120 protein-coding genes (2 of these 120 cut by a window edge) are annotated in these 109,936 nt (G+C 59.1%); 62 read left to right on the top strand and 58 right to left on the bottom strand.

All coding sequences use genetic code 11. The features are described 5' to 3' along the window. The 6 genes from uvrB to ACXAGD_RS01630 form a co-directional block, all read left to right on the top strand. A protein-coding gene (gene uvrB / locus ACXAGD_RS01655) for an excinuclease ABC subunit UvrB (protein ID WP_475208104.1) crosses the window boundary here: on the top strand, positions 1–122 show its end. It extends 2,065 nt beyond the left edge of the window; the window shows 122 of its 2,187 coding nt (coding positions 2,066–2,187); its start codon lies off the left edge, out of view; the stop codon is at positions 120–122. A gap of 78 nt (positions 123–200) precedes the next feature. Further along, on the top strand, positions 201–992 hold the full coding sequence (locus ACXAGD_RS01650; protein ID WP_475208103.1) for a hypothetical protein: 792 nt from the start codon (positions 201–203) through the stop codon (positions 990–992). Positions 993–1,154: 162 nt separating this feature from the next. Then, positions 1,155–1,310, top strand: coding sequence for a hypothetical protein (locus ACXAGD_RS01645; RefSeq protein ID WP_475208101.1), 156 nt, complete (start codon positions 1,155–1,157; stop codon positions 1,308–1,310). Between the two features lie 59 nt (positions 1,311–1,369). Beyond that, positions 1,370–1,798 (top strand): hypothetical protein, encoded by a 429-nt coding sequence (locus ACXAGD_RS01640; RefSeq protein ID WP_475208100.1) that lies wholly within the window; start codon positions 1,370–1,372, stop codon positions 1,796–1,798. Continuing rightward, complete coding sequence (locus tag ACXAGD_RS01635) at positions 1,776–2,039, top strand: hypothetical protein (protein ID WP_475212656.1); 264 nt, start codon at positions 1,776–1,778, stop codon at positions 2,037–2,039. The genes ACXAGD_RS01640 and ACXAGD_RS01635 overlap by 23 nt, the downstream gene beginning before the upstream one ends. A 179-nt stretch (positions 2,040–2,218) precedes the next feature. Then, positions 2,219–2,926, top strand: coding sequence for an ORF6N domain-containing protein (locus ACXAGD_RS01630; protein WP_475208099.1), 708 nt, complete (start codon positions 2,219–2,221; stop codon positions 2,924–2,926). On the opposite strand, the gene ACXAGD_RS01625 is transcribed toward ACXAGD_RS01630, so the two are convergent. The 3 genes from ACXAGD_RS01625 to ACXAGD_RS01615 all read right to left on the bottom strand — a co-directional run bounded on the left by ACXAGD_RS01625 (position 2,923) and on the right by ACXAGD_RS01615 (position 4,141). After that, positions 2,923–3,276 (bottom strand): MmcQ/YjbR family DNA-binding protein, encoded by a 354-nt coding sequence (locus tag ACXAGD_RS01625; RefSeq protein WP_475212461.1) that lies wholly within the window; start codon positions 3,274–3,276, stop codon positions 2,923–2,925. The two genes, ACXAGD_RS01630 and ACXAGD_RS01625, sit on opposite strands and share 4 nt — an antisense overlap. A gap of 39 nt (positions 3,277–3,315) precedes the next feature. After that, on the bottom strand, positions 3,316–3,609 hold the full coding sequence (locus tag ACXAGD_RS01620) for an antibiotic biosynthesis monooxygenase family protein (protein ID WP_475208098.1): 294 nt from the start codon (positions 3,607–3,609) through the stop codon (positions 3,316–3,318). 109 nt (positions 3,610–3,718) lie between these two features. After that, positions 3,719–4,141, bottom strand: a complete 423-nt coding sequence (locus tag ACXAGD_RS01615; RefSeq protein ID WP_475208097.1) for an excalibur calcium-binding domain-containing protein — start codon at positions 4,139–4,141, stop codon at positions 3,719–3,721. A 125-nt stretch (positions 4,142–4,266) separates the two neighbouring features. Here ACXAGD_RS01615 and ACXAGD_RS01610 point away from each other — a divergent pair, with 125 nt between their 5' ends. Next, entirely contained in the window at positions 4,267–4,770 is a 504-nt protein-coding gene (locus tag ACXAGD_RS01610; RefSeq protein ID WP_475208095.1) for a HugZ family pyridoxamine 5'-phosphate oxidase, read from the top strand. On the opposite strand, the gene ACXAGD_RS01605 is transcribed toward ACXAGD_RS01610, so the two are convergent. Then, the gene (locus tag ACXAGD_RS01605) at positions 4,755–5,162 is read right to left on the bottom strand and encodes a universal stress protein (protein ID WP_475208094.1); all 408 of its coding nucleotides are present in this window, start codon (positions 5,160–5,162) and stop codon (positions 4,755–4,757) included. The two genes, ACXAGD_RS01610 and ACXAGD_RS01605, sit on opposite strands and share 16 nt — an antisense overlap. Before the next feature lie 65 nt (positions 5,163–5,227). Continuing rightward, positions 5,228–5,554: an antibiotic biosynthesis monooxygenase family protein gene (locus tag ACXAGD_RS01600; RefSeq protein ID WP_475208092.1), complete on the bottom strand. Its 327-nt coding sequence runs from the start codon at positions 5,552–5,554 to the stop codon at positions 5,228–5,230. Positions 5,555–5,678: 124 nt separating this feature from the next. On the opposite strand from ACXAGD_RS01600, the gene ACXAGD_RS01595 reads away from it, so the two are divergent. Then, positions 5,679–6,362 (top strand): hypothetical protein, encoded by a 684-nt coding sequence (locus tag ACXAGD_RS01595; RefSeq protein ID WP_475208091.1) that lies wholly within the window; start codon positions 5,679–5,681, stop codon positions 6,360–6,362. A 45-nt stretch (positions 6,363–6,407) separates the two neighbouring features. Here the strand turns inward: ACXAGD_RS01595 and ACXAGD_RS01590 are convergent, their stop codons facing one another. The 5 genes from ACXAGD_RS01590 to phhA all read right to left on the bottom strand — a co-directional run bounded on the left by ACXAGD_RS01590 (position 6,408) and on the right by phhA (position 12,137). Next, a complete protein-coding gene (locus ACXAGD_RS01590; protein WP_475208090.1) occupies positions 6,408–8,696 on the bottom strand; it encodes a glycosyl hydrolase family 28-related protein in 2,289 nt (762 codons plus the stop codon). Between the two features lie 133 nt (positions 8,697–8,829). Then, on the bottom strand, positions 8,830–9,231 hold the full coding sequence (locus tag ACXAGD_RS01585) for a DUF4864 domain-containing protein (RefSeq protein WP_475208089.1): 402 nt from the start codon (positions 9,229–9,231) through the stop codon (positions 8,830–8,832). 48 nt (positions 9,232–9,279) lie between these two features. Then, positions 9,280–10,854 (bottom strand): lysine--tRNA ligase, encoded by a 1,575-nt coding sequence (locus tag ACXAGD_RS01580; RefSeq protein WP_475208087.1) that lies wholly within the window; start codon positions 10,852–10,854, stop codon positions 9,280–9,282. 121 nt (positions 10,855–10,975) lie between these two features. Next, positions 10,976–11,329, bottom strand: coding sequence for a 4a-hydroxytetrahydrobiopterin dehydratase (locus ACXAGD_RS01575; protein WP_475208086.1), 354 nt, complete (start codon positions 11,327–11,329; stop codon positions 10,976–10,978). Positions 11,330–11,336: 7 nt separating this feature from the next. Then, positions 11,337–12,137, bottom strand: a complete 801-nt coding sequence (gene phhA / locus ACXAGD_RS01570; protein WP_475208085.1) for a phenylalanine 4-monooxygenase — start codon at positions 12,135–12,137, stop codon at positions 11,337–11,339. A 109-nt stretch (positions 12,138–12,246) separates the two neighbouring features. On the opposite strand from phhA, the gene ACXAGD_RS01565 reads away from it, so the two are divergent. Together ACXAGD_RS01565 and ACXAGD_RS01560 are read left to right on the top strand one after the other, a co-directional pair. After that, positions 12,247–12,714, top strand: coding sequence for an Lrp/AsnC family transcriptional regulator (locus ACXAGD_RS01565; protein ID WP_475208083.1), 468 nt, complete (start codon positions 12,247–12,249; stop codon positions 12,712–12,714). A 79-nt stretch (positions 12,715–12,793) separates the two neighbouring features. After that, entirely contained in the window at positions 12,794–13,216 is a 423-nt protein-coding gene (locus ACXAGD_RS01560) for a tellurite resistance TerB family protein (protein WP_475212459.1), read from the top strand. 2 nt (positions 13,217–13,218) lie between these two features. On the opposite strand, the gene dacB is transcribed toward ACXAGD_RS01560, so the two are convergent. From dacB to ACXAGD_RS01540, 4 genes are all read right to left on the bottom strand, one after another. Then, entirely contained in the window at positions 13,219–14,697 is a 1,479-nt protein-coding gene (gene dacB, locus ACXAGD_RS01555) for a D-alanyl-D-alanine carboxypeptidase/D-alanyl-D-alanine endopeptidase (protein ID WP_475208082.1), read from the bottom strand. 66 nt (positions 14,698–14,763) lie between these two features. Next, on the bottom strand, positions 14,764–15,384 hold the full coding sequence (locus tag ACXAGD_RS01550) for a nicotinate-nucleotide adenylyltransferase (RefSeq protein WP_475208081.1): 621 nt from the start codon (positions 15,382–15,384) through the stop codon (positions 14,764–14,766). 32 nt (positions 15,385–15,416) lie between these two features. Next, positions 15,417–15,884: an MOSC domain-containing protein gene (locus ACXAGD_RS01545; RefSeq protein WP_475208080.1), complete on the bottom strand. Its 468-nt coding sequence runs from the start codon at positions 15,882–15,884 to the stop codon at positions 15,417–15,419. After that, the gene (locus tag ACXAGD_RS01540; protein ID WP_475208079.1) at positions 15,885–16,169 is read right to left on the bottom strand and encodes a hypothetical protein; all 285 of its coding nucleotides are present in this window, start codon (positions 16,167–16,169) and stop codon (positions 15,885–15,887) included. It lies immediately after the preceding gene. 180 nt (positions 16,170–16,349) lie between these two features. Here ACXAGD_RS01540 and ettA point away from each other — a divergent pair, with 180 nt between their 5' ends. Then, positions 16,350–18,017 (top strand): energy-dependent translational throttle protein EttA, encoded by a 1,668-nt coding sequence (gene ettA / locus ACXAGD_RS01535; protein WP_170327107.1) that lies wholly within the window; start codon positions 16,350–16,352, stop codon positions 18,015–18,017. Further along, the gene (locus tag ACXAGD_RS01530; protein ID WP_475208078.1) at positions 18,014–18,760 is read left to right on the top strand and encodes a hypothetical protein; all 747 of its coding nucleotides are present in this window, start codon (positions 18,014–18,016) and stop codon (positions 18,758–18,760) included. Before ettA ends, ACXAGD_RS01530 begins: the two co-directional genes overlap by 4 nt. Before the next feature lie 233 nt (positions 18,761–18,993). Here ACXAGD_RS01530 and ACXAGD_RS01525 read toward each other — a convergent pair whose 3' ends face one another. Next, on the bottom strand, positions 18,994–19,296 hold the full coding sequence (locus tag ACXAGD_RS01525) for a hypothetical protein (protein ID WP_475208077.1): 303 nt from the start codon (positions 19,294–19,296) through the stop codon (positions 18,994–18,996). 335 nt (positions 19,297–19,631) lie between these two features. Between ACXAGD_RS01525 and ACXAGD_RS01520 the strand changes: the two genes are divergently transcribed. Continuing rightward, positions 19,632–19,838 carry a cold-shock protein gene (locus tag ACXAGD_RS01520; protein WP_010442474.1) on the top strand — a complete coding sequence of 69 codons (207 nt, stop codon included), beginning with the start codon at positions 19,632–19,634 and terminating at the stop codon, positions 19,836–19,838. A 191-nt stretch (positions 19,839–20,029) separates the two neighbouring features. Next, the gene (locus tag ACXAGD_RS01515) at positions 20,030–20,590 is read left to right on the top strand and encodes a L,D-transpeptidase (RefSeq protein ID WP_475208076.1); all 561 of its coding nucleotides are present in this window, start codon (positions 20,030–20,032) and stop codon (positions 20,588–20,590) included. Here the strand turns inward: ACXAGD_RS01515 and ACXAGD_RS01510 are convergent, their stop codons facing one another. Beyond that, complete coding sequence (locus ACXAGD_RS01510; protein ID WP_475208075.1) at positions 20,591–21,229, bottom strand: arylesterase; 639 nt, start codon at positions 21,227–21,229, stop codon at positions 20,591–20,593. 47 nt (positions 21,230–21,276) lie between these two features. On the opposite strand from ACXAGD_RS01510, the gene ACXAGD_RS01505 reads away from it, so the two are divergent. Both ACXAGD_RS01505 and ACXAGD_RS01500 read left to right on the top strand, forming a co-directional pair. Then, entirely contained in the window at positions 21,277–21,972 is a 696-nt protein-coding gene (locus ACXAGD_RS01505; RefSeq protein ID WP_475208074.1) for an ABC transporter ATP-binding protein, read from the top strand. Continuing rightward, positions 21,969–24,497, top strand: a complete 2,529-nt coding sequence (locus tag ACXAGD_RS01500; RefSeq protein WP_475208073.1) for an ABC transporter permease — start codon at positions 21,969–21,971, stop codon at positions 24,495–24,497. Before ACXAGD_RS01505 ends, ACXAGD_RS01500 begins: the two co-directional genes overlap by 4 nt. A gap of 2 nt (positions 24,498–24,499) precedes the next feature. Here ACXAGD_RS01500 and ACXAGD_RS01495 read toward each other — a convergent pair whose 3' ends face one another. Then, positions 24,500–24,946, bottom strand: a complete 447-nt coding sequence (locus tag ACXAGD_RS01495; protein WP_475208072.1) for an RrF2 family transcriptional regulator — start codon at positions 24,944–24,946, stop codon at positions 24,500–24,502. 95 nt (positions 24,947–25,041) lie between these two features. Here ACXAGD_RS01495 and ACXAGD_RS01490 point away from each other — a divergent pair, with 95 nt between their 5' ends. Then, entirely contained in the window at positions 25,042–25,611 is a 570-nt protein-coding gene (locus ACXAGD_RS01490; protein WP_475208071.1) for a gamma-glutamylcyclotransferase family protein, read from the top strand. A 51-nt stretch (positions 25,612–25,662) separates the two neighbouring features. Here ACXAGD_RS01490 and gltX read toward each other — a convergent pair whose 3' ends face one another. Continuing rightward, the gene (gene gltX, locus ACXAGD_RS01485) at positions 25,663–26,988 is read right to left on the bottom strand and encodes a glutamate--tRNA ligase (protein ID WP_475208070.1); all 1,326 of its coding nucleotides are present in this window, start codon (positions 26,986–26,988) and stop codon (positions 25,663–25,665) included. A 59-nt stretch (positions 26,989–27,047) separates the two neighbouring features. Then, the gene (locus tag ACXAGD_RS01480) at positions 27,048–27,482 is read right to left on the bottom strand and encodes a DUF1801 domain-containing protein (protein WP_475208069.1); all 435 of its coding nucleotides are present in this window, start codon (positions 27,480–27,482) and stop codon (positions 27,048–27,050) included. Between the two features lie 116 nt (positions 27,483–27,598). Between ACXAGD_RS01480 and ACXAGD_RS01475 the strand changes: the two genes are divergently transcribed. After that, complete coding sequence (locus ACXAGD_RS01475) at positions 27,599–28,531, top strand: MBL fold metallo-hydrolase (protein WP_475208068.1); 933 nt, start codon at positions 27,599–27,601, stop codon at positions 28,529–28,531. A gap of 7 nt (positions 28,532–28,538) precedes the next feature. On the opposite strand, the gene ACXAGD_RS01470 is transcribed toward ACXAGD_RS01475, so the two are convergent. The 3 genes from ACXAGD_RS01470 to ACXAGD_RS01460 all read right to left on the bottom strand — a co-directional run bounded on the left by ACXAGD_RS01470 (position 28,539) and on the right by ACXAGD_RS01460 (position 32,235). Continuing rightward, positions 28,539–29,867 carry an NAD(P)/FAD-dependent oxidoreductase gene (locus ACXAGD_RS01470; RefSeq protein WP_475208067.1) on the bottom strand — a complete coding sequence of 443 codons (1,329 nt, stop codon included), beginning with the start codon at positions 29,865–29,867 and terminating at the stop codon, positions 28,539–28,541. A 160-nt stretch (positions 29,868–30,027) separates the two neighbouring features. Beyond that, on the bottom strand, positions 30,028–30,312 hold the full coding sequence (locus tag ACXAGD_RS01465; RefSeq protein WP_475208065.1) for a hypothetical protein: 285 nt from the start codon (positions 30,310–30,312) through the stop codon (positions 30,028–30,030). Between the two features lie 264 nt (positions 30,313–30,576). Further along, entirely contained in the window at positions 30,577–32,235 is a 1,659-nt protein-coding gene (locus ACXAGD_RS01460) for an NAD+ synthase (RefSeq protein ID WP_475208064.1), read from the bottom strand. A gap of 146 nt (positions 32,236–32,381) precedes the next feature. Between ACXAGD_RS01460 and ACXAGD_RS01455 the strand changes: the two genes are divergently transcribed. Beyond that, entirely contained in the window at positions 32,382–33,839 is a 1,458-nt protein-coding gene (locus ACXAGD_RS01455) for an MORN repeat-containing protein (protein WP_475208063.1), read from the top strand. 10 nt (positions 33,840–33,849) lie between these two features. Here ACXAGD_RS01455 and ACXAGD_RS01450 read toward each other — a convergent pair whose 3' ends face one another. Continuing rightward, positions 33,850–34,515, bottom strand: coding sequence for an SDR family NAD(P)-dependent oxidoreductase (locus tag ACXAGD_RS01450; RefSeq protein ID WP_475208062.1), 666 nt, complete (start codon positions 34,513–34,515; stop codon positions 33,850–33,852). A 288-nt stretch (positions 34,516–34,803) separates the two neighbouring features. On the opposite strand from ACXAGD_RS01450, the gene ACXAGD_RS01445 reads away from it, so the two are divergent. Continuing rightward, entirely contained in the window at positions 34,804–36,378 is a 1,575-nt protein-coding gene (locus tag ACXAGD_RS01445) for a 2-isopropylmalate synthase (RefSeq protein WP_475208061.1), read from the top strand. Positions 36,379–36,539: 161 nt separating this feature from the next. Here the strand turns inward: ACXAGD_RS01445 and ACXAGD_RS01440 are convergent, their stop codons facing one another. Then, a complete protein-coding gene (locus ACXAGD_RS01440) occupies positions 36,540–37,331 on the bottom strand; it encodes a 23S rRNA (adenine(2030)-N(6))-methyltransferase RlmJ (protein WP_475208060.1) in 792 nt (263 codons plus the stop codon). A 155-nt stretch (positions 37,332–37,486) separates the two neighbouring features. Between ACXAGD_RS01440 and ACXAGD_RS01435 the strand changes: the two genes are divergently transcribed. From ACXAGD_RS01435 to ACXAGD_RS01410, 6 genes are read left to right on the top strand one after another with little or no spacing between them, the layout of a single operon-like run. Continuing rightward, a complete protein-coding gene (locus ACXAGD_RS01435; protein WP_039523195.1) occupies positions 37,487–38,533 on the top strand; it encodes a rod shape-determining protein in 1,047 nt (348 codons plus the stop codon). A 58-nt stretch (positions 38,534–38,591) separates the two neighbouring features. Continuing rightward, entirely contained in the window at positions 38,592–39,494 is a 903-nt protein-coding gene (gene mreC, locus ACXAGD_RS01430) for a rod shape-determining protein MreC (RefSeq protein WP_475208059.1), read from the top strand. Then, positions 39,487–40,023 carry a rod shape-determining protein MreD gene (locus ACXAGD_RS01425; protein ID WP_475208058.1) on the top strand — a complete coding sequence of 179 codons (537 nt, stop codon included), beginning with the start codon at positions 39,487–39,489 and terminating at the stop codon, positions 40,021–40,023. Before mreC ends, ACXAGD_RS01425 begins: the two co-directional genes overlap by 8 nt. Further along, positions 40,020–41,969 carry a penicillin-binding protein 2 gene (gene mrdA, locus ACXAGD_RS01420; RefSeq protein WP_475208057.1) on the top strand — a complete coding sequence of 650 codons (1,950 nt, stop codon included), beginning with the start codon at positions 40,020–40,022 and terminating at the stop codon, positions 41,967–41,969. Before ACXAGD_RS01425 ends, mrdA begins: the two co-directional genes overlap by 4 nt. After that, a complete protein-coding gene (gene rodA, locus ACXAGD_RS01415; RefSeq protein ID WP_475208056.1) occupies positions 41,966–43,105 on the top strand; it encodes a rod shape-determining protein RodA in 1,140 nt (379 codons plus the stop codon). Before mrdA ends, rodA begins: the two co-directional genes overlap by 4 nt. 15 nt (positions 43,106–43,120) lie before the next feature. Next, the gene (locus ACXAGD_RS01410; RefSeq protein WP_475208055.1) at positions 43,121–44,053 is read left to right on the top strand and encodes a 2-hydroxyacid dehydrogenase; all 933 of its coding nucleotides are present in this window, start codon (positions 43,121–43,123) and stop codon (positions 44,051–44,053) included. Here the strand turns inward: ACXAGD_RS01410 and ACXAGD_RS01405 are convergent. From ACXAGD_RS01405 to ACXAGD_RS01380, 6 genes are all read right to left on the bottom strand, one after another. Then, positions 44,050–46,065 (bottom strand): M3 family metallopeptidase, encoded by a 2,016-nt coding sequence (locus ACXAGD_RS01405; RefSeq protein ID WP_475208054.1) that lies wholly within the window; start codon positions 46,063–46,065, stop codon positions 44,050–44,052. The genes ACXAGD_RS01410 and ACXAGD_RS01405 overlap by 4 nt on opposite strands. Before the next feature lie 57 nt (positions 46,066–46,122). Then, positions 46,123–47,166 carry a HesA/MoeB/ThiF family protein gene (locus tag ACXAGD_RS01400; protein WP_475208053.1) on the bottom strand — a complete coding sequence of 348 codons (1,044 nt, stop codon included), beginning with the start codon at positions 47,164–47,166 and terminating at the stop codon, positions 46,123–46,125. Then, positions 47,166–47,624 (bottom strand): dUTP diphosphatase, encoded by a 459-nt coding sequence (gene dut, locus ACXAGD_RS01395; RefSeq protein ID WP_475208052.1) that lies wholly within the window; start codon positions 47,622–47,624, stop codon positions 47,166–47,168. Before dut ends, ACXAGD_RS01400 begins: the two co-directional genes overlap by 1 nt. A 12-nt stretch (positions 47,625–47,636) precedes the next feature. Beyond that, a complete protein-coding gene (gene coaBC / locus ACXAGD_RS01390) occupies positions 47,637–48,833 on the bottom strand; it encodes a bifunctional phosphopantothenoylcysteine decarboxylase/phosphopantothenate--cysteine ligase CoaBC (protein WP_475208051.1) in 1,197 nt (398 codons plus the stop codon). 63 nt (positions 48,834–48,896) lie between these two features. Beyond that, the gene (locus ACXAGD_RS01385; protein ID WP_475208050.1) at positions 48,897–49,712 is read right to left on the bottom strand and encodes a ChaN family lipoprotein; all 816 of its coding nucleotides are present in this window, start codon (positions 49,710–49,712) and stop codon (positions 48,897–48,899) included. Then, on the bottom strand, positions 49,709–50,587 hold the full coding sequence (locus ACXAGD_RS01380) for an RNA polymerase factor sigma-32 (RefSeq protein WP_475208049.1): 879 nt from the start codon (positions 50,585–50,587) through the stop codon (positions 49,709–49,711). Before ACXAGD_RS01380 ends, ACXAGD_RS01385 begins: the two co-directional genes overlap by 4 nt. Before the next feature lie 100 nt (positions 50,588–50,687). On the opposite strand from ACXAGD_RS01380, the gene cobU reads away from it, so the two are divergent. The 4 genes from cobU to ACXAGD_RS01360 are packed head-to-tail and all read left to right on the top strand — an operon-like array spanning position 50,688 to position 54,284. After that, a complete protein-coding gene (cobU, locus tag ACXAGD_RS01375) occupies positions 50,688–51,209 on the top strand; it encodes a bifunctional adenosylcobinamide kinase/adenosylcobinamide-phosphate guanylyltransferase (RefSeq protein WP_475208048.1) in 522 nt (173 codons plus the stop codon). Beyond that, a complete protein-coding gene (locus ACXAGD_RS01370) occupies positions 51,206–51,784 on the top strand; it encodes a histidine phosphatase family protein (RefSeq protein ID WP_475208047.1) in 579 nt (192 codons plus the stop codon). Before cobU ends, ACXAGD_RS01370 begins: the two co-directional genes overlap by 4 nt. A 58-nt stretch (positions 51,785–51,842) precedes the next feature. Further along, positions 51,843–52,727 (top strand): glutathione S-transferase N-terminal domain-containing protein, encoded by an 885-nt coding sequence (locus ACXAGD_RS01365; RefSeq protein ID WP_475208046.1) that lies wholly within the window; start codon positions 51,843–51,845, stop codon positions 52,725–52,727. Between the two features lie 45 nt (positions 52,728–52,772). Then, the gene (locus tag ACXAGD_RS01360; RefSeq protein ID WP_475208044.1) at positions 52,773–54,284 is read left to right on the top strand and encodes a YifB family Mg chelatase-like AAA ATPase; all 1,512 of its coding nucleotides are present in this window, start codon (positions 52,773–52,775) and stop codon (positions 54,282–54,284) included. On the opposite strand, the gene gshB is transcribed toward ACXAGD_RS01360, so the two are convergent. The 3 genes from gshB to rsmI all read right to left on the bottom strand — a co-directional run bounded on the left by gshB (position 54,281) and on the right by rsmI (position 56,505). Then, positions 54,281–55,213, bottom strand: coding sequence for a glutathione synthase (gene gshB / locus ACXAGD_RS01355; RefSeq protein WP_475208042.1), 933 nt, complete (start codon positions 55,211–55,213; stop codon positions 54,281–54,283). The genes ACXAGD_RS01360 and gshB overlap by 4 nt on opposite strands. A gap of 61 nt (positions 55,214–55,274) precedes the next feature. Beyond that, the gene (locus ACXAGD_RS01350) at positions 55,275–55,646 is read right to left on the bottom strand and encodes a YraN family protein (RefSeq protein WP_475208041.1); all 372 of its coding nucleotides are present in this window, start codon (positions 55,644–55,646) and stop codon (positions 55,275–55,277) included. A gap of 1 nt (position 55,647) precedes the next feature. Then, positions 55,648–56,505: a 16S rRNA (cytidine(1402)-2'-O)-methyltransferase gene (rsmI, locus tag ACXAGD_RS01345; protein WP_475208040.1), complete on the bottom strand. Its 858-nt coding sequence runs from the start codon at positions 56,503–56,505 to the stop codon at positions 55,648–55,650. A gap of 88 nt (positions 56,506–56,593) precedes the next feature. Between rsmI and ACXAGD_RS01340 the strand changes: the two genes are divergently transcribed. Genes ACXAGD_RS01340 through murJ form a run of 3 tightly spaced genes read left to right on the top strand, consistent with a single transcriptional unit; the run spans position 56,594 to position 62,083 of the window. Then, positions 56,594–57,766: a penicillin-binding protein activator gene (locus tag ACXAGD_RS01340; protein ID WP_475208038.1), complete on the top strand. Its 1,173-nt coding sequence runs from the start codon at positions 56,594–56,596 to the stop codon at positions 57,764–57,766. Further along, entirely contained in the window at positions 57,726–60,545 is a 2,820-nt protein-coding gene (locus tag ACXAGD_RS01335) for a [protein-PII] uridylyltransferase (RefSeq protein ID WP_475208037.1), read from the top strand. The genes ACXAGD_RS01340 and ACXAGD_RS01335 overlap by 41 nt, the downstream gene beginning before the upstream one ends. Continuing rightward, positions 60,542–62,083: a murein biosynthesis integral membrane protein MurJ gene (murJ, locus tag ACXAGD_RS01330; protein ID WP_475208035.1), complete on the top strand. Its 1,542-nt coding sequence runs from the start codon at positions 60,542–60,544 to the stop codon at positions 62,081–62,083. The genes ACXAGD_RS01335 and murJ overlap by 4 nt, the downstream gene beginning before the upstream one ends. Here murJ and ACXAGD_RS01325 read toward each other — a convergent pair whose 3' ends face one another. Next, complete coding sequence (locus ACXAGD_RS01325) at positions 62,084–62,770, bottom strand: rhomboid family intramembrane serine protease (protein WP_475208034.1); 687 nt, start codon at positions 62,768–62,770, stop codon at positions 62,084–62,086. A gap of 86 nt (positions 62,771–62,856) precedes the next feature. Here ACXAGD_RS01325 and trpS point away from each other — a divergent pair, with 86 nt between their 5' ends. The 13 genes from trpS to ACXAGD_RS01260 all read left to right on the top strand — a co-directional run bounded on the left by trpS (position 62,857) and on the right by ACXAGD_RS01260 (position 74,421). Continuing rightward, positions 62,857–63,885, top strand: coding sequence for a tryptophan--tRNA ligase (gene trpS / locus ACXAGD_RS01320; RefSeq protein WP_475208033.1), 1,029 nt, complete (start codon positions 62,857–62,859; stop codon positions 63,883–63,885). 59 nt (positions 63,886–63,944) lie between these two features. Further along, positions 63,945–64,808: a branched-chain amino acid aminotransferase gene (locus tag ACXAGD_RS01315; RefSeq protein WP_475208032.1), complete on the top strand. Its 864-nt coding sequence runs from the start codon at positions 63,945–63,947 to the stop codon at positions 64,806–64,808. A gap of 62 nt (positions 64,809–64,870) precedes the next feature. Then, the gene (locus tag ACXAGD_RS01310) at positions 64,871–65,326 is read left to right on the top strand and encodes a universal stress protein (RefSeq protein WP_475208031.1); all 456 of its coding nucleotides are present in this window, start codon (positions 64,871–64,873) and stop codon (positions 65,324–65,326) included. 9 nt (positions 65,327–65,335) lie between these two features. After that, entirely contained in the window at positions 65,336–65,929 is a 594-nt protein-coding gene (locus ACXAGD_RS01305) for a DsbA family protein (protein ID WP_475208030.1), read from the top strand. 69 nt (positions 65,930–65,998) lie between these two features. Next, the gene (locus ACXAGD_RS01300) at positions 65,999–66,562 is read left to right on the top strand and encodes a NifU family protein (RefSeq protein WP_475208029.1); all 564 of its coding nucleotides are present in this window, start codon (positions 65,999–66,001) and stop codon (positions 66,560–66,562) included. Beyond that, complete coding sequence (gene tsaB / locus ACXAGD_RS01295) at positions 66,552–67,136, top strand: tRNA (adenosine(37)-N6)-threonylcarbamoyltransferase complex dimerization subunit type 1 TsaB (RefSeq protein WP_475208028.1); 585 nt, start codon at positions 66,552–66,554, stop codon at positions 67,134–67,136. Before ACXAGD_RS01300 ends, tsaB begins: the two co-directional genes overlap by 11 nt. Further along, positions 67,133–67,546 (top strand): GNAT family N-acetyltransferase, encoded by a 414-nt coding sequence (locus ACXAGD_RS01290; RefSeq protein WP_475208026.1) that lies wholly within the window; start codon positions 67,133–67,135, stop codon positions 67,544–67,546. Before tsaB ends, ACXAGD_RS01290 begins: the two co-directional genes overlap by 4 nt. Before the next feature lie 159 nt (positions 67,547–67,705). Next, a complete protein-coding gene (locus ACXAGD_RS01285; protein ID WP_475208025.1) occupies positions 67,706–68,704 on the top strand; it encodes a BMP family lipoprotein in 999 nt (332 codons plus the stop codon). Between the two features lie 85 nt (positions 68,705–68,789). Beyond that, positions 68,790–70,319, top strand: a complete 1,530-nt coding sequence (locus ACXAGD_RS01280; RefSeq protein ID WP_475208024.1) for an ABC transporter ATP-binding protein — start codon at positions 68,790–68,792, stop codon at positions 70,317–70,319. Position 70,320: 1 nt separating this feature from the next. Next, positions 70,321–71,418: an ABC transporter permease gene (locus ACXAGD_RS01275; RefSeq protein ID WP_475208023.1), complete on the top strand. Its 1,098-nt coding sequence runs from the start codon at positions 70,321–70,323 to the stop codon at positions 71,416–71,418. Next, entirely contained in the window at positions 71,418–72,386 is a 969-nt protein-coding gene (locus ACXAGD_RS01270) for an ABC transporter permease (protein ID WP_475208022.1), read from the top strand. Before ACXAGD_RS01275 ends, ACXAGD_RS01270 begins: the two co-directional genes overlap by 1 nt. Positions 72,387–72,730: 344 nt before the next feature. Beyond that, entirely contained in the window at positions 72,731–73,651 is a 921-nt protein-coding gene (locus ACXAGD_RS01265) for a sulfite exporter TauE/SafE family protein (protein ID WP_475208021.1), read from the top strand. A gap of 2 nt (positions 73,652–73,653) precedes the next feature. After that, positions 73,654–74,421 carry a TIGR02186 family protein gene (locus tag ACXAGD_RS01260; RefSeq protein ID WP_475208019.1) on the top strand — a complete coding sequence of 256 codons (768 nt, stop codon included), beginning with the start codon at positions 73,654–73,656 and terminating at the stop codon, positions 74,419–74,421. 3 nt (positions 74,422–74,424) lie between these two features. Here ACXAGD_RS01260 and ACXAGD_RS01255 read toward each other — a convergent pair whose 3' ends face one another. The 7 genes from ACXAGD_RS01255 to ACXAGD_RS01225 form a co-directional block, all read right to left on the bottom strand. Continuing rightward, complete coding sequence (locus tag ACXAGD_RS01255; protein ID WP_475208018.1) at positions 74,425–75,153, bottom strand: SDR family oxidoreductase; 729 nt, start codon at positions 75,151–75,153, stop codon at positions 74,425–74,427. After that, positions 75,150–76,682 (bottom strand): ATP-dependent DNA helicase, encoded by a 1,533-nt coding sequence (locus ACXAGD_RS01250; RefSeq protein WP_475208017.1) that lies wholly within the window; start codon positions 76,680–76,682, stop codon positions 75,150–75,152. The genes ACXAGD_RS01255 and ACXAGD_RS01250 overlap by 4 nt, the downstream gene beginning before the upstream one ends. 60 nt (positions 76,683–76,742) lie before the next feature. Continuing rightward, a complete protein-coding gene (locus tag ACXAGD_RS01245; protein ID WP_475208016.1) occupies positions 76,743–77,381 on the bottom strand; it encodes an acyl-homoserine-lactone synthase in 639 nt (212 codons plus the stop codon). Between the two features lie 84 nt (positions 77,382–77,465). Continuing rightward, a complete protein-coding gene (locus tag ACXAGD_RS01240; RefSeq protein WP_475208015.1) occupies positions 77,466–78,185 on the bottom strand; it encodes a helix-turn-helix transcriptional regulator in 720 nt (239 codons plus the stop codon). After that, a complete protein-coding gene (locus tag ACXAGD_RS01235) occupies positions 78,124–78,342 on the bottom strand; it encodes a hypothetical protein (protein WP_475208013.1) in 219 nt (72 codons plus the stop codon). Before ACXAGD_RS01235 ends, ACXAGD_RS01240 begins: the two co-directional genes overlap by 62 nt. Before the next feature lie 206 nt (positions 78,343–78,548). After that, the gene (gene ccrA, locus ACXAGD_RS01230) at positions 78,549–79,835 is read right to left on the bottom strand and encodes a crotonyl-CoA carboxylase/reductase (RefSeq protein ID WP_475208011.1); all 1,287 of its coding nucleotides are present in this window, start codon (positions 79,833–79,835) and stop codon (positions 78,549–78,551) included. A 112-nt stretch (positions 79,836–79,947) separates the two neighbouring features. Beyond that, on the bottom strand, positions 79,948–81,336 hold the full coding sequence (locus tag ACXAGD_RS01225) for a 1-acyl-sn-glycerol-3-phosphate acyltransferase (RefSeq protein WP_475208010.1): 1,389 nt from the start codon (positions 81,334–81,336) through the stop codon (positions 79,948–79,950). A gap of 144 nt (positions 81,337–81,480) precedes the next feature. On the opposite strand from ACXAGD_RS01225, the gene ACXAGD_RS01220 reads away from it, so the two are divergent. The 3 genes from ACXAGD_RS01220 (at position 81,481) to deoD (ending at position 84,619) form a co-directional block, all read left to right on the top strand. After that, positions 81,481–83,448, top strand: coding sequence for a methylmalonyl-CoA mutase family protein (locus ACXAGD_RS01220; RefSeq protein WP_475208009.1), 1,968 nt, complete (start codon positions 81,481–81,483; stop codon positions 83,446–83,448). Between the two features lie 123 nt (positions 83,449–83,571). After that, positions 83,572–83,889 carry an H-NS histone family protein gene (locus ACXAGD_RS01215; protein ID WP_475208008.1) on the top strand — a complete coding sequence of 106 codons (318 nt, stop codon included), beginning with the start codon at positions 83,572–83,574 and terminating at the stop codon, positions 83,887–83,889. A 16-nt stretch (positions 83,890–83,905) separates the two neighbouring features. Further along, positions 83,906–84,619 (top strand): purine-nucleoside phosphorylase, encoded by a 714-nt coding sequence (deoD, locus tag ACXAGD_RS01210; protein ID WP_475208007.1) that lies wholly within the window; start codon positions 83,906–83,908, stop codon positions 84,617–84,619. A gap of 27 nt (positions 84,620–84,646) precedes the next feature. Here the strand turns inward: deoD and ACXAGD_RS01205 are convergent, their stop codons facing one another. The 11 genes from ACXAGD_RS01205 to ACXAGD_RS01155 all read right to left on the bottom strand — a co-directional run bounded on the left by ACXAGD_RS01205 (position 84,647) and on the right by ACXAGD_RS01155 (position 92,146). Continuing rightward, complete coding sequence (locus ACXAGD_RS01205; protein ID WP_475208006.1) at positions 84,647–84,835, bottom strand: hypothetical protein; 189 nt, start codon at positions 84,833–84,835, stop codon at positions 84,647–84,649. 37 nt (positions 84,836–84,872) lie between these two features. After that, positions 84,873–85,019: a hypothetical protein gene (locus tag ACXAGD_RS01200; RefSeq protein WP_475208005.1), complete on the bottom strand. Its 147-nt coding sequence runs from the start codon at positions 85,017–85,019 to the stop codon at positions 84,873–84,875. Positions 85,020–85,156: 137 nt separating this feature from the next. Continuing rightward, positions 85,157–85,936 carry a succinate dehydrogenase iron-sulfur subunit gene (locus tag ACXAGD_RS01195; protein ID WP_475208003.1) on the bottom strand — a complete coding sequence of 260 codons (780 nt, stop codon included), beginning with the start codon at positions 85,934–85,936 and terminating at the stop codon, positions 85,157–85,159. Positions 85,937–85,948: 12 nt separating this feature from the next. Continuing rightward, positions 85,949–87,757 carry a succinate dehydrogenase flavoprotein subunit gene (sdhA, locus tag ACXAGD_RS01190; protein WP_170333374.1) on the bottom strand — a complete coding sequence of 603 codons (1,809 nt, stop codon included), beginning with the start codon at positions 87,755–87,757 and terminating at the stop codon, positions 85,949–85,951. Positions 87,758–87,782: 25 nt separating this feature from the next. Then, positions 87,783–88,154, bottom strand: a complete 372-nt coding sequence (locus ACXAGD_RS01185) for a succinate dehydrogenase, hydrophobic membrane anchor protein (RefSeq protein ID WP_475208002.1) — start codon at positions 88,152–88,154, stop codon at positions 87,783–87,785. Positions 88,155–88,165: 11 nt separating this feature from the next. After that, positions 88,166–88,549: a succinate dehydrogenase, cytochrome b556 subunit gene (gene sdhC / locus ACXAGD_RS01180; RefSeq protein WP_475208001.1), complete on the bottom strand. Its 384-nt coding sequence runs from the start codon at positions 88,547–88,549 to the stop codon at positions 88,166–88,168. Between the two features lie 213 nt (positions 88,550–88,762). Then, the gene (locus ACXAGD_RS01175) at positions 88,763–89,425 is read right to left on the bottom strand and encodes a DUF1194 domain-containing protein (RefSeq protein ID WP_475208000.1); all 663 of its coding nucleotides are present in this window, start codon (positions 89,423–89,425) and stop codon (positions 88,763–88,765) included. 55 nt (positions 89,426–89,480) lie between these two features. Beyond that, on the bottom strand, positions 89,481–90,509 hold the full coding sequence (locus tag ACXAGD_RS01170; RefSeq protein ID WP_475207999.1) for a MaoC family dehydratase: 1,029 nt from the start codon (positions 90,507–90,509) through the stop codon (positions 89,481–89,483). Then, the gene (locus tag ACXAGD_RS01165) at positions 90,509–90,715 is read right to left on the bottom strand and encodes a DUF1737 domain-containing protein (RefSeq protein ID WP_475207998.1); all 207 of its coding nucleotides are present in this window, start codon (positions 90,713–90,715) and stop codon (positions 90,509–90,511) included. The genes ACXAGD_RS01170 and ACXAGD_RS01165 overlap by 1 nt, the downstream gene beginning before the upstream one ends. Positions 90,716–90,727: 12 nt before the next feature. Then, the gene (locus ACXAGD_RS01160) at positions 90,728–91,282 is read right to left on the bottom strand and encodes an NnrU family protein (RefSeq protein ID WP_475207997.1); all 555 of its coding nucleotides are present in this window, start codon (positions 91,280–91,282) and stop codon (positions 90,728–90,730) included. Between the two features lie 6 nt (positions 91,283–91,288). Further along, complete coding sequence (locus ACXAGD_RS01155; RefSeq protein WP_475207995.1) at positions 91,289–92,146, bottom strand: HpcH/HpaI aldolase/citrate lyase family protein; 858 nt, start codon at positions 92,144–92,146, stop codon at positions 91,289–91,291. A 170-nt stretch (positions 92,147–92,316) separates the two neighbouring features. On the opposite strand from ACXAGD_RS01155, the gene ACXAGD_RS01150 reads away from it, so the two are divergent. Further along, a complete protein-coding gene (locus ACXAGD_RS01150; RefSeq protein WP_475207994.1) occupies positions 92,317–92,616 on the top strand; it encodes a hypothetical protein in 300 nt (99 codons plus the stop codon). On the opposite strand, the gene ACXAGD_RS01145 is transcribed toward ACXAGD_RS01150, so the two are convergent. After that, positions 92,613–93,368, bottom strand: a complete 756-nt coding sequence (locus ACXAGD_RS01145; protein ID WP_475207993.1) for a sulfite exporter TauE/SafE family protein — start codon at positions 93,366–93,368, stop codon at positions 92,613–92,615. The two genes, ACXAGD_RS01150 and ACXAGD_RS01145, sit on opposite strands and share 4 nt — an antisense overlap. A gap of 160 nt (positions 93,369–93,528) precedes the next feature. Here ACXAGD_RS01145 and mdh point away from each other — a divergent pair, with 160 nt between their 5' ends. The 11 genes from mdh to ACXAGD_RS01090 all read left to right on the top strand — a co-directional run bounded on the left by mdh (position 93,529) and on the right by ACXAGD_RS01090 (position 105,890). Beyond that, positions 93,529–94,491: a malate dehydrogenase gene (gene mdh, locus ACXAGD_RS01140; RefSeq protein WP_475207991.1), complete on the top strand. Its 963-nt coding sequence runs from the start codon at positions 93,529–93,531 to the stop codon at positions 94,489–94,491. Positions 94,492–94,800: 309 nt separating this feature from the next. Further along, positions 94,801–95,994, top strand: coding sequence for an ADP-forming succinate--CoA ligase subunit beta (gene sucC / locus ACXAGD_RS01135; protein WP_475207990.1), 1,194 nt, complete (start codon positions 94,801–94,803; stop codon positions 95,992–95,994). A 5-nt stretch (positions 95,995–95,999) separates the two neighbouring features. Next, a complete protein-coding gene (locus ACXAGD_RS01130) occupies positions 96,000–96,641 on the top strand; it encodes a hypothetical protein (RefSeq protein WP_475207989.1) in 642 nt (213 codons plus the stop codon). Between the two features lie 56 nt (positions 96,642–96,697). After that, positions 96,698–97,579: a succinate--CoA ligase subunit alpha gene (sucD, locus tag ACXAGD_RS01125; RefSeq protein ID WP_152456828.1), complete on the top strand. Its 882-nt coding sequence runs from the start codon at positions 96,698–96,700 to the stop codon at positions 97,577–97,579. A 17-nt stretch (positions 97,580–97,596) separates the two neighbouring features. Next, positions 97,597–98,142 (top strand): DUF805 domain-containing protein, encoded by a 546-nt coding sequence (locus ACXAGD_RS01120; protein WP_475207988.1) that lies wholly within the window; start codon positions 97,597–97,599, stop codon positions 98,140–98,142. Next, positions 98,139–98,681, top strand: a complete 543-nt coding sequence (locus ACXAGD_RS01115; protein ID WP_475207987.1) for a DUF805 domain-containing protein — start codon at positions 98,139–98,141, stop codon at positions 98,679–98,681. The genes ACXAGD_RS01120 and ACXAGD_RS01115 overlap by 4 nt, the downstream gene beginning before the upstream one ends. After that, entirely contained in the window at positions 98,678–101,635 is a 2,958-nt protein-coding gene (locus tag ACXAGD_RS01110) for a 2-oxoglutarate dehydrogenase E1 component (protein ID WP_475207985.1), read from the top strand. Before ACXAGD_RS01115 ends, ACXAGD_RS01110 begins: the two co-directional genes overlap by 4 nt. A gap of 3 nt (positions 101,636–101,638) precedes the next feature. Further along, positions 101,639–103,147, top strand: coding sequence for a 2-oxoglutarate dehydrogenase complex dihydrolipoyllysine-residue succinyltransferase (odhB, locus tag ACXAGD_RS01105; protein ID WP_475207984.1), 1,509 nt, complete (start codon positions 101,639–101,641; stop codon positions 103,145–103,147). A 2-nt stretch (positions 103,148–103,149) separates the two neighbouring features. Next, positions 103,150–103,419 carry a hypothetical protein gene (locus ACXAGD_RS01100; protein ID WP_475207983.1) on the top strand — a complete coding sequence of 90 codons (270 nt, stop codon included), beginning with the start codon at positions 103,150–103,152 and terminating at the stop codon, positions 103,417–103,419. Between the two features lie 73 nt (positions 103,420–103,492). After that, positions 103,493–104,881, top strand: coding sequence for a dihydrolipoyl dehydrogenase (lpdA, locus tag ACXAGD_RS01095; protein WP_475207982.1), 1,389 nt, complete (start codon positions 103,493–103,495; stop codon positions 104,879–104,881). 160 nt (positions 104,882–105,041) lie between these two features. Then, the gene (locus tag ACXAGD_RS01090) at positions 105,042–105,890 is read left to right on the top strand and encodes a tellurite resistance TerB family protein (RefSeq protein WP_475207981.1); all 849 of its coding nucleotides are present in this window, start codon (positions 105,042–105,044) and stop codon (positions 105,888–105,890) included. 1 nt (position 105,891) lies between these two features. Here the strand turns inward: ACXAGD_RS01090 and ACXAGD_RS01085 are convergent, their stop codons facing one another. The 4 genes from ACXAGD_RS01085 to ACXAGD_RS01070 are packed head-to-tail and all read right to left on the bottom strand — an operon-like array spanning position 105,892 to position 108,797. Next, the gene (locus ACXAGD_RS01085; protein ID WP_475207980.1) at positions 105,892–106,497 is read right to left on the bottom strand and encodes a pyridoxamine 5'-phosphate oxidase family protein; all 606 of its coding nucleotides are present in this window, start codon (positions 106,495–106,497) and stop codon (positions 105,892–105,894) included. Continuing rightward, a complete protein-coding gene (locus tag ACXAGD_RS01080; protein WP_475207979.1) occupies positions 106,484–107,224 on the bottom strand; it encodes a lysophospholipid acyltransferase family protein in 741 nt (246 codons plus the stop codon). Before ACXAGD_RS01080 ends, ACXAGD_RS01085 begins: the two co-directional genes overlap by 14 nt. Further along, entirely contained in the window at positions 107,224–108,123 is a 900-nt protein-coding gene (locus ACXAGD_RS01075) for a cell division protein FtsX (RefSeq protein WP_475207977.1), read from the bottom strand. The genes ACXAGD_RS01080 and ACXAGD_RS01075 overlap by 1 nt, the downstream gene beginning before the upstream one ends. Further along, a complete protein-coding gene (locus ACXAGD_RS01070; RefSeq protein WP_475207975.1) occupies positions 108,120–108,797 on the bottom strand; it encodes a cell division ATP-binding protein FtsE in 678 nt (225 codons plus the stop codon). Before ACXAGD_RS01070 ends, ACXAGD_RS01075 begins: the two co-directional genes overlap by 4 nt. Before the next feature lie 183 nt (positions 108,798–108,980). Between ACXAGD_RS01070 and ACXAGD_RS01065 the strand changes: the two genes are divergently transcribed. Next, complete coding sequence (locus tag ACXAGD_RS01065) at positions 108,981–109,796, top strand: zinc-ribbon domain-containing protein (protein ID WP_475207974.1); 816 nt, start codon at positions 108,981–108,983, stop codon at positions 109,794–109,796. Between the two features lie 15 nt (positions 109,797–109,811). On the opposite strand, the gene ACXAGD_RS01060 is transcribed toward ACXAGD_RS01065, so the two are convergent. Further along, positions 109,812–109,936: the final stretch of a TIGR02302 family protein gene (locus tag ACXAGD_RS01060; RefSeq protein ID WP_475207973.1), read on the bottom strand. The gene runs 2,419 nt beyond the window's last position; 125 of the gene's 2,544 nt are visible here — the last part of the coding sequence; the start codon falls outside the window, past its right edge; its stop codon occupies positions 109,812–109,814.

The raw sequence follows: 109,936 nt of genomic DNA, 5'->3' as shown, positions 1-109,936 counted from the left end.
ACCCCATGGCGCGTCAATGGGCGGTCGAGAAAGCCTCGGAAGACGCGGTGAAATCTCGCGGACGGTCAACGGCTGGGAGGCCGGGGCAGCGGGGTGGGAATGTGAAGCGGAGAAAACGCTGATCCTCTGCAGAGGTGCTGTTGACGCTGCACCTTACGGGTATATTCTGCGCGTATTTCTAGTACGTTGGAGAATAAAATTTGGATTTTTTGAAGGACTTATCGGAGGCTTGGTCTCAGCGCCTGCGAAGTCCCTTTATCGGATCAATTGCGCTCAGCTTTTTTGCCATCAACTGGCAACCAATTTGGTATCTTCTGTTTGCCGATCGACCTGTTCGACAAAAGTTTCTCTATTTTGACGCCAACACATCCATTGCTTCGCTCGCGATACTTCCCATAGCAATTGGGGTTGTGCTTGCGTTGGCGTCGCCTTGGCTACGGGCTTTGGGAGCGTGGTGGGCTCAGGGCCCAAACAGCAGAATTAAGAAGCTTCAACACAATGCTGTGCATCGACTAAAGTTGCTGGAAATCTCCAACGAACTAGCACGCGTTGAAGCAGAAGCAGATCTTCAAGCGAGTCGGGAGAGAGCAATAATAGATGCAGCCAAACGTCTTGAAGAAGCCTCTGAGGTTGGTGGACAGCGACTCACTGAGGAGATTGAGAGCGAAAGACGCTCCAACGAGACTAGGCTTCCCAACAAAATACAAAAAGTAGATATTTCTGAATCCGCGTTGGACTTCTTAAGGACTGTTGTTCGCCACTCTTCTGGTGTTTTTTATCTAAGCGATTACCAAGATAAGTATACGCTTTCTCAGGGTGATAAGCGCTTCATTGTACCCAATAGAAGGAAATTTTTAGAGTATAAGGCCGCAATTGCGGAGCTGAGAGAAAAGGGTTTGTTGGAGAAAGACAAAGATGCGATATCCGAAAGGGGCTATGAATATCTCAGCAAGATCGCAGCAGAAATAAATGACCATGAAGTACAAGCGTAAGGTGCGTGCTACCTATGTTGCTTTACTGAGACAGAATAGCTATTCGAACCACTCATCCGAATGCTTGGCTTTCCACATTGTCAGCCCCATCACTCTACCCTTGCACCCCACCCCTCCCTCCTCCACGTTTGAAATCACAAATTGTGATTCCAAACGGATGCCATGACGAACCCGAACACTCTGCCCAGCACGCATGAGGTCCAAAGTGCCATTCACCGGGTGCGCGGCACCCGTGTGGTGCTGGCCGAGGATATAGCGTGCATCTCAGGAGAATCCGTCAACGCTTTCGTTCACGCTGTGTCGTGTAACACCAGCTAGTTTTGTTGAGGGGGATAACGACGCTTGCCCGAGCCGGATTGGCAGCTAAGTAAACGAAGATGCGTTGCGTTCTGTTATCTCTGATCCTGGCCACTCCAGCCACTGCCTGGGAGGCAACGGTCGGTTCCGTCTGCACCCTTTCACATGACACGGAAACCGCCGAAATCTTCCTGACCTACGACCCGGCTCAGCCTCTTTATACGCTGACCATCACTCGCAAGACCGAAGCTTGGACACAGACCCCATGGTTCGCCATGCGGTTTGACGGCCCGAACCCCGTCGAAATCGCAACGCCGCGCCATGTGTTGTCCGCCAACGCCGCGTCGCTTACGGTTAAAGATACTGGCTTCGGTAATGTTCTGAATGGGTTGGAGTACAATCAGACAGCTTATGCTTATACGCAGGACAGTCTGACTGAATTTTCCCTGGACGGCGCCGCACCTCATGTTCGCATTTTTCGCGAGTGTGCTGGAGCGCAACTATCCTGAGCCGAGCCGCGCGGAACCGGCAGATTTCGACCACATCAAATTTCCGAAAAACCAAACGAATTCAGCTGGGGACCTGGCACTGGCGGGCGATTGCTTGCTGTGGGCTGACTGTCGCTGGCGTTGGCTGGCTGTCGTTGGCTTTTGCTTGCTGTTGCTGGCGCGAGGCTGGCTTTTGCTTGCTGTGGCTTACGATGGCTTGCTGCAGCTTGATGCCTGTGAATTCGTTGTGAACTGGATATAAGAGTGGCCAATCCAATGTCAAGAAAAAATCCAATAAAAACATATAGTTGACAGATTTACTCGGACATTTCGTCTGACTAAATTACTCGGATTTCTACCCGGACCCCGCAGTTCAACCTTGCAGCCCAGCGCGGCCTGCTCCACGTTTGAAATCACAGTCTGTGATTCCAAACGGTTACGATGACAAACACCCAGAACCTGCCCAGCACGCATGAAGTCCAAAGCGCCATTCACCGGGTGCGCGGCGCGCGTGTTGTGCTGGCCGAGGATCTGGCGCAATTCTATGGAAAATCCGTCAGCGCCTTCAATCAGGCCGTCTCGCGCAACAAGGACCTGTTCGAGGGCTACCGCTTTCAGCTGTCCGATGCCGAGGTCGCCGATTTGCAATCACAGAATGTGATCTCAAAACCCAAGGGCCGAGGCGGGCGGCGGGTCAATCCGTGGGTCTATACGGATTACGGCGTAGCCATCGCCTCGGCCCTGTTCAAGGACCCGCGCGCAATCAAGATCACCCGGATGATCACCGAGGCCTTTGTGGACGGCGCAAATGCTCTGGCCGAGACCCCGCGCAGCGTGCCGGAAATCCTACCGCCCGAGGATGCCCCTGCTCCGTTGCTTCCCAATGGTGAGCAACTGCGTCATCTGGCCGAAAACATCCTCGACTCCGGTCAGCAAAGCCTTGTCGATTACATCGCAAACCCTACCACCAAACGGCAGCAGGCGGTGGCAGTGATCATGAAAACGCTGGCCGAAACCGCAGGCGAAGAGGTGCGCACCCAGCATGAGCGCCTGCGCCTGAACATCGCCCAGCGTCTGGCCACCGGGGACTACGCCGATGACGATGACCGCAAACGTCTGCTGGAGTTGCTGCAGGCGATGAAGGGTTAAACCCCCAGCTCGGCCCGCAATTTCTTGGTCAGCTTGGCCACGACCAGATCATAGGATGTCACGATATGTTCGCGCAGGGATGCGTCGGACATGCCGCGTTCCTCATAGACCTGCAGCCATTTCATCCCCCGCGAGGCCAGATAGGGCGCTGGGCGGATGCCGGGTTCATCGCTGAGGACTTCAAACGCCAGATCGGTGGCCTTGAAGGTAAACGCGTCTTTGCCATCATTCCAACCGCAGATCGCAAAGACCTTTCCGCCTACTTTCCACACATCTGCACTACCCCATTGAATCACATGGCTGGTGGCTTTGAGGCCGGCACAAAAGGCGTTGAAGTCATCGCGGGTCATCGCCCGAATCTCGGCGATCAACCGGAAATATGCAAGCGTTTAAAGGGCTTTATCCCAGTGGACGACCACGTCAAACCCGGCAGGGGACGGCGGGCCTTCAAGGAATTCTGCGAAATTTCCCCACAACTCTGCCACTTTGGGCGCGTTCGCGTTCGATGCCTCCTCGCTTTCGACAACCGCAACGACGTAGCCAGTACCGTCCTCGTTCATGGCATTGGTAAAACTGTGCATCCCGTTCATGCCCATAATCTGATCCTTAAGCTCATTCATTTTCGCCTCGGCGGCATCCCGCATGCCGGGCTTCATTTTGAACTGAGTAATACGTGCAAACATTTCTTTCCTCCCTTTCAGGGCGAAATCCCCCAAAGACGGCCCAAAGCGGCACGTCCAGCACAGTATAACACGGCATCGGTGAAAAACGCAGAACCCGCGTAAGGGCCAATCAGGGCCGCACGAACTTGGCGGTTCCGACAGTTCGTGATGGCCGCGTGCCGGTCTGTTGCGGGACCGCACCGGGAACGGGGTTAGGCGCGACAGTGTCACAGGCAACACCATCGCCATCAGGATCATTGCGCAGGTGATATCCCGGCCCGCCAGCTAGAAAGGGCCCCGGCACAACATTTTCAACCGCCTCACACCCTGCCAGAGCAATCAAATGGATCAGGGCTTCTTCGCGTTCATAACCGGATGTGCGCAGGAAGACGGCCACGACTATGCTCAGGACCGTCAAAGGCAGCATGAGAACCATGAGCAGAATCCGAACCGGAGACAACGCGCGTTTGCGTAAGGCGTCCGCGCGCTTCTGACGCCTCGATATCTTGGGGTTAACCGGTTCCGTTTCGGACTTGGGCTTGTTGACTGGCATATCCGTCTCCTAACCCGGATTTGTGGCGAAACCGAGGCTCGAACACAACCGGCAACAAGGCCTCGCACCGGGCGGGTGAAGCGGCTATGTTTGCGCCGTTGCTGATACTTTGAGACACTTATGCCATGACTGAAGCCAGCCCCTTTCGACCAGTTGATGACACGGCACGCACTTTGGCCCGCGACCTGATTGCGAGTGCCACCTATGGTGCCCTTGCCACTTTGCAGCCGGACAAAGCAGTGCCTTCAGTTTCGCGTATCGCGCTGGCAACGGATGAGGTTGGCGGGCTGATCACCCTGATCTCGACCTTGGCGGATCACACGCGAGCGTTGCACGCCAATCCAGCCTGCGCCTTGCTAATCGGAGAGCCGGGAGAGACCGGTGATCCCTTGACCCATCCACGTTTGACCCTGCACGCAGAGGCCAGTTTCGTCGCGCAAGACAGCGCGGATCACAGCCACCTGCGCGCGCGGTATCTGGCTCGGCGCCCCAAGGCGAAGCTTTATGTCGACTTCACCGATTTCGGCTTTGTGCGGTTCAAGACCTCAGAGGCCATGCTAAATGGCGGATTTGGCAAGGCCTGGCGCCTTGCCCCGGTCGATCTTGAGCCCGATCAACGCACCACGTGAACCGCGCAGGCAGCGTGGCGAACCACATGGTTCGCGGTTGAGCCCAACAGAAGATCCTGCATACCCGGCCGATGCGAAGCCATGATGATCAGGTCCGGCTTATTTGCCTCCGCCCAATCCAGAATTGTGCGCCCTGAATGTCCTTCGATCACCACCCCCTTGGCATTGGACAATTTTTCCGCCAACTCGTCCAGCTCGGTTTGAATCGCCTTGCGGGCTTCGGTCAGGTATTCGGGCGGCATGTAAGAGATTGCATAGTTCGGGATATGCTCGACTACATGCAGCAAAGTCACCTGAGCGTCCGGCGTCGACAGAATCTCAGCCAGTTTCAGTGGGCCGGAAATATCCCGTTCGGCATCGAAAGATATGGGAACAAGAATGTTATGATACATGACGCGCACCTCCGTTTTCCTGCGCCTACTTTGTGCGGGGTCCGGCGTTAAGGCTTTGATCCATATCAGGAACTGCCAAAAGTTTCAGCTACGTCGTACATCACCGGCTCAAAGCTTTTGCACAACTCATTGATCTGGCGGTTGCGGTCGCGCATTTCCGGAGTGCGCAGCATGGCCAGAAAATCCTCGCGGCGTTCCCACTGGGAATAGTTGGCAATCCGCGTCTGGGCATCATTCACATGCAGCCCCGCCGATACAAAACCCGGCTGTTTCGAGATGAACTCGGCATAGGCGTCGGTCAGCGCCTCCAGCAGATCCTGACAGGTGCCCGGGGTCATTTCAAAGGTGGTGATAACTGTCTGGACGCTCGCGCTCTTGGAAATCTTCGGCATCTGGATTCTCCTTATCGTTTCACAAGCTTAACACAGGAAATGCAAAGGTCTCGTGTTTCCTTTGCAGGCGTTGCCTCGTTGTCGGTTCTCAAAAAATGAACGAATTACTAACCATCCGTTAACCATGCTGACGGATTCTGCGCGCATGTGCCGGATCGTCCTTCTTTTGTCCCTGCTGCTTGCCGCCCCTCCGGCATGGTCTGGCGCGTGGCTGCGGGAAAAGGGGGCAGCATTCACCGCAGCTTCGGTCACCGCCTTCAAGGACCCTAACGGTAGATACGACTACAAAACTGGTCTGTACGCGGAGTACGGATACCGACCGAAGCTGACAATTGGACTGGATATAGAGGAAAACCGCGACCTTTACGGCCACGCGCTAGTATTTGCCCGGCTTCCGGTCGCGGATTTCGACAAATGGGGGCGTTTTGCGGTCGAGCTTGGGGCGGGCGCCCATCACCGTTACCGGGACGCCTGGGCGATGTACAAGTTGACCCTCTCTTATGGCAAAGGGTTCCGGACAGGCTGGGGGAACGGTTGGGTGGCCGTTGATACCGCCTTGGAGCTGCGCACGCATGATACCCTGTATCGCAAGCTGGACATCACCGCAGGGTTGTCCGGCGATCGGCTGCTGAACCCACTGATACAACTCGAAACAACCTATACCTCCGACCATTCTCTGTTTTGGAGAGCCCGGCCTTCGGTCATGATCCGAACGAAGAAGAGTTCAACCACCTGGGTACTTGGCCTTGAACGCAATGATGCACGCAGTGACACGGGGCTGAAGCTTGCGATCTGGAGTGAGTTCTGAAGCCGGCGGGTTGGCCGCCCCGTGAATGGGCGGCCAACCGTGGTTTCAGCGCTCCATTCGCACGGTCGCGGACACCTCGCCGCTCAATGCTTCGGGCCAGCGCAGGTTGATTGCGTCATTCGATGCACCCTGCTCCAGCTCAACGTACGGGTTGGCAAAGGACAGCGACCCGAACACTGTTCTCAGAGGCCCCAGAACCGTGACCGCATCACAGCTGCGCGCAAGACCTCCGAACGGCAACTGTGCCGACGTTTGCACGGTCCAGGCCTGGGACGCAGAACCTTGCGCATGTCGGATCCGCACAGGGTTCGATACTTTCTGATCGACCCCGTGGAATGTGTTATTCTCGAAAATCACATTCCGATGCGCATACTTGTTCAGATCGGCATAAGTGGTGTCCACCCGCTCAACCCGGGTGATACTGCCGCTTGACGAGCGGAACTTGTTCCCGGTCACGACAACACCATTCAGGAAGTGCCCTGCACCATAGGGCCGAATGACAAGATAGGTGAACCAGGGTGCGACCTCGCTGGAGTAGAAGATGTTGTCGGTGATGGCCATCGAACTGAAAGAATACCCCGCGGTGTAAACAGGATAGGCATCCCGTTCGTTGGTCCACTGGATCGAGCAGTTATCGACATAGTTCCCGGAAATGGTCGAGCTGTTATACGTGCCGATCATGACCAGACCGGCGCTGCGCACACCTTGCGGGATGCTGTCGCCCTGGAAAAAGTGATTGCCCAGGATCATATTGTTAGTGCCACCCAGAACTGCAAAGTGCCGGAACCGCACCGCCCGGTTGTGGCGCAGTTTGACGTCATTGGCGGTAGAGTTCAGTGCGATCGACTTTCGATCCTGCACGTTGAAGGATTCTTCAGTGGACAGAAACTGACAGTTGTCGATCAGCATGCCCTGACACCCCGTTCCGATCGAGGTGATGCCCCGATCTTTGGGACGGCTGATAAAACAGTTGGCCACCGCGAATGTACTACCCGAGGGGGCCAGACGGATCCCGCTGCTTCGCCCGTTACACTGGAACTCGATCTCCTCCATCCCGAACTTGCGCAATGTGCTGAAACCGCTGAAATCCAACAGGTATTTGAAAGCCTGAAAGGTGAAGGTCTGCGTACCGGCCGCATCATAGAGCGGCGCGTTCAGCGTGATCTCACCCGCGCCAACGTTTTTAGAGCGGACATAGATCTCGCGCCCAACCCCGCTGCCCTGCACCAGCGCGCCGACAGGAATATTGGCGATGTTGGCCACATTCACCAGCCGCTTAGGATCGTTTGGGTTGTAAGTCGCGACCGAGGTGAAAGTCTCGGTATCCCAGGCCGCGCTATTCTGTACATCGAACTGACCATTGCGGATCACGCGGCGTGTCGAGAATCCGCTTTGCCGGTTCGGCACCGCAGCGGCCATGTCGATGGGTTCGCTGACCGAAATCTTGCGCCCCCCCAAATCAAGCGATTCGTGGTCCGAGTTGTTCAGCAATGCCTGAAACGCCTTTTTGAATGCCCGCGTTTCGTTGTCAAAAGCGTTTATGTAGGTCGGCAGGTTGAAGTTTTTGGTCAACAACAGCATCTTGTCGTCGGGCATCGTGACCGTACCTTCAAAATCAATCTCAGATGCCATCGATGTGTTCTGCGCCAGCAGATAGGTACCTTCGGGCACGAAAACCGTGCGCCCGTTCGCGGCCTGATCCGCTGCCTCAAAAGCCGCCGAGTCATCCGCCACACCGTCACCAATGGCACCGAAATCGCGCACATCGACAAGGCTGATCAGGTTGCGCAGGAACACGCTGGTTACATCGGTGATTTCGATATCGTCGACCCGGATGACAGCCCCGTTTGCTCCATCGATATCCAGCCCAAAATGCCCGTACAGCGCCTGCACACCCCAAGGCATGTCCACGCCGGGGCGCTGGCCGGTTCCAACAATAGCGGTGATCTCGTGCACTGCGCCATAACCCGACAACTGCGTCGCCGGGCCCTGCTCGGTCACACCGGTGACCTGCACGTCCCCGGCACCACCTGCCCAACCGGCAATACGGACCGTGGGCAGCGGGCCGCTGATGGCCTTTACCCGCGCCTTGATCTGCAGATAGCACCCCGGCAGCAACGGCGTCTGACCCATATAGCGCAGGCGCTGCGTGGCGCTGACTTTCAGAATCTCAAGGCAGCCGCCAAAATCCGCGTCGGCCGGAACATAGGCACCCGTGCCCGATCCGTCATATGTAGGCGAACCCGGCGTCCCGTTGCCGCTGGACCACACGTTCAGACCGTTTGCGAAAGCAGGCGGCATGAACACCATGCCGTCAGTGATTGCCTTGTTCATAGAAATCCCTTTCCCAGTCGCGCCGCTTTAGCGCGCATAAACCAAGTGCTCAGAGCCACCGCCCCGAACGCAAAAGCCTGAGTACCGAAAAGGAATTAATCGCCGCTCATATCACCGTAACGGTGGTGTTGCGTCAGGCCGCCGGATCAGCATTGCCCAGCAGCTGGACACCATTGATCTTCCAGTCATTGCCCATCTGCACCATCTGGTAGTCCAGAATATGCACCCGACCCGTGCCGTCGGTGATCATGACCTTCTGCCACAAAGAACCAGCCACTTCGCGCAGTTCCAGAAACCGCACATCAGCCGGGCGCCAGACCATCGGATAGCCGCGTTTGACCATCACCCCGAAATTCTCGGGTGTTTGAAATAGGCGTTGAATGTTGGGGCTGGCAAAGGTGAACGCGGTGTCAAAGTCGTCCGCCTTGAACGCTTGTATTTGCGCCGCGATATTGGCCTCGATCTCATCACTCTGGGCGAATGCGCCCGAGGCCAGACCGACGCTTAGAAACACTGCAAAAAGTAAACGACGCATGGGGCCACCTCCTGTTGAAAGGATAGCCCCCCGCGATATCAGGTCAAATCAGGCCAGTTCTCCGGCCAACGCCTTGTCGATCAGCGCGATGGTTTCAGGCACTCCATAAAGTGCAATGAAGCCACCAAAACGCGGGCCTTGCGAGGCCCCCAGCAATACTTCGTACAGCGCAGTGAACCAGCCGCGCATCGGATCGAAACGCTCGCGCCCGATGGAGTAGACCACCGATTGCAGCGCCTCGTCCTCAGCCGGTCCGTCGTAAGCCTCAAGCGCAGCTTTCAGCGCCTCCAGCGCCTCGCGTTCCTGATCGGTCGGCGCACGATGTTTGCGAGTCGGTTTGACGAAATCGTTGAAGTAACGCACAGCAAAACCAGCCGCCTGATCCAGATCGGGATGGCTTTCCGCAGTCGCCTCAGGCGCATAACGGCGGATAAAACCCCACAGCGCTTCTTTGTCCTCGGCTCCGGAAACCGAGGCGAGGTTCAGCAGCATCGCAAACGGCACCATCAGAGTGGACTCCGGAACGTTGCCGCCGTGGATGTGCCAAACCGGGTTGTTCAACTGAGCCTTCAGGTCCTGCCCCGGGTAGGCGCGCAGCTGCTGGTGATACTCATCGTAGGCCTTGGGGATCACATCGAAATGCATCCGCTTGGCGGTCTTGGGCTTCTGATACATGAAATAGGCCAGCGACTCGGTCGGCGCATAGGTCAGCCATTCATCGATCGACACACCATTGCCGGACGATTTGGAAATCTTCTGACCGTTCTCATCCAGAAACAGCTCATACGAGAAATGCTCGGGCGCACGACCACCCAGCGCACGGCAGATCGCGTCATAGATCTTTTCGTTCGTCGCGTGTTCCTTGCCGTACATCTCGAAATCAACGCCCAGCGCGGCCCAGCGCGCGCCAAAATCCGGCTTCCACTGCAGCTTCACATGGCCGCCAGTGACAGGAACAGTCCATTCCTTGCCCGTTTCATCGTCAAAAGTAACGGTGTAGGTCTCGGCACATACCTTTTTCATCGGCACATACATCACCCGCCCGCTCTCGGGATGCAAAGGCAGGAAGATGGAATAGGTTTGCTGCCGCTCTTCGCGCAGGCTTTTGAGCATAATCGCCATGATCTCGTCATACCGCTCAACCGCGCGCTTGAGGATTTCGTCGAATTGCCCGGATTCGTAGAACTCCTTGGCGGAGTAGAATTCATACTCGAACCCAAAGGTGTCCAGAAAACGCCGTAGCATCGCGTTGTTATGCTCGCCAAAGCTGTCGTATTCGCCAAACGGGTCTGGCACCGAGGTCAGTGGACGTTGCAGATGCTGTTCTAGAATCTCTGGATTCGGTACGTTCGTTGGTACCTTGCGCATCCCATCCAGATCGTCCGAGAAACAGATCAGCTTGGTTGGGATATCTGACAACGCCTCGAACGCGCGCTTGACCATCGTGGTCCGCGCGACCTCACCAAAGGTGCCGATATGCGGCAGGCCCGAGGGGCCGTAGCCGGTTTCGAACAGCACGTATCCCTTTTCCGGAGCCGCTTTCTGATAGCGTTTGAGCAACCGGCGCGCCTCTTCGAAAGGCCAGGCCTTGGACGACATCGCGGTTTCACGCAGTTCAGACATCAGATTTGCTCCATCGGGAAAAACAGCGCCAGTCGCCCTTTGCAACCGACCGGCCCCTCCTATTGTGCCGGTGCAGCATGAGTCAATAAACTGCGGGGTTTTTCCTGATGGGAAGGCCGATTTACGTGGTTAACTGGTCCAGTTTAGCCGCCCAGATGAAGTCATTCTCGCTAAGCCCGCCAATTTCGTGGGTGGTCAGTCTGACGTCAACATAGCCCCAGCCAAAACTGACATCCGGGTGATGCCCTTGCTGATCCGCCAGCCAGGCGCAGAGGTTGGCCAGGTAGGTCGCCTTAGCGAACCCTTTGAATTTGTAATGACGGTTGAGTTCTTTCGCCTCGGCGTCCAGCTTCCAGTTGGACGACAGTTCGGCCATGTGGGTATTGGCCTCGTCGCGGGTCAACGCTGGCACACCGCCGGAACAGGGCACGCAGGTTCGGTCCGAAAGGCTGCAGGTTTGTCCTGATGTGGTCATGATCCGTTCACTCCGCTGCGGTCGCTTTTTCCGGGAACTTGTTCGGCAGCAATCCAAGGGACTGTGCCTGTCTAACATCCGCCAGCAGATCTCGATTGGCGGCTGCAAACAGTTCCTCAGGCGAGTTTAGCACGAAATAGCCCATCTGGTGCATGTCGATCCGGTACGGCGTACGCAAGATCGTCAGGACATCAAACGGATCACGATCAGGAATATCGCTTTCCACGGAATAGACCAATTCGGTCGGCGAAGACGCAAGCCCCGATCCCATCGCCTTGATCTCTCCATCCTGCTGGCGCAGCCCGAACTCGATCGAGAACCAATAGAGGCGGATCAGCCAGGAATAGTCCTTGTCGCCCGCCTGCACCCCGGCTTTGCCTATGGCATGGCTAAAGGCCGCAAAGCGCGGGTCGCTCAGCAAGGGCGTGTGGCCGAAAATCTCATGAAAGATGTCGGGCTCTTCGATGTAATCGAAATCCTCGCGCGACCGGATGAAGGACGCGGCGGGAAAGACCTGGTCTGCCAGCATGCCAAAGAAGGTCTTGAACCCGATCAGCGCAGGCACCGGCTGCACCCGCCACCCAGTCATGTCCATCAGGCGCTCTGAGATATCGGCGCAGGATGGCACGCGGGTTTTCGGCAGCTCAAGCCGCTCCAGCCCCGCTAGGTAATCGCGGGCCATGTAGCGCTGCACGTTCTTCTCTTGGGCGGCATAGAGATCGGCCCAAACCGCGTCTTCCTCGGCCGAATAGGCGATATGGCCGCGCGCGTCGGCCACCTTGGCAACGTACTTGGTCGATTTTGGCATTACTTTTTCCTCCTTGAGGAAAGTATAGCCGGGCAAACTGATGAATTTGGTTTGGTAGATGATGGTTTTGTCGTTATTTTGGTAAATATATATCGCCAAGGCATCATTTATGAAACAACCGCTTCAACCCGCCGACATTGCCATCCTTCAGCAGCTGCAGACCGATGGGCGCCTGTCGATGCAGGAGCTTGCCGACCGCACCGGACTGTCGGCCTCACAATGCTGGCGGCGCGTGCGCGATCTTGAGGCGTCCGGCGTTGTGTCAGGCTATATCGCGCAGGTGCGGGCCAAGTCCGTGGGGTTGAACGCCATCGCCTATGTCCACGTCGCCCTGCGCGACCATCAAGAGGATAGCATCACCGCATTTCTGCGCCTGGTCGAGACCGAACCGCAGATCGTTGAATGCGCCTCAATCACCGGGGATCACGACTTCATCCTGAAAGTCTACGCAAAAACGCCCGAAGACCTTGAGCATTTCATAATGCAGCGGCTGCTGAAGTCCGGTTTGGTTCGTGACACCCGCAGCAATTTCGTTCTGCGACAGACCAAAACACGAGGGCCGTTGCCCATTCTGTGACCCAATCCGGCAAAATCCGTTGAACCTGCCCGCCAGCCCTCCTATCGTGCGGGCGCAGAAGCCCAATCAGGACGACACCATGACCGAACAAGTACCCCACCCAATGTCCCCACAGGATTGCCTTGTCGCGATCATGGTTGCGGTCTCTGCCTCGGACGAGACCATCCGCACCGCCGAGTTGGTCAAGATCGAAGGCGCGGTCAACATGCTGCCGGTTTTTGCCGAATATGACATCGACCGCACCCGCCGGGTGTCGCAAACTGTGTTTGACTTATTCGAACAGGAAGACGGGCTGGACGCCCTTTTCGGCCTGATCCGCGAGAACCTGCCCGAGCGCTTGCACGAAACAGCCTATGCTCTGGCCTGTGACGTGGCAGCTGCGGACGGATCGCTTGCCGAGACTGAGCTGCGACTGCTAGAAGAAATCCGCTACGAGCTGAATATCGACCGTCTGCACGCCGCCGCAATCGAGCGCGGCGCACGGGCACGCCACACCACCTGACCTCAGCTGCCCGCCAACATCCCCCAACGTTCGATCAGCGCGCGCTGCAACTTGCGTGACCTGTTGTTCCAGCTGCGCGCGCCGTCAGGGCGTTCGCGCAGGGCGCGCGGGATGGTCGCGCGGTGGTCAACATCGGCTGTGAAAATGGCAAAGGCCAGCTCTGATCCATCCGGTGCGGTGATGAACCCGCCCAGCCCCGACACGAAATTCAGCGTCCCGGTCTTGGCGTCCACCCTGATCGGATGATCCTTGACCGGCCGCCCTTGGCTGTCCAACAGCTTGAATTTCTTGAGCAGCGGCTGAAGTGCCCCGTCCTTATGCGCCGTGACCAAAGCTGTAACCAGATCAGCAGGCGCAACGCGCGACGCATCGCCAAGCCCCGAATGATCCACCATCGCGATGCCACGTACTCCGTAGGCTTCAGCAGCCCAGCGGTTCATCTCATCGGCTGAGTCAGCCAGACTCTGCAACTCAGCGCCTCGCGCTTTCGAAGCCGCCAATCCAACCATTTCGGCTGTGATATTGGTCGAGTATTTCAGCATTCCCTGCAGGATACTCGCAAGCGGGTCGCTTTGATGCACTGCCAGAACGGTGCCTCGCGGGACTTCGCGTGTGATCTGCACACGGCCCAGAACAATGCCGTTTACCCGGGCAAGCGTGCGGAACACGTCCCCGGCATAAAGAGCAGGCTTGCGTACTGGCAACCATCGCGCGCCGCCATTACCCAGCGCACCTTGGGCAACGGTCCAACGGTCCTGTCGGGCGCTAGGCTGATAGGTGTAGATCGGCAGGCTGCGCTTTTCGACCCGCATCGACGCCATATCCACGGACGGCCTGTACCGGGCTGTGCGGGCGTCCATGGTCACATCGTAACCAGTACCGCCCCGCTTCCACTCAAAATGGACACGGTTGAAATTCAGGGCAATGCCGCTGACCGAGGGGCTGTATCCCAGGTGATCCGGCTGTCCAGGATCGATGCTAAAGACATATGGGAGCGCCCCGTCATAAACCTTGAATGCCCCGCGCACTTCGACAATCCCGGCCTCGCGCAGATTAGCCGCCATTGCCGCCAGATCGTCAGTATCCAACAGGGGATCTCCGCCCCCCACAAGGATCAGGTCTCCCTGCAGCACGCCGTTTTCAATCGGGCCATCGGCGATCAATTTGGTTTCGAACCGGTAGTCGCCCCCCAGAACGTCCAGCGCGTAAAGCGCCGTTAACGCCTTGGCGACGCTGGCGGGGGGCAGGCCCTGATCACCGCCAAACTCTTCCAGCTGCGTCCCTGTTTCCACATCAGCGACAGCAAAGGCGACCTCACCTCTCAGCCCTGCGGATTGAATCAACCGCTCAGCTCCGGTGGGCAATTCCCCCCGCAACTGAGGCCGCAACGATTGCACCGGGGCATCAGCCAGAGCTGGACCCGCTAAAATCGAGGTCCCCAACCCGGCAAGAAACAAACGACGTGAAAGAAGATCAACCATGGGTCAAATAAAATCCCAGAGATCACAGGCAAACAACCACTGAATGTGATTATGCGCGCATCTTGGCTATTCAGGCAACACCCCGCCGTCCCACTCACCGCGCGTGCGCAGCTCGGTCGAGCTCACATCGACCATCGGCACATTGACGAAACACCATGCCGGGGCCTGTGCGCGGCCCAATAGATGCCGCGCCTGTCCATCGATGCGATAGCGCGCATAAAGCCGGGCCGCAGGCGACATCCGGGCCGAGATCCGATCCCCCGGCCGCGCCACCACGCCGACCGGGACACTTTCCATAATCTGGCGCCAGTCTTTCCAGCGGTGGAACTGCGCCAGATTGTCAGCGCCCATCAGCCAGACAAACCGCACCTGAGGGTAGAGCCGTTGAAGCGCTGCCAAAGTATCCGCCGTTGCCCGCGTTCCGGTCAGATTTTCGATATCCGTGACTTCAACGCACGGGTGATGCATGACGTTCCGCGCCGCTTTGACCCGCCGCTGCAGCGGTGCAGGACCGCGTTCCTTCAATGGATTGCCCGGCGACACCAGCCACCATACGCGATCCAGCCCGAAGGCTTTCATCGCCTCTAACGTGACATGCACATGCCCCTGATGCGGTGGATCGAATGACCCGCCGAACAGACCAATGACCTGCCCCGGCCGTGCATATGGAATGGCGCTGCGCAACATCCCTTGCTGATGTTCAGAACTCAAGCGGCTTGTCAATCAACAGGTTGCACAGGATCACCCAACCTGACCCAACCGGGTTGCACCACTTCGGCGCACCAACCGCCATGCCCACGCACGGCGGAATAGCCGCCTTTGCCCAGCGCCTCCTCCATCCGGCTGCAGGGCGCGCAGATGACGGTTAATCGCAAAATCGCCTCGCCCACCTGAACCTCCCGCCCCTTGAGCGCTGCCAGATTGATCTCCGAAACCACAAGATTGCGCCGCAGCGTTTCGGGTGCAACCGGCCCTTGCCCCAGAAAAGAGCCAATCGCCGCCAGATGCTCTTGCTGGATCAAAGTCACCGCCCGCTTGCCCGCGCGGGCGCGATCCCCGTCCAACCCGGCCTCAGTAATCATGACCTCGTCAGCATCGACTATCCCGGCCCGCCGATCAGGCCGCAGCCCGATCCATGTCATGCGGCCCGATTGAGCCCAACCGGAAATCAAATTGCTCAGGTACATTCACCAACCCAGCACGCTTTGAAAAAAATATACCAAACCCCAGGCAATCACCACTTCCAGCAACATCCTTCTGAAAGCGCTGAACCAGTACTTTCTAAATTCAATATCTTGCGAGTTGCTATTGCTCCTCGAAGCAGGCACAGGAATACGAATATGATCTGCGGGCGAAACAGGCTCGCCATAAATTTGGGAACGCATACGCACGACGTTCGACCAGAACATTGCCATTCTGAACACCCCAAAGAAGAATAGCCCAAGCACAAAAACATCTTTGCCTAAGTCCACAATACCCTCCTAAGTTTCCAACCTGCACTGCGGTAGAATATCCGGCGCCATTCAACTCTTCCCTGCTCCATAAAGTGATTGTATTCCAACGTCTGCTCACTAAAGCATATCCATTGCCCCCACCAACCGCATCCGCTATCACACCGCCCAACTCAATTTCCCCGACCCAGAGGACGCGACATGGCCGCCTATCAATATGTCTACCACATGCAGGGTGTCTCCAAGACCTATCCCGGTGGCAAGAAGTGTTTTGAAAACATTCACCTGAGCTTTCTGCCCGGCGTGAAAATCGGTGTCGTCGGCGTCAACGGCGCGGGTAAATCGACGCTGATGAAGATCATGGCGGGCCTCGATACCGATTTCACCGGTGAGGCATGGGCCGCCGAAGGCGCCAAGGTCGGTTACCTGCCGCAGGAACCGCAACTGGATGAATCCCTGTCGGTCCGTGAAAACGTGATGCTGGGCGTCGCCGCGAAAAAGGCCAAGGTCGACCGCTTCAACGAGATCGCCATGGAGATCGCCGAGAATTACTCGGACGAACTGATGGAGGAAATGACCACCCTGCAGGACGCGATTGACGCCGAAAACCTCTGGGATCTCGACAGCCAGATCGACGTTTCGATGGAGGCGCTGCGCTGCCCGCCGGACGACGCCAATATCGCCAACCTCTCGGGTGGTGAGAAACGCCGCGTGGCGCTGTGCAAGCTGCTGCTGGAAGCGCCCGACATGCTGCTCTTGGACGAACCGACCAACCACCTGGACGCCGAAACCATCGCCTGGCTGCAACAGCACCTGATCGACTACAAGGGTACCATCCTGATCGTCACCCACGACCGTTACTTCCTGGATGACATCACAGGCTGGATTCTCGAACTCGACCGCGGCCGAGGCATTCCGTACGAGGGCAACTACTCCGCATGGCTGGAACAAAAAGCCAAACGGCTGGAGCAGGAAGCGCGCGAAGACAAGTCCAAGCAGAAGACCCTGCAGCGCGAGTTGGAATGGATGCGTCAGGGCCAGAAGGCCCGTCAGGCCAAATCCAAGGCCCGGATCAACGCCTACAACGAACTAGCCGAACAGTCCGAACGCGAAAAGCTGACCCGCGCCCAGATCGTCATCCCCAACGGCCAGCGCCTTGGCGGCAAGGTGATCGAGGTCGAGGGCCTGTCGAAACACATGGGCGACAAACAACTGATCGAAGGGCTGGACTTCGCCCTGCCCCCCGGCGGCATTGTCGGCGTCATCGGCCCCAACGGCGCCGGTAAATCGACCCTGTTCAAGATGCTCACCGGTCAGGAACAGCCCGACAGCGGTACCATCACACTGGGCGACACGGTCGAACTGTCTTATGTCGACCAGTCCCGCGACGACCTGAAAGACAACGACACCGTGTGGGAGGCGATCACCGGCGGCGCCGAGATCATCCAGCTGGGCGACGCACAGGTCAATTCCCGCGCCTATTGCTCGTCTTTCAACTTCAAGGGCGGCGATCAGCAGAAAAAGGTCTCGCTGCTATCCGGCGGTGAGCGCAACCGCGTCCACATGGCCCGCTTGTTGAAAGAGGGCGGCAACGTCCTGCTGCTCGACGAACCGACCAACGATCTGGACGTCGAAACCCTGCGCGCGTTGGAAGACGCTCTGGTCGATTTCGCTGGCTGCGCCGTGGTCATCTCGCACGATCGCTTCTTCCTTGACCGGATTTGTACGCATATTCTGGCGTTTGAGGGTGATGCTCACGTGGAATGGTTCGAAGGCAACTTCGAGGACTACGAAGAAGACAAGAAACGCCGTCTGGGACCGGACGCTCTGGAACCAAAGCGTCTTAAGCACAAAAAGTTCGCTCGATGATCAGCTTTATCGAGCAGCGCATCGACAAGTGGAAGCGCAGCGTCCGCAAACGAGTAGCTATCCGGCGGTTGGAGCGCATTCCACAAAACGCCCCACAAAACTGCGTTATTGTAGCCAGCAATGGCCGGTCTGGCAGCACACTGACCTTTCTGGCCCTTGCTGATGCGTTGAAAGAAATCGATCCGATATCGGCACAGCGGGTGGATTTTGTCGCCCGGCTGAGCGACACGGAGTTTCATAGTCCGTGCGTTTTCAAGACCCACGACTTTCCGCAGCCGCTGTCGTCGTGGCCCGAAAATACCCGGGTCGTTTTCTGTTTCGGGCCGACCAAGGATTCGGCGTTTTCCGTCTATTCCGCAATGGAAAGATATGGCGCGGACTGGATCGATCAGCACTTTTATCACCTGCACGCTACCGGCACGTTTGACGAGCTGTTCGAACACGACGTGCTGCAGCAGGCACAGCAGATCAAGGAATGGGCCACGTTCGAGGATGTTCCTGTCCTCTGCGTTCGCTATGACGCACTTTGGGACCATCAGGAGACCATTTCGCGGTTCACTGGGTTGGACTTCAAACCGCCCAAACGACGTGAGCGGACCCCGAAAGACATCCCGGACGAGTTCAAAGCCAGCGCCGACCGGTTGTACGACCCGATTGATGAGGTGATCGACCAGTTGCCCGAGTGTTTCGTTGCCTCGTCCTATTACAGCGGCGTTGTGAAAAAACTGCCCATCGCCGATTGAAATCACCAAGTGTTGCTCTCTTAGGTCGAAACCGATCGGGACCGTCGAAACACGCGACACCAACGAATTTTAAGCTGAGGGCGCGGCGACCCACCCGGGCCGCCGCACCCCTATCCGGCCCTAATGAATTGCGGCGGGATAACTCGGCAAGCGGATCTATCGAGCTCAGTTGTTTGGCAGTCCGACAAGAGCATACGCCAAACGGCAGAGTATCGATTTGGTGAGAACGCTTTTCAGAAAACGGGCTTGTGTTCGAATCCAAGCCACGCTGCAGCTCCACATTGCTTGGTGAGTATCTGTAGCAAAAGCTGTCGCCCTTTAGACTTGAGGCCCACTCTATTGGCCGGGTGGGCGTTAATCATATCGATCACCTGTTTTGGCTTGAAAAAACACCTGAGGGACTGGCTTTCCAACAAGCTGCCGAAACCCTGGCTTTCAGCTTTTTTCTCTGCGTGAAAACTCGATTCCACATAAGAATCAGATAGATGCGGATACGCGCAACGGATATTGTAAAAGCCAATTGCCCTGTCCGACAAATGCCTGAAGGCGATCCGGCTGTTGTTTCCTATCGAAAGCGAAATGTAAAAGTGCTAGACCAGCTTTCTCTGCTCCCCAGCGAAATATTGGGAACTTGCAAGGCCTCCACCGGCAAGCCAGATTCGCAATCCGCCGCGGATTTCTGACGATTTTTTGTTTTTTGTGGGATCGGACTCCTCCCTTGCCCCGCGCCGTTGCCGATGCCATATCTAAAGGGCTAACGTTTTTCTATTTCGACCTACTGTCTCCTTCTACGGCGCTCAGTCTATCGATCCAGACAACGACGCCAGGCTGCCGCAACTCCGTGGGCAGCACTAAACAGGAGACAACGGATATGCCCGCAGGCACCGTTAAATGGTTTAACACTACCAAAGGCTACGGCTTTATCGCACCCGAAGATGGCGGCAAAGACATCTTCGTACACATCTCGGCCGTGGAACGCTCGGGCCTGACCGGTCTGGCCGACAACCAGAAGGTCACATACGAGCTGCGCGCTGGCCGTGACGGCCGCGAAAGCGCCGACAATATCGAACTTGCGTAACCGCATGAAAGGGCAGAGTATTCTCTGCCCTTTTTTCATTCTGATGCTGTAATTTCCCGCGCGTTCTCAGCCTGAATGTGTGTCTCTGCGATGACATCACAATGGGGTTACTACTCTCCGGCGATTGACCAGATCGGTTATCCTTCCGACATTGGTATCAAGATTTGTCTGTTGTTTTGAAGAGAGCTGCCATGTTCACGCGCCGTACCTTTCTGACCGCAACTGCAGCCGCCAGCCTTGTGCCCGGCGTTGCAGCGGCAAAGAAAAAAGCTGTCGAATACGATCCCACCCCGCAATTCGTGCGGATCAAAAAGCAGTTTCTACCGGGTCAGTTGCTGGTCGCGCCGCGGTCTTTCTACCTGTACTACGTGACGGAACCGCGCAAGGCGGTCCGCTATGGCTGCGGGGTTGGCAAGGCCGGGCTGGAATTCACCGGCACCGCCACCATCGACGTCAAGAAAGAGTGGCCAACCTGGCGCCCCACTGACGAGATGATCGAACGTGAGCCCGTCACCTATGCCCGGTTCAAGGACAACGACTATGTCCAGCCCGGAGGTGGCGACAACCCGCTGGGCGCACGGGCGCTGTACTTGTTCCAAAACGGCGTCGACACCTATTTCCGCATTCACGGCACCACACAGCCACAGACCATTGGTCACGCGGTATCAAACGGTTGTATCCGCATGATGAACGCACATGTGATCGACCTGTATGAACGCGTGCCGATAGGAACCGTCGTCACTGTCGTCTGATTATTTCCGAGTCTCGGCAACAAGGTCCAAAACGTAAGGGCCAATGTTCTCGACAATCAATGCTACGCCTTCAGCATTCGGATGAATGCCGTCTGGCTGCATGTAGCGGCGGGCGGCATCGGGATCGGCTTCCGCGGTCAATCCGGTGAAAAAGCTGGGTGCGTAGCCGGTTTCATACTGTTCCGCCAGATCCGGGTACATGGCATCAAACGCCTGTTTGTAGTCGGAGCCATAGTTTCCCGGGGCCTGCATACCGATCAGAAGCACATCAACATCTGCAGCCTCGGCCGCTTTGACAATCGCGTCAAGATTGGCCCGCGACACCGCCGGGTCGATCCCGCGCAGCAGATCGTTGCCGCCAAGCGTCAAGATCATCCCATCCACTTCCGGCGTCAGCGTCCAGTCCACCCGCGCCGCGCCGCCTGCTGTCGTATCGCCGGACACTCCGGCGTTGATCAGGCGCACATCCGCGCCCTGCGCCTGCAGCCAGCGATCCAACTGAGGCACAAAGCCATCCTGTTCGGGTAACCCATAGCCTTGCGTCAACGAATCCCCTAAAGCAGCGATCACCACCTGCTCGGCTGTGGCTGCAAAGCCGCAGCACATAAACAGCATCGACATCAAAGCCTTGCGCAACATCTGAACCGCTCCATATCCCAACTGACTGTGCCCATCCGGAAAAACCCATGACGACACCCGTTCTTTCACTCCAAAATGCCGCTTTGTCGCTGGATGGCAATGCCGGTCGGGTGAATATCTTGCATGATATCAGCCTAACCGTTGCAAAGGGCGAAACACTGGGTTTGATCGGGCCATCGGGGTCCGGCAAATCCTCGCTGCTGATGCTGATGGGCGGGCTTGAGCAGGCAACCGGAGGCGAAATCACAGCCCTTGGCCATGATTTGACCGGGATGGACGAGGACGCACTGGCCCGGTTCCGGCGCGATGCAATGGGTGTGGTCTTTCAAAACTTTCACCTGATCCCCACCATGACTGCGCTTGAAAATGTGGCCACTCCGCTAGAGCTGGCAGGGCACAAGGATGCCTTTGCCCGTGCCGAGGCCGAGTTGGACGCGGTGGGTCTTTCGCATCGGTGCGACCACTACCCGGCGCAAATGTCGGGGGGTGAGCAGCAAAGGGTGGCATTGGCGCGGGCATCCGCGCCGCGACCGCAGATCCTGCTGGCGGACGAGCCCACGGGAAATCTGGACGAAACCACCGGTGCGGCCATCGTTGATCTGCTGTTCGACTTGCGCAACCGGCACGGCGCTACGCTGGTTCTGGTCACCCACAGCCATAGCCTGGCACGCAAATGCGACCGGGTGATCCGTTTGCGGGATGGCACCATCGCGGAGGACACAAACCAAGAGGCTGCGGAATGAGCCTGCGTTTGGCCGGGCGTCTGGCACGTCGGGAATTGCGTGGCGGCGTGCGCGGGTTTCGCGTGTTTCTTGCCTGTCTTGCGCTGGGGGTCGCTGCCATTGCCGCGATCGGGTCCGTGCGGTCCGCGATCCAGAACGGGCTGACGCAGGAAGGCGCGGCGTTGCTGGGCGGGGACGCACAGTTGGAATTCACCTACCGCTTTGCCACGGATGAGGAACGCGCGTGGATGCAGCAAGCCGCGACGGATGTGTCCGAAGTAGTCGATTTCCGCTCGATGGCCGTTGTGCAGCAGGCAGACGAAGCCCAGCGCGCCCTGACACAGGTGAAAGCCGTGGATGCGGCCTATCCCTTGCTAGGCGCTCCAAAGCTGGAGCCCAATCAACCGCTGCCCACCGCTTTGGACGGCCAGAACGGCCTTCCCGGGGCGGTCATGGACCCGATTCTTATGGATCGGCTGGGCCTGACTGTCGGAGACCGCTTTGCACTTGGCACGCAGGACTTCGTACTGACGGCTGCCTTGCTACATGAACCCGACGGCGCGGCGGACGGCTTTGGGCTGGGGCCGCGCACTTTGGTCCGAACCTCGGATCTGCAGTCGTCTGGCCTTTTGGCGCCGGGAACGCTGTTTTCCACCAAATACCGGCTGAACCTACCGCCAGAGGCCAATCTCGATCAACTATCAGCCGAAGCAAATCAGAGTTTCGACGGCACCGGAATGCGCTGGACCGATGCCCGCAACGGAGCGCCAGGGATTGCCGAGTTTGTCGCGCGCCTGAGTGCCTTTCTGGTTCTGGTCGGCCTGTCCGGTCTGGCCGTTGGCGGTATCGGAGTGTCGGCTGCCGTCCGCGCCTATCTGGCGCAGAAAACCGAAACCATTGCCACGCTGCGCACGTTGGGTGCGGATCGCGCGACGATTTTCCAGACATACATGATCCAGATTGGGGTTTTGTCGGGGATCGGCATCGCGATGGGCATTGTGCTGGGGGCGGTTTTACCCCTGTTGCTAGCCCCACTGATCGAGGCCCGCCTGCCTGTCCCAGCTGTCTTCGCGCTCTATCCCCGCCCTCTGGCCGAGGCTGCCTTGTACGGCTTGCTGACCGCGTTCCTGTTCACCCTCTGGCCCCTTGCCCGGACCGAGGAAGTTCGTGCCGCCACCCTGTTCCGCGATGCACTGTCATCGGCGCGTGCGCTTCCCCGTACGGCCTTCGTGCTCGCAACCGGGATCGGGTTGGCACTGTTGATCACCTCTGCCGCATGGTTCAGCGGCTCGGCGCGCTTGACCCTCTGGACGTCCGCAGGGCTGGTCGGTGCATTGGTGTTGCTGTCCCTGTCTGCCTTTGCAATCCGCAAACTGGCCCGCATCAGCACCTCAGCCGCCCGAGGACGCCCTGCCTTGCGGTGGGCCTTGTCGGCAATCTCGGACCCGCGTGAAGGGGCTGCTTCGGTCGTGCTGTCTCTGGGGTTGGGTCTTTCGGTGCTTGCCGCTGTTGGTCAGATTGACGGAACCCTGCGCAATGCGATCTCGGGTAATCTACCCGACGTGGCTCCGTCGTATTTCTTTGTCGACATCCAAAAAGACCAGATGCCCGGCTTTACCGAACGGCTGGACACCGACCCCGCCGTCAGCCGTATCGAAAGCGCCCCGATGCTGCGCGGGATCATCACGCAGATTAACGGCCAGCCCGCGCGTGACATAGCCGGAGATCACTGGGTTCTGGACGGCGATCGGGGCGTGACCTATTCCACCATCCCGCCCCAAAACGCCCGCGTTACCGCAGGAACGTGGTGGCCCAAGGATTACTCTGGCAAACCGCAAGTCAGTTTCGCTGCAGAAGAGGCCGCGGAAATGGGCCTGACCCTCGGCGACGAATTGACCGTGAACATTCTTGGCCGCGACATCACCGCCGAAATCACATCCTTTCGCGAGGTCGATTTCTCGACTGCGGGCATAGGGTTCATTATGTCGATGAACCCCTCCGCCCTTGCCGGGGCACCGCACAGCTTCATCGCTACTGTGTATGCTGAGGAGCAGGCCGAAGCCGCAATCCTGCGCGATCTGGCCGGGCAGTTTCCCAACATCACCGCGATCCGGGTGCGAGATGCAATTGACCGTGTCTCGGGCCTGCTGGCCGGACTGGCAGCAGCGACGTCCTACGGGGCGGGAATATCCTTGCTGACCGGCTTTCTGGTTCTGATCGGAGCCGCCGCCGCAGGGGAAACCGCACGTCGCTACGAATCCGCGATCCTGAAGACGCTTGGCGCGGACCGACAGCGCATATTGATCAGCTTTGCCCTGCGCTCGGCCCTGCTTGGCGCGGCAGCCGGGGGCGTTGCCCTTCTAACCGGGATTTTAGGGGGATGGGCTGTTGCCACCTACATCTTCGATACCGGCTTTTCAGTCATCTGGACCTCAGCCCTGAGCATCGTACTAGCCGGCATCTTGGTGACGCTCGGTGCGGGGCTTGCTTTTGCGCTGCGCCCCCTAGCCGTACGTCCGGCCCGCATTCTGCGGGCCAGCGACTAATCTTAACGAACGCAGGCGACCGGTTGCAGAATTTGCAGCAACTGGTCGTTGTCACAGACCAGCGCGTCCAGCGTGATTTCGTCAAGCGAGGCATAGAACACTTCGGCCGCGTCCTGCAGCGCCAGCCGCAACCGGCAGGCATCCGTCAGGGGACAGGTGTTGTCGGCGTCGGCAAAACATTCCGCAATCGGCAGGTTACCCTCAACATGACGGAACACCGAGCCGATGCGGATCTGATCTGCAGGGCGTGCCAGAGCCATACCACCGTTGCGGCCACGTTGCGTGCTCAGGTAGTTCAGCTGGCTCAGCTGGTTGATCACCTGCGCCAGATGATTTTCCGAGATGTTGCACACGTCGGCGATCTCGGCCTTGGTCACCAGCCGATCCTGATGGGCCGCGCAATACATCAGCAGGCGCACCGCAATGTTTGTTCGTTTGGTAATCCTCATTGAGACCTCCCAAATTTCAAGATGCGACCTTATTGCATGTCCGGCTAAAAAGCGGTTTGACATACATCAATCGCTTGGAAAGGAACTGGTGACCCGTGGCAGACCCTTATTTCTTTGGCTATGGCAGCCTCGTAAACCTCGCCACCCACGATTTTCCTGACCCGCACCCGGCGCAGTTGAAGGGGTGGCGACGCGCTTGGCGACACACCGGTCTGCGCCCGGTGGCCTTTTTGACCGCGATCCCGGACCCCGAGTCTCAGATCGAAGGGATGATCGCCCATGTCCCGGAAAACGACTGGGCAGCGCTGGACGAACGGGAATGGGCCTATGACCGGGTTCCAACGACCCACGCCGTTACACACCCCCTGGCCCACGCGGTCGAAATTGCCGTTTATGCGGTGCCGCACGACCGTCATACCGAACCCAGCGATCGTCATCCACTGCTGCTCAGCTATATCGACGTGGTCGTCCAGGGGTATCTGCGTGCCTTTGGCGCGGACGGCGCGGATCGGTTCTTTGCTACGACCGACGGGTGGGACGCGCCGATTCTGAATGACAGGGCCGAGCCCCGCTATCCGCGTCACCAGCAGTTGAAACCGGCCGAGACCGAATTTGTCGATGACCGCCTGAGCCGCTTGTCAGCATCGATTGTGCAGACCGCATAGAAAAAGGCGGGGCCAATGAACCCCGCCTTTCTGAATTCTGTCCTGTTTGGATCAACCGCGCGCGCGGATCACCTGAAGCAGTGGCAGCAGGGCCGCCATTTCCGGCCCGCGCTCCATACCAGTCAGGGCCTTGCGCAGCGGCATGAACAGACCCTTGCCCTTGCGGCCCGTGGCCTCTTTCACGGCTTTGGTCCAGGTGCCCCAGGTCTCGCTATCGAACGGGCCTTCAGGCAACAGAGCCACAGCCTCAGCGATGAAGTCGCGATCCTCGTCGTCGATCAGGGGCTCTGCCCCATCGCGGCACAGCTCCCACCAGCCTTTTAGGTCGGCCAGAGTGGTGATGTTCTCGCGCGCCATGGCCCAGAAGGGTTCGGCCAACTCAGCTGGAACACCTGCTTCGGTCACCGCATCAGCCACATCGGCCAGCGGCAGAGACTGCAAATGCTTGGCGGTCAGCGGGAACAGGTCCTGCACATCGAACTTGGTCGGTGCCGCGCCAAAGCGGTTGATATCGAAGCCTTCGATCAACTCGGCCATTTCCGAGCGCAGCTCGACCGGATCAGACGAGCCCAGACGCGCCATCAGGCTCAGCAACGCCATCGGCTGTACGCCCTGCTCGCGCAGATCACGCAGCGCCAGCGTACCCAAACGTTTCGACAGCGCCTCACCCTGCGGGCCAGTCAGCAGCGAATGGTGCGCGAAGCGCGGGCAAGTGCCGCCCAGCGCCTCGATGATCTGAATTTGCGTCGCAGTGTTGGTCACGTGGTCCGAGCCGCGCACAACATCGGTCACGCCCATCTCGGTATCGTCTACAACGGAGGCAATCGTATAAAGGACCTGACCGTCACCACGGATCAGCACCGGGTCAGAAACCGAGGCTGCATCAATCGAGATATCGCCCAGAATGCCGTCATTCCACTCGATCCGCTCATGATCCAGCTTGAAGCGCCAAACGCCATTGCCGCGTTCGGCACGCAAGGCCTCTTTCTCGGCATCGCTGAGGTTCAGCGCGGCGCGGTCGTAAACCGGCGGCTTGCCCATGTTCAGTTGCTTCTTGCGTTTCAGGTCCAGCTCGGTCGGCGTCTCGAAAGCCTCATAGAACCGTCCCATTTCACGCAGCTTGTCAGCCGCTTCAGCATAGCGGTCCAGACGGTCCGACTGACGCTCGACCCGGTCCCAGTGCAGGCCCAGCCACTCCAGATCCTGCTTGATGGCGTCGACATATTCTTCTTTCGACCGCTCAGGATCGGTGTCGTCGATACGCAGGATGAACGTGCCGCCAGCCTTGCGGGCGATCAGATAGTTCATCAGGGCGGTGCGCAGGTTGCCCACGTGGATAAAACCGGTGGGCGACGGGGCAAAACGGGTGGTGGTCATGGAGCTCTCCTGTTGGCGCGGCTCATGTCACATAGGCGCGTTTTTGTCCAGCAGGCGTTTCAGTTTGGCTCTACCGGCCAAAGCCGGTTCAGGTCTTCCAGACCCGCGCGGATCAACTCGGCCAGAACATTCGGATCAATATCCGCCAGCTTGTTCACATAGAGGCAGGACTTGCCCAGCTTGTGCTTGCCCAGCCGGGACAGGACATCCCCGAAATCCGCATAGCCGGGCATGATGTAGATCGACAGCGCCGACTTGCGCGGCGAAAAACCGGTGGCCAGAAAATCGCCCTCGCGTCCCGATTTGTAGCGATAGTGATAGCGGCCGTAACCCACGATTGACGGGCCCCACATGACCGGATTGAACCCGGTCGTTTCGCGAAACAGGGCGTCCAGCGCCTGTGCGTCGGCGGCTTTTGACGCTGGTTTCACGGCCGACAAAAAGCGCGAAACGCTTGATTTGGTGGGGACGGTTTTGTTTTCTGATCGCGGCATGAACAAAAATTAACACGACATGTTCATCCACGCAGCCCACTTCATAGGGGTATAGTCTGGCAAGAGAGTCGTGCCGAGCTACTTCACCCCCAGGTGTTCTGACAGGGAGAACCACAATGACCATCAAACTCACACGCCGCGCCGCATTGGGTTCCGCGGCCGCTTTACCGTTCGCGGCAGCCGCAACCCCGCTATTGGCCGCCGGGACCGAAGCCAAGGCAAACTCGACCATCGCCAAGTCTTTCACGCTGGGTGATTTCACAGTCACCACGCTTTTGGATGGCAGCCTGCCTCGCGACGGTGCCCAAGAGATTTTTGGCGGTGGCGCCTCGGATGAGGACTTCGCTAAGGTGTCGGCCGACAATTTCATCTCGCCCGACGTGGCGCAGTTCTTTTTCACGCCTACACTGGTTAACACCGGATCCGAGCTGGTGCTGTTCGATACCGGCTTGGGTCAAGGTGGCATTCAGGCCGCGCTGGCAGATGCCGGTGTCACTCCGGATCAGATCAGTGTTGTTGTCATCACGCACATGCACCCAGACCATATCGGTGGGATGACCACGGATGATGCGCCGACTTTCCCCAATGCGCGTTACGTCACCGCGTCGCCTGAATACGATTTCTGGGCCGCGCAAGAGGCCGGGAATCGCGTCGGCGATCTGGTGGCCGCCAAGGTGACCCCGCTGGCTGAAAAGATGACCTTTATCGAAGACGGCGGCGAAGTTGCTTCGGGCATTACTGCTGTCGCAGCTTATGGGCACACGCCCGGCCATACGGTTTATCATCTGGAAAGCAATGGCCAGCGGTTGGTTCTGACCGCTGATCTGGCGAACCATTATGTCTGGTCCTTTGCCCATCCGGAATGGGAAGTGCGTTTTGACATGGACAAAGCGGCCGCGACCGCCTCGCGCCGCAATGTGCTGGGGATGCTGGCCGCAGACAAAGTGCCGATGATCGGCTATCACATGCCCTTCCCGGCCGCAGGTTACGTTGAAACCCGCGGCGACGGGTTCCGCTTTGTACCGGTTAGCTATCAGATGATGGGCTAATAAGCCCCTAAAATCCGGGGTCCGGCCGCACCTTTGAGCCATCCGTGAAGCGGGACAGGCGGAAGGCGGCCGGATCAACGCAGGGGGTCGTTTCGGCGACCAGATCGGCCATCAATCGGCCCGCCCCAGGGCCGATGCCAAACCCATGTCCCGAAAATCCGGTTGCGATGAACATGCCGGGCATCTGATCCACACCCGAGATCACTGGCAAAGCGTCCGGCGTGACATCGATCAGGCCAGCCCAGCTTTGGACAAGTTCAGTCTGTTCCAACACCGGGAAACCTCTGCGTGCTGCGGCCCAGGCTTGTCGCAGCGCCTTTGGAGATGGTTCGGGGTCCAGTACGCGGCAATGTTCAAACGGGGTGACATCAGTGGGCAGCCACGTCCGGTCCTGCCTCGCTTCGATGTTCCAGCGTTTTGAAAGACGAAACCGCAGCGATCTCCATTCCTGCGCAAAAGCAGGCAGGAACTGCCGCGCCAGCCGGAAACTGTCAGGCACGATGTCCACCGTATTTTCATGCCCGGACGCGATGGAATAACCCCCGTCCACCCGTTTGCGTATGGCAAAATCATCAGACCAAAACGCTGTTTCCAAACCCTCGGCAGGTGAGGTCCGCAGGACCGTATTCAAAACTTTCAACTGTGGCAGCTCAATCCCCGCATTCCCGGCAAACAGGCGCGACCACGCACCCCCGGCCAGAACGACATAGTCGCAGGCGACCCGGCCGCGCTCGGTGAATACTCCGGTGATGCGACCGTTCCCGGTATCAACACTACGGACGGCGCAATTGGTCATCAGAACGGCACCGCGATCGCGCGCGGCCTCGGCAATGGCAGGGGCAACCAGTTGTGGTTCCGCCCGGCCGTCCTGCGGCATGTAAAGGGCGCAGTCATATGGGGTCTGATTACCGGGCAGCAGATCGTTCAACTCGGTCCCGGAAACAATCCGCGCGCCAGTCTGCAACCCGTCCACGTGGCACAGCCATTTTTCCAGATTGCCCCGGCCCCGCTTGCCCGACGCATCAAACAGGATGCCCGCGCGCGTATAACCCGTCTCGCGTCCGACACGCTGATCCAGACCCTGCCAAAGGTGTAGCGACTCGGCCATCAGCGGAATCTCTCGCGGATCTCGCATCCCCAACCGGACCCACCCCCAATTGCGCGAGCTTTGTTCGCCCGCGATCTGCCCCTTTTCGCACAGCAAGACCGAGGCCCCGCGTTCGGCCAGCTCTAGTGCGGTCGATGCCCCAATAATGCCGCCGCCGATGACAACAACATCAACGGTTTTGGGCAGGTGCAGATCGGGTTCGACAGGGGTAGGTTTGGGGCCGGGCATCAACCGCTCTTACATCATGGCTCGGGACGCCATGAACGCGTGGGTCGGGTGCTTAGGCAACATGTCATATGCCGCAAGGTAGATGTTTTTTGACAGCTGTGGCGAACACGCCAACAGGCGCGAGAAATCCCGCGCCGCACTGATTGATTTTGCCGGAAGTTTACGCCGCGCCGCTCAGTTCAGCCCATTTCTGACGCAGGGTTGCTGCAAAGCCGGTATCGCGGGGATGGTCCACTTCGTCCATCTCTGCCTGTTCGGGTAGAACCGGAAAGACCGTCTGGGGTTTCGCCGCGTCCACAGCAGGTTCGGGGTCTTCGCTTTCTTCTTCCTTAAGAAGATCGGCAATCGCCATGTCCAGCTTGGCCTCGTCCAGAACCCGGCCTTCGGATTCCATCGACTTGTACCTTAGCGGTGCGTGAAGCGGCTTGTCATATCCCTCATACATAATAACACCAAATCGTTAACTCAGATATCCAACACACAGTGCGACACAGTTCTTTAGGTCGAATTGAGGTCACACCGCCCCATGTGGGGCATTAACTAAGCTAAAATGTGGCAAAAAAATGTCTCGACTTCAAGCAATCAGTTCCATGCGCGATTGGAAAACTAATCCGTTATCCTCTCAACGGAAACAATAGCCTGAATGCGGCGTGAGTGGGCTCGTTTGCGAAACATCACTTTGGGCGTCATCACGCGACTCTGGCCCTTTTCAGCCCCGATCCCGCCAGCGGTTCACGATCGGATACCGGCGGTCCAGCCAGAAGGCCCGGCTGGTGAGGCGTGTTCCGGGGGCGGACTGAAAGCGCTTGTACTCACTGATATAGATCAGATGCTCGACCCGCCGCGCGTCGGCCTCGTCGAACCCGGCGGCCACGCAATCGGCGACCGACCCCTCCTGATCGACCAGGATATCCAGAATTGCGTCCAGAACTGGGTAATCGGGCAGGCTGTCACTGTCTTTCTGATCCTCGCGCAACTCGGCGCTGGGAGGTTTGTCGATGACCGAGGGGCGGATCACCTCACCCGCGGGCCCCATCATCCAATCGCGGTGATTGGTGTTGCGCCAGCGGCAGGTTTCGAACACGCGGGTTTTATACAGGTCCTTGATTGGATTATAGCCGCCATTCATATCACCGTAGATCGTGGCATAGCCCACCGCGACCTCGGATTTGTTGCCGGTGGTCAGCAGCATCTCGCCAAATTTGTTTGAGATCGCCATCAACAGCAAACCGCGCAGGCGGGACTGGATGTTCTCTTCGGTCAGGTCTTCGTCGCGACCTACAAAGAGCGGTGCCAGAGTCTCGGTTACTGCCGCGCGACTATCCGAGATCGGCACGTAGTCATAGTGAACGCCCAGTGCTTTGGCGACCGCCTCGGCGTCGTCCAGCGAGGCTTGGCTGGTATACTCCGACGGCAGCATTACACAGCGGACGTTCTCAGCCCCAATCGCATCTACCGCGATGGCGGCGACCAGCGAAGAATCAACACCGCCCGACAGGCCCAGCAAGACCTTCTTGAACCCGGTCTTGCCCATGTAATCGCGCAGAGACTGCACCATCGCACGATAGTCCTGCTCCCATTCATCGGGCTGCGGCACGATCTCGGCTGGCACGATGCGCCATCCGTCATCGCCGCGTTCTAGGTCGATATTGGTTACCACCTCGTCGAACACCGGCATCCGGAACGCCAGCTCTCCGCCCGGGTTCAGACCGAATGTGGACCCGTCAAAAACCTGATCGTCCTGCGCACCCACCATATTCAGGTAGATCAGCGGCAGGCCCGTTTCGACTACGCGGGCCACCATGTGGTTCAGGCGGATGTCGTATTTGTTGCGGAAATAGGGCGAACCGTTCGGGATCAGCAGGAACTCAGCCCCTGTCTCCTCAAGCGTTTCGGCCACATCGGCGTGCCAGCCGTCCTCGCAGATCGGACTGCCGATGCGCGTGTTTCCAACCGCATAAGGTCCGCCTAAAGGCCCGGAGTCATAGAGGCGCACCTCGTCAAACACTGTTTCATTGGGTAGGTGATGTTTAAGCACCTTGCTGCCGACCCGACCACCTTTGAGGATCAGATAGGCATTAAACAGGCTGCCATCTTCGACCCAAGGCCCGCCAATCGCCATCGCAGGACCGTCGGCGCACTGCACGGCCAGTTCTTCGACCGCCGCCATCGCTGCGCGGTGAAACGCCGGTTTCATCACCAGATCCTGCGTGTTGTAGCCGGTTATAAACATTTCGGGCAATGCCACCATGTCGGCCCCGGCCTCGCGCGCCTGCTTCCAGGCGGCTAACGCCTTGGCGGCATTGCCTTCGATGTCCCCCACAGTGGGGTTGAGTTGCGCCAGAGTGATGCGGAAACGGTCGGCCATGCTGCCCTCTTGCCCTCGTCGGTCTTACTGCCATTTAGCAGATCATTGCGCGAGTGAAAGGCAAATGCGGCAAAACCCGTTGCTCTGCCCCCGCGCGTGCCGTAGTTTTGCGAAAAAGCATTAAAACCGGACAGGCAGGACCGATCATGAACGCTTTCCGCATTTCAATTGCCGCATCTGTGTTGGCTCTGATCGCTGCGGGTGCAACCGCGCAAGACGGTCAGGTGATCACTACGGATGACGAGGTCGGAGGCGTCTATGAAGGCACCTTTGAAAACGGTTTGCGCCACGGCACCGGTACTTACCGCCTGCCCAACGGGTTCGAATACAGCGGCGAATGGGTCGAAGGCGAGATTCAGGGCACCGGTATCGCCCGCTATGTCAACGGCTCGGTCTATGAAGGCACCTTCGCCAAGGGTCAGCCCGAAGGGCGTGGCAAGATCATCTATGCCGATGGCGGCAGCTACGATGGCGAGTGGTCCAACGGGTCGATCAACGGTACCGGTGTTGCAATCTATGCCAATGGCGCACGCTATGAGGGCGGTTTCCAGAACGCTCGCTATCACGGCAAGGGCGTAATGACCGACCCCGGCGGCTATAGCTTTGATGGCGAGTGGGTCGACGGTGTCAAACAGGGCAGCGGCAAGATCACCTATGCCGAAGGTGGCGTCTATGAAGGCGGAGTCAAGGACGGGCAACGCCATGGTCAGGGCAGCCTGACCCTGCCTGACGGGATGACCTATACCGGTGATTGGGCCGAGGACCGCATCACCGGAACCGGACGCCTTTCTTATGTCAACGGCGACGTCTACGACGGCGAGCTGGTTGACGGGCGACGTCAGGGCAAGGGCAAGGTGATCTATGCAAACGGTGATGTTTATGAAGGCGACTATGCCGACGACCTGCGCCATGGTCAGGGGACCTATACCGGAACCGACGGCTATGTATACACCGGCCAATGGACCAGCGGTCTGATCGAAGGCCTGGGCGAGGTGACCTATCCCGACGGCTCGATTTACGTCGGCGATTTCAAGGCCGATCTGGCCGAGGGCAAAGGTCGCATCACCTATACCGATGGCTCAACCTATGACGGCGACTGGATCGCCGGAGTGATCGAGGGTCAGGGTGTTTCGACCTATCCCAATGGCACGGTCTATAAAGGCCAGTTCAAGAACGCCAAGCCGCATGGCAAAGGCATTCTGACTTCAGCCGACGGGTCCAGCTATGAAGGCGAATGGGCCGACGGGCTGCGTCAGGGCAATGGGCTGTCCACCTACCCGGACGGCACCACCTATTCCGGCGGTTTCGACGCCGGCAAACGCCACGGTCAGGGCGAAATCGTGATGGCAAACGGGTTCAGCTATTCCGGGGCATGGACCGAAGGCAAGATCACCGGTGACGGCGTTGCGACTTATCCGAGCGGCGATGTCTACGAAGGCAGTTTTGTCGACGCAAAGCGCCACGGCGAAGGCACAGTGCGCTATGCCAACGGCGAAACCGAAACCGGCGTTTGGGACAACGGCACGCTGGCAACGGCGACTGAACCTACGCCAGAAGCAGCGCCCGAGGCAGCGCCGTCGGACACAAACAGCTCCGACGGCTGAAGCCTAACTGTTACCACGGCACCGGTTTTCCCGCCCAATCAAAGAACCCGCCGGTATCGGACGGTGTCAATTGCGCCATCACATTCAACAGATTCTCGGCAGCCTCGTCCGGGGCGACCGCCGGATGGCGCCCCAAGTATTTCCGGGTGAACTCGGTTTTGACCGTTCCGGGATGAAGGGCAACGCAGATCGCCTGACTATGGGTGCGCGCCAATTCGATGGCGCTTGTATGAACAATTTGGTTCACCGCCGCTTTCGCCGCCCGGTAGCTGACCCAACCACCCAGCCGGTTGTCCCCGATCGACCCTACACGCGCTGAAAGCACGCCAACAACCGCGCGACAATCGCGGGGTAAAAGGCGCGCCGCGTGGCCCAGGATCAGGGCCGGACCCACGGCATTCAACGCGAACTGATCCATCATTGCCCGCGCAGAAACCGAGCGGATGGTCTTTTCCGGGGCCGCACCGTTGATTTCCAACGCGCCCGACGCAACAAGGATCAGATCGAACGGCCCTGTAATCGCGTCAAGCGCACGGTGCGCGCTATCAGGATCGGTCAGGTCAAATCCCTCTGTCGACCGTGACAGGCCAGTTACCGCCACCCCCTGCCCGCTCAGTTGCTGGCTGATTGCCTGCCCGATGCCGCCGGACGCGCCTATGATCAGTGCTTTTTCCATGGCAAACCACCTAGCCGCCTGCCCACGCGGATCAATGCGGCGCGGAAAAGAAACCGCTCAGCTGCAGTTACGTCGCAAATTGGTCTTTTCATTCCGCGGCGGCTCTGTATAACCTCAATCCCATGATCAACCGTGCAGATATCCTTGTTGCCGACACCGCCATTCGCGGTGCGTCTCTGCGTGGCCTACTGATCCTAATCCGCCTCTGAGCGTGCCATCCGGCGCGCCCGCTCAGAGGAGGACGCCCGCGCGCCATAGGCTTTAGGACAGAAGAAGAAAGAGAATCCCATGACCAACGTGACCGACCAAGACCGCGTCTTGATCTTCGATACCACTTTGCGCGACGGCGAGCAGAGCCCCGGCGCAACCATGACCCACGCCGAAAAGCTCGAGATTGCCGAGCTGCTGGATGAAATGGGCGTCGACATCATCGAAGCCGGTTTCCCCATCGCCTCCGAAGGTGACTTCAAGGCCGTTTCCGAAATCGCCCAACGGTCAAAGAACAGCCGCATCTGCGGTCTGGCCCGCGCCAACTTCGCCGATATCGACCGCTGCTGGGAAGCGGTGAAACACGCCGGGAAGAACCGGATTCACACCTTCATCGGCACCTCTCCGCTGCACCGCGCCATTCCGAACCTGACGCAAGATGAGATGGCGGAAAAGATCCACGAAACGGTCAGCCACGCGCGTAATCTGTGTGAAAACGTGCAGTGGTCGCCTATGGACGCGACCCGGACTGAGTGGGATTACCTCTGTCGTGTGATCGAGATTGCGATCAAAGCCGGTGCGACCACGATCAACATCCCGGACACTGTGGGCTATACCGCTCCGGTGGAAAGCGCTGACCTGATCAAACGCCTGATCGAAACCGTTCCGGGCGCGGATGAGGTGGTGTTCGCGACCCACTGCCACAACGACCTTGGCATGGCGACCGCGAACTCTCTGGCCGCTGTGGCTGGCGGTGCGCGTCAGATTGAATGCACCATCAACGGTTTGGGCGAACGGGCAGGCAATACTGCTTTGGAAGAAGTGGTGATGGCGCTGCGCACCCGCAACGACATCATGCCCTGGCACACTGGCATCGACACGACCAAGATCATGCATATCTCGCGCCGCGTGGCGACCGTGTCGGGTTTCAACGTGCAGTTCAACAAGGCCATCGTCGGCAAGAACGCCTTTGCACACGAAAGCGGCATCCACCAAGACGGGATGCTGAAGAACCGCGAAAACTTCGAGATCATGCGCCCCGAGGATATCGGGTTGTCGGGTACATCTCTGCCCTTGGGCAAGCATTCGGGCCGGGCCGCATTGCGCGACAAGCTGGAAACGCTGGGCTATGAGGTTGGTGACAACCAGCTCAAGGACATCTTCGTTCGCTTCAAGGATCTGGCCGACCGCAAGAAAGAGGTGTTCGATGACGACCTCATCGCGTTGATGACGCTGGACGATGACGAGAGCAACGACCACCTGCAATTGGTGTCGATGAAGGTCACCTGTGGCACCGGTGGTCAAGCGGAATCAACCGTCGAACTTGAAGTGGACGGCAAAGACGTCATCGCCACCGAACACGGCGACGGGCCTGTGGACGCGACCTTCAAAGCAATCCGCGCGATCTATCCGAACTCAGCCCGGCTGCAGCTCTATCAGGTGCACGCGGTGACCGAAGGTACTGATGCACAAGCTACGGTTTCGGTGCGCTTGGAAGAGGATGGCATGATCGCCACCGGCCAATCCGCCAACACCGACACAGTTGTTGCGTCAGCCAAGGCCTACATCCACGCCCTGAACCGGCTGAACGTGCGACGTGAGAAAACCGGCCCCGGCGCCGACGCGCGTGAGATCAGCTACAAAGATCTGACTTAAACGACAGGCGGGGCTCCCGCACCCGCGGCGGCCCGGCTTCGCCGATCCTTCTTGGGTTTTGGGGCCCGGCAGCGCGCCTGCGGCGCGCTGCCGGGCCCAACTCGGTTGGCTGCATCTCTGTTGCGGGCAAGCGAGGCGGAGGCCTTCCCGCTATTCGAAGATTACGCTTTCAGATCGTTGAACAGCTTTGTCAGGCGGATCGTTTCATCCTCAAGGCCAAAGGGCGCGTTGATGATGAACATACCCGACCCCACCATGCGATGCCCTTCCCTTATAGGGGCGAACCTGACTTCGTGGCACAGGGATTTCGGCAGGTTTTGAGATTTCAGGGCGGAAATCATCGCGCCATGGCGATTATCCGTCAGGATCGGATACCACAGCGCAATCACACCTACATTCCATTTGCGGTGCAACTTGCCGATTATTCCCGGCAGGCGGTCATATTCCGACTTCACCTCATAGCTCGGGTCGATCAAAATCACCCCACGGCGCGGCATCGGCGGCAGCAAAGACTGCGCCAACTCGTACCCGTCCTGTCGATACACTTTGGCCCCATAGGGTGACATCGCCATGGCCAGAGCGGAATGCTCCTGCGGATGAAGCTCGGCAAAATGCAGGCTGTCCTGACCTCTCAGCAAATTGGCAGCGATCAGCGGCGAGCCTGGATAGGCTTCGGTTCCGTGCCTTTGCTGAACTGTACGGATCGCCCGTTCCAGCGGATGATCCGCGTCAAACCAACTGGCCTGCTGGACCCGCCGAATGCCGGCCTCGGCCTCTCCCGTGCGCACTGCCTCGACCGCGTCGAGCTTGTACAATCCCCGGCCCGAGTGGGTTTCGAGATAGGTCAGCGGCTTGTCCTTGCGGGTCAGGTAGTCCAGCACAATTGCCAATAAAGCGTGCTTTTGCACGTCAGCCAGATTCCCAGCGTGGTAAATGTGTTGATAAGAGAGCATGTTGCCTTCTAAAGTCCCTCTCAATAAGGCGGAAAGGTGCTGATTATCGCGGAATCAGCCCTTTTACCGGGCGTGCTGGCACCCTATAAGTCATCCGTCCCGGAACCGTCGAGTCGCGGGCAGTAGAAAAACCGACATACAGGATCAGGGGAAACATGGGGATCTTTGGCAATCTGGGCGGCCTGTTCACAGCGGACATGGCTATCGACCTTGGTACAGCGAACACGCTGGTTTATGTCAAAGGGCGCGGCGTGATCCTGTCTGAACCGTCAGTCGTCGCCTACCACGTGAAGGACGGCGTAAAAAAAGTGCTGGCCGTGGGCGAAGACGCCAAGCTGATGCTGGGCCGCACCCCCGGTTCCATCGAGGCGATCCGCCCGATGCGCGAAGGTGTTATTGCCGATTTCGACACCGCCGAAGAGATGATCAAGCACTTCATTCGCAAAGTGCACAAACGCTCGACCTTCTCGAAACCCAAAATCATCGTCTGCGTCCCGCACGGCGCCACTCCCGTTGAAAAACGCGCGATCCGCCAATCGGTTCTGTCCGCTGGCGCCCGCCGCGCGGGCCTGATTGCCGAACCGATCGCTGCGGCCATTGGCGCAGGAATGCCGATCACCGATCCAACCGGAAACATGGTCGTTGATATCGGCGGCGGTACAACCGAGGTTGCGGTTCTGTCGCTGGGCGACATCGTCTATGCCCGCTCGGTCCGTGTCGGTGGTGACCGCATGGACGAAGCCATCATCTCGTACCTGCGCCGCCAGCAGAACCTGCTGGTCGGGGAATCCACCGCCGAACGCATCAAGACCACCATCGGCACTGCGCGCATGCCCGACGACGGCCGTGGCCAGTCGATGCATATCCGCGGTCGCGACCTGCTGAACGGTGTGCCGAAAGAGATCGAAATCAGCCAGGCCCAAGTGGCCGAAGCGCTGTCGGAACCCGTCCAGCAGATTTGCGAGGCGGTGATGACCGCGCTGGAAACCACACCGCCCGATCTGGCCGCGGATATCGTGGACCGGGGCGTGATGTTGACCGGCGGCGGCGCGCTGCTGGGCGATCTGGACCTTGCCCTGCGCGAACAGACTGGTCTGGCCGTGTCAATTGCCGATGAAAGCCTGAATTGTGTGGCTTTGGGGACCGGCAAGGCTTTGGAATACGAAAAACAACTGCGCCACGCGATTGACTACGAAAGCTAAGGCGCGCACCCTTTGCAAATAGGGTAAACTCGGCACGAGCAGCACGGGAAGGTAACCTGTGGCAAAAGACCGATCACAGCGCGACGAATACACCACCCCCTTGCGCCGCTTGCTGCTGGGGATCGTGGTGTTGTGCCTACTGGCCATCTTTCTGGTCTGGCGCATCGACAGCCCTCGGGTGGAACGGTTCCGCGCGCAGGTCGTCGACCGGGTCGTACCGTCGATGGAATGGGCGATGGTGCCGGTCACCGCCGTGGTCAATCTGGCCCGCGATTTCCAAAGCTATCAACGCCTGAGCGAACAGAACCAGGAACTGCGCAGCGAACTGCGCCTGATGCGCGCCTGGAAAGAGGCCGCGTTGCAGTTGGAGCAGGAAAACGCCCGACTTCTGGATCTGAACAATGTGCGCCTTGATCCGCGCTTGACCTATATCACTGGCGTGGTGATGGCCGATAGCGGCTCGCCGTTCCGGCAGTCGGTGCTGCTGAACGTGGGTGAACGGGACGGCATCACCGATGGCTGGGCCACGATGGACGGGATCGGCGTGGTCGGGCGCATTTCGGGCGTGGGTCCGGATACGGCACGGGTGATCCTAATGACCGATGCCTCCAGCGCGATCCCGGCGACCATTCAGCCCTCGGGCCAGACTGCCCTGATCACAGGCGACAATACTCCGGCGCCTGCCGTCGAATTTCTGGAGAACCGCGAACTCGTCCGCCCCGGCGACCGCGTCGTAACCTCGGGCGATGGTGGCGTTTTCCCGGCCGGGTTGCTGATCGGTCAGATCACCGCCGATCCCGGAGGCCGCCTGCGGGTGCGCCTGTCGGCGGATTTCGAACGGCTCGAATTCCTGCGCGTGCTGCGATACCAGTCGGCCCCCACAATTCGGGACCCGGGTAGTGTGGTAGGCCCCACCCAACCCGCAGCGGCGCTGCCTCCGGTGGAGGTGGGTGATGGATAACCAAACCTCACAGCTTTGGTCCAAGCGTAGCCTATACCTGTTTCTGGCCGCGCTAATCCTGTTTTTGCACCTGTTGCCGCTGGATACAAAGCCGGACCGCTGGCCCTTTCCGGACCTGCTGATTGCGCTGACCTTCGCCTGGGTCCTGCGCCGGCCTGAGTTTGTGCCGACCCTGCTGATCGCCATCGTCATGCTGATGGCCGACCTGTTGCTGCAACGTCCACCGGGTCTATTGGCGGCACTGGTAGTTCTGGGGGCTGCTTACCTACGCTCAGCTGCATTCGGCTTGCGGGATTCGGGCTTTGTCGGCGAATGGTCCACCGTCGCCGTGGTGATCACAGCTGTTTTTGTGCTGAACCGCGTTATTCTTGCTATCCTATCGGTGCAACAGGCAGCATTGGGGCCCGTAGTGATACAAGTGGTTCTGACAATCGCGGTTTATCCTCTGATCGTTCTGCTCAGCCAGAACGGGTTCGGAGTGCGCCGTAAGCCCTCGGGTGATTCTGGTACATTGGGAGTACGCGCATGAAACAGCGCAAACCCAAACCCCAAGGCCTTGCCTATAAACGCCTCCCGCGCAGGGCATTGATCCTCGGCGGGCTACAGGCTGCCTTTATTGGCGGGCTGGCAGCCCGGATGCGGTTCATGCAGGTGGATCAGGCCGATGAATATCGCCTTCTGGCCGAAGAAAACCGGATCAACATTCGACTGATCCCTCCGACCCGTGGCCGGATCTATGATCGGAACGGAGAAGTCATTGGCCAGAACTCACCCTCGTACCGAATCGTCATGGTGCGTGAGGACGCGGGCGACGTGGATGAGGTGATCGCCAAACTGTCCCAGCTGATCCCCCTGACCGGGGATGAGATTGAACGGGCCAAAACTGAGATGCGCCGCTCGGCCCCATTCCTGCCGGTGACACTGGCCGATCAGGTCACGTGGGAGGATATCTCGAAAGTTGCCGTCAACGCCCCGGCCCTGCCCGGCGTGATCCCCGAAGTGGGGCAAACCCGACAATACCCGCGATACGAAGACTTCGCTCATGTGGTCGGCTATGTCGGACCGGTAAGCGACTATGACCTGAGCCAAATCGAAGACCCCGAGCCCGTCCTGCATATACCGCGCTTCCAGATCGGCAAGGTCGGGCTGGAGGCCAAACAGGAAATCAGCCTGCGCGGCAAGGCCGGGGCCAAGCGGGTCGAGGTAAACGCAACCGGACGGGTCATGCGCGAGCTGGACCGGCAGGAGGGCACCGCCGGGGCCGATCTGCAGCTCTCGGTCGATGCGAACCTGCAACAATACGCACAGGCGCGACTGGCCGGCGAAAGCGCAGCGGCTGTGGTGATCGACTGCGAAACCGGCGACATCCGCGCCATCAGTTCCGCCCCCAGTTTTGATCCGAACCTGTTTGTGCGGGGTATCTCGGTTGCCGATTATCGCGCGCTTACCCAGGACAATTACCGCCCGCTGGCGAACAAGACGGTGCAGGGCACCTATCCGCCCGGTTCAACCTTCAAGATGATCACGGCCATGGCCGCGCTTGAGGCTGGTGTAATCGGGCCATCCAACACCGTCTATTGCCCTGGTCACCTGAAAGTAGGCAGCCGTCGCTTCCACTGCTGGAAAAGGGGCGGGCATGGCACGGTCGATCTGGAGACCTCACTGAAACGCAGTTGCGATGTCTACTATTACGACGTGGCTTTGCGCGTGGGGATCGACAAGATTTCGGACATGGCGCGGACCTTCGGACTGGGCGTCAAACACGACATCCCGATGTCGGCAGTGGCCGCCGGGCTGGCCCCCAATCAAGAGTGGAAACAACGCGTCCATGGCGAGGACTGGCTGGTGGGCGACACGGCAAATGCCTCGATTGGTCAGGGTTTTATGCTGGCCTCGCCCTTACAGTTGGCGGTGATGACAGCACGCATTGCAACTGGGCGAGCGGTGTCGCCACGACTGGTACGCTCGGTGAACGGGGTTGAACAACCCTCGGGCGCGGGTGAACCGCTGGCGGTGAACCGGAACAATCTGGAACAGGTGCGTCAGGCGATGTGGTCGGTTTCGAACGACCGGCGCGGCACCGCCTATCGCAGCCGTATCATCGCGGATGACTTCCGTATGGCAGGCAAAACCGGCACCAGTCAGGTCCGCAACATCACTAAGGCCGAGCGTGCCGCTGGCGTAATCCGCAACGAAGACCTGCCGTGGGAGCGTCGTGACCATGCGTTGTTCGTCAGCTTTGCGCCTTATGACAACCCGAAGTACGCCGTGGCCGTAGTTGTAGAACATGGCGGAGGCGGCTCGAAAGCGGCTGCCCCGGTAGCCCGCGATATCATGTTGCAGGCGCTCTATAACGGAACACCCCCGCTCGAGGCTTATCCGACCGCCGACCGGGATCGGATCAAGGAACAGCAAAAACGGCTGGAGGGCGACCGTCGCCCCAAAGCGCGTCCGTCCGAAAAGGACCGCGCATGAGCTATCTTGAATACGCCGTCAAATCCACGCCATCGGGGTTTCGCAAGTTTCTGTATATGAACTGGCCGCTGACCCTGCTTTTGATCAGCGTGGCCAGCGCCGGCTTCCTGATGTTGTACTCGGTTGCGGGCGGATCGTGGATGCCATGGGCCGAACCGCAGCTAGAGCGTTTCGGGCTGGGCCTGACGGTGATGTTCATCATCGCGCTGGTGCCGATCTGGTTCTGGCGCAACATGTCCGTCGTGGCTTATCTTGGCTCGATCGTGCTGCTGATATTTGTCGAGCTTTTCGGCACGATCGGCATGGGTGCGCAGCGGTGGATAGACCTTGGCTTCATGCGCCTGCAGCCGTCCGAGGTTATGAAGGTTGCGTTGGTAATGGTTCTGGCTGCTTATTACGATTGGCTGCCATCCCATAAAACCTCGCGCCCGCTCTGGGTGCTGATCCCGGTTGCCCTGATCCTGATCCCTACGGCAATGGTTTTGAAACAACCCGATCTGGGCACCTCAATCCTGCTGCTGGCGGCGGGAGGAGGATTGATGTTTCTGGCCGGTGTCCACTGGGCCTATTTCGCGGCGGTCATCGCAGCCGTGGTCGGGCTGATTGCCGCCGTGTTCAACAGTCGCGGGACCGAATGGCAGTTGCTCAAGGACTATCAGTTCCGCCGGATCGATACCTTTCTGGACCCGTCCACCGATCCGCTGGGCGCGGGCTATCACATCACCCAATCCAAGATCGCGTTGGGATCGGGTGGCTGGAACGGGCGCGGGTTCATGCAGGGCACCCAGTCGCGCCTGAACTTCCTGCCCGAGAAACACACAGATTTCATCTTTACTACGCTGGCCGAAGAGTTCGGCTTTGTCGGCGGCATCACCCTACTGACCCTCTATGGTTTGATCCTGATTTTCTGTCTGGTCACGGCACTTTCAACCAAGGATCGGTTCTCGTCATTGGTGACGCTGGGCATCGCGCTGAACTTCTTCCTGTTCTTTGCCGTCAATATGTCGATGGTCATGGGCCTTGCCCCGGTTGTGGGCGTGCCGCTGCCGATGGTCAGTTATGGGGGCTCCGCCATGCTGGTTCTGATGGCCGCCTTCGGTATTGTCCAAAGCGCCCATATCCACCGCCCCCGCTAATTTGAAAGGCTCAACATGCCTGTGAACGTCCTGTTTTCTGCGCGCCCTGCGCTGTGGCCTGTTTATGAAACGTTGCTGACGAACTATCTGACCGAGGCTGGGTTAGACTTTCATCTAAGTACTGAGTTCGAGCCGGATCAGGTCGATTATGTGGTATATGCCCCGAACAGCGGGCTACTGGATTTCACCCCCTACACGCGACTGAAGGCCGTTCTCAGCCTCTGGGCCGGGGTCGAAAAGATCGCTGGGAATGAAACCTTGACCGTCCCGCTGGCGCGGATGGTGGATCATGGGCTGACGCAGGGCATGACCGAATGGGTGGTAGGCCACGTGCTGCGCTATCACCTTGGGATGGATCAACACATCACCGTTCAGGATGGCACCTGGACCCCGGACGCACCGCCTCTGGCCTCCGAGCGTCAGGTTTGCATTCTGGGTCTTGGCGCCTTGGGTGAGGCTGTCGCCCGTGCCTTAGCTGCATTGAACTTCAACGTCACTGGTTGGAGCCGGTCTGCCAAAAACATCCCCAGCATTACCTGTCTGCATGGTGACGACGGGCTGCGCGACGCCCTGTCCCGGGCAGAGATCGTTGTTCTTCTGTTGCCAGATACGCCCGCGACCGAGAACACATTGAATGCCGAAACACTTGCGCTGCTGCCGAAAGGCGCGTGCATCATCAATCCGGGCCGAGGGCCTCTGATCGACGATGACGCTCTGCTAGCCGCGCTGAATTCGGGTCAGGTCGGCCACGCCACTCTGGACGTGTTCCGGGTAGAACCGCTGCCTGAAGATCACCCCTATTGGGCGCATCCGAGCGTGACAGTCACCCCACACATCGCGTCGGAGACACGACCGGCGACAGCGGCGCAAGTAATCTGCGAGAACATCAGACGGGGTGAGGAAGGCGAACCCTTCCTACACCTCGTGGATCGTAATCTGGGGTACTAGGCCGCAATCAACCCGCGCCCTTTCAGCAGAGCCTCAACCCCCGGCAACCGACCCCGGAAAGCCAGATACAGATCCTCAGCCTCACGTGAGCCGCCAGTGGACAGGATATTGTCCTCCAGCGCCTTGGCGCGTTCGGGATCGAATGCGCCGCCTGCCTCTTCAAAGGCTGCAAAGGCATCGGCGTCCATAACCTCGGACCACATATAGCTATAGTAGCCCGAGCTGTAGCCGTCGCCTGCAAACACATGCGCGAAATGAGGCGTCGCGTGGCGCATTCCGATGGCTTGCGGCATCCCGATTTCGGCCAACACCTCAGATTGTTTCGCCATCGGATCGGCGGGAGCGGCGCCATCATGGAACGCCAGATCGACCAAAGCCGAGGCGACATATTCCACCGTCTGGAACCCCTGATCGAAATTGGCCGCCTTTAGCACTTTGTCCAGCATGTCCTGCGGCATCGCCTCGCCGGTTTCGGCATGAGTAGCGAATTCGGCCAGAACCTCGGGAACTTCCAGCCAGTGTTCATAAAGCTGACTGGGAAGTTCGACGAAATCCCGCGCCACACTGGTGCCCGATATGCTTTCATAGGTCACATTCGATAGCATCTGGTGCAGGGCATGACCGAATTCATGGAACAATGTCCGCGCGTCGTCATAGGAAAGCAGTGCCGGATCTCCCTTGGCGAAGTTACAGACGTTGATCACGACCGGCGCTTGCACTTTCGGGAACTTGGCCTGCGACCGCATTGCGCTGCACCACGCGCCCGAGCGTTTCGATCCGCGCGCGAAATAGTCGCCGATGAAAACCGCAATATGCTGGCCGTTGCGCGTGACCTCCCATGCCCGGCAATCGGGGTGGTAGAGCGGCACGTCCAGCGGCGTGAACTCCAAACCGAACAGGCGATTGGCGCAGGCAAAGGACGCCTCGATCATACGGTCCAGTTGCAGGTAGGGCTTCAGCGCCGCCTCATCCAGATCATGTTCAGCCTTGCGGCGTTTCTCAGCGTAATAGCGCCAGTCCCACGCGGCCAGCGGGCCATTGACGCCGTCCGCCTGCATCATCTGCATCAGGATCTCAGCATCGGCATCAGCGCGGGTCTTGGCGGGTTCCCACACCTGCATCAACAGGTCCCGCACCTTGTCCGGTGTACGAGCCATTTCAGTTTCCAGCTTGTAGGCCGCGAAACTGTCATAGCCCAGCAGATTGGCCCGCTCTTCCCGGAGGGTCAGGATTTCGGCGGCAATCTCGCGGTTGTCTGTCTCTCCGCCATTGGCACCCCGCGCGGTCCACGCGCGATAGGCCTTTTCCCGCAAATCACGGCGGGGCGAGAATTGCAGGAAAGGCACGATCAGTGACCGCGACAGAGTCACAACGGGACCATCCGCGCCCTTTTCCTGCCCGGCGGTCCGGGCAGCGTCCACAACGAAACCCGGCAGGCCCTCCAGATCGTCCTCGGACAGGTCCATGAACCAGTCGCGCTCATCGGCCAGCAGGTTCTGAGTGAAGGATGTCCCCAGCGAGGCCAACCGCGCCTTGATCTCTTGCATCCGGGCGTCTTCATCGCCCTCAAGCGCCGCGCCGGACCGTACGAAGCCCCGATGCGTCAGCATCAACACGCGCGCTTGCTCGTTAGTCAGGTTCAATTCGTCTTTGCGGGCCCACAGATCGGCCACGCGCTGAAACAGCGCTTTGTTTGAGGAAATGCCCGAGAAATGGGCCGCCAGCTTGGGCGAGAACTCCCGCTGCAGCGCCTCTCGCGTCGGGTTACTGTCCGCCCCGGCCACGGTGAAAAACACCGAAAGGACTTTGTCCATCTCCTCGCCCGCGGCCTCAAGCGCCTCGATCGTATTGGCAAAGGTAGGCGCGTCCAGGTTACCTGCAATCGCATCGATCTGAGCGTTATGAGCTTGCATTGCCTGATCCAGGGCGGGCAAGAAATCCTCATCCGCAATGTCGGCAAAAGGTGCGATTTCAAACGGTGTGGTCCAGTCGGACAGGATCGGGTTGGTCATAGAAGTCTCCTTTGACCACAGAGTTAGGAACGGCAGGCCGGATGATCCAGAGCGGGGTTACGCCCCGGCCCCACAAATCGGACAATCCGCCCGGCGGGACAGCGTAATCTTGCGGCTTTCGCCATAAAGCGCGTCATAAATCAGCATTTCGCCGCGCAAAGCCTGCCCAGCCCCGGTGATCACCTTGATCGCCTCAACCGCCATCATCGAGCCGACCACACCGGGCAGCGGGCCGATCACACCCGCCTCAGAGCAAGAAGGGGCCAAACCGGGTGCCGGGGCCTCGGGAAAGATGCACTGATAGCAGGGCGCGTTGTTGGCGGGATCAAAGACGCTCAGTTGCCCTTCCCATTGTGACAGGGCACCCGAAATCAGAGGCTTGCCCAACGCAACCGCGGTGCGATTGGCCAAATAGCGGGTGTCGAAATTGTCGGTGCCGTCGAGGATCAGATCAAAATCGACAAAAAGGTCATGGGCGATCACTTCGGTAAGGCGGCGGTGATAGGGCAGAACCGTTACGTTGGGGTTCTGCGCCTCCATCGCCTGCTGCGCCGAGAACACCTTGGGCATCCCGATATCTGTATCGCGGTGGATCACCTGTCGTTGCAGGTTGGCGTTTTCAACCTCATCATCGTCGATCACACCGATGGTGCCGACCCCAGCCGCGGCCAGATATTGCAGGGCGGGTGCGCCTAGCCCGCCTGCTCCGATCACCAGCACGCGGGCTTTTTTCATTTTCTTCTGACCCGGTCCGCCCAGTTCACGCAAAACGATGTGGCGGGCATAACGCTCCAGCTCGGTCTCTGAAAATTGGTCGGATGGCATTGCGGGCTCCTTGGCGGCGGGGGCTGCGCGATTTCGCAGCGCTTTCAGCACCCTTCCGTAAACCAGAACCAGAATTGCCACGCCACCCAAGATCAGCCACAGCGCCGCAGAGCCGCCAGTCGCCTGACGCAACGGATGCCCATCGGGCAGAACCAACTGGGCCGTGATCACGCCCAGCAAAAGTACCCCGACCGAGGTCATGCGCGCAGCCCGGGAAACTCCGGCCACATAGCCGATCCCCCACAAGCCCGCAGCCAGGATCAGGACCAGCAGCATCAGCCGCGCCCGGTCGAGCCGAAACCACCCGCGCCGCGTGCCGTATCGCTCAGCGCATCCGCCGGTTCGAAGGCAGCCTGCACCACGGGGGCGACAACCAGTTGCGCAATACGTTCACCATGGGAGACTTCGAACGCCTCTTGTCCGGTATTCAGGACGATCACACCCAGCGGGCCGCGATAGTCACTGTCGATCGTGCCGGGGGAATTGGGCAGGGTGATGCCGTGCTTCAGCGCCAGACCTGAGCGGGGACGCACCTGAACCTCGAACCCCTGCGGTATTTCAATACGCAGCCCAGTCGGCACAAGCGCGCGCTGTCCGGGTTCCAGCATGATCGAGGCCCCGTTCGGCAGGTTTGCCCGCACATCCGCCCCAGCTGCTCCGGAGGTTTCATAAGACGGCAGAGGAACCGACGGATCGGACCCTTCCTCTCGGATCACACGAATAGCAACCATCACTGCTCCTTTGGTTTAGCTGCCCAGCGCGTCGGCGATTCTGGTCGCCAGACGCTTGGCCACTTCATCCTTGCCCATGCGCGGCCATTCCTCGGCACCCGCGTCTGAGATCAGGATGACCGCATTTTCCGATCCGCCCATGATCCCCGTTGCCGGGCTGACATCATTGGCTACGATCCAGTCGCAACCTTTGCGTCCCCGTTTGGCGATGGCATGTTCGATCACGTTATCCGTTTCAGCCGCAAAGCCGACGACCAGCGCGGGTCGCCCGCTTTCCATATGCGAGACTCGTTTCAGGATGTCCGGGTTTTCAGCGAACTCCAGAAGGGGCAGCCCATCGCGACTTTTCTTCAACTTCTTGTCCGAGGCGCTGGCCACGCGCCAATCCGCGACCGCTGCCGCAAACACGCCCGCATCAACGGGCAACGCGGCATCCACTGCGTCGGACATCTGTTGCGCTGTTTGAACCGGCACGACCTGCACCCCGTCGGGCGGCGTCACATCTGCAGGGCCTGTGACAAACACCACTTCGGCCCCCAACGCGGCCAGAGCCCGCGCCACTGCAGCGCCCTGCGCCCCGGACGAGCGGTTGGCGATGTAGCGGACCGGGTCGATCGGTTCATGCGTCGGCCCAGAGGTTACGAGCACTCGTTTACCTTTCAGAGGGCCGTCGCCAAGCTCAGCCTCGATCGCGGCGACAATCTCCAGCGGTTCGGACATACGTCCGGGGCCGTATTCACCGCAGGCCATGTCACCCTCGTTTGGGCCAACAAAACGGACACCATCTGCCTGCAACTGTGTCAGGTTACGCTGCGTTGCCGGGTGATCCCACATCCGCACATTCATCGCAGGGGCGCACAGAACCGGTGTGTCGGTTGCCATCAGCAGGGTCGAGGCCAGATCATTGGCCAGCCCCCCGGCCATCTTGCCCATCAGATCAGCGGTCGCCGGGGCCACAACAATCAAATCAGCAGAACGGGACAGTTGAATATGGCCCATTTCGGCCTCATCCGTCAGGTCGAACAGATCGCGATAAACCTTCTCTCCGGCCAAAGCAGACACCGACAGGGGTGTCACAAATTCCTCGGCTGCGCGGGTCAAAACGGGCGTCACAGCCGCGCCGCGTTCGCGCAAGCGCCGGATCAGGTCCAGCGACTTATAGGCCGCGATCCCACCGCCAATGATCAGCAGAATGCGTTTCGATGCCAGCATGTTGAGCCCTTCCCGTCCCGGTCGGCCCCGACATTAGGCAAGCGGACCGGACAGTTCCAGCGGTTAATTCTGTGTCTGAAACGCCAAACAGGGGTCTTCGCGTTCGATACCTGGGCTGTCGATCACAGCGTCGAATTCACCCTCGATCAATCCATCTTCGGACTGGCCCAGTACGAACACTTTCAATCCCGGCCGCATTCGAGACAAAAACGTGGGAATGCCCCGATCCTTGCGGGCGTGGCCGTTACCTGTGATCACAGCGACCGGTCCGCCTGTTTCATCTTCTGCGCGCAGGACAGCGCGGGTCAGCACAGCATCGCGCAGTCGTTGAATGGCGACCAGCTGTGGCAAGGCACTTTCCGGGATGGCATCGCAATGGGCGGCCAACTGATCAGCCTCACGGGCGGCTTGTTCTTCGGCCGGTAGCGGAACGGTCAGACCATACCGCGCCGCATCTGCACCCAGCGCGGTGGCTGCGCCCCGCTCCATCGCGGCCCGGGCTGCTGCGCGCGGCACCATGGCGCCATAGACCGGCGCATCCGAGGCCTGAAAAACCGGGTAATACATGCTGAGTGGTGGCCAGCCGGATTCGATCCATTTCAGGATTCGCGCAAGTTCCTCGGGGTCGGAAACCGCTTTGTCCGCGAGACGCTGCGCGCCCTCTTCGGTCACCATCTCCCAGACAACGGCAGATGGTTGCACGGATTTCAACGCCTCTGCCTGAATCACGTGATGCTGGGGGTTATCGTGAATCTCACCCAATATGATCACATCCGCCGACATCATCGCGGCAAGAACGTCTTCAGGTATCAATTCCTCAGCATGGCCGGGGCTGGCCATAACCACAAGTGCACAAAGCAGAATCGCAAGCTGTCTCATGCGATGAAGTGTTGCACCTCACGCGATTGCGCTTCAAGGTTCTTACGCATTTTCACGAAAGCCGCCGCCTCAAGCTGACGCACGCGTTCCTTGGACAAGCCAAGCTCTTGGCCCAGGCTTTCCAGCGTGCGCGAGGGTTCCCGCAGCTTACGTTCGCGCACAATGAACCGCTCCCGATCGTTCAATGACTGCATCGCCGTCACCAGCCACTCGCGCAGCTGTTCGGTGTCATGGTTATTCTCGACCGTCTCGGCAGCCTGCGCGCGCTCGTCTTCAAGCGCATCGATCCACTCGCGCCCGTCTTCATCGGCCGACTGCACGGCGTTCAACGAGAAGTCGGAGCCTGACAACCGGCCCTCCATCATCTCGACATCGCGTAAGGGCACGCCGATCTCGGCCGCAATCATCTGGTGTAGCTGATGGCGATCCAAGTCCATTCCCTCGGTCGCCGCTTCGCGTTCAAGGCGGGCCTGAACCCGACGCATGTTGAAAAACAAGGATTTCTGAGAAGAGGTCGATCCGGTTCTCACCATCGACCAGTTGCGCATCACGTAATCCTGAATGCTGGCCTTGATCCACCAAACCGCATAGGTCGAAAATCGCACGCCGCGGTCCGGATCGAACTTGTCGGCGGCTTTCATCAGGCCAAGACCGGCCTCTTGGATCAGATCATTCATTGGCGCGCCATAGCGTTTGAACTTAGCCGCCATTGAAATCGCCAGCCGCATATAGGCGGTGATCAGCCGGTGCAGCGCCTGTTCGTCGCGCTCATCGCGCCACGCATAAGCCAGTTTCAGTTCAGTCTCCGCGTCCAGCAGTTCGGCCTTCATCGCTTGCCGGGACATCGAGAAATCGTTCGCATTGTCGAGTGCCATTGAAATCTCCCCTTTTCACAGGCGCGGGCCGGGCTTGCTTTGCCGACCTAGGGTCGATACGCAGAACAAAACCGGGTGGATCACATGAAAGGTAATTACAGTGTATCCGGATTTAACCTTCGTGTTGGGCGGCGCGGCCTCGGGCAAGTCAGAATTTGCCGAACAACTTGTTGTTTTATCAGGTAAAAACCGTACTTATCTCGCCACATCACAAGTGTTTGATGATGAGATGCGCGACAAGGTCCAGCGCCACATCACACAACGTGGTGAGGGTTGGTCAACCGTCGAGGCACCTTTAGATTTGCGCCCGGCGCTGACCGACCTGACCCCCGATGATATCTGCCTGATCGACTGCGCAACCATGTGGCTGACCAACCACCTGCTGGCCGAAAACGATCTGGAACAGGCGCAAACCGCGATGTTGCAGGCCTTGCGCGCCTGCCCCGCGCCGATTGTCATCGTCTCAAATGAGGTCGGCCAGGGTATCGTTCCCGACAACGCCTTGTCCCGCCGGTTTCGCGAAGCGCAGGGGCGGTTAAACATCGCGTTGGCGGCGCAGGCCGATCTGGCGGTGCAGGTCACTGCCGGTCTGCCGATGGTACTGAAAGGGCAGCTGCCATGACACGTCTGCATCTTGTCCGCCACGGGCCGACCCATGCAAAAACCATGGTCGGTTGGTCAGACATTCCTGCCGACCTCAGCGATAAAGCGGCCGTTTCACGGTTGCATGATCACCTTCCGGCCGAGGCTCTGGTAATCTCATCCGACCTGTCCCGCGCCGCAGATACCGCCTCGGCCATTCAGGGCGCGCGCCAGCGCCTGCCGCATCACCGCGACCTGCGCGAGATCCATTTCGGCACGTGGGAGCTGCGCGGCTTCAAAGAGATCGAAGCCGAAGATCCAGATCTGGCCTTTGCCTATTGGGACAATCCCGGTGATGTGCGCCCACCCGAGGGCGAAAGCTGGAATCAGGTGCGTGCCCGCGTGGATACCGTGATCGACCGGCTTATCGCCGAACATACCGGGCGCGATCTGATCGTCGTCGCGCATTTCGGCGTGATCCTGACTCAGGTCCAGCGCGCGCTCGACATCGACGCGCAAGAGGCGTTCAGCCACCGGATCGACAACCTTTCAGTCACCGATATCACTCATCACGGCGACCGCTGGTCGGTGGGGCGGATAAATCACCTCCCGTGATCATACCCCGCACAAATCACTGATTTACTGAACAGTCCTGCCACGTCATCGTTAACGCATGACCTATGATTTGTTTATCGGGGACCGCCTGTTTTCCAGCTGGTCCATGCGCGGCTGGTTGATGCTGGAAAAGTTCAGCCTGCCCTATCGAAGCCATATGATCGGCCTCTATTCCGGCACTATGGCCGAAGACATGAGTACGCTTGTGCCCGCCCGGCTTGTACCGGCTTTGCGCCTGCCTGACGGTACGGTCGTGGGCGAGAGTCTCGCCATGGCCGAGACATTGGCCGAGCGTCACCCCGAAGCCAGCTTGTGGCCCACGGACCCCGCCGCTCGGGCCACTGCCCGGTGGCTCTGCGCTGAGATGATCGCCGGGTTCACCGCCCTGCGCGGGGAATGCCCGATGCAGCTGAAACACTGTTGGCAGGGATTTAACCCGTCGCCCGAGACGGTGGATGATCTGAACCGGATCGAGACGCTTTGGGCTCATGCGCGCGCGGTGTCCGGTGCAAAAACCGGGCCTCTTTTCGGCGGCTATTCCCTGGCGGACGTTTTCTACACCCCAGTTGCCGCGCGGATCATCGGGTACGGCTTGCCGGTGTCTGATGCTAACCGCGCCTATTGTCTGGATCTGCTGGCAGACACGTCCGTTCGGCAATGGCGCGCGATGGGACTGACCATCTCTTATGATCCTTTTCCCTATGCCCTGGACCTACCATCGAACGCGTGGCCGATCGGAGGACATTCCGAGGCGCGTGCTGTCGCAGGCGACAGCGCGATCAACGACGCATGCCCCTATTCAGGTAAACCGGTCACTCATGTGCTCGAGCTAGAAGGTCAGCGCTGGGGCTTCTGCAACGCATTCTGCCGTGACAAAACTGTCGCGGACCCGGAGGCTTGGCCGAAATTCATCGCAATGACCGAAGCCGTTAACGATTCTTAAACCGCGATCATGGCAGCAACGACCTGTTAACCAAAAAGGTCGTTCATGGTCGCCCGTTCTCATACCGTCGCTTTTCAAGGGGTCGATGCCCGCCCGGTCGAGGTACAATGCGCTGTCTCACCGGGTCTGCCCGCCTTTTCCATCGTCGGCCTGCCCGACAAGGCCGTGTCCGAAGCCCGCGACCGCGTCCGAAGCGCACTGAGTTCGATGGCCATCGCACTGCCTTCGAAGCGCATAACCATCAACCTGTCCCCTGCCGATCTGCCGAAAGAGGGCAGCCATTTCGACCTGCCCATCGCAGTGGCGTTGTTGTCCGCGCTAGAAATCATCCCACGCGACGCCGCCGAAGGTGCTGTTTCGCTGGGCGAACTGTCTCTGGACGGCTCTCTGGTGCCGGTCGTCGGCGCCCTGCCCGCCGCCATGACTGCCGCCGCCGAGGATCGCACGCTGCTGTGCCCCCGCGCCTCCAGCGCCGAGGCCGCATGGGTCGATGCCACACAGGTGATCGGGGCCGGGTCCTTGGGCGATGTAGTACGCCACTTCTCAGGCCAGTCGCCTTTGCCCGCGGCGCAACCGGGCGAGGTAAACCTCGCGCCCAGCACCCGCGATCTGCGCGATGTAAAAGGGCAGGAGCGGGCCAAACGCGCGCTTGAGATCGCGGCAGCAGGCAGGCACCACCTGATCATGATCGGCACGCCGGGCTCGGGTAAGTCCATGCTGGCTGCGCGCCTGCCCGGGATCCTGCCGCCGCTGACCCCGACCGAAGCCTTGGAAACCTCGATGATCCAATCCCTATGCGGATTGCTGGACGAAGGTGGCATCAGCCGCACCCGACCATTTCGCGAACCGCACCATACCGCCTCGATGGCCGCGATAGTCGGCGGTGGCAGGGGCGCCAAACCGGGGGAAATCTCGCTGGCTCACAATGGCGTTCTGTTCATGGACGAGTTCCCGGAATTCCCGCGCACCGTTCTGGAAACCCTGCGCCAGCCGATTGAGACCGGAGAGGTCATGGTCGCCCGTGCCAATGCTCATGTGAAATACCCCTGCCGGTTCATGCTGGTGGCTGCGGCAAACCCCTGCAAATGCGGTTATCTGACCGACCCTTCCCGCGCCTGTTCACGCGCGCCTGTATGTGGCGAGGATTATCTGGGGCGGATTTCCGGCCCCTTGATGGATCGCTTCGATCTGCGGATCGAGGTTCCACCGGTTGGATTTACCGATCTCGATCTGCCTCCGTCCGGCGACAGCTCCGCCACGGTTGCTATGCGTGTCGAAGCGGCGCGTGTGATTCAGGCGGATAGGTTCGCGGATACAGCAACCCGGCAAAACGCCGATGTCGAAGGCAAGATGTTGGAAGAAATCGCCGCCCCGGACGCCGAGGGCAAGGAACTGCTGCTGAAAGCGGCCGAACGCTTCGGCCTGTCGGCACGCGCCTTTCACCGCATTCTGCGGGTAGCGCGCACGATTGCCGATCTGGAGGGCGCGCCAGATGTCCGACGTCCACATGTGGCCGAGGCGCTGAGCTTTCGGATCAGCGCCAAGGTCGCCGCTTAAAGTTTGGCCTCGATTGCCTGCCAAATCTTTTCGGCGATATTCACGCCGTCGAACCGCTCAAGCTCCTGAATACCGGTGGGCGAGGTCACATTGATCTCAGTCAGGTAGTCGCCGATCACGTCGATCCCAACGAAGATCTGCCCTTTTTCCTTGAGCAAAGGACCAATCGCGGCACAAATCTCAAGATCGCGTTCGGACAGGCCTATCTTTTCGGGGCGACCGCCGACATGCATATTCGACCGCGTTTCACCCTTGGCAGGCACCCGATTGATCGCGCCAACCGGCTCTCCGTCCACAAGGATCACGCGTTTGTCGCCATTGCTGACATCCGGCAGGAATTTCTGGACGATCAGCGGCTCACGCGAGAACCCGGTGAATAGCTCGTGCAGAGAGGTCAGGTTGCGGTCATTCGCATCCAGCCGGAACACGCCCGCGCCGCCATTTCCGTAAAGCGGCTTGAGGATGACATCGCTGTGCTTTTCCTTGAACGCTTTGATGGTCTGCAGGTCTCGCGCAATCGTCGTCGGAGGGGTCAGATCCGGGAAATCCAGAACCAGAAGCTTTTCGGGGTAGTTGCGCACCCAGAACGGATCATTGACCACCAGCGCCTGCCCTTGCAGACGATCCAGCAGGTGGGTCGACGTAATGTAGTGCATGTCGAACGGCGGGTCCTGGCGCAGCCAGATCACGTCGAACTCGGCCAGGTCGACCTCACGCTCTGGCCCCAGTTCAGCCGGGTTCCCAGCGACGCGCTGAACCTTCATGTCATGACCGCGCGCGGTGATGCGCCCTACCTGATAAGCCAGCTGATCAGGCCCGTAGAAAAACAGCTCATGCCCGCGTGTCTGCGCCTCTTCGGCCAGTCGGAAAGAGCTGTCTGCATTAATATCCACGGCCCCGATCGGGTCCATCTGAAAGGCAATTTTCATGGCGTGTCCCTCAGTTTCACGCCAGATACATGGCCCAGCGGGGCCACGGGTTCAATGGGGATCAAGCCTGACCAAAGGCGTTTTCGATGATTTGAACAGCCCCCGAAGCGTCCACCAGTGCCGCATCAAACCGGGCATTGGTCAGCTGTCCATTGGGTTCGGTTTCCAGAAACTGAGCAGCAGAGGCGTAGATTCGGTCCATCTGGCGGCGGCTGATCCGGCCTGCAGCCGTCTCGAAACTTGAGCTTTTCTTGACCTCGATGAAGACAACGCCATACGCGTTGCGGGCGATCAGGTCGATCTCCCCCCCGGAGCCGCGCCAGCGGCGATGTGCGATTAAGAATCCGCGCCGTTCATACTCGGATGCGACCTGCTGTTCCGCCGCCTGTCCGGCGTGATAGGAAACCGAACTTCGGACGGATCGTGCGGTCATGTCATCCCTTTCCCAGTTTTAGGGCCTTTTGGTAAATTGGACGGCGCGGCAGCTTGTACATCTCGGACACCAAATCCGCCGCGTCCCGCACCGAATGCGTTTCCAAGGCCCGCTTCAAAGCCTCTTCTATGTCGGAGTCGTTAACAGTTTCAGAATGACCGCGATCTACTAACAAGACAATCTCACCTTTGACCGTCTGCCCTTGTAGTTCCTCCGCAAGTTCACCCAAAGACCCGCGCCTGACCTCTTCGAACTTTTTGGTCAACTCGCGACACATCGCGGCGGGGCGGTTTTCCCCCAGCACGTCAGCCAGATCTGACAGACAGGCCGCGACACGTTTCGGCGATTCGTACAACACCAACGTGCCGGGCACGTCACGCAGCGCTTCGATCCGTGTTCGGCGGGCACCTGTGGCATTAGGCAGAAACCCTGCAAAAAAGAACGCATCCGTCGGCAACCCGGCCAACGTCAGCGCCATCAAAGCCGCGGATGGCCCCGGCGCGCAGGTCACCACATGTCCGGCCTCGGCCGCCTGTCGACCCAAATCGTATCCCGGATCAGCGATCAGCGGCATTCCGGCCTCGGACGCGTAGGCGACTGATTTTCCTTCGCTCAGCGCATCCAGAATCTTACCACGCGCACCGGCGCCGCTGTGATCGTGATAGGCCAGTATGCGCCGCCCCTCGAGCGGGACGCCGTGAATCTCCATCAACCGGCGCAGACTACGAGTATCTTCGGCGGCAATCACATCGGCCGAGGCCAGCACATCCAGCGCCCTGAGCGTGATGTCGCGGGCCGTTCCTATCGGAGTGGCAACAAAATACAGGCCGGCGCCCAATCTGACTTTTTGGAAATTCAAAGCTGGACCCTCACTGCGTGACGTTTATTATCGCGGCACAATAGATAGGTGGTATCCCAAGCCGCCGGGACAGGGAGTTTTCATTCAGATGTTTACCGTTTGCAAGCCCGTTCGCAAGCTGGCGCGTACCGCCGCCGTACTTGCAACCGCCGCGTTTCTGACCGCCTGTGAAACCACGGGTATCGGCGGTGGGCCGTCGATCAACACGTCTGAACCGGTCCCTGTTGCCCTGCTGGTGCCCGCCGGGTCGGGTCAATCGGGTGACGCAGCGCTGGCACGCAGCCTTGAAAACGCAGCCCGTTTGGCGATGGCCGACCTGCAGAACGTTAAAATCGATCTTCGGGTCTATGACACCCGCGGCAGCTCGAACACGGCCGCCGAGGTTGCGCAGCGCGCGGTTGCCGACGGGGCGAAGATCATTTTGGGTCCGGTCTATGCACAAGCGGCAAACTCCGCTGGCCTGGCCGTGCTGAACAACAACGTCAACGTTCTATCCTTCTCGAACAACACCAGCATCGCGGGCGGCAATGTCTTCGTGCTTGGCCCGACATTCGACAACACGGCCAATCGACTGGTCAGCTTTGCCGGATCGCAGGGCAAGAACAACATGGTCATCATTCACAGCAACGATGCCGCTGGCCAGCTGGGCCAGAGCGCCATTGCAAATGCGCTTGTCAGCAGCCGCGTAAACAACGCGGGCTCGGTCGGCTACGACCGGTCGCAGCAGGGTGTGATCAACGCGGTGCCATCTGTCAAAGCCACCGTAGACGCGTCGGGCGCGGATTCCCTGTTCCTGACCGCAACCACGGCTGGAGCCTTACCCTTGTTCACCCAATTGCTGCCCGAGGCCGGCGTTTCCACGGCGAACACACAGTATATCGGCCTGACACGCTGGGATATCCCACCGCAGACACTGGACCTACCCGGCGTACAGGGCGGTTGGTTCGCGCTGCCTGACCCGTCCAAGGCACAAGCCTACCGCCAACGGTACAACGCCACTTATGGCGAAGCCCCACATCCGATCAGCGGCCTTGCCTATGACGGCATCGCGGCCATCGCAGCACTTGTCAGTCAGGGCAAATCCAATGCACTGACCGCCTCGGCACTGACACAGAACGCCGGATTCCAAGGCGTTGGCGGCATTTTCCGCCTACGCCCGAACGGTACGAATGAACGCGGTCTGGCTGTGGCCACGATCCAGAATAAACAGGTAGTAGTGATTGACCCTGCCCCACAAAGCTTCACAGGCGCCGGTTTCTGATCAACCGGTGCTGACACTCACCCCGAAGGGTGAGTTGATCTGCCCGGCCGATGAAATATTCGACAGCGCCGCCGTCATGGCGCAGCTGTCGGAAGCCTTCGAAACAACCTCGGAAAATGGCGCACGGCGGAGTGAAACCGTGCGCGTTTTGCGTGACGCCCAGAAAGCCGGGCGTCAGGCCATCGCTGATGCTTTTGCCAAGCGCCCCTTTGACGCGCGGCCGCTGACCCATTCCTATACATATCTGACCGACGGGCTGGTCTGCACGGCGATGCAGGTCTCCAGCAAAGTGTTGCACCCTCTGGCCACGCCGACGCAGGGAGAAAAGATCGCCGTGATGGCCGTGGGTGGCTATGGGCGGGGTGAGATGGCACCAGCCTCCGATGTCGATCTGCTGTTTCTGACGCCTTACAAGATCACTGCCTGGGCTGAGAGCGTGATCGAATCCATGCTCTACATCCTGTGGGATCTACGGCTGAAGGTTGGTCATTCCTCGCGCACCATCAAGGACTGCCTGCGGCTGGGCACCGAGGATTTCACAATCCGTACCGCTATGCTGGAACAGCGTTATCTGGCCGGGGAAAAGGACCTTGCGGCTGAACTGGAAACCCGCTTGAAATCCGATCTGTTCAAAGGCAGCGAGCGGCAATTCATCGAAGCGAAGCTGCAGGAACGCGACGAGCGCCACAAGAAGCAAGGCCAGCGTTATATGGTCGAGCCCAACGTCAAAGAGGGCAAGGGTGGCCTGCGCGATCTGCAATCACTCTACTGGATCGCAAAATACATCTATGGCGTTCAGGATGTGGCCGAACTGGTGCCACTGGGCCTATTCACACCGGATGAGTTCGAGACCTTCGTAAAGGCCGAAGATTTCCTTTGGGCCGTTCGCTCGCATCTTCATCTGGTCACCCGGCGTGCTACGGAACAACTGACCTTTGACATGCAGGTCGAAGTTGCCGCCCGCATGGGTTACGAGGACCGTGCCGGCCGTCGCGGCGTCGAAGTCTTCATGCAGCGCTATTTCCGCGAGGCTACACGGGTGGGTGAGCTGACGCGCATTTTCCTGACCAAGCTGGAAGCGACGCATATGAAGGGCGCCCCCCTGCTGGAGCGCATCTTCCGCCGCCGTCCACGTGTCAAAGCGGGCTATTCGGTCGTGCACGGTCGCCTGGACGTGGCCGATCCCGAAACCTTTCTGGCCGACAAGCTGAACATGCTGCGCCTGTTCGAAGAGGGGCTGCGGACGGGCATGCTGATCCACCCGGATGCGATGCGTCTGGTCAGTGCCAACCTGAACCTGATCGACGAAGAAATGCGCGAGAACAAGGAAGCGCGGCGTATCTTCCTTGATCTGATGCTGAAACATGGCAACCCCGAACGCGCCCTGCGGCGGATGAACGAACTGGGTGTTCTGTCAGCCTTTTTGCCCGAGTTTGAGCACATCGTGGCGATGATGCAGTTCAATATGTATCACAGCTATACGGTCGATGAGCACACCATCCAGTGCATCGTGAACTTGGCCCAGATAGAACGCGGAGAGCTGGTGGAATCGCTGCCTCTGGCCTCGTCGATTCTGAAGGGTGGTGTCAATCGCAAGGTGCTGTATGTCGCCTTGCTGCTGCACGACATCGCCAAGGGGCGGCCCGAAGACCACTCGATCCTCGGTGCGCAGATCGCACGCAAGGTGGCGCCTCGGCTGGGTCTGAACAAGGCGGATTCGGAAACCGTGGAATGGCTGGTGCGCTATCACCTGCTGATGTCGGACATGGCGCAGAAGCGCGATATCTCTGACCCACGCACGGTGCGCGATTTCGCCAAGGCGGTGAAGACGGTCAAGCGGCTTGACCTGCTGACGGTGCTGACGGTCTGCGACATTCGCGGCGTCGGGCCGAATACGTGGAACAATTGGAAGGCCACCCTGCTTCGGGCTTTGCATGCCGAAACCAAGCGCGCGCTTGAAACCGGGATGGAAGACCTTAACCGCGCCAATCGCGGTACCGAGGCCAAAAAGGCGCTGCGCGCGGAATTGGCCGATTGGTCCAAGGCGGATCTCAAAACCGAGACCGGCCGGCATTATCCGCCCTATTGGCAGGGTCTGAACCTGTCGACCCATGTGGAATTTGCCGAGATGCTGCGGACCCTGGAACACAGCGGTGATCCGGGCGATATGGAAATCCGCCTGCACCCCGACGAAGACCGCGATGCTACCCGAGCCTGTTTCGCGATGGGCGACCATCCGGGGATTTTCGCACGCATCGCGGGGGCTCTGGCGCTGGTGGGGGCGAACGTGGTGGATGCACGCAGCTACACCACCAAGGACGGCTATGTGACCGACGCGTTCTGGATTCAGGATGCCGAAGGCCACCCCTTCGAGGCCAGTCGCCTTCCGCGTCTGACCCAGATGATCCACAAGACGCTGAAGGGTGAGGTCGTGGCTCGCGAAGCGCTGAAATCGCGTGACAAGATCAAAAAACGCGAACGTGCCTTTAACGTGCCGACCCATATCACCTTCGACAACGATGGGTCCGAGATTTACACGATCATCGAGGTCGATACACGCGACCGTCCCGGCCTGCTGTACGATCTGACACGCACTTTGGCTGCGGCCAATGTCTATATCGCGAACGCCGTGATCGCGACCTATGGCGAGCAGGTGGTAGACACGTTTTACGTCAAGGACATGTTCGGGCTGAAGTACCATTCGGAAAGCAAACAGCGCACGCTTGAGGGCAAGCTGCGTAGTGCCATCACCGAGGGCGCCGAGCGCGCGGCCTCATGAAGCAGATCCGGCTGTTTTCAGGCCTGTTCACGGTCGGCTTCTGGACGCTGGCCAGTCGCATACTGGGTTTCCTGCGGGAAATCCTGTTAACCGCCTATATCGGGCCGGGGCCGGTGATGGACGCCTTTGTCGCCGCCTTCCGCCTGCCCAACATGTTTCGCCGGTTCTTTGCCGAAGGTGCTTTTAACGCCGCTTTTGTGCCGATGTTTTCCAAACGACTAGAGGGGGACGAGAATGCCGAAGCCTTCGCGCAGGATGCGTTCAACCTGCTGGCCGTGGCGGTACTGGCCCTGGTCGGGCTGGCGATGGTGTTCATGCCCGCATTGGTCTGGATCACGGCCGAGGGGTTTCATGGCGACGAACGGTTCGATCTGGCGGTGGATTACGGCTACGTAGTCTTCCCCTACATCTTGTTTATGTCGTTGGCGGCGCTGTTTTCTGGCGTTCTGAACGCCACCGGCCGCTTTGCCGCTGCCGCCGCTGCGCCTGTTTTGCTGAACATTTTTGCCTGCACGGCCCTGATTGCTGCGGCAGCCATGGACGGCGATGCGATCCGCTGGCTGATCACTGTCATCCCGCTGGCCGGGGTTGCGCAACTGGCGTTGGTTTGGGTTGCGACCGAACGTGCAGGGATTCGCATCCGGCCCGGGTTGCCGAAACTCAGCCCCGAGATGCGCCATATGGTCCGCATAGCCGTTCCGGCGGCACTCGCCATGGGTGTCACGCAGGTCAATCTGGTGGTGGGGCAGCTTGTGGCCTCGAAAACCGAAAAGGCGGTGAGTTGGCTGTTTGCGGCGGATCGGCTGTATCAATTGCCCTTGGGGGTGGTAGGCATTGCGGTTGGTATCGTTCTGTTGCCCGACCTGTCGAGGCGGCTGCGCGCCGGGGACAAAGACGGTGCCCGCAACGCCTTTTCCCGCGCCGGAGAATTCACCCTTCTGCTGACCATCCCCTCGACCGTAGCTTTCGTGATTCTGCCAAACCCGATTGTCTCAGTCCTGTTCGAGCGCGGTCAATTCAGCGCCGAAGACACGACGGCGACGGCGCTGGCAGTGGCCGTCTATGGGATCGGCCTGCCTGCCTTCATGCTGCAAAAACTGCTTCAGCCGTTGTTCTTTGCCCGCGAGGACACCCGGAGGCCCTTCCACTATGCCATTGTCGCAATGATCGTGAATGCCGGTCTGGCCTTTGGCCTTTATCCGCTGGTGGGATGGATCGCCCCTGCCATTGCGGCCTCGGCCGCTGGTTGGGCCATGGTCGCCCTTTTAGCTATTGGTGCACGTCGCATGGGCGAAGAGGCCCGGTTCGACGCCAGATTCAAACGCCGGGCATGGCGTATCGTGGCGGCATCTTTGGGCATGGGCGTCGTTCTTTACGCAGCCATCCACCTGTTTGGCTGGACCTTCGAGCTGCCCGGATGGCGTTATCTGGCGCTGATCATTCTGATTAAGGTCGCGGCGGCCTCGTATTTCTTCCTCGGCCACCTGTTCGGCGCGTTCGAAGTATCCGAGTTTAGAAAAGCCCTGCGCCGGTCGTGATCAGTCGCGGCGGATACGCCGCACGATCCGCGCCCATCCGCCCGGCGCCAGAAAGAAGGACAGGCCAAAGCCAGTCGCAAACCCGCCCAGATCGGCCACCCAATCCGAGGTCCCGCCAAACAGCAGACCAAACACAAGTTGGATACCCATCAATGCAGCGATCAGGCCAAAGGCCCTGTGTTGGTTCTCCCCGACCAGCGACAGCTTGCGCCACAGCAGCCATGTGAACGCGCCGATCAGGCCGTAGACCGGCGGGAACCCACCCACCAGCGGGTAGTTCGGGTCCAGCAGCAGGGCATAGGCCAGCGCGCCGCCCACACCAGACAACACAAAGACCACCAGCATCTGAAACCCGCCAAAGACCTCAGCCACCATCTTGCCCATCGCCAGCAGGAAAACGCAGACAAAGATGGCCTGCGTGAAGCTGCCAGATACAAACGGGTAGGTCACAAACCGGATCACATGTTCAAACGGCCAGCGTCCATTTTCCACCATCCAGTCGAAGATGTCGGGCGAGAAGGAATAGCTTTGCAATGCATCTAGCCGCCAACCCACGGCGGACGGCCCGCCGACCAGACCACGCGCGCCAAGCGTGAAAGCTAGTTCCACCCCCATGATGAACAGGACCAAAGCCACCACCACAGGCGGCAGAGGGTTCACGGCGGGTGTATAATTCTCACTGCTCATTGGGCTGGCCTTTCGCGGCTGTTGACGTCCCTTGGCCTCATGGGTAAGCGACGGGGGCTTATTTTTCCAGACGGGAGTTCCCTTCGATGACCGAAACCAAGTTCACGCCGCGCGTGTTTTCCGGCATCCAGCCTTCGGGAAACCTGCACCTAGGCAACTATCTGGGTGCGCTCAAGCGTTTTGTGGATATGCAGGGACCTGAGTTCGAGACCATCTATTGCATGGTCGACCTGCACGCGATCACCGTTTGGCAAGACCCGGCCCGTCTGCGCGAGAAAACCCGCGAGGTTTGTGCGGGCTTCATCGCTGCCGGATTGGATCCTGAGAAATCGATCTTGTTCAACCAAAGCCAGGTGGCAGAGCACACGCAGTTGGCCTGGATTTTCAACTGTATCGCCCGGATGGGCTGGATGCAGCGGATGACACAGTTCAAGGATAAGGCGGGTAAGAATGCTCAGAACGCCTCGCTGGGCCTGTTCGCCTACCCGGCGTTGATGGCGGCAGATATTCTGACCTATCACGCAACGCATGTACCAGTGGGCGAGGATCAGAAACAGCATCTGGAGCTGACCCGCGACATCGCGATCAAGTTCAACCATGACTATGGTGTCGATTTCTTCCCCGTGACCGAGCCGGTGATCGGTGGCCCTGCGCCGCGCGTGATGAACCTGCGCGACGGCACGCGCAAGATGTCGTCCTCGGACCCGTCCGACATGACTCGCATCAACATGACCGATGACGCCGACGCCATCGCCAAGAAAATCCGCAAGGCCAAGACCGATCCAGACGCCCTGCCCTCGGAAATCGACGGTCTGTCGGAACGCCCCGAGGCACGCAATCTGGTAAACATCTATGCCGCTCTCAGCGACCAGACGGCCGAGCAGGTTCTGGCCGAGGTGGGCGGCAAACAGTTCGGTGAATTCAAGCCGATGCTGGCCGATCTGGCGGTTTCGAAACTGGCGCCGATTTCGTCCGAAATGGCCCGCCTGATGGGGGAAGAGGCCGAGATCGACCAGATTCTGGCCAAAGGCGCAGAAAAAGCGCGGGCGATTGCGGCCCCGATCCTGCAACAGACCTACGAAATCGTGGGCATGGTTGGTGCAAAACAGGGCTGATTGCTCTGGACCTTGCCTCAACGCCTTCCTAGGTTTGCGCGAAAGCTTGGGAGGGCGTCATGGCAGTTGGCAAGAACATCCGCACCTATTTCGAAGGTCAATGGCATGACGGGAACGCCCCGATCATGCGGGCCGCCGATCATGGATCATGGCTGGGGTCGTCGGTCTTCGACGGCGCGCGCTATTTCGACGGCTTGGCCCCAGACCTTGAGCCGCATTGCGCCCGAGTGAACCGCTCGGCCGAAGCGCTGATGCTGACGCCTTCCGTGACGACTCAACAGATGGTCGAGATTGTCCGCGAGGGGCTGGAGGCCTTTGGCCCCGAAGCAGCTGTCTATATCCGCCCTATGTATTGGGGTATCGACGGCGACGCGACCGCCATCGTTCCACAGGAAAACAGCACCGGATTTGCGATCTGTCTGGAAGAGATTCCGATGGCCCCTGAAACCGCCTCTGCCACGCTGGGATACACGCGATTCCGCCGCCCGGTTCTGGAATCCTCGGTGGTGAACGCCAAGGCCGGGTGCCTGTACCCCAACAACGCGCGTATGCTGCAAGAGGCGCGCGCAAACGGTTTTTCCAATGCGCTGGTTGCCGACGCCTTAGGCCATGTGGCCGAAACCGCAACCGCCAATATCTTCATGGTCCGGGATGGAGAGGTTTTCACGCCCACCCCCAACGGCACCTTTCTGGCCGGAATCACCCGCGCGCGCCACATCAAGAACCTTCGCGCCGATGGCGTTACAGTGCACGAAGCCATCCTCAGCTTTGAAGATTTCCATAAGGCCGATGAGGTCTTCATGACCGGCAACATGAGCAAGATCACCCCGGTCACTGCAATCGAAGACACCCAATATCAGGTCGGACCCATCGCCCGCCGTGCGCGCGAAATGTATTGGGACTGGGCCGCAAGCGAACGCTAGGCTCTGGTTGCCACGGTGCATCTGGTCGGGCATGATCGCCTGAAATAACCGAAGGACTCTTCATGCGCAAATTTCTGGTCGTTCTGGATGACAGTCGCGAATGCCTGAACGCGATGCGCTTTGCCGCAATGCGGGCCGCCCATACCGGGGGCGGCGTGACCATCTTGTCGGTCATCCCACCGGATGAGTTCAACCACTGGATCGGTGTAGCCGAAGTGATGCGCGAAGAAGCGCGCGAGCGTATCCACGCCCATTACGAAGTGTTCGCCAAGTGGATGCGCGACAAGCAGGGTGTAGACCCGGAACTGGCCATCCGCGAAGGCGACCCGGTTCCACAGATCATCGAACATGTTCAGTCCGACCCGGAAATCGGGGTTCTGGTGCTGGGCGCAGGCGTTGAAAAGAAAGGCCCCGGCCCGCTGGTAACACAGTTGACCAAAAACTCGGGCAACCTGCCGATCCCGATCACCATCGTTCCCGGCGACCTGAGCAAGGAAAAGCTGGAAGAGATTACCTGAGGGCCACCCATGTCGCGCAGCATCCAGTTCTGGTTCGAATTCGCCTCGACCTATTCTTATCTCAGCGCGGTGCGGATCGAGGATCTGGCAGCGCAGCACGGGGTCTCGGTCGAATGGCATCCTTTTTTGCTGGGCCCGATTTTTGCCGCGCAGGGCTGGGACAACTCTCCGTTCAACATCTACCCAGCCAAAGGGCGCTATATGTGGCGTGATATGGAGAGGTTGTCGGCGCAGCGCGGGCTGCCGTTCACCCGTCCTGATCCCTTTCCGCAAAATGGCCTGAAAGCCGCGCGGCTGGTATTGTCGATTGATGCCCAACCGCAAAGGGCCGCATTTGTGCGCGCCGTTTATGCTGCGGAATTTGTCGATGGCCAGAACATCTCGGACGATGATGTGCTGATTGATTGCCTGTCGCAGGCCAGCCTGCCTGCCGAAACGCTGGCCCGTTGTCAGGACCCAGACATCAAGGCCGCCCTGATCGAACAGACGAAAACGGCTCAGACCAAGGGGATTTTCGGAGCCCCGAGCTTTCTGGTAGGGGATGAGCTGTTCTGGGGCGATGACCGGTTGGATGAGGCCATGCGATTGGCTGCCGAAATTTAGAACCGTTCCAAATCTTGACTTCCCCGGCCCGGACCCGCATATCAGTCACAACTGAAACGGAGCCGCGACATGTTCATCCAGACCGAATCCACGCCGAACCCCGCAACGCTGAAATTCCTGCCCGGCCAGATCGTTCTGGAGGCCGGAACTGCAGACTTCCCTACGGCGGAAGCTGGCGAGAGATCGCCCCTGGCCAAGCGCATCTTTGCGGTCAGCGGAGTGACCGGCGTATTTCTGGGCAATGACTTCGTGACCGTGACCAAATCGGACGATGTACAGTGGGACCACATTAAGCCTGCTGTTCTGGGCGCGGTGATGGAGCATTTCCAGTCCGGCCAGCCGGTGCTGGGATCGGATGCTCAACCCGCTTCGGGCCACGCCGAACATACCGGCGAGGACGCGGAAATCGTCAACCAGATCAAAGACCTGCTGGACAGCCGCGTGCGTCCGGCGGTCGCTCAGGATGGGGGTGACATCACCTTTCACGGGTTTGACCGCGGCGTTGTTTACCTGCACATGCAGGGTGCCTGCGCGGGTTGCCCGTCCTCGACCCTGACGCTGAAAATGGGGATCGAGAACCTGCTGCGCCACTACATCCCAGAGGTGACCGAGGTACGCCCCGTTGCCGTCTGACTCGCTGATTCTGGCGTTTGATACATCGGCCGCGCATTGCGCGGCCGCTTTGTTGCGGGGTGACGGCATCCTTGTCTCCCGCACCGAACCCATGACACGTGGTCAGGCCGAGCGGCTAATGCCGCTGCTGGAAGAGGTTCTGGCCGAAGCCGACTGCACTTGGCGAGACCTGACGGCCATTGGCGTTGGGATTGGGCCAGGAAATTTCACCGGCATCCGTATCTCGGTATCAGCCGCGCGGGGGCTGGCGCTGGGTCTTGGTATTCCGGCCGTGGGCGTCTCGGGTTTTGACGCATTGGCTGAAACCGGAGACGGGCTGCCCGCGATCCGCGCCCCTCGCGAACAGGTCTATGTCGCGCTGCCCGGACAAGATCCGGCCTTGATGACGCAGGAACAGGCAGAATCACTCGGACCCCTGAACCTGAATGATGACGCAGACGCGCAGGTGCGGGCCATCGCCCGGCTGGCAGCGCAAAACTGGCAGAGCGTTACCACGCCCCCAGCCCCGCTTTATGTGCGGCCTGCGGATGCGGCCCCGTCAAAAGACACGCCACCCGTTTTGCTGGACGGATGACCCCTCAGGACATGGCCCATATCCACGCGGCGGCCTTTATCCAGTCGCGTCCATGGTCGGATCGGGAATTTGCCGATCTGCTGGGCAACCGGTTCACCCATACTGTTGGAAATGCTGAGTCTTTTGCCCTGTTTCAGGTCATTGCCGACGAGGCCGAATTGCTGACGATTGCCACTCATCCCAGCCATCAACGGCAGGGTTTGGCGCTGAAATCCATGCAGGAGTGGCACGCGAAAGCCCGAAAATTGGGCGCAACACGCGCGTTTTTGGATGTTGCGGCAGACAACCACCCTGCAATCGCGCTCTATCAGCGATGCGGATACACGCAGTGCGGCCTGCGAAAAGACTACTATACAACTGAAAACGTTGAAAAAATCGATGCGATCGTCATGGAATGTGACCTGACCTGAGCGTCAATCTGAGGCTTTTTCGACCAACCGGTCAAAAATCAGTTGACCCGGCCTGTTGCAAACGCCCTTAATTCCCGCCATCACAATAGTTATGCTCGCTCACAGTGGGTAATCGGGGCTAACGTGTCCCCAACCGACAATAACAAACGGGAGTATGAAATGACCCTGATGAAATCCTTGATGGGCGCTGCCGCCGCTGTCGCACTGACTGCTGGTGCGGCGCTGGCCGAACCGGCCCTGATCTTTGACTTGGGCGGCAAGTTCGACAAGTCGTTCAACGAAGCTGCGCATAATGGCGCGTCCCGTTGGGCCGAAGAAACCGGCGGCACCTATCGCGAGATCGAACTGCAATCCGAAGCCCAGCGCGAACAGGCCCTGCGCCGCTTTGCCGAAGCTGGCCTGAGCCCGATCATCACCATGGGTTTTGCAATGGCTGATCCGCTCAGCACGGTTGTCGGTGATTACCCCGACACGAAGTTTGTAGTGGTTGATGTGAACTGGCTGGACGCGCCGAACCTGCGTCAGGTTGGTTTTGCCGAGCATGAAGGCTCGTACCTAGTCGGTATGATGGCCGCGATGGCATCGGAATCCGGCACCATCGGCTTCATCGGCGGTATGGACGTTCCGCTGATCCGCCACTTCGGCTGCGGTTACGCGCAAGGCGCCAAGGCCGTGAACCCTGATATCAACGTTGTCGCAAACATGACCGGCACCACCCCGGCGGCCTGGAATGACCCGGTTAAGGGTTCTGAGCTGACCAAGGCTCAGATCAGCCAGGGCGCTGACGTGGTTTATGCCGCGGCTGGTGGCACCGGCGTTGGCGTTCTGCAGACAGCTGCAGACGAAGGTATCCTGTCGATCGGCGTGGACAGCAACCAGAACCACCTGCACCCGGGCAAGGTTCTGACCTCGATGCTGAAACGCGTTGACGTCGCCGTTTACGACGCGATGAATGCAGGCGATGATCTGGAAACCGGCGTATTCGCCATGGGTCTGGCCGAAGAAGGTGTTGGCGTTGCAATGGATGAAAACAACGCTGAACTGGTCTCGGATGAGATGAAGGCAGCCGTTGAAAAAGCCCGTCAGGACATCATCGACGGCAATGTCAGCGTTGTCAGCTATTACGAGAACGACAGCTGCCCGGCACTGCAGTTCTGATATCGCGCGGGGCGGGGGTTTGACCTCCGCCTCGCCTCCACTCTGCCGCGATCCGCGCGGCCCTTCGGCAATCTGAGGACAAGACATGACCGTCCCCGCCATTGAGCTCAAAGGGATTTCAAAAGCCTTTGGGCCGGTTCAGGCCAACAAAGACATTTCCATCAGCGTCGCCCCCGGCACGATCCACGGGATCATCGGTGAAAACGGTGCGGGCAAATCCACGCTGATGAGCATTCTCTACGGTTTCTACAAAGCCGACAAAGGTGAGATTTGGATCAACGGCACTAAGACCGACATCCCCGACAGTCAGGCAGCAATTGCGGCCGGCATCGGGATGGTGTTCCAGCATTTCAAACTGGTTGAGAATTTCACCGTTCTGGAAAACATCGTTCTGGGCGCTGAAGATGGCGGGCTGCTGGCCCCTTCCCTGTCCAAGGCCCGCAAAGAACTGAAAGAACTGGAAGAAGAATACGAACTGTTCGTCGACCCCGACAAGCGTATCGATGAGATCGGCGTGGGGATGCAGCAGCGGGTCGAAATTCTGAAAGCGCTGTACCGCAAGGCCGAGATCCTGATTCTTGATGAGCCGACCGGCGTTCTGACCCCGGCTGAGGCGGATCAGCTGTTCCGCATCCTCGACCGACTGCGGGCCGAGGGGAAAACAATTATCGTAATCACGCATAAACTGCGCGAGATTATGGAAAACACTGACACCGTCTCGGTGATGCGGCGAGGTCAGATGACGGCAACCGTCAAAACCGCCGAGACCAGCCCCGAGGAGTTGGCCGAACTGATGGTCGGCCGCAAGGTGCTGCTGCAGGTCGACAAGGTGCCTGCGAAGCCAGGAAAACCCATTCTTGAGGTCGAAAACCTGCGTGTTTTCGATTCCGCAGGCGTCGAGCGGGTCAAGGGCATCGATCTGACCGTACGGGCCGGAGAAATCGTCGGCATCGCCGGTGTTGCAGGCAACGGCCAATCGGAATTGCTTGAGGTGTTGGGCGGGATGCGCCCGGGCCAGGGCTCGATCAAGCTGGACGGCGCACCTCTGGCCCTGAGCGGTGCAGGGTCAGACGGCCAAGCCCGTCGTGCGCAGCACATCGCCCACGTGCCTGAGGACCGTCAGCGCGAAGGTCTGATCATGGACTTCCACGCGTGGGAGAACGTTGCTTTCGGCTATCACCGCGACCCGGCCTACAAACGCGGCATCTTCATGGACAACGCCGCCCTGCGCGCCGACACAGAAGCCAAAATCGAAAAATTCGACGTGCGCCCGCCGAATGGCTGGCTGACGGCCAAAAGTTTCTCGGGCGGTAACCAGCAAAAAATCGTCGTCGCACGCGAGATCGAACGGAACCCGGACCTGCTACTGGTCGGGCAACCCACACGTGGCGTGGACATCGGCGCGATCGAGTTCATTCACAAACAGATCGTCGCCCTGCGCGATCAGGGCAAGGCGATCCTTTTGGTCTCGGTGGAACTGGAAGAGATCTTCTCACTGTCCGACCGGATCGCAGTGATGTTTGACGGACATATCATGGGCGAGCGCCTGCCCCATGAGACAGATGAAAAAGAACTGGGCCTGCTGATGGCCGGTGTTGCGGGAGAGGCCGCGTAAGATGGACAAAATGCCCAAATGGGCTGACGTAGTGCTGATTCCTCTGATCAGCCTGTTGTTGGCCACACTCCTTTCAGCACTGGTGATCCTCGCCATCGGTGAAAACCCGGTTGAGGCGGTGAACCTTATGGTTACCGGCGCGCTGGGGTCTACCTATGGCTGGGGCTACACGCTCTACTATGCGACCAATTTCATGTTCACTGGGCTGGCTGTGGCCGTGGCCTTCCACGCTCGACTTTTCAACATCGGCGGTGAGGGCCAGGCAATGCTGGGCGGGCTTGGTGTTGCCATGGTGTGCCTCTACATTGATTGGCCGCATTGGAGTATTGCATTGCTGGCCGCAGGGCTGGGTGCCGCTCTGTTCGGCGCCGCGTGGGCCGCTATCCCGGCCTATCTGCAGGCCAAACGCGGCAGCCATATCGTGATTACCACGATCATGTTCAACTTCATCGCCGCCGCCTTCCTGAACTATATGCTGGTCAACGTGATGCGCCCTCAGGGCTCGCAAGACCCGGCGACGGCGCGCTTCCCCGAAGCGGTGCATCTGCCGACCTTCCAGTCCATGTTCTCGACCGCTGAAAACGTGGTTTTCCGCGGTGCGCCTGCGAATATCTCGTTCTTCGTGGCTGTCCTGGCCTGCGTCGTGGTCTGGGCGCTGATCTGGCGCACGCGGCTGGGCTATGAAATCCGTGCCTATGGACATTCCGAAACTGGCGCTGTCTATGCCGGGATTTCGCCCGTGCGCATCACCATCGTCGCGATGCTGATCTCGGGTGCGCTGGCAGGCATGATGGCTATTAACAACGTGATGGGTGAGGCGGAACGGCTTGTCCTCAACTCCACTGAAGGCGCGGGCTTTATCGGTATCGCCGTGGCGCTGATGGGGCGCTCGCATCCCTTCGGCGTGTTCCTGGCGGCGTTGCTGTTCGGCTTCCTCTATCAGGGCGGCGCCGAGCTGGCGCTGTGGACCTCGATCCCGCGTGAGCTGATCGTGGTCATTCAGGCACTGGTGATCCTGTTCACTGGAGCGTTGGACAACATGGTCAGGATGCCGCTTGAAAAACTGTTCCTGAGCCTGCGGAAGAAGGGGGCAGAGTGATGGAGTTCTTCGTTACCCTCATCCAGGTCCTCGATTCGACGATCCGTCTGGCCACGCCGCTGCTGCTGGCCTGTCTGGCGGGGCTTTATTCCGAACGCGCAGGTATTTTCGACATTGGCCTTGAAGGCAAGATGCTGATGTCGGCGTTTTTCTCGGCCGCCGTGGCCGCTGTGACCGGGTCGGTCTGGCTGGGCCTTATGGCCGGGATCGGGGCGTCGCTGCTCCTTTCGGCGTTGCACGGGGTGGCTTCGATCACTTTCCGCGGCAACCAGCTTATTTCGGGCGTTGCCATCAACTTTCTGGCCTCGGGCCTGACGGTGCTAATCGCGCAAAGCTGGTTCAAACAGGGGGGTCGTACCCCATCTTTGTTTGGCGGAGGCCGGTTTGAGCCGATTAATTTCCCCTTCGCCGACGCGCTGAGTGATGTTCCGGTGATTGGCCCGATCTATTCCGAACTGCTCTCGGGCCACTCCATTCTGGTCTATGTCGCGTTCCTGATGGTTCCGCTGACGTGGTGGATTCTATACCGCACCCGGTTCGGCCTACGTCTTCGCGCCGTTGGTGAAAACCCGGCAGCCGTGGATACTGCCGGTGTGTCCGTCGTTGGCCTACGCTTTGCTGCCGTCGCCATTTGCGGCGTACTGTGCGGGATCGCGGGGGCGTATCTGGCCACCGCCCTGCAGGCTGGTTTCGTCAAGGAAATGACCGCCGGACGTGGGTTCATCGCGTTGGCCGCGCTGATCTTTGCGAAATGGCGGCCTTGGCATGCGATGGGCGCCTGTCTGTTGTTCGGTCTGTTGCAGGCGATTGCGCTGCGGTTCCAGAACATCGATCTGGGCGGCGTCATCATCCCGGTGCAGGTCATGGACGCCCTGCCCTATATCCTGACCGTTGTCATTCTGGCCGGGTTCGTTGGCAAAGCCGTGCCACCGCGCGCCGGCGGCGAGCCCTATGTAAAAGAGCGTTGACAGGTCCAGTTTCGGACTCCTGTCGGTCCAGTTCGCCGCAGTGCCGCATGCAGAGTTGATTTTGCATGCGGCAACCGCTCTAAAGGGGTATGAGTGTGTTTCCTGTGATAGCCCAGATCGGATTTTCCCACATCAGGATGCCGGAAACACAAGAGCGCCCGCTGTTTGGGTGTCTTTCTTCGTATCAGCCAAATCGAATCTTCGCGGGCCTGCCCGAACGTTCGATATTCGCCATGTGGTTGCGGGGTTTGTCCCCGGTGCGCCGCATTATCGCCTCACCCCTATGGTTTGAGACTACCCGGGTCACCCAAAGTGGCGCGGCCACTCTCATCCGGTAATTCCATATGCAGATTTACCTTCCTATCGCCGAAGTCTCCGTTAATGCCTTTCTTCTGTTGGGGCTGGGCGGGATGGTCGGTATCCTGTCCGGCATGTTCGGCGTAGGCGGCGGGTTCCTGATGACACCGCTGCTGTTCTTCATCGGCATTCCTCCCGCCGTCGCAGTCGCCACCGAAGCCAACCAGATCGTCGCCTCGTCCTTTTCCGGCGTCTTAGCGCATTTCCGACGAAAGACGGTGGATCTGAGGATGGGCACTGTCCTTTTGACCGGAGGCTTAATAGGCGCGGCCCTTGGCGTGGTGGTGTTCAACTATCTCAAAAGTCTGGGCCAGGTCGACCTGCTGGTCACGCTGTGTTACGTCGTCTTCCTTGGCGTCGTCGGTAGCCTGATGTTCATCGAAAGCCTGCGGGCGTTGCGCAAGGCTAAAAAGGGCGGTGGTGCCCCTGCAAAACGCCGTCAGCGCGGCTGGGTTCACGCTATGCCGTTCAAGATGCGCTTTCGCACCTCGGGCCTCTATATCTCGGTTATTCCGCCGATGATGGTTGGCCTGTGCGTCGGTGTTCTGTCGGCAATCATGGGGGTCGGTGGCGGCTTTATCATGGTGCCGGCGATGATCTACCTGCTGGGGATGCCCACCAAGGTTGTGGTTGGCACTTCGCTGTTTCAGATCATCTTCGTGACGGCCTTCACCACCATGCTGCACGCCACCACCAACTATACGGTCGACATCGTTCTGGCGGTTCTACTGCTGGTCGGGGGCGTCGTGGGCGCACAGATCGGTACGGTCATCGGCGCGCGAATGCCTGCGGAACAGCTGCGGGTTCTTCTGGCCGCATTGGTTCTGGTTGTCTGCGGCAAGCTGGCGCTGGACCTGCTGATTGAACCGTCCGAGCTCTACTCCCTCGGCAGCGAAGGGGGCCACTGATCATGCTGAAACGCCTGATTGCCCTGCTGATCCTGTGCTGCACCCCCGCCTTTGCCGTGGACGAACAGGTTGTGCTGGGTCTCAGCCAGGATCGCGTTGCCATCACCGCTACCTTTGACGGCTCGGAAATCCTGATCTTTGGAGCCGTCAAACGGGAAACACCGATTCCGCCCGGCCCACCGCTTGAGGTGATCGTGGCCGTGGCCGGGCCGTCCAGTCCGGTAATGGTCCGGCGCAAAGATCGCAAACTAGGGATCTGGGTCAACACCGACAGCGTTCTGGTTGACCTCGCGCCCAGCTTTTACGCCGTCGCAACCAGCGGGCCGCTGGATGACATCCTCTCGGATACTGAGGACCTGCGCTATCGCATCTCGATCGAACGGGCCATCCGCTCGGTTGGGGCAGCGATGCATATCCGTGGCGCGCAGTCTTTCGCGGATGCTGTGGTGCGCATCCGCGAGGATGAGGGGCTGTATTCGATCCGCGAAAACACTGTGGCGGTGGACGAACAAACCCTGTTCCGCACTTCAATCGCAATGCCCGCCGATCTGACAGAAGGCGATTACAAGGCGCGTATTTTCCTGACCCGCGGCAAACAGGTCATCTCGCAGTTCGAGACCACCATCGACGTGCGCAAGGTGGGGTTGGAGCGGTTCCTCTACAACCTCTCCCGCCAACAACCGGTCTGGTACGGGCTAATGTCTTTGGTGATTGCCATTGCGGCCGGTTGGGGTGCCTCCACCGCATTCCGGTTGCTGCGCGAGAATTAACGCCTATCCGCGGCCGATATAGGGCATCGTCGTGGCCATCACGGTCATGAACTGCACATTGGCCTCGGGCGGAAGGCTGGCCATATGCAACACCGAGCGCGCGGCGTCTTCGACGGCCATTGTCGGGTCGGGTTGCTGCCCGGCCTCGACCGCCGCATCCACCAGCCCTTGCACCATCTGCGTGCGCGCATTGCCGATATCGATTTGACCGCAAGCGATGCCGAACTCCCGCCCGTCCAGTGACAGGCTGCGGGTCAGGCCGGTGATGGCATGTTTCGTGGCTGAGTAGTGCACCGAGTTCGGGCGCGGTACATAGGCGGCAATCGAGCCGTTGTTGATGATGCGCCCGCCCTGCGGCGATTGGCGGCGCATAATCCGGAACGCCTCGCGCGCACTCAGGAACATGCCGTTCAGGTTGACGTTGACGCTTTGGTACCAGTCCTCCAGCGCGATCTCGTCAATGGTGCCACCGGGCGCAAAGATACCGGCATTGTTGAAAAGCACGTCCAGACGGCCGGCCTTGTCCTGAAAGATTTGGAACGCATCCTTAACCGCATCCGGGTCGGTCACATCCGCGGCCAGAGGGATGGCAGTGTCGTGGCCCGAGGCCATCTGGTGCAGTTTATCGGCGCTGCGGGCCAGCAGACCAACCGTCCAACCTTCGGCCAGAAACAGTTCCGCCGTAGCCCGCCCGATGCCCGAGCTTGCGCCGGTTACGATGATGGTGCTCATGTCTCTTCGGCCTCCAGTGTCAGCGATGCCGCCGGGACGGCACGCAAATCATCCACACGCAGCGGATGGGTGGGTTTGGCCAGACGATTGCGTACCACCCAGATCAAGCGCTCTTGCGCGCGGGTGATAGCCACATAGGCCAGGCGCTTCCACAGCGGCTGTCCAGCCTCAGTCCGACCCATACGGGCAGCGGCATAGATGTCTGGCGCAAAGACCTGCACCGTGTCCCATTGTGAACCCTGCGCCTTATGAATGGTCACAGCCGCGCCATGCAGAAAGGTGGCGCCCATGCGCGCGGCAAAAGGGATGAAGGGCTCTTCCTCATCCGGCTTTTCAATCTTGACGATGGAGGCGGCGCTGACCTGCGGATCTTCGGCCCCCATCACGTGCAACCGCGAGAACCCCGGCTTGCGCCCCGGCCCCAGATAGATGACCTGAGCGCCCTTGATCAGTCCACGCGCCTCAAGGTCCAGCCGTTTCTTACGGTGTTTCAGCGGCAATTCGATTCCGTCGCAGATCAGCGGCTCGCCTTCCAGCAACTCGGTATCCGGCGCGCCGTGAACGTGCCGGAAGGCCTGGATCAGACGAATACGCGTGGCGTTGCGCCAGACCAGCACAGGGCTGCGCGCCATCAGATCGACCTCAACCCGCTGTCCCCAGACCACACGGTCATCTTTTCGAGCGGTCTGTTCGATCAGCCGCTCGAAATCCTCGAACCCCATCTGCGGATCGGCCAGCGCATGGGCAAGGTCAAGGATCGGGTTGTCCGCATCCTGCCGGTGAACCCGGTGCAGGATCTGCTTGCGCGGCTCGGGCAGAGCCTCAAACACCATGCTGCCGGATTGATTGACCGGGGCAAGCTGGGCCGGATCGCCAAACAACAGAAGGGTTGGGAAAATCTCTTGCAGGTCCTCGAACTGTCGGTCGTCCAGCATCGAGGCCTCGTCGACGAAGCCAATATCCAACGGTTCATCCCGGCGTTTCCATCCGGTGATGAAATCGGAGCCGCGCAAGCCGGCGGCGGCCAACGCGCCGGGGATGGACTTGTTATTCTCATAGAACGCCGCGGCGCGGTCCAGCGCCTCGTCCGTCAAACCTTCGATCTCGGGGCGCTCGTCATTGCCCGCCAGCCATTCGGCGATGCGTTCATATTCCGGATCATACACCGGCGTATAAAGGATGCGGTGAATGGTCGTCGCAGGCACACCGCGCAGACGCAGTACGCTGGCGGCTTTGTTCGTTGGGGCAAGAATTGCGAGGCTGCGCTTTTCCTTCGCCTTGCGACTTTCGAAATCGCCCGAGACGATCTGCACCCCGGTTTCGGCCAGAGCTTTATACAGCTCAGCGAGCAGCAACGTCTTACCCGAACCTGCCTTGCCGATCACCGCCATGACGCCCGATTTTCCCGCCCCCGGCAGTTTCAAAAGGGCGTCGTCGTCCAGGTCAACACCAGCCGTTCGCAGCATCTCGGCGATGCTGTCATAGGCGGCGGCCTGATCTTCAGAAAAGGTCACGGGGAGCATAGACATAGCGCGACCCTACAGGGCCGCGCCGTCTATCACCAGAGAGGGATTTGGCTTTTCCGCAGGTCAGGCGGACAAGGCGAACCGGAGCTGCCGTCCGGTGCCGAAGGCGGTCTTGAACCACAGCCGGGACAGCTCACGCGGGATACCCGCGCGTTCGGCGACACGGTTGCAATCTTCGGCCGAATAAGGCCACAGCCCCACCGAAATCTGATCGCGCCCCTTCCCTTGGGTACCCAACACAACGGGCGAAGACCCGATTAGACGGTAGATCCGGATCATCCGCGCATCGAAGACGCCCGCAATATGGGTCAGACCGAACCCTTCCATTATTTCACCACCACTGAGCATGATCGCCCCCGCCGTATGCGGGCTGGCTGTGCGGGACAGGCAAAAGCGCGTCACCTCCCAAATCAGCGGGCTTTTAATCGGTTTGCCGCCGGTCAGATGTCCAAACACCTCGTTTACCATCACGGACCCAGTTGTAGGCAGGACACGCATCGAGCCGCCATGGCTGCCATCCTCTTCCTCCCAGATGACGTACAGAGGGTTCAGGTCGTCATACTGATCCCGCTCCTCTCCTTTTTCGTTGACGTGGACATCCCAGCCCAGCCGGGTCTTGAACTGATCCGCGCGGTCACGGAACATTCCGTCGGCCAGGTCCGGAAACTTGTAGAGCTCATCAGCAAACAGATAGCGCAACATGACTTTTTTCCCCTTGTCGTCCTGTGCAGGAACGAAGGGGGTACAAAGTCATGGTTAAATTACCGTTCGTGGGGCGTGCGCTTGTTAAACCACTATTAATCCTCGGCTAAGCGCCGTGGCGATGGCGTGGGTGGTATTCTGAGCCCCAAGCTTGGCCCGGGCGCTTTCAATATAAACGCGCAACGTATGTTCGGAAATGGACAGCGAATGGGCAACCTGCGCGCGGCTATAACCCAGTGCCAGCAAAGTCATCGCGTCCACTTCGCGCGGTGACAAACCGCGCGAAGAATCGGGCTGGCGGTCACTTTCAAATTCCAGCGCTTTACGATTGAAGTAGTGCGCAATCAGAATCAGTTCGCGACCATGTCGATCGATAAATTTCCGCCAAGCCTCATCGTCACAAGTATGGTTTAGCGTAAAGAGGGCAAACTGCCCCTTTGGCCCTCGGATCGGGATCGAATACCCCTGATTGCCCACACCGTGGCTCTGCGCATCATTCAGAAAAGCTTTGGCCACCTTGCCGGACCAGTCCAAGGTTTTCCAATCAACAGGATGAAACCGCTGAAAGCAGCCCAGAATAACCGGGTCGATCCGATGGTAGTTCTTTTCCTGATACCGGTCGGCCCAGGCATCGGGATAGGTCGTATAGCCGTATTGATCCCCGGCACCATCGACCCAGTGGTAAATAAGGTGTTCGACTTTCAGCCTGTCACGAAGCCGTACAGCGACGTTGCTAAGTTCTTCAAGCGTGCTGGTGTTTTCCAAGTCCTCTAGGACCTGGCTCATATCGAGATTTGTTCCCATCCGCGGGCGTCCGTACCTCAGCCTTCTTGGACGCGATCTCGGCTGCGGCGATCAGCTTGGTATCATCCAACTGCTCGGCCAGGGCAATCAAACCGTTCTCAACAGCGAAGGCGTTGAGGTCCGACAACACGTCCAGTATCCACTCATTCTGCGCCATCAGGGTCTCTCCGAAACGGTTAACGAAGGGTTAACACAACCATAACATGTGCAATGTTTTTTAGCCTATTCACTGGTTTCTACTCCCCAAAAAAAGCGAGTCTGAAATCCGTAAACCATTAAAAAGATTAAACCTAATACAAAAAAAGACGCGCCCGCGAACCGAAAAGCCGATTCGCGGGCGCCAGAGAATTAACTACCTGCGATTCAACCGCGGGCGTCCAGAACCTCTTCCAGAGTGCGCATTCCGGTCTGCGGAGCCTGCACCAGAACCGACATGTTGCCCGGCTTGTGCTCGTTCCGCATCATCTTCATGTGCGCTTCGGGCAGTTCGTTCCACGCGAACACTTCCGACATGCAGGGGTCCAGGCGACGTTCGACCATCAGCTGGTTCGCGGCGGCGGCCTGTTTCAGGTGTGCAAAGTGCGAGCCCTGCAGACGCTTCTGATGCATCCACATGTAGCGCACGTCGAAGGTAAGGTTATAGCCGGTGGTGCCGGCGCAAATCACAACCATGCCACCCTTTTTCACCACGAAGGTCGAAACCGGGAAGGTGCTTTCGCCCGGGTGTTCGAACACCATATCGACGTTCACACCCTTGCCTGTAATGTCCCAGATGGCCTTGCCGAATTTGCGGGCTTCTTTGAACCACTCGGCATATTCCGGCGTGTTAACCGTGGGCAGCTGACCCCAGCAGTTGAAATCCTTGCGGTTCAGAACGCCTTTGGCGCCCAGCCCCATAACGAAGTCCCGCTTGCTTTCGTCAGAGATCACACCGATCGCGTTGGCGCCCGCGGTGTTGATCAGCTGGATCGCGTAGGAGCCTAGACCGCCCGATGCACCCCAGACCAGAACGTTCTGACCCGGCTTCAGGTCGTGCGGCTCGTGCCCAAACAGCATCCGGTAGGCAGTTGCCAGCGTCAGTGTGTAGCAGGCGCTTTCTTCCCAGGTCAGGTGCTTGGGACGCGGCATCAACTGCTGCGCCTGAACATTGGTGAACTGGGCGAACGATCCGTCCGGCGTTTCATAGCCCCAGATCCGCTGGCTGTCCGAATACATCGGGTCGCCGCCGTTGCAGTGCTCGTCATCGCCGTCGTCCTGGTTGCAATGAATGACGACTTCATCACCGACTTTCCAGCGGGTTACTTTCGAGCCCACCGCCCATACGATGCCCGAGGCATCCGAACCAGCAATGTGATACGGGGCCTTGTGGCCATCAAACGGCGAGATCGGCTTACCCAGCGAGGCCCAGACGCCGTTGTAGTTAACGCCTGCGGCCATAACCAGAACCAGAACCTCGTGGCTGTCCAGTTCGGGGACGTCCACCACTTCCTGCACCATCGCGGTGTCCGGTTCACCATGGCGTTCCTTACGGATCGCCCATGCGTACATTTTCTTGGGCACAAACCCCATCGGAGGGATTTCACCCATCTCGTAGAGGTCTTTTTCCGGCGCGTCGTAAGACGCGATACCGCTGTCGGTGTCCAGAGCCATGTTGGCCTCCTTTATTCAAAATCATTGCCGCGATGCAGAATCGCGGTCTCTAAACGATGAGATATTGGTCACAGGGAAATATTGCAACATATTTTGAGTGTATTTTGTAATTTTATGACCCAGCGGGTGCAGAAATTTCCTTTGCGTGCGCAGCAATCTCCGTTTTCGCACCCAGCGGCGCCGAGGCCGCGTAGTAGTCCAGCAGGTCAACCCTTTGACCTGACAGGGATATTTTTCCATTCTCTCGTGTCAGGATGCGCCGATCGACCAATTGTTGGATGCCAGCCTCAATTGCGCTTCGGTCCAAAGGCGTGGATATTCCGTTGCGTCCCAATAGCTGATCGATCTGATGCACCAGGTCTTCTTCGGCGACCTCACCCTTTTCGCGAACCAGCCAGCACGCGGCAGGCACCGGAACCAGCGGAATCGCCGCCTTAATACCCGTCATCAGATCACGGGCCAGATCTGTCATCAGGTTGTCTTCGTGTTCCGCGCGGAACGCCTGTAGTGAAACAGGCTGCCCATATCGAACCGAAGCCACCCCGAATCGCTGATACCGCCCAACCAGCCGTCGTCCGATCTGTTTGAGTATCCACCACGTGATCACCCCGATCCGGGCGCGAAACCGGCGTTCATTGCCCAAGGCAGCCTTGGTGAGAATCGTATCCTCGAGAACACGGTCATAATTCAGGGCAACGGGCACAAAGACCACATCGCGCCCGTCGGGATCACTCGCATCGATTATGTATTTCAGCAGGCCCAGCTTGGGCCGCCCCAGCGCACCCGTAAGGCTGAGACCCCCTTCGGGAAACATCGCCTGCGTCACACCCGCCTCAGTCGCGTGGCGCACATAGCAGGCCAGAACCTGACGATAGAGCTCACTACCCGATTTGCGGCGGATAAAATAAGCCCCCATCGCCCGAATTAGGCGGCTGAGCGGCCAGACCCGCGCCCATTCGCCCACGGCATAGGACAACGCCGATTGCTGCGCCGCCAGATAGGTGACCAGCACATAGTCCATATTACTGCGGTGATTCATCACGAACACGACGGTGGCATCGGGGTCGATATCCCTCAGGGCCTGCTCGTCCATGTAGCCGACCCGCACATTGTAAAACGCATTGCTCAGCATCCGGGTCAAGCGAATTGCCACACTGAAATAGGCCACTGCAGAGAAGGATGGAACGATCTCGCGCGCATAGCGGCGCGCAGTTTCGAAGGCCACGGCCTCGGGCACGCGCTCCTCGCGCGCGAAGTCCTGAACCGCCTGCCCGACCTGCGGGTCATAGATTAGCCGCTGAATCATGTCGTGGCGCCGTGCCAACTTGAATGGTTGAATCGGCCGCTGCAGACGTGTGTTCAGCCGCTTGACCGCGCGCTCAAGGCGGCGGCGAAAAAACCAGCGCACCGATGGGAACAAAAAATGCGAGGCAAGTGTGACCGCGGCAAACACCAGGATCAGCAAAAACAGCCAAAGCGGAAGTTCCACGGTCTGAGTCATGCGCGCACCCTGCCATCAAACCGTGGCACCTACAATCTGAAGAACCAAATATGCCGCGACGCAGCGAATTGACATATCCCGAAAATTGCGCTTTAGAACGCTAGAACGTAATTTTCTTGCCCGCACAAAGCACGAGGTCCAGTTATGACGCAGACGCAGAAAGATCGCCCCTGGCTCATCCGAACCTATGCCGGTCATTCCACCGCCAAGGCGTCCAACGCGCTGTATCGTGGCAACCTGGCCAAGGGTCAGACGGGTCTGTCGGTGGCCTTCGACCTGCCGACTCAGACCGGTTATGACAGCGACCATACACTGGCGCGGGGCGAAGTCGGCAAAGTGGGCGTGCCGATCAGCCATCTGGGCGACATGCGGGTTCTGTTCGACCAGATTCCGCTGGAACAGATGAACACCTCAATGACGATCAACGCCACGGCCCCTTGGCTGCTGGCGCTGTATATCGCGGTGGCAGAGGAACAGGGCGCAGATGTGTCCAAACTGCAGGGTACGGTTCAGAACGACCTGATCAAAGAATACCTGAGCCGCGGCACCTATGTTTGCCCGCCGAAGCCGTCGCTGAAGATGATCGCGGACGTTGCTGAATATTGCTACACTAACGTGCCGAAATGGAACCCGATGAACGTGTGTTCCTATCACCTGCAAGAGGCCGGCGCGACGCCCGAGCAGGAGCTGGCTTACGCGCTGGCCACCGCCATTGCCGTACTGGATGAGTTGCGCCCCCGCGTCCCCGCCGAGGATTTCCCGGCGCTCTGCGGCCGGATTTCGTTCTTCGTGAACGCCGGTATCCGTTTCGTCACCGAGATGTGCAAAATGCGCGCTTTTGTGGACCTGTGGGACGAGATTCTGAAGGACCGCTACGGTGTCGAAGACCCCAAGTTCCGCCGCTTCCGCTATGGGGTGCAAGTGAACTCGCTGGGCTTGACCGAGCAGCAGCCGGAAAACAACGTCTATCGCATCCTGATCGAGATGCTGGCCGTGACCCTGTCGAAGAAGGCGCGTGCGCGCGCGGTTCAGTTGCCTGCGTGGAACGAGGCGCTTGGGCTGCCGCGGCCGTGGGACCAGCAATGGTCGATGCGGATGCAGCAGATCCTGGCCTATGAGACCGACCTGCTGGAATATGGTGACCTGTTTGACGGCAACCCGGCCGTAGATGCCAAGGTTGAAGAATTGAAAGAGGGCGCGCGGGCCGAACTGGCGAACCTGGACTCGATGGGTGGCGCGGTTGCTTCCATTGAATACATGAAGTCACGTTTGGTCGATTCGAATGCCGAACGTCTGAACCGGATCGAACGCAATGAAACCGTCGTTGTCGGCGTGAATAAATGGACCGAGGGTGAGCCCTCGCCGCTGCAAACCGAGGATGGCGGTATCATGGTCGTCGATCCAGCGGTGGAACAAGAGCAGATCTCCCGTCTGAATGAGTGGCGGTCCGAACGAGATGATGCGGCCGTAACGGCTGCTTTGGCAGCGCTGCGCGAGGCAGCACAGACCGGGGCCAATGTCATGGAACCGTCGATTGCTGCCGCCAAGGCTGGCGTTACTACCGGCGAATGGGCCGAGGAAATGCGCAAGGTATATGGTACCTACCGCGGCCCGACCGGCGTTTCGGGGTCAGTATCGAACAAGACCGAGGGTCTGGACGACCTGCGTGCCGCCGTCGATGCCGTCAGTGATAAACTGGGCCGCCGACTGAAATTCCTGGTCGGCAAGCCGGGTCTGGACGGTCATTCCAACGGTGCAGAACAGATTGCCTTCCGCGCCCGCGATTGCGGCATGGATATCAGCTATGAGGGCATTCGCCTGACCCCAGAAGAAATCATCGCCGCCGCGATTGAGGACAAAGCTCACGTGATCGGCCTGTCGATCCTGTCCGGAAGCCATATCCCGCTGGTGCAGGATGTCATGACCCGCCTGCGCGAGGCCGATCTGGGCGATGTGCCCGTGATTGTCGGCGGAATCATTCCCGATGACGATGCGGCCAAGCTCAAGGCAATGGGTGTTTCCAAAATCTATACGCCCAAGAATTTTGAGCTGAATGCAATCATGGGCGACATTGTAACTCTGGTCGATCCTCAGAACATCGCGGCAGAATAACGCCCGCTTTTCCATTCTCGTCTCCACTCCATTGCTTTTATGCAAGGGATAGATGAAAACCGAATTTGGGCTACGAATGGGCTAATTAACCCATTCGTAGCGAATATCGGAATGGAGAAAGACATGGCGATCAGCCTTGAGAAAATGTCGCGCAAAGAACTGCTTGAATTGCGTGGTCAGGTGGAAACCGCAATCAAAAGCGCAGAAAAGCGCGAGCGTAAAGAGGCGCTGAAAGCCGCAGAAAAGGCTGCTGCCGAATATGGATTCTCTCTTTCTGAACTTTCAGAAGGCGCGGCAAAGCCAGCCAAAAGCGCTAAATCCAGCGCAAAATACAAAAACCCCGCCAACCCGGATCAAACATGGTCGGGACGCGGACGCAAACCGCAGTGGGTTCACGATGCTTTGAATGCGGGCGCTGATATCTCGGATTTGGAAATCTGACAGGAATTGGAAAAAAATGACAATTCATATTGGCGCCGAAAAAGGCGAAATCGCTGAAACGGTTTTAATGCCCGGTGATCCGTATCGAGCGAAATGGGCAGCAGAGACTTTTTTGCAGGACGCAAAATTGGTCAACAACGTGCGCGGAATGCTGGGTTTTACCGGAACTTGGAAAGGGAATCCCGTCACCATCCAGGGCAGCGGCATGGGGATGCCATCGCTTTCGATCTATGCCAATGAATTGATCCGCGACTATGGTGCTAAAACCCTAATCCGCATCGGTTCGTGCGGCGGTATGCAGGATAGCGTTAATATCCGCGATGTGATCCTGGCGATGACGTCGACCACGCTCAGCACACCCTCGCGCGGGATCCTGAAAGAACTGAACTTTGCGCCTTGCGCCGATTGGGGCCTGCTGCAGGCCGCGGCCAAAGCTGCCGAAGCCAAAGGCACTCCCACCCATGTTGGCGGCATTTATTCATCCGACGTCTTCTATGACGAACGCCCCGATCTGAACGAACAGATGGTGCGGCACGGTATTTTGGGGGTCGAGATGGAAGCAGCCGAGCTATACATCCTGGCCGCACGCCACAATTGCCGCGCCCTGGCCGTTCTGACCGTGTCTGATCATCTGCTAACTGGTGAAGCGCTGCCATCGTCAGAACGCGAAAGTAGCTTTGGCGACATGGTTGAGATTGCCCTGCAGGCCGCTTTTCCCGACGCCGCATAAACAAAAACAGGGCGGAGAACGCCCTGTCTATTTCCCTTTCAAACAGGCAGTGGGCATATCCATGCCCTCTTGCTGCGCCCCGCAATAGGCGCAGATCCAAACACCTTCCTTGCGGTGCTGCCGCCATCGGCAGTCGCGCGTCAAAGTGGTCGTGCGTGACCGCCACACGAAATAGGCGAACACACCAGCGGCCAGCAAAAGCAACAGAATGGGCATGCCTATGCATTGCCCAATCTCAGCGTAAATTCAAGCGTCAGGCGGCGTTTGCGTATTCGAACAGCTCTGGTTCGTGCTGCTCCTGAGTCTCGAGCGCCGGTTCAGGAGTGTAGTAGGCCCAAGCCTGTTCCAACAAAGCCAGAGCTTCGGCTGCTTTTGTTTTTTCTGCTTTTTGTTCTTGCATCGGAGCGATCCCGTTTCGGTTCTATCACTCCTCCCTGCAGGCAAGTTAGACCTGAACATGACAGTTTGCATTGCATAGTTTTGCAAACTCGCCATGCACTCGCCGCAACGCGGCAAGTGCTGTCTTTTTGGGGTCGTTTATACGCCGCGGTCGATCATCATCTTTTTGATCTCGGCAATCGCCTTGGCCGGGTTCAGACCTTTCGGACAGGTCTTGGCACAGTTCATGATCGTATGGCAGCGGTACAGCTTGAACGGATCTTCCAGTTCATCCAGACGCTCGCCCGTAGCCTCATCGCGGCTGTCGATGATCCAACGGTAGGCGTGCAACAGAGCGGCGGGCCCAAGATAGCGATCGCCGTTCCACCAGTAGCTCGGGCACGAGGTCGAACAGCTGGCGCACATCACGCATTCATACAATCCATCAAGTTTCTTGCGGTCTTCGATCGACTGCTTCCATTCTTTCGCCGGACGGTTGGTCTTGGTTTCCAGCCACGGCATGATGCTGGCGTGTTGCGCGTAGAAGTGCGTCAGATCAGGGATCAGGTCCTTAACCACCGGCATATGTGGCAGCGGATAGATTTTCACGTCGCCCTTGATCTCATCCATACCATAGATACAGGCCAGCGTGTTGATCCCGTCGATGTTCATCGCACAAGATCCACAGATACCTTCGCGGCAGGACCGACGGAAGGTCAGGGTCGGGTCGATCTCGTTCTTGATCTTGATCAGCGCGTCCAGAACCATCGGGCCGCAGCTGTCCATGTCGACGAAATAGGTGTCGAGCTGAGGATTTTTGCCGTCTTCCGGGTTCCAGCGATAGATCTGGAACTTCCGCACATTCTTTGCACCTTCCGGCTTGGGCCAAGTTTTGCCCGTCGTGATGCGCGAATTCTTGGGGAGGGTCAGTTGTACCATAAGTTCCTCTCCTTAGAACGTCCGCGCCTTGGGCGCGATTTTCTTGAGGCTGATGCCGCCTTCGTCTTCGGTGGTCAGCGGATCGACAATCACCGGGCGATAGCTGAGGTCTACTTTGTTGCCCTCAACCCGGCTGACGGTATGCACGCGCCAGTTTTCGTCATCACGCTCGGTGAAGTCCTCGTGCGCGTGAGCGCCGCGGGATTCCTTGCGCGCCTCGGCACCGACGATGGTGGCCAAAGCACTTGGCATCAGGTTGGTCAGTTCCAGCGACTCCATCAGGTCGCTGTTCCAGACCAGTGAGCGGTCAGTAACCTTCAGGTCATCCATCTTGGCGGCAATCACCGTCATCTTCTCGACGCCTTCCGCCATGGTCTTGGCGGTCCGGAACACGGCCGCGTCTTCCTGCATGGTGCGCTGCATCTCAAGCCGCAGATCGGCGGTCGGGATCGCGCCGCTGGCGTTGCGAACCGCGTCGAAGCGATCAAACGCTTTATCGACCGAAGCTTGATTCAGAACCGGGTTCGGCGCTTTCGCGTCAACAACCTCACCCGCCCGGATCGCAGCCGCGCGGCCAAACACCACAAGGTCGATCAGCGAGTTCGAACCCAGACGGTTCGCACCGTGGACCGAGGCACAACCCGCTTCACCCACAGCCATCAGACCCGGCACAACACCGGTCGGGTTATCAGCAGTTGGGTTCAGCACCTCACCCCAATAGTTGGTCGGGATACCGCCCATGTTATAGTGCACGGTCGGCAGAACCGGGATCGGTTCCTTGGTGACGTCGACACCCGCAAAAACGCGCGCAGACTCTGAGATACCCGGCAGACGTTCGGCCAGCGCTTCGGCAGGCAGGTGGCTGAGGTTCAGGTGGATATGATCACCATTCTCGCCATGGCCGCGACCTTCGCGGATTTCCATGGTCATCGAACGAGAGACATAGTCGCGCGGTGCGAGGTCCTTGTACTGGGGCGCATAGCGCTCCATGAACCGTTCGCCTTCCGAGTTGGTCAGGTATCCGCCCTCACCCCGAGCACCTTCGGTGATCAGGCAGCCCGAACCGTAGATACCGGTCGGGTGGAACTGAACGAATTCCATGTCCTGCAGCGCCAATCCCGCACGGGCCACCATGCCGCCACCGTCACCGGTGCAGGTGTGGGCCGAGGTTGCGCTGAAATAGGCGCGGCCATAACCGCCGGTCGCCAGCACTACCATCTTGGCATTGAAGACGTGCATCGTGCCGTCGTCCAGCTTCCAGCAGACGACACCCTGACACTGACCGTCCTCGGACATGATCAGGTCGATGGCGAAGTATTCGATGTAGAATTCGGCGTTATTCTTTAGAGACTGACCGTACAGCGTGTGCAGGATCGCGTGGCCGGTCCGGTCGGCAGCGGCACAAGTCCGCTGCACGGCGGGGCCTTCACCAAACTCGGTGGTGTGGCCACCAAAGGGGCGCTGATAGATTTTGCCTTCTTCAGTCCGGCTGAACGGAACGCCATAGTGCTCCAGCTCATACACGGCCTTAGGTGCCTCTCGCGCGAGGTACTCCATCGCGTCAGTGTCACCCAACCAGTCCGAGCCCTTTACGGTGTCGTACATGTGCCACTGCCAGTGGTCAGGACCCATGTTGGAAAGTGATGCGGCGATGCCGCCCTGCGCCGCGACAGTGTGCGAGCGGGTCGGGAAAACCTTAGTGACGCAAGCAGTCCGCAAGCCCTGCTCCGCCATACCAAGCGTCGCTCGCAGACCTGCACCACCTGCGCCTACGACGACAACGTCGTATTCGTGGGTTTCATATTCATATGCTGCTGTCATTGTTCTTGTTCCTTACCGCGCATCATCACAGGGCCAGCTTGACCAGAGCAAATAGCCCGGCCGCCATCAGCGTGTAGCCAAGGGCCCACATTGCCGCGAGAGAGACTTTCTCCATCACCCCGTGCACATAGTCCTCAATCGCTTCCTGCGCCTCGTACATGAGTTGCAGCAGACCGACGATCAGCGTGAGCGCCGTGACCAGCGCCGGGAACGGACGGCCGAAATAAGCCACGACCTCTTCGTGGGTTCCGCCAATGCCAGCGCCGAAGGTGAAGATGAAGATCGGAATCAATACGGTCAGGATCATCGCTCGAACCATCGTCCGCCAGTGGGTGATTGTGCCGGACTTGCCTGCGCCCAGACCCTGCGCGCGTTTGCGGTCAGTCAGATATCGCATGTGCCGTCTCCTTAAACCACAAGTACGGTGATCAGGGTCAGGACAGTCGCGCCAACGAACATGCCCAGCCCCAGTTTTTCGGCGGTCTCGATATCAAGGCAATAGCCGAAATCCCAAAAAACGTGCCGCAGGCGACCCAGCGTATGATACCACAGCCCCCAGGTCGCAGCCGTCATGATAAGGTCACCGAACCAGCTGTGCAGAAATCCGTCGATCCCTGCGAAAGCACTTTCCGAAGTCGCTGCCGCCAGCAACCACCAGACGACCAGAATGGCAACGGCGAACACCCCGATTCCGGTCAAACGAACCATGATCGAAGACATGGACGTCATTTGGGGGCGATAGATCATAATATGTGGCGAGAGCGGGCGATTGCCCCGATTGACATCGGCCATGTCGGCTCCTCTTTCGTTGGCTACCCGTCGTTTTAACTGTTTTTGCCAATCTGTCACGTGCTGCGAGCGCAAAAACAGATAAAATGGGCGCAAAACTGTAGTTTTTGGAGCATTGTGATCACACAAAATATTACCGTGATCACAAAACTTATATAGCCAAATCAATGTTAGCGCCTTCAGTTCGCAATCAATGTGATCACGAATCTAAAGTTCTCAATCCAAAGCCGCGGATTGCTGCGTCACTTCGCGTAAAAGCTTTTTCCGGATCCGTTCGGGATAGTCAGCAAAACCGGAGGCCGAGACGACAAACGCCCCTTCGCCTACAATAACGTTTTCAAAGAAATAAGCTGTCAGGTCGGGCTCGCTTTCCTCGATTGCGATGGCGTTGACCGTGACACCACGGGTACGCAACACACCGTGTACCTCGGTCGGCTCGACCCCTTCATTGGACACCCCATCACCCGAGATGTCGATCAGGTGACGCGTGCACTCGGACACGTCGTCAAAACTGCTCAGGGTCATCTCAAGTGCCTCACCAATCGCAGTTGAAAAGTTGCGCCAGACCCGCGGGTCATCAGCAACTTGGTCGGCAAACCGGTCGAGCGTGTCGAAACTGTCGATCCGGGTCCACGGGATCGTCACCTTCTGGCGCGAGGCTCCGGTCCACTGCACCAGCATCAATTGCGCCTGACCTCGCACCAGCGCCTCGGACACGAGCGGGTCGCGCAGACCGGCAGCCAGACCGTCCATCTGAATCCGATACTCACTTGTATCGACCGACCCGGACACATCCACCGCCAATGCCAATGCAAGATCGCACGCCAGCGCAGGGGGCGCCAGAAACAGGCTGACAACAAAGGAACGGATCAGAACCATGATCGCAGCCTAGCACGAATGTTGCAGCATGCGATCAAATGAATGTGGGTTGTCCTCAGACCGGCATCAGCGCCCAGTAGTCCAGATCCAGCAGGACGTCAGGCTTGTAGCGGCCGTCTTCGCCCTTCAACTCAAAGGGCGCTCCACCCTTGGTGGCGACCAAACGCAGACGGATGGCGCCCACTCCGGGCACACCGGTTTCAGCCTTGTCCAGAACCTCAGACCACGCCTTGATCGTATCACCCGAGAAGCATGGGTTAGCATGAGCCCCACCGTTCAGACCGACGATCATTTGCGCATTAGCCAGACCGTTGAACGAAAGGGCCCGCGCCATCGAAATCACGTGACCGCCATAGATCAACCGACCATCAGGGCGGAAGGTCAGGTCGAAATGCACCTTAGCCGTGTTCTGCCAAAGGCGGGTAGCCAACATATGCTCGGCCTCTTCAACGGTTACACCATCGACGTGGTCAATGGTTTCGCCGATCTCGTAATTGCCCCAGCGATGTGCTTCTCCGGATTGGACAAAGTCATAGTTTGAGAAATCCAACCCCTCGGGCACCACCAGATCGCCTGGCTCCAGCGCTTTTTTCAGGTCGGGCACCACCGCCTCAGGCCCCGGGGCGTCGATATTTGCCTTGCGCACCATCACCCAGCGCACATATTCGATGACCACCTCATCGCGCTGGTTCAGGCCGCGTGTGCGTACCCAGACCACACCTGTCTTGCCATTCGAGTTCTGTTTGACCCCAATCACCTCGGATTCAGACCGCAGCGTGTCGCCGGAATAGACCGGTTTCAGCCAGCGCCCCTCGGCGTAACCCAAATTGGCAACTGCGTTCAGCGAGATGTCGGGAACGGTTTTCCCAAACACCACATGGAAAGCCGCTAAATCGTCAATCGGGCTTTGCGGCAGACCACTGGCCCGGGCGAACTCGTCCGAGGAATACAGCGCATGTCGCGCCGGATACAGCGCGTGATACAAAGCGCGTTCACCGTCCGTCACGGTGCGTGGCACTGCGTGGTGCAGCACCTGACCTACGGAATAGTCCTCGAAAAAGCGGCCCGGATTGGTTTTTGCCATTATTGCTGTCCCAGTTTCATTTCGGGGGAATAGTCGGCCTCGACCTCTTTGGTCACGGCCTGCGCACAGCGCATCATGCGGCTGTTTTCGTCATAGGCATAGGACGGGTCGCCGTGCAGCTCCCATCCCTTTGCCAGCGCATCCGACACTTTGTGGCAGAAGGCGGATGTGTCTTCCTCGGTCAACAGACGGTAGAGTTTTGCCATCCTGTCCGCTCCTTATGATCCAAACGGGGACGGACCGACAAGCCCGTGGATATATCCGACAATCCCCAACAGAATGATCGACGCCACGAAAAACATCGCGTCTTTTCCATAGGTTCCAGGCTTTCCAGGAGTCCATTCGGGCTCGGATTTGTTGATAACAATCACTTCGACTACGGCCCAAGCCAGCAAGCCACCAAACAAAATGATCGAGGCCAGATCGCCGTTCACCAGCAAATGTGCGAAGGCCCACAGTTTGAAGCCACCCAGCATCGGATGACGCAGCTTGTTCAGCAAACGTCCCTTTTGGCCTGCAGGGCTCATCAGGAAGAATGCGAAAAGAACCAACAGGTTATTCAAATGGATCAGGAAGGTTGGCGGCGCCCAGACATAGATGAAATCGGTCATGCGATAGCCGAAGATCATCAGCAAGATCGCTGCAACCAGTGCCAGAGCCACCGCGCCCTTGCCGCCGTTGCCCATGGCCGCGCGTTGTGCCGGCATGACACGTTTGAACAGATGGGCGGCCCACCAAAGCGCCACCCCAAGGATCAGAAGAACAAAGCCCATGCTGGCTTACCCCGCTTGCAAAGCTGAAATCGCCTCCGCTTTTGCCAGAATTTCGCGGGCAGTTACAACATGCAGGTTTTCAACAATCTTCCCATCCACGACAGCGACGCCCTGCCCCTGCGACTCGACCTCTTCAAAAGCCGCAATCTGGCGACGGGCCAGGTCGATTTCGGTATCCGACGGGGCAAAGGCCGCATTGGTGATATCCACCTGCGCGGGGTGGATCAGAGTCTTGCCGTCAAAGCCCATGTCGCGGCCCTGTTCACATTCGGCAGCCAGACCTTCGCCATCCTTGAATGCGTTATAGACGCCATCGACGATGATCAGACCTTCGGCCTTTGCAGCCAGCAAGCACAGGCCCAGCGAGGTCATCATCGGCAGGCGATCCGGGCGGAATCGGGTCTGCAGTTCCTTGGCCAGATCGTTGGTGCCCATGACGAACCCGGCCATCAGCGGGTGCGCAGCAATCTCGGCGGCATTCAGCATCCCGCGCGGGGTTTCCATCATCGCCCAGATCGGCATGTCACCGGTGATCGCGGCCAGCGCATCCACGTCAGCGGCGGAATTCACCTTGGGCAGCAGCACCACATCGGCGTCCATCTCACACACGGCCTCGGCATCGGCGCGACCCCATTCGGTGTCCAGCCCGTTGATGCGCACGATCTTGACCCGCGAGCCGTAGCCCCCGGTTTCCAGAGCGGCCTTGAGAGTTTCGCGGGCATTGGGTTTTTCGTCCGCCGAAACCGCGTCTTCGAGGTCAAAGATGATCGCGTCTACCGGCAAGGTGCGCGCCTTATCCAGCGCCCGGTCACGCGAGCCTGGGATATAGAGAACGGAACGATAGGGGCGCTGACGGGGGTCCATTGGCCTCTCCCTTTGAAAGAATATTGCGCGGAATGGGACATTTTTTGCCGGAAAGTTCAAGAGGAAAATTGCCGCAACGCAGCATAAGTGACGCAACGCGCGGATTTTTAACCAGATTTCTGCACCCCACCCGCACCCTGTTTTGCAGATGGAATCAAAAGGGGTGAGAGATGAAAAAGACGCTTTTCAAAATGACGATGGGCCTTGGAATCATGGTATTGGCCGCGCAACAGGTACAGGCCCGCACCTGCGCCCCGCGGGATGACGTCGTCAAACGCCTGGCGGAAACCTATGGTGAGACGCGTCGCGGCCTCGGCATTGCCCGACAGGGTGCGGTGATGGAGGTCTTTGCCTCGGACCAGACCGGTAGCTGGACCATAACGGTAACGTTGCCTGATGGGATGACCTGCCTGATCGCCTCGGGCCAGGCCTTTGAGCAGATGGCCGAGATTTTGCCTCCCAACGTCTAGGTTAGCGCATCCCAGATCAGTTTGCTGCCGGTCAAAGTCAGCAACACGTAGGCGATACTGAAGAACAGGCGCTCGGACAGCATGAAATGCGCCCGGACGCCCAGCCATGCGCCAAAGACAGCAAACGGGGCCAGCAGCAGATCGGCCAATGCGGTGTGCCATGTAAACAGGCCCAGATAGGCATACGGCACGAATTTGGCAGCGTTAATGACCCAAAAGACAAGCACGGTTGACGCCTGAAACTCGGTCTTCGAAAGACGCTGAGACAGCAGATACACGGCGGCAGGCGGTCCGCCGGCGTGGCTGACGAAACTGGTGAAGCCCGCAACCAGACCTGCAAACAACCCGGCAGGCGCTGGCAACCGGTTTGCGAACCCACGGATCAGACCCTTGCTTTGGGCGATATGCCAGATCACGAAACCTACCGAGATCCCTCCGATCAGCAGCCTCAACAGGTCGTCATCCGTCGCGCGATAAAGCCATGCACCTAATGCGACCCCCGGCACTGCGCCCAAGATCAGCAGGCGTGAATCCGACCAGCTCCAGCGTTTCCAGTAGGGGCCAAGTGTGGCCACATCGATCACCATCAGGATCGGGAGCATCAGCGCCAGCGCCTGTCCGGGCGTAAGGATCAATGCCAGAATCGACGAAGACGCAAAGGCCACGCCCGAGCCGAACCCACCCTTCGAGATACCAGCAAAGATCACTGCAGGGATCGCCACAGCAAAAAACATCAGGTTCAATTCGAACATGCGGCGTCCCGTAAATAGGCTTGTCTAAAAGGCCGTTTAGCGCAAACTCTGGCGCCGCACAAACGGTATGCGGTTGTATGCCACGCCGCTGAAGGCTTGCGCGGCGTCGTTTTTACGACTAGCACAACCGCGATTTCAAAACCCACCGGAGATTTTCCAAATGGCCAGACCCAAGATCGCGCTGATCGGCGCAGGTCAGATCGGCGGCACGCTCGCCCACCTCGCAGCAATGAAAGAACTTGGTGACGTCGTCCTGTTCGACATCGCCGAAGGCACCCCGGAAGGCAAGGCGCTGGACATCGCTGAATCCGGTCCCTCGGAAGGCTTTGACGCCAAGCTGAAAGGCACTCAGTCCTACGCGGATATCGCCGGTGCTGACGTCTGCATCGTGACCGCCGGTGTACCGCGCAAGCCGGGAATGAGCCGTGACGATCTGCTGGGCATCAACCTGAAGGTCATGAAATCGGTTGGCGAAGGCATCGCTGCTAATGCACCCGACGCATTCGTCATCTGCATCACCAACCCGCTGGACGCGATGGTCTGGGCTCTGCGCGAGTTCTCGGGCCTGCCGCACAACAAGGTCTGCGGCATGGCTGGCGTTCTGGACTCGGGCCGTTTTGCACACTTCCTGTCGGAAGAGTTCAACGTCTCGATGCGCGACGTCACTGCGTTCGTTCTGGGCGGTCACGGCGACACCATGGTGCCGTCGGTTCGCTACTCGACCGTTGCCGGTATCCCGCTGCCAGATCTGGTTAAAATGGGCTGGACCACGCAAGAGAAACTGGATGCGATCGTTCAGCGTACCCGTGATGGTGGCGCTGAGATCGTCGGCCTGCTGAAAACCGGTTCGGCCTTCTATGCGCCTGCAACCTCGGCGATCGAAATGGCAGAAGCCTATCTGAAGGACCAGAAACGCGTTCTGCCCTGCGCCGCATACTGCGACGGCGAACTGGGCGTCGAAGGCATGTATGTTGGCGTTCCCACCGTGATCGGTGCGGGTGGCATCGAGCGTGTCGTAGACATCAAGCTGAACGAAGAAGAACAAGCTGGCTTCGACAACTCGGTCAACGCCGTGAAGGGTCTGATCGAAGCGTGCAAAGGCATCGACAGCTCGCTGGCCTGATCGTACAAGCTGCTGAATATTGAAAACCGGCCTTCTTCAAGGCCGGTTTTCTTTTGCGCATTTCAACTCGTTTACTTGGGGTCAATGATGTTGGCGCAAACGCTTTTTTTAAATGCAATATCAAACATGCCGACGCGAAAATCGAATCATCCAACCGCTCGCTTTAATTTTGTGATCACACCCCAAAATACTGTGATCACAAATGCAAAAAATCTTCGCTAAAAACCGCTCTGGCATAAAAAAAGCCTTTATAAATGCCCCGTAGACACCTCTATAACGGTGTAATCGTAGTCAGACGGGACAGTTTCGATGAACATTCACGAATATCAGGCCAAAGCTCTTCTTCGCAGCTATGGCGCTCCGGTCTCCGAAGGTCGCGCGGTTCTGCGCGCCGAGGAAGCCAAAACCGCAGCCGGTGAATTGGATGGCCCCCTGTGGGTTGTCAAAGCACAAATCCACGCGGGCGGCCGCGGCAAGGGTTCTTTCAAAGAGGCCGACGCCGGTGAAAAGGGCGGTGTCCGTCTGACCAAGTCGGTTGAAGAAGCTGCCGAAGAAGCAAAAAAGATGCTGGGCCGCACGCTGGTCACGCATCAGACCGGCCCCGCAGGCAAACAGGTCAACCGCATCTATATCGAAGCCGGTTCCGGCATCGAGCGTGAATTGTATCTGGCCCTGCTTGTGGATCGCCAGACAAGCCGCATCTCGTTCGTCTGCTCGACCGAAGGCGGCATGGACATTGAAGAAGTGGCCGCGGCCACGCCCGAGAAAATTCTGTCCTTCTCGGTTGATCCAGCCACCGGCTATCAGCCCTATCACGGCCGCCGCATCGCCTTCTCGCTGGGTCTTGAAGGCCCGCAGGTCAAGCAATGCGTCAAACTGATGGGCCAGCTGTACCAAGCCTTCGTCGAGAAAGACATGGAGATGCTGGAAATCAACCCGCTGATCGTCTCGGACAGCGGCGACCTGAAAGTGCTGGACGCCAAGGTCGGATTTGACGGCAACGCGGTCTACCGCCATCCCGACATCGCCGAGCTGCGCGACACCACCGAGGAAGATCCCAAGGAACTGGAAGCCTCCAAGTACGACCTGAACTACATCGCGCTGGACGGTGAGATCGGCTGCATGGTGAACGGTGCTGGCCTGGCGATGGCGACGATGGACATCATCAAGCTGTATGGCGCCGAGCCTGCCAACTTCCTCGACGTAGGCGGCGGTGCCACCAAAGAGAAAGTCACCGAAGCGTTCAAGATCATCACCTCGGACCCGCAGGTCAAAGGTATTCTGGTCAACATCTTCGGCGGCATCATGCGCTGTGACGTCATCGCCGAGGGCGTTGTGGCTGCTGTTAAGGAGGTCGGCCTGCAGGTTCCGCTGGTCGTGCGACTGGAAGGCACGAACGTTGAGAAAGGCAAAGAGATCATCAACACCTCTGGCCTGGACGTGATCGCGGCGGACAACCTGAAAGACGGTGCCGAGAAGATCGTGAAGGCGGTTAAGGGTTAAGCTGGATGAACCCGTTGACTCGGTTTATGACGGTGTGCGCTTGCCTCGCAGGCTTGTCTGCTTGCGAGGCAAGTGACAGAGCCGAGGTTTCCAAATCCCTTTTGGATAACCCAGTTGCGCGCGGCAACGACGCGGAACAGATGTTTCTGTCCATGCGTGATCTCTGTATTCGCAAACCCATAACCTTCGAAGACGCAAAGCAGGTAACCGGAGCCCTCGATCTAGGACTGAGAGTGGATATTCGTGGTTGGGACGACTTTAGCACCAGAGGAACAAACTACTTTTCGATCAAAACGGACCAACCAAGTCGTTACGATAAAGGTGCGAACGTAGTTCCAAAAGGCACGGTATTCAAACGGTACTACTGCAAAGGCGATTTCCGAGGGACTTGGGCGGACGAGGTCGCAATTGAACTAGCTAAGGAACTCACCGCAAACGGGTTTCAAACAGTTCAACCGTTGAAGCGATCGACAGGAAAGACCCACGTGGGCACAGATACCGTAGAATATTCCGGCGTGTATCGCCGCGATGGCGTGAACTTCAAAGTAAACATCTTTGACGTTGGCGGTGTCACCATAAGGTCTACAGCTAACGCTACGGAAACCAACTACATTTCTGGCACGAGAATTGAAATCAACGGCCTGTGAAGCTCAAATCTAATGCCAAAGGCGAGACCTTCGGCCTAACAACAGGAGAACGCCAAATGGCAGTCCTCATCGACGAAAATACCAAAGTAATCTGTCAGGGCTTTACCGGCTCGCAGGGCACATTCCACTCTGAACAGGCCATCGCTTATGGCACCAAGATGGTCGGCGGTGTGACGCCCGGCAAAGGCGGGATGGAGCATCTGGGCCTGCCCGTGTTCAACTCGGTCCACGAAGCCAAGCACGTGACCGAAGCCAACGCCAGCGTGATCTATGTTCCGCCGCCCTTTGCGGCTGACTCGATCCTCGAAGCGATTGATGCCGAGATGGAAGTGATCGTCTGCATCACCGAAGGCATCCCGGTTCTGGACATGATGAAGGTGAAGCGCGCGCTGGAAGGTTCCAAATCACGCCTGATCGGCCCGAACTGCCCCGGTGTCATCACGCCTGACGCCTGCAAGATCGGCATCATGCCGGGCCACATCCACAAGCGCGGCTCGGTCGGCGTTGTGTCGCGCTCGGGCACTCTGACTTATGAGGCCGTCAAGCAGACCACCGATGTGGGTCTGGGCCAGTCCACCTGTGTGGGCATCGGCGGCGACCCGATCAAAGGCACCGAGCATATCGACGTGCTGGAATGGTTCCTGGCCGATGACGAAACCGAGTCGATCATCATGATCGGTGAGATCGGTGGCTCGGCCGAAGAAGAAGCCGCGCAATTCCTGGCGGATGAGGCCAAGAAGGGCCGCAAAAAGCCGACCGCCGGTTTCATCGCGGGCCGCACTGCCCCTCCGGGCCGCCGCATGGGCCACGCAGGCGCGATCGTCGCCGGCGGCAAAGGCGGTGCTGAGGACAAAATCGAAGCCATGCGCTCGGCTGGTATCGTTGTGGCAGAAAGCCCCGCGCAGCTGGGTGAGGCAGTGCTGGAAGCGATTGGGTAATCGAGTCGTCGAAAGCTATGAAAGCCAGCGCTGCACACCTTCTTACATTTTCCGGGCGGGCCTCCCGCTCGGATTACTGGAAGTATGCCGTGCCGATATTGGTTGTATTGGCGGGCACAGTAGCTTTCGATCTATTCATCCTTGATCCAATTGCGTACAGACGTGAAACCATCACGACTGACTTGTTCACCGGCGAAAAGTCACATGAAATTTCTACGGTGATAGATTACGGTCCGGGACTTCTTAGCCTCGTTGTTTCCATTGTGCTACTTATCCCGTTCTCCTCGGTGTTAGTACGCAGAGTACATGATATCGGTTTTCCGGCTTGGCACGCTTTCCTGGCACTTTTCCTAGCTTTTTTCTTCGGACCTGCCTTGACGTTCTTCGCAAGCCTGCTTGGCATTATCTCAATACCCTTGGCTTTAATTGTTGCGTTCTTTTTGGGCGTGCCTCAACTCATACTTTCATTACTGGCGCTTATCGTAATTATCTTGTGGGGGACGACTCCCTCAGAGCCAGGGCCGAATGAGTATGGCCCGAACCCATTGGAGGCCAAACCATGACCTTCTCCGACGCCATCCGAACCTGTTTTTCCAAGTTCTTCACCTTCTCGGGTCGTGCCTCACGGCCCGAATATTGGTTCTTTTTCCTGTTCATCGTGATCTGGAGCTTCATCGCCGGGATCATCGATTGGCAATTCTTTACACAGGTCTCGGTCAGCCAGAGCGAAGAGGTGAAATCCGTCACCGCAAAATCCTCGCAACCTGTGCAAAGCATCGTCAGCCTGATCGTGTTTATTCCGCATTTGGCCGTTGCGTGGCGGCGGATGCATGATACCGGGCGCAGCGGGCTTTATGCTCTGCTGCCGATCCTGCTGATACTCGGGGCCGGAGCTGTTCTATTCTTCGGCATCGGTCTTGCCTCCAGTTTCCAGCATGGCGGCAATCTGGATATCCTGTTCACCCGCGCCACTTTGCTGGTCGTTCTGCCGACACTACTGATCCTGTTTGTGTCGCCCCTCCTGGTTCTGTGGTGGCTGACCCGCCCGTCTCAACCAGGCACCAACCAATACGGTCCCAACCCATATGAGGTAGCCCAATGACCGAACATACGCCCAATTCCGCGTTCCACGCCTCAAGCTTCATGCAAGGGCACAATGCCGAGTATCTGGAGCAGCTCTATGCCCAGTACACCAAGAACCCCGGTGCGGTAGACGCCGCCTGGGCCGAGTTCTTCAAGGCCATGGGCGACGCCACGCCGGACGTTCAGCGCGAGGCCGAGGGGCCATCCTGGGCGCGGACCGATTGGCCGCCGATGCCAGCGGACGACCTTACCGGCGCACTGACCGGTGAATGGGCCGAGATCGACGCCAAGGCGGCAGGCAAGAAGATCAAGGACAAGGCCGCAGACAAGGGCGTTCAGGTCAGCGAAGACCAAGTCAAGCGCGCGGTGCTGGACAGTCTGCGGGCACTGATGCTGATCCGGGCCTATCGCATCCGGGGCCATCTGGCCGCCAATCTGGACCCGCTGGGTATGCGCGCGGCCAGCACGCATCCTGAGTTGGACCCCAAGACCTATGGCTTTACCGAAGCCGACATGGACCGGCCGATCTTTATCGATAACGTGTTGGGCCTGCAGATGGCCAGCATGCGCCAGATCGTCGAGATCGTGAAACGGACCTATTGCGGCACGTTTGCGCTGCAATACATGCATATCTCTGATCCCGAACAGGCCGCGTGGTTGAAGGAACGGATCGAAGGCTATGGCAAGGAAATCGCGTTCACCAAGGAAGGCCGCAAGGCGATCCTGAACAAGATGGTTGAGGCCGAGGGTTTCGAGAAATTCCTACACGTCAAATACATGGGCACCAAACGGTTCGGTCTGGACGGTGGTGAAGCCCTGATCCCTGCAATGGAGCAGATCATCAAGCGCGGCGGTGCCCTGGGGATCAAAGACATCGTCATAGGTATGCCGCACCGCGGCCGTTTGAACATCCTCGCCAACGTGATGAGCAAACCCTATCGCGCGATCTTCAACGAATTTCAGGGCGGCAGCTTCAAACCCGAAGATGTGGATGGCTCGGGTGACGTGAAGTACCACCTCGGCGCGTCCAGCGACCGTGAGTTCGACGGCAACAGCGTGCACCTGTCTCTGACCGCTAACCCCTCGCACCTTGAGGCGGTGAACCCGGTGGTGCTGGGCAAGGTCCGCGCCAAGCAGGATCAGTTGAAAGACACCGACCGCACATCCGTCATGGGCATCCTGCTGCACGGTGACGCGGCCTTTGCCGGTCAGGGTGTTGTGGCCGAAGGCTTTGGCCTGTCCGGTCTGCGCGGTCACAAGACCGGCGGCACCATGCATATCGTCGTGAACAACCAGATCGGTTTCACCACGGCGCCGCACTTCTCGCGCTCCAGCCCGTATCCCACCGATATCGCGCTGATGGTCGAGGCGCCGATCTTCCACGTGAACGGCGACGACCCCGAGGCCGTGGTACATGCCGCCAAGGTTGCGACCGAGTTCCGTCAGAAGTTCCACAAAGACGTCGTCATCGATATCTTCTGCTATCGCCGGTTCGGTCACAACGAGGGCGACGAGCCCATGTTCACCAACCCGATCATGTACAAGAAGATCAAGACGCATAAGACCACGCTGTCGCTGTACACCGAACGTCTGGTCAAAGACGGCCTGATCCCCGAAGGTGAGATCGAGGACATGAAAGCCGCCTTCCAAGCACATCTGAATGATGAGTTTGAGGCCGGCAAGGACTATAAGCCCAATAAAGCCGACTGGCTGGACGGGCGCTGGTCACATCTGGACAAGAACAAAGAAGAATACGTGCGCGGCGAAACTGCGATCGCGCCGGAAACCATGGCCGAGATTGGCAACGCGCTGACCCATGCGCCCGAGGATATTGCCCTGCACAAAACCGTGGGCCGTCTTCTGGACCACAAGAAACAGATGTTCGACAGCGGCAAAGGCTTTGACTGGGCAACGGGTGAGGCGTTGGCCTTTGGCTCACTGCTGACCGAAGGTTTCCCGGTGCGTCTGTCCGGTCAGGACGCGACGCGCGGTACGTTCAGCCAACGTCACTCGGGCTTTGTCCACCAAGAAAGCGAAGAGCGGTACTATCCGCTGAACAACATCCGAGCGGGTCAGTCGAAATACGAAGTGATCGACTCGATGCTGTCGGAATACGCGGTTCTGGGTTTCGAATATGGTTACTCGCTGGCCGAACCCAACGCGCTGACCCTCTGGGAGGCCCAGTTTGGCGACTTCGCCAACGGTGCTCAGATCATGTTCGACCAGTTCATCAGCTCGGGTGAAAGCAAATGGCTGCGGATGTCCGGTCTGGTCTGCCTGCTGCCGCACGGGTTCGAAGGCCAAGGCCCCGAACACTCCTCGGCACGTCTGGAACGGTTCCTGCAGATGTGTGGTCAGGACAACTGGATCGTGGCGAACTGTACGACACCTGCGAACTACTTCCACATCCTGCGCCGTCAGCTGCACCGGACTTTCCGAAAGCCGCTGATCCTGGTGACGCCGAAATCGCTGCTGCGCCACAAGCTGGCCGTCAGCAAGGCCGACGAATTCACAACCGGTTCCAGCTTCCACCGGGTGCTATGGGATGATGCACAGCAGGGTAATTCCGAGACCAAGCTGGTCAAGGACGACAAGATCAAGCGTGTCGTGATGTGTTCCGGCAAGGTCTACTATGACCTGCTGGAAGAGCGTGACGCCCGCGGCATCGACGATGTCTATCTGATGCGGATCGAACAGTATTATCCGTTCCCAGCACACTCGCTGATCAACGAGCTTGAGCGCTTCAAGGGGGCTGAGATCATCTGGTGTCAGGAAGAACCCAAAAACCAGGGTGCCTGGAGCTTTATCGAGCCCAATATCGAATGGGTACTGACCCGCATTAAGGCCAAGCACACACGGCCTCGCTATGTCGGTCGCGCCACCTCTGCCTCGCCCGCCACGGGTCTGGCCAGCCAACACAAAGCCCAACAAGAGGCGCTCGTGAACGAAGCGCTGAGCATCGAAGGAAAGTAAACGATGACCATTGAAGTTCGTGTTCCCACGCTTGGCGAATCCGTCACCGAAGCCACCGTTGCGACCTGGTTCAAGAAACCCGGTGATGCCGTGGCCGTGGATGAGATGCTCTGTGAGCTTGAAACAGACAAGGTGACCGTCGAAGTCCCCTCGCCCGCCGCTGGCGTAATGGGCGAGATTGTGGCCGCCGAAGGTGAAACTGTTGGTGTCGATGCGCTGTTGGCAACCATCGCCGCAGGTGAAGGTACCGCCCCGGCCGCTGCACCGGCCGCAGCCCCCGCAGCCGAGGCCGCCCCGGCCGCTGGCGCAGCCAGCGTCGATGTGATGGTCCCTACACTGGGTGAGTCTGTCACCGAGGCCACCGTATCCACCTGGTTCAAACAGGTCGGCGATGCCGTCGCACAGGACGAGATGCTGTGCGAGCTGGAAACCGACAAGGTTTCGGTCGAGGTTCCTGCCCCGGCCTCTGGCGTTCTGGCGGAAATCGTTGCTCCCGAAGGTACCACCGTGGATGCCTCGGCCAAGCTGGCGGTGATCTCAGGCGCGGGTACTGTTGCTGCACCTGCCACTGCTCCGGCGGCAGCCGCGGCGCCGACGGCCGCCACGGGTAAAGACGTGGCCAACGCGCCCTCTGCCGAAAAGGCAATGGCCGAGGCTGGTCTGTCCGCTGATCAGGTCAGCGGCACCGGTCGCGATGGCCGCATCATGAAAGAGGATGTGGCCCGCGCCGTGGCAACCGCTGCCGCTCCGGCTCCTGCTGCGGCTCCGGCCCCTGCGCCTGCACCGCGCGCGCCTGTCGCGGCTGACGATGCGGCGCGTGAGGAGCGGGTCAAGATGACCCGCCTGCGCCAGACCATCGCCAAGCGCCTGAAAGACAGCCAGAACACCGCCGCCATGCTGACCACCTATAACGAGGTGGACATGACCGAGGTGATGGCCCTGCGCAGCCAGTACAAGGACCAGTTCGAGAAGAAGCACGGCGTGCGTCTGGGCTTTATGTCCTTCTTTACCAAGGCCTGCTGCCACGCGCTGAAGGAAGTGCCTGAAGTGAATGCCGAGATCGACGGCACCGACATCGTCTACAAGAACTTCGTCCACATGGGCGTTGCTGCCGGTACGCCGACCGGTCTGGTGGTTCCGGTCATCCGTGATGCCGACAGCATGTCTTTTGCCGCGATCGAAAAAGCCATCGCCGAAAAAGGCAAACGTGCCCGTGACGGCAAGCTGTCCATGGCCGAGATGCAGGGCGGTACCTTCACCATCTCGAACGGTGGTGTCTACGGTTCGTTGATGTCGTCGCCGATCCTGAACCCCCCGCAGTCAGGTATTCTGGGCATGCACAAGATCCAGGACCGTCCGATGGCCATCAACGGACAGGTCGTGATCCGCCCGATGATGTATCTGGCACTGTCCTATGACCACCGGATCGTTGACGGCAAAGGTGCGGTGACCTTCCTTGTTCGTGTGAAAGAGGCGCTGGAAGATCCGCGCCGCCTGCTGATGGATCTGTAATCATGGCAACACATGTTTTGTGGCAGGCCGACGTGGCCGATTTCGACGCCTGGCTGAAAGTGTTCCGCGAGGACAAACCTATGCGCAAAGCTGCAGGCATCCGCGACCTGCATGTCTGGCGTGACCCGGATCAGGCCGACCATGCTATCGCCATGTTCGAGGTCACGGATCTGGACAAGGCGCGGGCCTTTTTCGGATCCGAAGAGCTGGCGATGCACCACGAACGCGGCGGCATTGCGCATATCACGATCAAGCTGCTGGAACCGGTTTGAAGAAAGCACCGCATGATCCGGTCACACCGGATCATGCAGCCACCGGTCAATCCGGTCGACTTAGGAGAGTATAATGGCAAACTATGACGTCATCGTAATCGGCGCCGGCCCCGGCGGCTATGTCTGCGCCATCCGCTGCGCCCAGCTGGGCCTGAAAACTGCCGTTGTCGAAGGGCGTGACACCTTGGGCGGCACCTGTCTGAACGTGGGTTGTATCCCGTCCAAGGCTTTGCTGCACGCCAGCCATCAACTGCATGAGGCCGAGCACAACTTTGCCAAGATGGGTCTGAAGGGCAAAAGCCCCTCGGTCGACTGGAAACAGATGCAGGCCTACAAGGAAGAAACCATCGAGGGTAACACCAAGGGCATCGAGTTTTTGTTCAAAAAGAACAAGATCGACTGGCTCAAGGGGTGGGGCTCGATCCCCGCTACCGGTCAGGTGAAGGTGGGCGACGAAGTTCACAGCGCCAAGAACATCATCATTGCGTCGGGTTCTGAACCGGCTTCGCTTCCGGGTGTTGAAGTTGACGAGAAGATCGTCGTGACGTCGACCGGTGCGCTGTCGCTGGGCAAAATCCCGAAAAAGATGATTGTCATCGGTGCAGGCGTGATCGGGCTGGAACTGGGTTCGGTTTATCAGCGTCTGGGGGCCGAGGTCACCGTGATCGAATTCCTCGACGTGATCACCCCAGGCATGGATCCCGAGGTTCAGAAGACCTTCCAGCGCATCCTGAAAAAGCAAGGCCTGAAATTTGTCATGGGTGCGGCGGTTCAAAAGACCGAAGCCACCAAAACCAAGGCGAAGGTCACCTACAAGCTGCGCAAGGATGACAGCGAACACGTGATCGACGCCGATACCGTTCTGGTCGCTACCGGGCGCAAACCGTTCTCAGACGGGCTTGGGCTGGAAGCTCTGGGCGTTGAGATGACCCCGCGCGGTCAGATCAAGGTGGGCGCTGACTGGCAGACCAACGTACCGGGCATCTATGCCATCGGTGACGTGACCGAAGGCCCGATGCTGGCGCACAAAGCCGAAGACGAAGGCATGGCCGCCGCCGAGCAGGTTGCGGGCAAGCATGGCCACGTCAACTATGGCGTTATCCCCGGCGTGATCTACACATGGCCCGAAGTGGCGAATGTCGGCGAGACTGAAGAGACGCTCAAGGCCGCAGGTCGCGACTACAAGGTCGGTAAGTTCATGTTCATGGGCAATGGCCGCGCCAAGGCGAACTTTGCCGCAGATGGCTTCGTCAAGATTCTGGCCGACAAGGAAACCGACCGCATTCTGGGCTGCCACATTATTGGCCCGGCAGCCGGTGACCTGATCCACGAAGTCTGTGTGGCCATGGAATTCGGTGCCTCGGCCGAAGATCTGGCCCTGACCTGCCACGCCCACCCGACCTATTCGGAAGCGGTGCGCGAAGCCGCACTGGCCTGTGGTGACGGCCCGATCCACAGCTGAGCCAGCTGCCATTTAACATCCAGGAGGCGGGCCCAACAGCCCGCCTTTTTTCTGCCCTTGCGCTGTCTTAATTTTGCTACCGTATAAGTTGATCACTCATTTGTGAATGCCGGTCCGCACCGGCACAGGCAATTGAAACGAAACATTTATTGAGGCTGATATGCGGTTTGCAATTCTGTGCGCGGCGGCGCTGTTATTTACCATGTTCTCTGGACAGGACGCGCAGGCGGCCCGCGGTGGCGGCGTCTGGGGCACGGCCGAACAGATGAGCCTTGTTGCGCCAACCGATGTTACGAATAATTCCGGTCAACCACTGGCACTGTGCCATTTGACCAAAAAGACTCACATTATGTTCGCGGGTGTATGGCGCAGTTCGAAGGGCTATGTGATGGCTCCGAACAATTGTGACAGCGACAACTACTACTCGGTAAGTGCCGAACAACTGGCGGCGGGCAAAGCGCTGGGGAAATACCCAGCAGACCTACCGGATCAACCCGCCATGTCAATCGCCGACATATTCTCGGGGTTTTGGGGCTTGGGTGTCATTGCGCTGCTCTTGCTAGTAGCTGTCGTGAAATCCGCGCGCCAAGCAAAGCGCACGGCGCAGCGGCACGCGCAGATGGGCGACATCCATCCGGCTGCTCTGCGGGCGATGGATGCAATGTGCCACGCAGCAAAGGCAGATGGCAGGCTGGATCCGTCTGAAATTACATTGATGGCCGATATCGCCAAGCAGATCACAGGTGAGACCTTTGATGAGGCCCGCATTCGCCGCATGTTCGATATGGCCGAGGCCAAACCGACTGAAGCGCAGTTTGCAGCTTTTGGCACTGGGTTGACCTCGGATCAGAAACGCATGGTCCTGCAAGCCACCGTGATGATCGCAGCCGCGGACGGCCATATGGACCAGGACGAGACCCTGTTTGTCCAGAAACTGGCACGCGGTCTGGGGTTCAATGTGGATGAATTCATGGCCATGCTTCAGGCTATGAAAGCCAACCCGGCCTGATTTACCACATAGTTTTTGCGGCGCGTGGTCCCCATTCGGCATCGTAGCGCGCGCCGCCTTCTTCCCCTTGGCTCACCTCGGCCAGAATCTCGCCCACAGTGGGGAGGTCTGCACTTTCGTCGCCCGCGCTCCAGGTGCGGGCACGCATCATTGCCCGGGCGCATTGGGTGTAGATCTCAGAAATCTCGATAACCGCAACAGTAGCAGGTTGCTTCCCGTTCTTCTCGAACCGGGCACGCAGGTCGGCATCCGCCGTCAGCCGCGCCTGACCGTTGACGCGGACAACGTTGTTTGATCCCGGCACCAGAAACATCAGCGCCACGCGCGGGTCGCACACGATATTGCGCAGGGAATCCAGACGGTTGTTGCCACGCCAATCCGGCAGCGCCAGCGTTTTGGGGTCAAGTTCCAGCACCACCGGGCCATCATCCCCGCGCGGGCTGCCATCGGTGCCTTCAGGACCGACCGTACTTAGAATGCACAGCCGTGAAGCCATGATCCATTTGCGGTAAAGAGGCGTCAGGCTATGCGCCACCTTGCGCAAAGAAGGCGCGGCGGGTGTGCCATACAGCCCCTCGAGCGCTTCGATATCTTCAATGAACTCCATCCGGGTCAAACCCCACTTCTTTCATCAATGCGTCAGAGCGTGTTTCGATCACGTCTTCTAGCCGTCCCAGGAAATCTTTGCGGCCAACGCCCGGCTCGATCGGGTCGAGGAATTCTACAATCGCCAGCCCGGGTTTGCGCAAAACGCCCGTGCGCGGCCAGAAAACACCGGCATTGGTCGCTACCGGAACGCAGGGAAAGCCGAGACCTTCGTACAGAACCGCCGTGCCCACCTTGTAGGGACGATGCACTCCCGGCGCGACGCGGGTGCCCTGCGGGTAGATGACCAACTGGCCGGGTTCCGTGAATTCCTTCGAGACGTCCTTGACCATCTTGGCCACAGCCGCACCCTTTTTACCGCGATCAACCGGGATACAACCAAGGCGGCGCGCATACATGCCGATAACCGGGGTCCAGAGCAGTTCCCTTTTCATGATGAACTTGCCATGCGGCACCGCATCGAAAATCATGATGATATCGAGGAAGGACTGGTGCTTGGCACCGACGACCACCTCATCCATGGGCACTGTGCCGCGAACCTCGGTGCGGATGCCCACCATCCAGCGGGCCAACCACATGGTTGTGCGGGCATAGGTCTTGCAGGCCTGCAGCGCGCCGCGTTTGGTAAACAAGGCGTAGGGGGCGAACGCGATGCCCAGGATCAGCATCCAAGCGTAGATCACGATCATGAAGATCAGCGAACGAACCCATTGAAACGCTGTGGCCATCACGAAAGCTCCTTCAATTTGCGGCTGGCGGCGGTCCAGGTTGCTAAAAAGGCAACGGCGGCGCCCAGAAATGGGATCAGCACGGGCAACAGCCAACCTGCGCCCTGAAAGCCCAGACCAGTCAGAAAGCCGCCCTCGTCCGAAGCCTCGGGCAGCAGCAGTACGCCGGTCATCCCCAACAGAACCCCGACCACCGCACCAAAAAACGCACGATAGGTAAAGCGCCGCACAAAGGCACGCGCGATAAAACGGTCACGGGCGCCGACCAGACGCAGCACCTCGATGATCTGGGCGTTGGCCGCAAGCGAAGCATTGGCCGCAAGCGTGATCATCGCCGCTGTGGCACCACCGATCAGCAGGATCGAGACCCAGCCCAGTCGCCGCAGCGACATCGCCGCATCCACCAGCGGCTCGCGCCAGCGGGTGTGGTCGTCCAGCACAGCGCCCGGCACTTCGGCCCCCAACCGCAGGCGCAGGCCGGTCGCATCCAGACCGGGTTCACCTTCGATAATTTCGATCAGTTGCGGTATTGGAAGCGTCTCGAGCGGCAGGTCCGGTCCGAACCAAGGCGACAGCAGCGCGGCTTGTTCCTCGGTCGTCAGTGCCCGGGCTGAGGCGACGCCGGGAGTTTGGCCAAGCACAGCCAAAGCAGCCTCGGTCTGGGCCGCCAACTGGTCAGCTGGGGCGTTGATGCGCAGGGTGGCGGCCCCGGCCAGTTCCGTCGCCCAACGATCGGCCAACCGCCCCGAGGCCAGCGACAGCGCCAGCGCAAACACCGTCAGAAAGGCCATCGCACCCGAGACGAACAGGGTGAGATGCGCAGTGTAGCCAGTAGGAGGCACGACGCGGTCAGCGCGCGCGTCCCGTTGCAGCAGGTTCCGGATCGTCCCTTTGCTCATAGGTCCGCCCCCGCAAGTTGCACCTGACGTTGTGAGATCCGTAAAACGCGCGCCTGTACCTGGCTTTTGGCGGCGCGGATCAAGCTCAGATCATGGGTGGCGATCAAAACAGTTTTGCCCATCCTGTTCAGTTCGACCAGCAGACGCAGCAGGCGTTGCGACATCTCCCAGTCCACATTGCCAGTGGGTTCATCCGCCAGCACCATGTCGGGCGACAGTATCACGGCGCGGGCCAGCGCGGCGCGCTGACGTTCCCCCCCGGACAGTTCCGGCGGATGTGCGTCCAGCCGCGTGCCCAGACCGACCCAGGACAGCAACTCGCTCAGGTCCTCTCGTTTCGCGGTTTCAGCCTGCCCCGACACCATCAGCGGCAGGGCAACGTTTTCCATCACTGTCATATGGTCCAGGAACCGACAATCCTGATGCACGACACCAATCCGGCGGCGTAGCAAGGCCATCTGGTCCCGGTCCAGCCCCGCGACGTCCTGTTCGAACGCGCTCAGCCGCCCGGATGTAGGCAGCAGCGCGCCGTAGCACAGCTTGAGCAGAGTGGTCTTACCCGCACCCGACGGGCCGGTCAGAAAGTGGAACGACCCCGGTTGCAGCTGCAGGGACACGTCGCTCAGCAGTTCGCCACCACCATAGGTGTAGCTAACATTTTCCAGCTCGATCACAGGGGCCCCCGTTTTAGTTGCCGCCCTTCTTGCCCGAGCGCGGTTGTGGTTTCAATGCTTGCACCGGGTCGAATTGGTGACACTTGTGCCGTGAAACCGAAAACACCCTTTGCGGTCGTGTCTTAACGGAATAACATCCCTGAAAAAACTATTATCGGGTCGAGGGCCCGCCCAGGAGGCAGCATGCGTCTTACTTGTCCGAATTGCAGCGCCCAATACGAGGTGCCAGACGAGGTCATTCCCGAAGAAGGCCGCGACGTGCAATGCTCGAATTGCGAGAACACGTGGTTTCAGGCCAAGTACCCAGACCAGCCCGCCCCTGCGGCAGCCGAGCCTGTTGTTGAAGAAACGCCCGCAGAGGCGGAGCCCGAACCCGCAAAGGCTGCTGAGGAAGCGTTTGCGCGTGTGACCGAGGTAAAGGTAGACAAAAAACCTGCACCCCCGCCCAAACCTGCGCCTACGCTCGAACCAGCGGCCGCAGTTCGCCCCAGCGAACCTGATAAACCCAGTGAACCTGCGGCGACAGGGAATGTCGATCCGGCGGTCGCCAGCATCCTCAAGGAAGAGGCCGCCCGCGAAGCCGATCTGCGCGCACAAGAAGGCGGCAGCCTCGAGACCCAGACCGATCTGGCGCTGGATACCCCGCCCGAGCCCGAACCCGACACAGAACGCGCCATCAAAGAGCTGACGGCCACCGAAACCGCAGAGGATGCGGGCCAGAAAGACGTGCTTCCGGATGTCGAGGCGATCAATTCCAGCCTGCGAAGCGATGACATTGTAGCGGCGGAAGAGACCCCACCGCGCAAATCCGGTGGTTTTATGCGCGGCTTTGCGGCAATCCTGATTGTCGGGATTATTCTGATGCTGATCTACGGCAATGCGCAGCAAATCAGCCAGGCCGTTCCACAGGCCGAACCGATCCTGGAGCCCTATGTGACGATGGTGGATCAGGCGCGGCTGTGGCTCGAGGCGCAGACTGCGGGAACGGCACAAAACTGATCCGGTCGCAGGGCGCTAGAACCGTTCCAGCAACCGCTTGAGGTATTCCAACTCGATCTGAGGACGGTCCGTTTCGCCGGTTCGACGGCGAATCTCGTCCAGCAATTCACGTGCACGACGGTACACGTCTTCACCCTGTA

This window comes from Ruegeria sp. ABF4_144, assembly GCF_056160045.1.
The sequence above is the reverse complement of the archived record's forward strand: the minus strand, read 5'-3'. Positions and strand labels throughout refer to the sequence as shown.

What these genes read in the sequence shown, in the direction of transcription:
- ACXAGD_RS01170 (WP_475207999.1), bottom strand. Translation starts at nt 90,509, where the DNA reads ATGGCAAAAACCAATCCGGGCCGCTTTTTCGAGGACTATTCCGTAGGT.
- ACXAGD_RS01560 (WP_475212459.1), top strand. Translation starts at nt 12,794, where the DNA reads ATGACCGAACAAGTACCCCACCCAATGTCCCCACAGGATTGCCTTGTC.
- ACXAGD_RS01465 (WP_475208065.1), bottom strand. Translation starts at nt 30,312, where the DNA reads ATGTATGAGGGATATGACAAGCCGCTTCACGCACCGCTAAGGTACAAG.
- ACXAGD_RS01590 (WP_475208090.1), bottom strand. Translation starts at nt 8,696, where the DNA reads ATGAACAAGGCAATCACTGACGGCATGGTGTTCATGCCGCCTGCTTTC.
- ACXAGD_RS01645 (WP_475208101.1), top strand. Translation starts at nt 1,155, where the DNA reads ATGACGAACCCGAACACTCTGCCCAGCACGCATGAGGTCCAAAGTGCC.
- ACXAGD_RS01365 (WP_475208046.1), top strand. Translation starts at nt 51,843, where the DNA reads ATGACCTATGATTTGTTTATCGGGGACCGCCTGTTTTCCAGCTGGTCC.
- ACXAGD_RS01275 (WP_475208023.1), top strand. Translation starts at nt 70,321, where the DNA reads ATGGACAAAATGCCCAAATGGGCTGACGTAGTGCTGATTCCTCTGATC.
- ACXAGD_RS01470 (WP_475208067.1), bottom strand. Translation starts at nt 29,867, where the DNA reads ATGCCCGGCCCCAAACCTACCCCTGTCGAACCCGATCTGCACCTGCCC.
- ACXAGD_RS01530 (WP_475208078.1), top strand. Translation starts at nt 18,014, where the DNA reads ATGATCAGCTTTATCGAGCAGCGCATCGACAAGTGGAAGCGCAGCGTC.
- ACXAGD_RS01185 (WP_475208002.1), bottom strand. Translation starts at nt 88,154, where the DNA reads ATGCGATATCTGACTGACCGCAAACGCGCGCAGGGTCTGGGCGCAGGC.
- ACXAGD_RS01085 (WP_475207980.1), bottom strand. Translation starts at nt 106,497, where the DNA reads ATGGAGTTCATTGAAGATATCGAAGCGCTCGAGGGGCTGTATGGCACA.
- ACXAGD_RS01145 (WP_475207993.1), bottom strand. Translation starts at nt 93,368, where the DNA reads ATGTTCGAATTGAACCTGATGTTTTTTGCTGTGGCGATCCCTGCAGTG.
- ACXAGD_RS01625 (WP_475212461.1), bottom strand. Translation starts at nt 3,276, where the DNA reads ATGACCCGCGATGACTTCAACGCCTTTTGTGCCGGCCTCAAAGCCACC.
- ACXAGD_RS01615 (WP_475208097.1), bottom strand. Translation starts at nt 4,141, where the DNA reads ATGCCAGTCAACAAGCCCAAGTCCGAAACGGAACCGGTTAACCCCAAG.
- sdhA (WP_170333374.1), bottom strand. Translation starts at nt 87,757, where the DNA reads ATGACAGCAGCATATGAATATGAAACCCACGAATACGACGTTGTCGTC.
- ACXAGD_RS01480 (WP_475208069.1), bottom strand. Translation starts at nt 27,482, where the DNA reads ATGCCGCGATCAGAAAACAAAACCGTCCCCACCAAATCAAGCGTTTCG.
- ACXAGD_RS01115 (WP_475207987.1), top strand. Translation starts at nt 98,139, where the DNA reads ATGACCTTCTCCGACGCCATCCGAACCTGTTTTTCCAAGTTCTTCACC.
- dacB (WP_475208082.1), bottom strand. Translation starts at nt 14,697, where the DNA reads ATGGTTGATCTTCTTTCACGTCGTTTGTTTCTTGCCGGGTTGGGGACC.
- ACXAGD_RS01575 (WP_475208086.1), bottom strand. Translation starts at nt 11,329, where the DNA reads ATGACCACATCAGGACAAACCTGCAGCCTTTCGGACCGAACCTGCGTG.
- ACXAGD_RS01270 (WP_475208022.1), top strand. Translation starts at nt 71,418, where the DNA reads ATGGAGTTCTTCGTTACCCTCATCCAGGTCCTCGATTCGACGATCCGT.
- ACXAGD_RS01495 (WP_475208072.1), bottom strand. Translation starts at nt 24,946, where the DNA reads ATGAGGATTACCAAACGAACAAACATTGCGGTGCGCCTGCTGATGTAT.
- ACXAGD_RS01325 (WP_475208034.1), bottom strand. Translation starts at nt 62,770, where the DNA reads ATGAGCAGTGAGAATTATACACCCGCCGTGAACCCTCTGCCGCCTGTG.
- ACXAGD_RS01165 (WP_475207998.1), bottom strand. Translation starts at nt 90,715, where the DNA reads ATGGCAAAACTCTACCGTCTGTTGACCGAGGAAGACACATCCGCCTTC.
- ACXAGD_RS01200 (WP_475208005.1), bottom strand. Translation starts at nt 85,019, where the DNA reads ATGCAAGAACAAAAAGCAGAAAAAACAAAAGCAGCCGAAGCTCTGGCT.
- ACXAGD_RS01155 (WP_475207995.1), bottom strand. Translation starts at nt 92,146, where the DNA reads ATGGACCCCCGTCAGCGCCCCTATCGTTCCGTTCTCTATATCCCAGGC.
- ACXAGD_RS01605 (WP_475208094.1), bottom strand. Translation starts at nt 5,162, where the DNA reads ATGTATCATAACATTCTTGTTCCCATATCTTTCGATGCCGAACGGGAT.
- ACXAGD_RS01220 (WP_475208009.1), top strand. Translation starts at nt 81,481, where the DNA reads ATGACGCAGACGCAGAAAGATCGCCCCTGGCTCATCCGAACCTATGCC.
- ACXAGD_RS01305 (WP_475208030.1), top strand. Translation starts at nt 65,336, where the DNA reads ATGTCGCGCAGCATCCAGTTCTGGTTCGAATTCGCCTCGACCTATTCT.
- ACXAGD_RS01515 (WP_475208076.1), top strand. Translation starts at nt 20,030, where the DNA reads ATGTTCACGCGCCGTACCTTTCTGACCGCAACTGCAGCCGCCAGCCTT.
- ACXAGD_RS01260 (WP_475208019.1), top strand. Translation starts at nt 73,654, where the DNA reads ATGCTGAAACGCCTGATTGCCCTGCTGATCCTGTGCTGCACCCCCGCC.
- gltX (WP_475208070.1), bottom strand. Translation starts at nt 26,988, where the DNA reads ATGACCACCACCCGTTTTGCCCCGTCGCCCACCGGTTTTATCCACGTG.
- ettA (WP_170327107.1), top strand. Translation starts at nt 16,350, where the DNA reads ATGGCCGCCTATCAATATGTCTACCACATGCAGGGTGTCTCCAAGACC.
- ACXAGD_RS01370 (WP_475208047.1), top strand. Translation starts at nt 51,206, where the DNA reads ATGACACGTCTGCATCTTGTCCGCCACGGGCCGACCCATGCAAAAACC.
- ACXAGD_RS01130 (WP_475207989.1), top strand. Translation starts at nt 96,000, where the DNA reads ATGAACCCGTTGACTCGGTTTATGACGGTGTGCGCTTGCCTCGCAGGC.
- ACXAGD_RS01265 (WP_475208021.1), top strand. Translation starts at nt 72,731, where the DNA reads ATGCAGATTTACCTTCCTATCGCCGAAGTCTCCGTTAATGCCTTTCTT.
- ACXAGD_RS01255 (WP_475208018.1), bottom strand. Translation starts at nt 75,153, where the DNA reads ATGAGCACCATCATCGTAACCGGCGCAAGCTCGGGCATCGGGCGGGCT.
- ACXAGD_RS01410 (WP_475208055.1), top strand. Translation starts at nt 43,121, where the DNA reads ATGCCTGTGAACGTCCTGTTTTCTGCGCGCCCTGCGCTGTGGCCTGTT.
- ACXAGD_RS01580 (WP_475208087.1), bottom strand. Translation starts at nt 10,854, where the DNA reads ATGTCTGAACTGCGTGAAACCGCGATGTCGTCCAAGGCCTGGCCTTTC.
- ACXAGD_RS01150 (WP_475207994.1), top strand. Translation starts at nt 92,317, where the DNA reads ATGAAAAAGACGCTTTTCAAAATGACGATGGGCCTTGGAATCATGGTA.
- ACXAGD_RS01445 (WP_475208061.1), top strand. Translation starts at nt 34,804, where the DNA reads ATGACCAACGTGACCGACCAAGACCGCGTCTTGATCTTCGATACCACT.
- ACXAGD_RS01280 (WP_475208024.1), top strand. Translation starts at nt 68,790, where the DNA reads ATGACCGTCCCCGCCATTGAGCTCAAAGGGATTTCAAAAGCCTTTGGG.
- ACXAGD_RS01195 (WP_475208003.1), bottom strand. Translation starts at nt 85,936, where the DNA reads ATGGTACAACTGACCCTCCCCAAGAATTCGCGCATCACGACGGGCAAA.
- mdh (WP_475207991.1), top strand. Translation starts at nt 93,529, where the DNA reads ATGGCCAGACCCAAGATCGCGCTGATCGGCGCAGGTCAGATCGGCGGC.
- ACXAGD_RS01620 (WP_475208098.1), bottom strand. Translation starts at nt 3,609, where the DNA reads ATGTTTGCACGTATTACTCAGTTCAAAATGAAGCCCGGCATGCGGGAT.
- rodA (WP_475208056.1), top strand. Translation starts at nt 41,966, where the DNA reads ATGAGCTATCTTGAATACGCCGTCAAATCCACGCCATCGGGGTTTCGC.
- ACXAGD_RS01285 (WP_475208025.1), top strand. Translation starts at nt 67,706, where the DNA reads ATGACCCTGATGAAATCCTTGATGGGCGCTGCCGCCGCTGTCGCACTG.
- ACXAGD_RS01610 (WP_475208095.1), top strand. Translation starts at nt 4,267, where the DNA reads ATGACTGAAGCCAGCCCCTTTCGACCAGTTGATGACACGGCACGCACT.
- ACXAGD_RS01500 (WP_475208073.1), top strand. Translation starts at nt 21,969, where the DNA reads ATGAGCCTGCGTTTGGCCGGGCGTCTGGCACGTCGGGAATTGCGTGGC.
- ACXAGD_RS01240 (WP_475208015.1), bottom strand. Translation starts at nt 78,185, where the DNA reads ATGGGAACAAATCTCGATATGAGCCAGGTCCTAGAGGACTTGGAAAAC.
- ACXAGD_RS01380 (WP_475208049.1), bottom strand. Translation starts at nt 50,587, where the DNA reads ATGGCACTCGACAATGCGAACGATTTCTCGATGTCCCGGCAAGCGATG.
- ACXAGD_RS01435 (WP_039523195.1), top strand. Translation starts at nt 37,487, where the DNA reads ATGGGGATCTTTGGCAATCTGGGCGGCCTGTTCACAGCGGACATGGCT.
- ACXAGD_RS01315 (WP_475208032.1), top strand. Translation starts at nt 63,945, where the DNA reads ATGGCAGTTGGCAAGAACATCCGCACCTATTTCGAAGGTCAATGGCAT.
- deoD (WP_475208007.1), top strand. Translation starts at nt 83,906, where the DNA reads ATGACAATTCATATTGGCGCCGAAAAAGGCGAAATCGCTGAAACGGTT.
- ACXAGD_RS01425 (WP_475208058.1), top strand. Translation starts at nt 39,487, where the DNA reads ATGGATAACCAAACCTCACAGCTTTGGTCCAAGCGTAGCCTATACCTG.
- odhB (WP_475207984.1), top strand. Translation starts at nt 101,639, where the DNA reads ATGACCATTGAAGTTCGTGTTCCCACGCTTGGCGAATCCGTCACCGAA.
- sdhC (WP_475208001.1), bottom strand. Translation starts at nt 88,549, where the DNA reads ATGGCCGATGTCAATCGGGGCAATCGCCCGCTCTCGCCACATATTATG.
- ACXAGD_RS01460 (WP_475208064.1), bottom strand. Translation starts at nt 32,235, where the DNA reads ATGGCCGACCGTTTCCGCATCACTCTGGCGCAACTCAACCCCACTGTG.
- ACXAGD_RS01505 (WP_475208074.1), top strand. Translation starts at nt 21,277, where the DNA reads ATGACGACACCCGTTCTTTCACTCCAAAATGCCGCTTTGTCGCTGGAT.
- ACXAGD_RS01630 (WP_475208099.1), top strand. Translation starts at nt 2,219, where the DNA reads ATGACAAACACCCAGAACCTGCCCAGCACGCATGAAGTCCAAAGCGCC.
- ACXAGD_RS01310 (WP_475208031.1), top strand. Translation starts at nt 64,871, where the DNA reads ATGCGCAAATTTCTGGTCGTTCTGGATGACAGTCGCGAATGCCTGAAC.
- ACXAGD_RS01350 (WP_475208041.1), bottom strand. Translation starts at nt 55,646, where the DNA reads ATGACCGCACGATCCGTCCGAAGTTCGGTTTCCTATCACGCCGGACAG.
- phhA (WP_475208085.1), bottom strand. Translation starts at nt 12,137, where the DNA reads ATGCCAAAATCGACCAAGTACGTTGCCAAGGTGGCCGACGCGCGCGGC.
- ACXAGD_RS01340 (WP_475208038.1), top strand. Translation starts at nt 56,594, where the DNA reads ATGTTTACCGTTTGCAAGCCCGTTCGCAAGCTGGCGCGTACCGCCGCC.
- ACXAGD_RS01640 (WP_475208100.1), top strand. Translation starts at nt 1,370, where the DNA reads ATGCGTTGCGTTCTGTTATCTCTGATCCTGGCCACTCCAGCCACTGCC.
- ACXAGD_RS01585 (WP_475208089.1), bottom strand. Translation starts at nt 9,231, where the DNA reads ATGCGTCGTTTACTTTTTGCAGTGTTTCTAAGCGTCGGTCTGGCCTCG.
- ACXAGD_RS01360 (WP_475208044.1), top strand. Translation starts at nt 52,773, where the DNA reads ATGGTCGCCCGTTCTCATACCGTCGCTTTTCAAGGGGTCGATGCCCGC.
- coaBC (WP_475208051.1), bottom strand. Translation starts at nt 48,833, where the DNA reads ATGCTGGCATCGAAACGCATTCTGCTGATCATTGGCGGTGGGATCGCG.
- ACXAGD_RS01400 (WP_475208053.1), bottom strand. Translation starts at nt 47,166, where the DNA reads ATGCTGCTGGTCCTGATCCTGGCTGCGGGCTTGTGGGGGATCGGCTAT.
- ACXAGD_RS01065 (WP_475207974.1), top strand. Translation starts at nt 108,981, where the DNA reads ATGCGTCTTACTTGTCCGAATTGCAGCGCCCAATACGAGGTGCCAGAC.
- ACXAGD_RS01290 (WP_475208026.1), top strand. Translation starts at nt 67,133, where the DNA reads ATGACCCCTCAGGACATGGCCCATATCCACGCGGCGGCCTTTATCCAG.
- trpS (WP_475208033.1), top strand. Translation starts at nt 62,857, where the DNA reads ATGACCGAAACCAAGTTCACGCCGCGCGTGTTTTCCGGCATCCAGCCT.
- ACXAGD_RS01405 (WP_475208054.1), bottom strand. Translation starts at nt 46,065, where the DNA reads ATGACCAACCCGATCCTGTCCGACTGGACCACACCGTTTGAAATCGCA.
- ACXAGD_RS01075 (WP_475207977.1), bottom strand. Translation starts at nt 108,123, where the DNA reads ATGAGCAAAGGGACGATCCGGAACCTGCTGCAACGGGACGCGCGCGCT.
- ACXAGD_RS01110 (WP_475207985.1), top strand. Translation starts at nt 98,678, where the DNA reads ATGACCGAACATACGCCCAATTCCGCGTTCCACGCCTCAAGCTTCATG.
- gshB (WP_475208042.1), bottom strand. Translation starts at nt 55,213, where the DNA reads ATGAAAATTGCCTTTCAGATGGACCCGATCGGGGCCGTGGATATTAAT.
- lpdA (WP_475207982.1), top strand. Translation starts at nt 103,493, where the DNA reads ATGGCAAACTATGACGTCATCGTAATCGGCGCCGGCCCCGGCGGCTAT.
- ACXAGD_RS01595 (WP_475208091.1), top strand. Translation starts at nt 5,679, where the DNA reads ATGCTGACGGATTCTGCGCGCATGTGCCGGATCGTCCTTCTTTTGTCC.
- ACXAGD_RS01455 (WP_475208063.1), top strand. Translation starts at nt 32,382, where the DNA reads ATGAACGCTTTCCGCATTTCAATTGCCGCATCTGTGTTGGCTCTGATC.
- ACXAGD_RS01245 (WP_475208016.1), bottom strand. Translation starts at nt 77,381, where the DNA reads ATGTTGCGCTATCTGTTTGCTGATGAGCTCTACAAGTTTCCGGACCTG.
- ACXAGD_RS01160 (WP_475207997.1), bottom strand. Translation starts at nt 91,282, where the DNA reads ATGGGCTTTGTTCTTCTGATCCTTGGGGTGGCGCTTTGGTGGGCCGCC.
- murJ (WP_475208035.1), top strand. Translation starts at nt 60,542, where the DNA reads ATGAAGCAGATCCGGCTGTTTTCAGGCCTGTTCACGGTCGGCTTCTGG.
- ACXAGD_RS01250 (WP_475208017.1), bottom strand. Translation starts at nt 76,682, where the DNA reads ATGTCTATGCTCCCCGTGACCTTTTCTGAAGATCAGGCCGCCGCCTAT.
- ACXAGD_RS01385 (WP_475208050.1), bottom strand. Translation starts at nt 49,712, where the DNA reads ATGAGACAGCTTGCGATTCTGCTTTGTGCACTTGTGGTTATGGCCAGC.
- ACXAGD_RS01205 (WP_475208006.1), bottom strand. Translation starts at nt 84,835, where the DNA reads ATGCCCATTCTGTTGCTTTTGCTGGCCGCTGGTGTGTTCGCCTATTTC.
- ACXAGD_RS01175 (WP_475208000.1), bottom strand. Translation starts at nt 89,425, where the DNA reads ATGGTTCTGATCCGTTCCTTTGTTGTCAGCCTGTTTCTGGCGCCCCCT.
- ACXAGD_RS01545 (WP_475208080.1), bottom strand. Translation starts at nt 15,884, where the DNA reads ATGTACCTGAGCAATTTGATTTCCGGTTGGGCTCAATCGGGCCGCATG.
- ACXAGD_RS01550 (WP_475208081.1), bottom strand. Translation starts at nt 15,384, where the DNA reads ATGTTGCGCAGCGCCATTCCATATGCACGGCCGGGGCAGGTCATTGGT.
- ACXAGD_RS01440 (WP_475208060.1), bottom strand. Translation starts at nt 37,331, where the DNA reads ATGCTCTCTTATCAACACATTTACCACGCTGGGAATCTGGCTGACGTG.
- ACXAGD_RS01080 (WP_475207979.1), bottom strand. Translation starts at nt 107,224, where the DNA reads ATGGCCACAGCGTTTCAATGGGTTCGTTCGCTGATCTTCATGATCGTG.
- ACXAGD_RS01215 (WP_475208008.1), top strand. Translation starts at nt 83,572, where the DNA reads ATGGCGATCAGCCTTGAGAAAATGTCGCGCAAAGAACTGCTTGAATTG.
- ACXAGD_RS01510 (WP_475208075.1), bottom strand. Translation starts at nt 21,229, where the DNA reads ATGTTGCGCAAGGCTTTGATGTCGATGCTGTTTATGTGCTGCGGCTTT.
- ACXAGD_RS01225 (WP_475208010.1), bottom strand. Translation starts at nt 81,336, where the DNA reads ATGACTCAGACCGTGGAACTTCCGCTTTGGCTGTTTTTGCTGATCCTG.
- ACXAGD_RS01475 (WP_475208068.1), top strand. Translation starts at nt 27,599, where the DNA reads ATGACCATCAAACTCACACGCCGCGCCGCATTGGGTTCCGCGGCCGCT.
- sucC (WP_475207990.1), top strand. Translation starts at nt 94,801, where the DNA reads ATGAACATTCACGAATATCAGGCCAAAGCTCTTCTTCGCAGCTATGGC.
- ACXAGD_RS01450 (WP_475208062.1), bottom strand. Translation starts at nt 34,515, where the DNA reads ATGGAAAAAGCACTGATCATAGGCGCGTCCGGCGGCATCGGGCAGGCA.
- ACXAGD_RS01090 (WP_475207981.1), top strand. Translation starts at nt 105,042, where the DNA reads ATGCGGTTTGCAATTCTGTGCGCGGCGGCGCTGTTATTTACCATGTTC.
- ACXAGD_RS01600 (WP_475208092.1), bottom strand. Translation starts at nt 5,554, where the DNA reads ATGCCGAAGATTTCCAAGAGCGCGAGCGTCCAGACAGTTATCACCACC.
- ACXAGD_RS01300 (WP_475208029.1), top strand. Translation starts at nt 65,999, where the DNA reads ATGTTCATCCAGACCGAATCCACGCCGAACCCCGCAACGCTGAAATTC.
- ACXAGD_RS01520 (WP_010442474.1), top strand. Translation starts at nt 19,632, where the DNA reads ATGCCCGCAGGCACCGTTAAATGGTTTAACACTACCAAAGGCTACGGC.
- ACXAGD_RS01120 (WP_475207988.1), top strand. Translation starts at nt 97,597, where the DNA reads ATGAAAGCCAGCGCTGCACACCTTCTTACATTTTCCGGGCGGGCCTCC.
- ACXAGD_RS01100 (WP_475207983.1), top strand. Translation starts at nt 103,150, where the DNA reads ATGGCAACACATGTTTTGTGGCAGGCCGACGTGGCCGATTTCGACGCC.
- ACXAGD_RS01565 (WP_475208083.1), top strand. Translation starts at nt 12,247, where the DNA reads ATGAAACAACCGCTTCAACCCGCCGACATTGCCATCCTTCAGCAGCTG.
- ACXAGD_RS01235 (WP_475208013.1), bottom strand. Translation starts at nt 78,342, where the DNA reads ATGGCGCAGAATGAGTGGATACTGGACGTGTTGTCGGACCTCAACGCC.
- mrdA (WP_475208057.1), top strand. Translation starts at nt 40,020, where the DNA reads ATGAAACAGCGCAAACCCAAACCCCAAGGCCTTGCCTATAAACGCCTC.
- ccrA (WP_475208011.1), bottom strand. Translation starts at nt 79,835, where the DNA reads ATGGCTCTGGACACCGACAGCGGTATCGCGTCTTACGACGCGCCGGAA.
- sucD (WP_152456828.1), top strand. Translation starts at nt 96,698, where the DNA reads ATGGCAGTCCTCATCGACGAAAATACCAAAGTAATCTGTCAGGGCTTT.